Here is a 112,630-nt window from a genome sequence, read left to right on the forward strand (position 1 = left end):
TATAAATCATAATTGGCACTGGCTTTACAAGCACCCTGTTGAGTTCTCAAAGAACAACCACACACCGACCAGAAGCCCCACCTCAGTGGAACCCCAACCGGGGCTTTTCGTTCCGTGTCCCCGTCGCTCTCGCGCCGGGCACTTTTACTACGTTACCTCACCGTCTTCGCCGTGTCAAACCGTGTGTCCCGGTCTGTCATGCTTCGTACGGCTTAGCGCCGGCGCACTCACGCAGCAGCGCACCGCTGCGTCAGGTCGTCGGATTTGGCAGGCCGGCCGCTGCGGTTTCCCGCAGTCTCGCCCGGTGCCCTGCCGGTCGTGAACCTTACCCGGTCGGCTTCGCCGCACCAAATCCGCCTCGCGGCCGATCCGGCAAGCTCCGCCCGGACCGTGTCTCGCAGGAGCGAACCCCTACTCGACCCGGTTGCCAGTCCGTTCCGGGGCCTCAGGACTTCCGTCCCGTTTGCCCCGTTCCGCGCTGGCAGAGAGAAAGTTACGCGTCTGCGGGTTTGATCGTCAAATCCACGAGCAGCGGCGCCCGTCACACTCGCGCCGGCGACCGGTTGCGCGCCTCCGACCGACGACTGCTCGACCCCGGCCTCGGCACCACCACCAGGACCAACGCGGGCCAGGACCTAGCGGGTCAAGACCAGCCGCACGGACCAGGACCAGCGGGACAAGACGAGCGGGCCAGGACGAGCGGGGCAAGGCCAGCGCGGACCAGAACCAGCGGGACAAGACCAGCGCGGACCAGAACCAGCGGGACAAGACCAGCGCAGGGCAGAACCAGCGGGACAAGACCAGCCGCACGGACCAGAACCAGCGGGACAAGACCACGCAGGGCAGAACCAGCGCGGGTCAGGAAGCCTGCCGCCGACGGGCGGCGAACCAGCCTCGGATGCCGAGGACACCGACTGTCGTCCCGATGGCCAGCGACGCCGCGATCAGCAGCGCGTGCACCCACAGAAAGCTGGTGGCGGGGCCGTCGGCGACGGTGCCGGACGTCCAGGAGCGCGGGTCCTGCCAGATCGCGACCGCGAACCTCGGCCAGATAACCCAGGTCCAGACCCCGACCCCGACCAGGAAGACGGCCCACCCACGCGACAGCACCATGGCAGCCGAGTATGCCAGCGACCGCTTCACCTGGCCGTTCGCGGACATCCGCCCGCCACCACGTCGGCATGGCAACGCACACCCACCCACCACCAACCCGGCGCAGCACAGACCCACCCGCGCACACCAACCCTGCGCAGCACGCACACCCACCCCGCGCCGCCAGCTCGGCACGGCGCGCACACCCACCCGACCCACCAGCTCAGCGTGGCAGCGGACACCCGTCCCACCACCAGCCCGGCCAGCCACCGGGCTTCCCGTCCCACCACCAAGCCGCCCCGCCACCGAGCCACCCCTCCCACCACCAAGCCGCCCCACCCAAGCCGCCCCACCCAAGCCCGCCCAAGCCAAGCCCGCCCCACCCAAGCCGCCCAAGCCAAGCCCACCAGCCACGGCCCACCAACCAGGCCGGGTCGGACGGCGTGACGGGCTCGGGCCTTCAACGGGCCGTTTTCGACGCCACAACGGTGGGCACTTCGAAAGAGGACAGCTGAGGACCGTCCCCCCGGAGGTGCCCCGTGCAACCCTCGATCTTCAATCCCTGGGCCTGGCGCGACCCGTCCGCCCTGGCTGGCGGATACGCCGAGACCACCCCGTCGGTCACCCCGCCGGAAGGCCAGGACGGTGGCCACGACGGTCCGGACGCTCCCGGTCCCGGTACGCCCATTGACCTGGTGGGTTACCAGGTGCAGGCGAGTGACGGGCGGATCGGCACCATCGACGAGGCGAGCAACGAGGCGGGTGCCGGACACCTGGTGGTGGACACCGGCCCCTGGATCTTCGGTCAGAAGGTGCTGCTGCCCGCCGGCACCGTGGAGCGGGTGGATCACCAGGAACGCGTCGTGCATGTCGACCGGACCAAGCAGCAGATCAAGGACGCGCCGCCGCTCGATGCGGATCCGGCCGACCCGGCGTACCGGGAACGCGTTGGGAGCTACTACGCCGACACTCACCTTCCCCCGCCGGGCGCCGTCCCGCGGGTAATGTGAGGTCGTGGTCCGGACGGGCAACTGCGCACCGGAGGCTGTCGACATGGTCGACGGCCTCCCGCTCGGTGCGGTGCCCGGGGTCCCGACCAGCTCCGGCGACGGCCGTGAGCAACTCCTGAGTGTCCTCCGTGCCGGTGGTCTGCGGTTCCGCGCCGGCGCGCGATGGCGGACGGCTCGCTGAGCCGATCCCGCTGACCGAGGGGGCTGACCCGCCCCCTCGGCGCGCGCCCACGCGTGACCCACCAACGGAACGAGAGGCATCACCATGTCCGTCGCACGAATGCTCACCGGCGACCGGCCGACCGGCCGCCTGCACCTCGGCCACTATGTCGGCAGCATCGCCAACCGGGTACGGCTGCACAAGCGCTACGAGAGCTTCTTCATCATCGCTGACCTGCACATGCTCACCACTCGTAACCGCCGCGAGGACATCGACCAGGTCTCCGGCAACGCCCGGGAGATGGTGACGGACGTTCTCGCCGCCGGCGTCGACCCGGAACGGGCCACGTTCTATCTCCAGTCGGCGATCCCGGAGGTCGGCGACCTCAACACCCTGCTACAGAACCTGGTGACGGTCCCCCGGCTGGAACGGGTGCCGTCGCTCAAGGACATGGCCCGCGACGCCGGCAAGGAGGAGATGCCGTACGGGTTGTTGGGTTACCCGGTGCTCCAGGCCGCGGACATCCTCTGCGTGAAGGGCGAGGTGGTCCCGGTCGGTCGGGACAACGCCGCGCACGTCGAGGTGACCCGGGAGATCGCCAGGCGGTTCAACCATCTGTACGGCCCGGTCTTCCCGGTGCCCGAGCTGATCGCTGCGGACACGCCGAGCCTGGTGGGCACCGACGGGGCGGCCAAGATGAGCAAGAGCCGAGGCAACAGCATCGCGCTCTCCGACGACGCGGCGACCGTGCGTCGCAAGGTGCTCGGCATGTACACCGATCCGAACCGGGTGCGCGCCGACGTGCCGGGCACGGTGGAGGGCAACCCGGTGTTCGCGTACCACGAGGTTTTCAACCCGGACCGCGACGAGGTGGCCGACCTGGCCCGGCGTTACCGGGCCGGACGGGTGGGCGACGTGGAGGTCAAGGAACGCCTGGTGGTCGCGTTGGAGGGGTTCCTGGCGCCGATCCGGGAGCGCCGGGCCGAGATCGAGGCGGACCGGGGGTTCGTGGACCGGTTGATCGTCGAGGGTACGGAGCGGACCCGTCAGGAGGTACGCCAGACCTTGGTCGAGGTACGCCGGGCAATGGGGCTGACCGGCGCGTACCAGCAGGTGCGGCGGCGGGCTGAGCGGAGCCGGCGCCGGACGGACACCTCGACCTGAGGCCGGGCGTCCGGTCGGCGACGTGACGCCGGGTCCGCTGCGACACCATCGGGGTCTCAGCGGATCCGGACGTCGGCCAGGTCGAGGGTGATCGGCGTCCAGGAGAGGTCCGGGGTGCGGTCCTCCTGGCGGATGTGGATCCGGCGTCGCGTCGGCACGACCAGCCCGTCGACCTCGGTCGCCCCGCTCACGTAGTGCGCGACCGGGGAGGAGCCGTTGACCACCGGCTGATAGTCCATGCGCCGCAGCAGCCCGCTGTCGTCGAAGTAGTAGAGCTGGGTGTCGTTGTGGGTGTCCAGGCTCTGGGGGTACGTGACGCGCATCCCGCGCCACGACTCGCCGCCCTCCGACCACGGCTCGACCTCGTGCGCCTCGACGCCCGGCCAGGTGAACAGGAACGGCTCGACGAGGTAGTGCCAGGTGGCGTAGCCACGGAAGTAGGCGGCCTGGGCGAGCGTCCACTGGCTCTCGCGGGTGTAGCCGGCAAAGCTGGCCCGGGGGTTGGTCAGTTCGTCGATGAGGCTGCCGTCGGCCGCGGTGACGGTGACCCGGTCGGCGTCGCGGTCGTACTCGGTGACCCGGCCGGTGCTCTCCGCAACGTGCCGAATCTGCTCCCGGTGCAGGTCGGCCTCGACGAGTTCGGTGCCGTCGAAGTCGGGTCTGCCCTTGAACGCCCAGAACGGGCCGCCGTAGGTGAGCCGGGTGGTGAGGGTCGACGCGCCGTTCCAGCGGTCGAGGCCGCCGTGCCGATCGATCACCTTGGCAAGCAGTGCATCCATCGTTTACTCCTAGGTTAGGACTAGACAGTACGAGGTTAGCACTGTTCGGTGGGCGCCGACTACGATGGCGATGTGACTCAGCGGACTTACCGGGACGCCTGCGGGGCGGCGCGCACGATGGACATCGTCGGCGAGCGCTGGGCTCTGCTGATTGTTCGAGAGCTGGTGTTCGGTCCGAAGCGTTTCGGCGATCTGCGGGCCGGCCTGCCGACGGCCAGCCAGAACGTGCTCAGCCAGCGCCTCCGGGAGTTGGAGCAGTCCGCCATCGTCCGGCGGGTGCAGCTCGGGCCACCGGCGAGCGTGCACGCGTACGAGCTGACGGAACGCGGCCAGCAACTGGAGCCGACGCTCATCGAGCTGTCGCGGTGGGGGGCCGGCCTGCCGGCGGAGCCGGACGCCGAGATGAGCACCGACGCGTTCATGCTGCTGCTCAAGGCCCTGTATCGACCTCCGGCCGACGCACCGTTGACCACTCGACTCCGGTTGTTGGTGGGCACCGACGCCTTCGAGGTGGGTGTGGCTCCGAGTGGGATCAGCGTGGCCCGTGGCCGGTCGGGTCAGGTCGACGTCACGGTCACCGGCACAGTGAGTGCGCTGCGGGACCTGATGTTCGGCGGCACGCCGCTGCGCTCGGCGGTCTCGGCCGGCGACATCGAGGTGCACGGCGACATCGGCGCGGCCGAGCGGTTCTTCCTGCTCTTCGGAGCGACGTCGGGCGAGCAGACCGGATGAGCGAGCAGTCCCGATAGCGCAGAATGCGAGGATGAGGGGGATACTCGGCATTCGTCCGGTGCCGGCGGGGGTGCCGCACCGGACCACGATGTTCGAGATCTTCTTCGACCTGGTCTTCGTCTTCGCGCTCACCCGCGTCATCACGTTCATGGCGGTGTCGCCGAGCGCGCTCACCCTGGCCCAGGGGCTGCTCCTCCTGCTCCTGCTGCTCTACTCCTGGTCGCCGTACATCTGGGTGGGAAACCTGGTCCGGCCGGACGTTGGCCCGGTCCGCGCCATCACCCTGGTCGCGATGGCAGCGATCTTCGTGGCCGCGCTTGTGTTGCCGGACGCGTGGCAGCAGAGCCCGGAGCTGTTCGACGCGCCGCTGACGCTGGCCCTGGCCTACGTGGTGGGCCGGGCCGTACAGCTCGTGATCCTGTTCTGGGCGAGCGCGACGAACCCCGCGCTGCGCTCGACGCTGCGGTTCTTCACCGTGCCGGTGGTGCTGGGGTGGGTTCCGCTGATCATCGGTGCCCTCCTCGGTGGTGCGGCCCAGACGGCGCTCTGGACCGTCGCGTTCCTGTTGAACATCGGCGGCGCCCGGATCGCGTCCACCTTCCGGCCGTGGCAACTCCGCAGCGTGGACCACTTCAGCGAGCGGTTCGGCCTGGTGCTCATCATCGCGCTGGGCGAGTCCCTGATCTCTGCCGGCGCAGGTCCGAGGGCGATGGCGCCGATCGGCTCGGCCCTGCTGGCCGCGCTGCTCGGCCTCGCCAACACGGTCTGCCTGTGGTGGCTCTACTTCGATCGGCTGGCGTCCGCCGCCCGGGAGGCCGTCGGCAACGTGCCGGGTGAGCGGCGAGCCCGCGTTGCCGGCGACGCGTACGGCCTCGGGCACTCCACGCTGATCATCGGCGTCATCTACGTCGCGCTCGGCATCGAGGAGGTGATCACCCAGCTCACCGAGGAGTCGACGCATCCCGGCCGGCTGGGCTGGCAGGCCGCGACCGCGCTCTACGGCGGCACCGCTCTCTACCTGGTCAGCAGGCTGGTATTCCAGCGGCTGACCGTTCGCGCGGTGTACCCGACGCAGGTCGTCGCCGCGCTGCTGCCGCTGCCCCTGCTGCCGATCGGTCGATCCCTGCCACCCTTGGCAGCGCTCACCCTGCTGACCGCCTTCCTGATCGGGGTGACCTGGTTCGAGCGACGGACGGAGCGACGTGACCCGGCGTCGTGAGATCCGGCCCGAAAAACCTGGCCGGCCGTGTCGATATCCCCGGGCCTCGACCGTCGTCATGCTGTACGGCGACACGCCGCACCGAGAGGAGCCGAGACGTGAAGTACATGCTGCTGTTCATGAGCCCCATGGTTGACGGGAAGGTCGTCGACAACGGGTGCAGCTTCGAGGACTGGATCCGCTACGACCGGGAGATGAAGGACGCCGGGGTCTGGGTCTCCGGGCATCCCCTGCAGGACCTGACGACCTGCACGACTGTGCAGGTCGGTTCGGATGGCGAGCGCACGATCACCGACGGGCCGTTCGCCGAGACCCGAGAACTGCTCGGCGGGTACGACGTCATCGACGTGCCGGACCTCGACGCCGCGCTGGACTGGGCGGCCCGCAGCCCGGGAGCCATCGCCACCGGATCGGTACAGGTCCGTCCGATCTTCGAGATCGACACGCAGGTCTGACCATGCCGGGTGAGGAGGCAGCCGTCGGGTCGTCGGTGGAGGCGGTGTTCCGGGAGGAACGCGGCCGACTGCTCGCCTCGCTGGTGCGCCGCTTCGGCGACCTCGACCTGGCCGAGGAGGTCGCCTCCGAGGCCATCGAGGCGGCGCTGACGCACTGGCCGACCGACGGCGTCCCGAGCCGGCCGGGCGCCTGGCTGCTCACCACCGCTCGGCGTCGAGCGGTGGACCGGCTACGTCGCGACCGGGTGCTGGCGACGCGGCTCGCCGTACTCCGGGCGGAGGCCGAGCGGGCCGACCACGCGCCGCCCGCCGACGCCGACCGGGACCTGCCCGACGACCGGCTGGCGCTCTTCTTCACCTGTGCGCACCCGGCCCTGGCCGCGCAGGATCGCGGCGCACTCACCCTGCGGTTCCTGGCCGGCCTCACCACTGTCGAGGTCGCGCGGGCCTTCCTGGTGCCGCCCGCCACCATGGCCCAGCGTCTCGTCCGGGCCAAACGGAAGATCCGCGACGCCCGCATCCCGTTCCGGGTGCCGGGCCCCGACGAGCTGCCCGCTCGTCTGCCCACGGTGCTCCAGGCCGTCTATTCGGTCTTCACCGAGGGGTACGCGGCCAGCTCCGGCCCGGACCTGCAACGGATCGGCCTGGCCGAGGAGGCCATCCGGCTGGGCCGGATCCTGCGCCGGCTGCTGCCCGCCGAGCGGGAGGTCGCCGGGCTGCTCGGCCTGATGCTGCTGGTCCACGCCCGGCGGGACGCGCGTACCGGGCCGGACGGCGCCATGGTCCTCCTCGACGACCAGGACCGGAGACGCTGGGACCATCAGATGATCGAGGAGGGGCGCGGCCTGGTCGTGGTCGCGCTGACCGGCCGAGCGCCCGGCCCGTACGGGGTGCAGGCGGCCATCGCCGCGCTGCACGACGAGGCCGCCGACGTTGCCAGCACCGACTGGCCGCAGGTGGTGGCGCTCTACGACGTGCTGCTCGGCCTGGTGCCCTCACCGATCGTCGCGCTGAACCGGGCCGCCGCGGTGGCCATGCGGGACGGGCCGGAGGCGGGGCTCGCGCTGCTCGACGAGTTGGCCGACGATCCCCGCCTGCGCGGCCACCACCCCTACCCGGCGGCGCGGGCCGACCTGCTCCGCCGGCTCGGCCGGTACGACGAGGCCGCTGCCGCGTACCGCAGCGCGTTGACGCTCGTCGGCACCGAACCGGAGCGCGCGTACCTGCTCAGCCGGCTGAAGACCGTCACGACCGAGTGAGCTGTACCCTTCCCCGATGACTCTGCCTCTGCCATCCGGTGAGTTCGCGGCGTACCTGTTCGACTGCGACGGCACCATCGTCGACTCGATGCCGCTGCACTACCTGGCCTGGCAGCGGGCCCTGAAGGAGTGGGGCTGCGAGTTTCCGGAGGACCTCTTCTACGCCTGGGGTGGGCGACCCACCGCCGACATCATCGTCGCCCTGAACGAGCAGCAGGGTCTGGCCATGCCGGTGGCGGCCGTCGTCGAGCGCCGGGAGAGCTACTACGAGGAGTTGCTGCCGCAGCTCGCCGCCGTGCCCGAGGTGGTGGCGCACATCCACGACGCCCACCGACGGGTTCCGTTCGCCGTGGTGTCCGGCAGCACCCGCGCCTCGGTCACCGCCTCGCTCGACGCGCTCGGCCTGCTGGACCGGTTCGACGTGCTGGTCTGCGCCGAGGACTACACCCGGGCCAAGCCCGACCCGGAGGCGTTCCTGCTCGCGGCGGCACACCTCGGCGTACCCCCGGGGTCGTGCCTGGTCTTCGAGGACACCGACCTGGGCATCCAGGCCGCGACCGCGGCCGGCATGGCGTCGGTACGCGTGCCGCAACAGCGCTCGCCGCGCTGAGGTCTCAGGCCACCGTCAGCAGCAGCTTGCCCGAGTAGGAGGTTTCCAGGCGCTGGTGCGCGTCCCGCACCTTGCCCAGCGGGTACGTCTGCGCGACGTGCACCACGAACGGGCCGGCCTCGATGAGTTCGTTGAGGCGCTGCAACTGTCGGGGGCTCGATTCGCCGTCGTACGCCCGGACCACCACACCTTGCCGTTCCTGCGGCTCCGGCCGCACCCCGTGGGCGAACGCGACCACACCGCCGTCGGTAAGTGCCTCGGTGAGCCGGTCCAGCGTCTCGCCGCCGGCCATCGCCAGGATGGCATCCACCCCGGCCGGTGCCGCGTCCCGGATGCGGGCGAGCACCTCGGTCGGGTCGGCGTGGCCGTCGAGGGACACGTCGGCGCCGAGTCGGGTCACAAGCGCGACGCCGTCCGCCCCGGACGCCACGGCGATCACGTTCAGGCCCTGCCGCTTGGCCAACTGCACGGCCAGGTGCCCCTGGCCGCCGCTCGCACCGAAGATCAACAACCAGGCGCCGGCCGACAGGCTCACGGTGTCGAGCCCGGCCAGCGCGGTCAGCGCGTCGGTGGGCATGGCACCGGCGTGCTCGGCCGGCACACCGGCGGGCACCTTCGCCGCGTACTCCGCCTTGACCGCGGCGTACTCGGCGTAGAAGCCACCCTTCGGGCGGGTGGTGGCGGAGACGTAGACCAGGTCGCCGACCCCGACGTTCGACACCTTGCTGCCGGCGGCGATGACGGTGCCGGCGCCGTCGGAGCCGGGCACGATCGGGAGGGCCGAGCCCTCCGGCACGAGCACACCCTGCCGCTCGTACACGTCCCACACCCCGACGCCCGCGCTCCAGACCTTGATCAGCACCTCGTCGTCGGCGATCTGCGGGATCGGCAGCTTCCGCAGCGTGATCACCTCCGGCCCACCGAACTCGTCCAGGGCCGCGGCCTGCATCCGCTCTGGCACATCCCCGTCAACCATGTGGATTCCCCCTCTGTGCCGGCGTCACCGTCGCAGCATGCCGGCTGGGGGACGGGCGCGGTCCGGAGCCGAGTGCCGTTCACCCACAAGGGCGACCGCCGCGCGATCGTGCGGTTCCGGGTGCCGGTACGCGTGGAACGCCCTGCTGTGCCGGCGCAGAAAGTGCACGATCGCGGGAGGGGGACAGGGAGGGGGCGTGGTCAGGAGGTTTGCGGCTTCGGGCCACGCAGCGCCTGCTCGACGGCGTCGCGTACGCGGGCGTCCTCGCGTACCGCGCGCCGCGTCCGGTTGCGACGCCGGTAGAGGTACGCCCCGACGATCGCGGCGACAAGGACGACGAGCGCCAGCACCAACATCCACGGCAGCGCCCACCCGTGCGCGGTGACCTGTACCGGCTTGAGCGAGGTGGTGGAGCCCGAGGCGTCGGTGAGCAGCGGCGTGACGGTCACGGTCGCGGCCAGCGAGACGGCGGGGGCGACCCCGGCGATCGGCACGGTCACGTCCCAGCTCTCGCCCGGGAGCAGCTCCGGCGGCGCGGCGATGTCCTTCGCCCGGACCCGCAGCACGCCGAACGGGCCCGAGACCGAGACCGCCTGCTGCCCGGAGAGCGCGGCGTTGCCGACGTTGTGGATCTTATAGGTGATGGTGGCGTCGCCCTTGCGGAACGGGTTGGCCGAACCGCCGTACGTCACGTGCGGGTCCTCGATCGCGAGGTTCGGCTTCAGCTCGCCCCCGACCCGCAGCTTGATCCGGATGCCGAGGCGCCTGTCGACGTTTATGCCTTCGGCCTGGTCGGCCTGGGTGAGCGTGGTGAGGATCCCGCCGACGTAGTCACCGGGCGTGGCGTTGTCCGGGACGCCCACCGTGAAGGGGACCTGCGCGGTCTTGCCGGGCTGGATCACGACACTGCCGGCCTTCGGCTTCGCCCAGGCGCCGATCGCGACGGACTTGGCGTCCCTGGTGAGCAGGTCGAGTTGGCCCGCGTCGGTCGTGAAGCCGTCGGCGGCGTACACGGACAGGGTCAGCGGCGCCTTGCCGCGGTTGGCGACGACCATGGCGTCCTCGACGGCGCCGCCGGGGTTGACGTTGTAGCTGTAACTGGACCGAGCCTCGCCGTAGCCGTTGGAGGCCGTGCGGACCGTCCAGGCGACGTTGCCGTCCGCCGCCAGGGCGGGGCCGGCGCCGACGCCGACTGTCGCGACGACGGCGAGCAGGGACAGCGCGGTGGTACGAGCACGCTTCTTCCAGCGCGTTACGGACGGGTACATGTCGGTTCCTTGAGGTGATCTTGGGAGGACTGCACATGGGTGGCGGGGCAGGCCCCCGAAGGTGCCTACCCCGCCGGATGGAACAGGTCGGTCAACTGCTCAGCGCGGTGATCGTGAGCGTGGTGCGGTAGCTGCCCTTCGCGATGCTGTCCGGGATCTTCAGATCCAGGTCGGCGCCGAGGCGGGCACCACCCCGCGCGTGACCCTGCGCGGCAGCGGCGAGGGCGCTGGAGACCGAGAGGCCCTTGCCCTGGTCGTCGAAGGACGACAGGACCGGAGCGCCGGCCTCGGCGCCCGCGCCGCCGTCGAGCACGTACGGGTTCCAGCCCAGGTAGGAGCCGGAGAACTTCTTGTCGGCGTCGGAGAAGTCGCCGACGTTCGCCGAGATCGACCACGGGGCGAGCGAGCGGCGGCTGTCCGACACGAGGATCGGGTTGATCTTGCCGGCCGCCTCGAAGAAGGTGCCGTCGCGCTCCTGGGCGGTGCCCAGGTCGACGAGGCCGTTGTAGCCGTCGATCGTCCAGCCGAACTCGCCCGGAGCCGGGTTCGGCACGTTGACCTGGATGGCCTGACCGTCACCGTGGTACGGGTGCACCGTGACCTTGTCGACGATCGAGCCGACCGGCTGACCCTCCGGGGTGTTGACGCAGGAGAGGCCCTTCTCAACGGCCGCGTTCGGCGCCGCGCAGGTGCCGCTGCGGACGTTGGCCAGGACCAGCTTGTCGCCGCGCACCTGCACCTTGACGTAGCTGCGGACGTGCTCCTGGTTCTGCACCGAGTTGTACCAGTACTTGCCCGGGTCGAGCGGGTCCGGGCCGTTGCCCCGGATGCCGGTGCCGCTGTCGTCCGGCTTCTTGATGTCGTAGTACTTCGAGCCGGAGGCCGAGTTCGCCGTCACGTAGATGACGCCACCCGGGCCGGGGAACACGTCGGCAGCGCCGGGCTGCTCGGCCGGGTTCTCCTTCTGGCCGTTCTTGATGGAGTAGCTGCGGGTGTAGCTGTGGTCGTGGCCCTGGAGCACCATGTCCACGCCGAGGTTGGAGAACGCCGTGGTGAAGTCCTCGCGCCGCTGCTTGTTGTCGGTGTCGGTCGCGTGGCTGGCCGGCGAGTAGATCGAGTGGTGGTAGACGAGCACCTTCCACTTGGCCTCGGAGCCGTGCTTGTTGATCACGTCGGTGACGTACGCGACGTGCGCCGCGTCGCCGCCGGCGGAGCCGTCCGCCGGGTTGGCGTAGCTGTTGCTGTTCAGGTCGATGAACAGCACGTCCTTGTGGATGAACCAGTAGTCGCCGCCGGACCGGGTCGCCTGGTCGCCGTTGTAGTACTGCGCCGAGCGGTCGGTGTTCGGGGTGAAGTGGTGCTGCTCGTAGGACTTGCCGCCGACGTCGTGGTTACCGATGGTGGCCACGAGCGGGTACTGACGGAGCTGCTCGGGGGCCAGGAACGAGCTCCACTGCCCCTCGTCGTTGGCGCTCTCCACGTGGTCACCGGCGGAGACCAGCAGCTCGGCGTTCGGGTTGGCGCCGGTGGCGACCTTCAGGGTCTCCTCCCAGCCGGCCTGGTCCTTCAGCCGGTCGCCGGAGGAGCCGATCTGCGGGTCACCGAAGAACAGGAAGTCGTAGTCGCCCTCGAAGTCCTGGGTCTTGAAGGCGTACGCCGGGGACCAACTGCCCTCGGCGCCGACCCGGTACGAGTACGCCGTGTTCTCCCGCAGGTTGCTGATCGTGGCGTGCCTGTTGAAACCGGTGGTGGAGGTGTTCGCCGCGCCGACGGCGTCGAAGCTGAGGGCGCCTGCCGGAAACTCGCCGTTGACGATCTCGGCGGTCGGGGCGAGCTGGATCTTCTGCGCGGTGTCCGCGGAGGAGTACCAGCTCACGATCCGCTGGGTCTCGTTGGCACCGACGCCGAGGACCACGCCGGTGATCGTGGTGGACTCGGCCGCGCTCGCAGTGGCCATCAGGCCGCTACCGAGGGCCGCGCCCATTCCCAGGAAGCCGGCTGCGACCCCGGCGACCACGCGCCGCCGCACAAGCCCGGGGGCCCGTGTCGAGGTGCTCAATGTCATCGACATTGTTCCCTTTTCAAATAGAGAAATGGATGGTGACTTCACCCGACGCGGGGAAGCAAATCCACGCTTTCGCCGCCCGGTTAACCGACCATGAACGTGATCTTGCGAAAGCCTGCACTTCACGAACTACTTAGCCTTACTCAGGACCCGGAAACGCGCTGCACAAACCAGATCAGGCCCATGACGGACACGGCTGCGGAAACAACGCCGGTCGCCCAGATCCCGGTTTTCGGCGCACGGCGGCGCAGGACCAGAAGGAGCGGGAAGACCACCGCGATAATCGTCAACTGAACGACTTCGATGCCGATGTTGAACACCAACAGCGACCACAGCAGAGTCCACGACCACGCCTCGTCGATGCCCAACGCGCCCGCGAAGCCCAGGCCGTGCACGAGGCCGAAGCAGAACACCACACCGAGACGGATCCACCCCGCCCGATCCAGGCTGAAGTGCCCCTGCCCCGCCGTGTCCAGGTCTGTCGCGTGCTCGCCGCGTCGCCAGATACCCCACAGGTGCCAGCCGGCGACGACGGCGATCGACAACGCGATCACTGGCTCCACGATCGCCCCCGGCACCTCGACCAGGCCGAGCGCCGCGAGCATGAACGTCACCGAGTGCGCCAGGGTGAAGCTGGTGGCCGCGAGCACGATCTCCCGCAGCCGCCGCGATCCGGCGATGAGCGCCAGCAGGAACAGGATGTGGTCGATCCCGGACAGCAGATGCTCGGCGCCCAGCAGGAAGAACTCCCCGAACCGCTGGTACCACGCCTGCCCCGTCGAGAAGGTGGGGTGGGCGCTGTCCAGCGCCGCACTGCCCGACCGGCCGTCGATGTCGTAGGTGACGATCGTCTTGGTGCCCTTGACGTAGCCCTCGGTGTCCGGGAACAGCGCGCCGCGCACCTCGTGCTCGCCGACCCGCTCGGGGCAGGTCCAGTCGAGCAGCAGATTCGCGTACGGCACGCCCTCGCGCTCGCCGATTGTCGCGTCGCCCACCTGGGTCGGCCGACAGGCCGCGTCCCGCGCGCTCACCGAGAACCGGTCGGAGACATACCTGAGGACCGTCGACGAATGGCTCTTCAGTGCCGCGGCCTGGGCGTCGCCGTCGCCCGCGTCGAACGCGGCGGTGCCCGCCTGGAAGAGCGGGTCGTCGTGACCCGAATCCGCGGCGGACACGACGAGAAGGTCGTATTCGAGGTCCATCGCCGTACGGATGTGACCCTCGTCTCCGGCCATTATTTTCGCGTACACAGTCGACGAAAAGCCGTGCGCGGAGGCCGGTCCGGCGGCCAAGAATGGGAGCACCACCGCGGCAATCCCGACAGCGATGACGATAACGGTACGGCGAACACGCCCCAACATGCGACTCCCTCGGTAGGCCAGTGCACGTTGCAGGGCACGGGTTAACACCAGCCCGCGCGCCGACGAACCGCCGGAAAACAACGGCCCCGGACGACCGCCCGTGGACAATCGGCGCAGGGAATTGAGATAGGAATACGAGGCTGCCGCCACCACTCGAGAGGACGACCACCTTGCGCCCCCCGCTTCGCGCCGTCGCCATGCTGGCCGCGACCGCCGCGCTGGTCGCCGCCTGCGACTCCGGCGACGACTGGTCACAGCCGCACCCCGCACCCAGCGCCGTCGGGACGCTCGGCCCCGGATTCGTCGACCCCTCCACCACCCCCGCTCCGGAGGCGACGATCACGCCGCAACCCGGCTCGTGGGCCGGGGTCCACCCGCCGAAGGACTACCGGGTCGTCCTGCTCACCGCCGGCTCTGACGACCCGACGAAGGCTCTGGTGACGGCCGTGCGGGAGTGGGCCGACGACGAGCACGCGGATCTCCGGACGATCGTCGTCGGCAACGCCCACGATGCCGTACCCAGCATCGCCAAGGCCATGGAGATGAACCCGGATCTCATCGTCAGCGCCGGCGGCGACCTCATCGATCCCCTCGCCCTGGTCACCCCGAACCACCTGGACGAGAAGTTCCTCGTGGTGGGCGCCGAGCTGGCGGAGCCCACCCACAACGTGACATCGGTCGACTGGGACGGCGCGTCGTTCCGCGGGGAAGGGCTCGGCATGTCCTCCACGTACGACCCGAAGTCGTTCACCGCCGAGCGCTGCGCGGCCGCCGTCCGGGCGGGTGTGGCGGCGGTCCTCAACGACCTGACCGGGATCGTGGTCTGGCTCTGAGGGCGGTGGACGAGGACCGTCCGCACCAGGGCCGTTCGCGGTTCAGCGCGGGGCGGGCCCACGGTCCTCGAACTCGTACGTGGTGGTGAGGCCCTCGGGCAGGTCGGGCACCAGGGCGTTGGTGCCGTCGACCACCTGGACGTAGCGCTTCCCCTGGAACATCGAGTAGCTGCCGTCGGGGACCTGCTCGATCCGGAAGAGCTGTGTCGAGGCGGCGGCATCGCACGCCCGGCCGCGTACGCTGCCCGGCGCGGCGTCGTGCACGACGGTCATGCAGATCGCGTTGGCACCGGCCGCCAGACGGATCCGGTACCTGTCGCCCTCCGGGTGCAGAACCCACAGCGCCCGATCCTCGACGTCCTGCTCGCTGGTGGCCCGCACCTGATCGCCGTCGCGGTCGATCGCCAAGGTGGCCCCGCGCATGCCGGGCAGCACGATCCGGACCTGGCGCCCGCCGCCGAGAATCTGCTGCGGTCCCGCCGAGGCGGTTGCGGACGGGGCTGGCGCGGACGGGGGCACGGACGGTGCGATCTGGGTGGCCGGGCCGACACCCGGCGTCTCGACGCCGGCCCGCGCCTGCCACAGAGTGGCGCCAGCGGCAATGGCCACGACAGCCAGCCCCGCCACGCCGGCGGCGACAGTCACCCGATGCCGCCGACGCCTGTCGCTGCGCTGCCGCAACGTCTGCGCGGAGGGGAGCGTCGCGACCCGCCGGACCTCGTCGACGATCGCGGTGAGCTCGTCGCGTGGATCAGCCATGGGACGTCTCCTCCTGATGCGCGTCGGTCAGCAGCCCGGCCATCGCTCGTCGACCACGGGCGAGATACGTCTTCACGGTCCCGACGGGAGCCTGCATCTCGGCCGCCACCTCGGCGACGCTGAGATCGTTCAGGTGGTGCAGCACGACGGCCCGGCGCTCGTTGGCGCTCAGCCGCTGCAACGCCTGCAACAGGGCGACATGGTCCTCGTTCAGCCCGGGAACGCCCTGGTCGACAGCGGCCCGGCGATGCGCGCGTATCCGGTTGAACGTCTTGCGCCAACTGCTGACCGCGATCCGGGACGCGACGCGACGGACCCACGCCTCCGGGCTGTCCGCCTCCCGTACCGTCCGCCAGCGTTGCCAGGCCCGCATGAACGCCTCGGCGACGGCATCCTCCGCCTCGGCCCGGTTGCCGGTCAGCGCGTACACGTGACCCACGACCCGGCCGGCACAGGCCGCGTAGAGGGCGTCGAACTCCTCGGCATCACGCATCCGACCGGTGCCCTCCCCTGCCGTTTCCGCTGGTCACCGCCGCATGCAACCCCTCGGGGTGAATCGGACACCTCGGCGCGGGGCCGGTTTGTGACGGCCATCACAGCAGAGTGATCAACCTAACGCCCCGGCCAGGCGTCATCGTGCCGTCCCGGGAGACGCCCGTGGCGGAGAGGACAATGTGCGACGACGGCAACGACGCGCGCTGACAGCCGGTGTACTCGCGACCGCGCTGGTGGCGGCGGGCCTGACGGCCACCCCGGCCAACGCGCGGGTGAAGCCGGGGGCCACTGTCGACGGCAGACCCGGCACCTTCACGCTGATCACCGGCGACGAGGTCACGCTTGACGCGAACGGTCACCCGACGATCCAGCGCGGGCCGGGGCGGGCCGGCATGCGGTTCGTGACCAGCCGCGAGGGCGGCCACCAGATCGTCATCCCGGTGGACGCGATGCCACTGCTGCGGGACGGACGCCTCGACCGGCGGTTGTTCGACCTCACCGTGCTCGGCGGGTTCGGCTACGACGACCGGGCCGCCGAGCTGCCGCTGCTTGTCGCGTACCCGGAGAACGCGGCGGCGCAGGCGCGGGCCGCGACCGTCGGGGGCGCCGCGCGGGTCCGGACCGACCTGCCCGCCACCCACGCGTTGGCCGTACGGGCGAAACCGGACGACCGGGTCACGCTCTGGGGGTCGCTCACCCGTGGGACGGCCGCCGCGCGCACCCTGGCCCCCGGGGTCACCCACATCTGGCTGGACGGCAAACGCAGGGTCTCCCTCGATCGCAGTGTGCCGCAGATCGGCGCCCCGGCGGCCTGGCAGGCCGGGTTAGACGGCACCGGTGTCACGGTCGGCGTGCTGGACACCGGGATCGACGCCAGCCACCCCGACTTCGCGGGTCACCTCACCGAGGTACAGGACTTCACCGGGGGCGACGACCCCGGCGACGCGGTCGGCCACGGCACCCACGTGGCGTCGACGATCGTGGGCAGCGGCGCTGCCTCCGGCGGAAGGTATCGCGGTGTGGCGCCGGGGGCGAAGCTGCTCGTCGGCAAGGTCTGCGCCACCACCGAGTGCCAGGACTCGGACATCATCACCGGGATGCAGTGGCTCGCGCCGCAGGCGCGGGTGGTCAACCTGAGCGTGGGTGGCGACGACGCTCCCGGCCTCGACCCGCTGGAAACCGCGGTGCAGGAGCTGAGCAAGCAGTACGGCACGCTCTTCGTGGTGGCGGCCGGCAACGAGGGCAAACCGAAGTCGGTCTCCTCGCCGGCCTCGGCCGACGACGCCCTCGCCGTCGCCGCGGTCGACGCCGACGACAAGCGGGCGTACTTCTCCAGCCGGGGCCCGCGCATCGGCGACAACCACATCAAGCCGGAGATCAGCGCGCCCGGCGTCGACATCGTGGCCGCCGCCCCCGGCGGCGACTACGCCACCATGTCGGGCACCTCGATGGCGACTCCGCACGTGGCCGGCACCGCCGCGATCCTCGCCGGGCAGCACCCGGACTGGACCGGCCCGCAGCTCAAGGCCGCCCTGATGGACTCGGCCAAGCCGACCGGCGAGGACACCATCTACGAGCAGGGCGCCGGCCGGGTCGACATCGCCCGCGCGGTCGCCCAGCCGGTCGCCGCCGACGTCGCCGCCATCGACTTTCCGGTCCAGCGCTGGCCGCACGCCGACGACACCCCGATCACCCAGGTCGTCGGCTACCGCAACACCGGCAGCACGCCGGTCACCCTGACGCTGGGCATCGTCCCGGCCCCGGCCGGCATGCTCACCGTCAGCCCGGCGACGCTCGTGGTGCCGGCCGGCGGTCGCGCCGAGGCGACGATCACCGTGGACACCCGGGTGGACGCTCCGGACGGCGTCTACCAGGGCGCGCTGACCGCGACAGGTGCCGGAGACCTGCGGGTACGCACGCCGTTCGCGCTCAACCGCGAGATCGAGAGCTACGACGTACGGCTCACCCACACCGGGAGCGACGGCCGACCGGCCACCGGGTACACGACAGTGGCGGCGAACCTGGCCACCGGCGAGTTCAGCACCCTCGACGGGGCACCGGGAGGCGGCACCCTGCGGCTGCCCAAGGGCCGGTACGCGCTCTACAGCACCATCCACGAGGGCGACGCGTCGACGTTGCTGGTCCAGCCCGTGCTCGACGTACGCGGCCCGGTCACCGAGGCCGTCGACGCCCGCACCGCCAAGCCGGTCGCGCTGACGGTGCCCCAGCGGGACGCCGCACCCATCGCGATCAACGTGAGCGCGAACTGGGACGACGGCTTCCGTTACCCGGGTGTCCAGCTCAGCGGGGTGTCGTTCGGGGACGTCTTCTTCGGCCGGATCGGGCCCGCCGTCGCCGCACCCGAGTTCACCGCGACGCTTGGCGTCGGGCTCGCCCGCCCCGGCGCGGACGGGACCTTCCGGAACAGCCCCTACACGTACGACCTGGCGTACGTCCGCCCCGGCGACATGTTCACGGGCCTGGCCGGGAAGCTCTCCGCGAAGAACCTCGCCACGGTCCGGACGACCTACCGGAGCCAGTCCACGGCCGCGACAGCCGTCCGGTTCCACCGCGCGTCGGCACCCGGCGGGTCCGGCCCGATCGGTTCGAGCACGCCGCTCGACCTGCCGTTCCACGGCACCGAGTACTACAACACCGACGATGGCATCACCTGGACGTCCACGTTCCTCGAGGGCGACAACTCCAGCACGCAGGACTCCACCTTCCAGGCGGGCCGGACGTACGCCCAGACCTGGAACGCGGCGCCCTTCGGCCCCACGGTGGCCCACGCACCCAGCCTGGCGCCCCTGGGGTACGCGGGCCGCGACGGCGACACCATCTCGGTCGCGTCGCTGCCGTTGTTCGGCGACGCGGCGGGACGCCCCGCGAGCCGCGACGACCGGCCGGTGCGGCTCCGGCTGTTGCGCGACGGCACGGAGATCGGCAGCTCGGACAGCCCGTGGGCGGAGTTCGCCGTGCCCGCCGGCAAGGCCACCTACCGACTGGAGGCGACGATCACCCGCGCCGCCCCGGACACGCTGTCGACCTCGGTCTCGGTGGCGTGGACCTTCACCTCGGCGCACACGTCGTCACCGCAGCGACTGCCGCTGACGACGGCCCGGCCGACACCGGCGCTGGATGACACCAACACGGCCCGGACGGGCAGGGTCATGGCCATCCCGGTGGCGCTGGACCGGCAGGCGGGGTCGACGGCGGCGGCCAATCGGAAACTCGGCGTCTCCGCGTCGTTCGACGACGGCAGGACGTGGATCGCGTTGCCGGTGCTGCGGGGTGTCGCTCTCATCGCTCACCCCCGCCGGCCCGGCTTCGTGTCGCTGCGGGTGACGGCGGCGGACACCGCCGGCAACACGGTCACGCAGACGATCCAGCGGGCCTACCGGATCGCCTGACGGGCGTGCCCCGAGTGCGAGGCGGGCGGCTGTTTCGGGCCGCCTCCCCGCACTCGGGGCGTCCGCGACGCCTCAGGCGGTGAGGGCGCCGTCGATGGCGATGGACGCGCCACTGATGAAGGTGGCCTCGTCGCTGATCAGAAAGGCGGTGAGCGCGGCGACCTCGTCGGAGGTGCCGGCTCGTCCGGTCGGCTGCGCCGACAGGTAGCGCTCCGCGATCTCCGGGGCCTGGCTGACGACGCCCTGCCAGAGCGGCGTGTCGATCAGGCCGGTGACCAGGGCGTTGATCCGCACACCGGAACGGGCGACGTCGAGTGCCGCCGAGCGGGTCAGGCCGATGACGCCGTGCTTCGACGCGTTGTAGGCGGCCTGCGTCGCGTCGCCCTTGATGCCGGAGACGGAGGCGTTGTTGACGATCGCGCCGCCGCCGGAGGCGATGATCGCCGGGATCTCGTACCTGAGGCCGTAGAAGACGCTCGTCAGGTTGAGGGCGAGCGACCGCTGCCAGTCGTCACTGTCGGTTTCGCGGACACTTGCCATCGGGCCGCCGCCGGCGTTGTTGAACGCGCCGTCCAGCCGCCCGAACTCCGACACCGCGGTCTCGACGAGCCGTGCCATCTCCTCCTCGACCGTCACGTCGGTCGGCACGAACAGGGCGCTACCGCCCGCGTCGCGGATCTGCGCGGCCACCTCCTCGCCCCGGTCCTTGTCCCGGGCGCCAATCACGACGCGCGCCCCCTCCGTGGCCGCCCGCTGCGCGAACGCCAGGCCCATGCCCTGCGTACCGCCGGTCACGACCAGCACCTTCGAATCCAACCGTCCAGACATCTCGTCCCACATCTCCTCGACCGGTGTGCCGCTGCGCGGCGGGGCTGAAGATCCACGGACTGGCAACGGAGGTGTCGGACCTCATCGACGGTCCGTGGGGCTTCACGAGGCGGAACGCTAGCCAGTTCTGGAACGCTCGACAAAGTAACTGCGCTCACACGGCCCACCCAACAGTGCGATACAGACGTCCAAAACGGCCCCGTCGTTGCCCTAGGATGAGGTGCGGGGACTCTTGGTGACGCAATATTCTGTGGTGCTCGTTCCATAATCGCGTCTGGCGCGGCGCCCGTGTACCGACCGGTACGACTCCCGACGTCGTGGTGACCGAGGACACGGTGCACGGACACGTCGGAGGGGGTGGAATCAGATGTGTGAGCAGAAGAGGCACCGGCGGGTGACGTCGTGAGGTCCACCCTTTCCGACCGCGATCCGGGTTCCCCCGGCGCTGGCCCCGCCTTCGCGGCGGACGAGCCGGTCCGGGCCACGACCGCCCACCGGCAGCGTTGGGCAGTGGAAACGATGGCCGTCGCACCCGACGACCAGGTGCTGGAGATCGGGTGCGGCCGGGGGGCCGCGGTGTCCCTGGTCGCCAGCCGACTCACCACCGGCCGGATCGTCGCCATCGACCGCGCCGCGACGATGGTGCGGCTCGCGACCCAACGGAACCTGAACCACGTCAGCGCCGGCAGGGCCGAGATTCGATGTGCCGGGTTCGAGTCGGCCGACCTCCCCGCCAACCGCTTCACCAAGATATTCGCGGTGAACGTCAGCCTCTTCTGGTTGGGCGACGCGGCGCAGCAGATCGCCAGGATGCGAAGCCTGCTGGCCCCGGGCGGGCGACTGTACGTGTTCGGCGAGCGACCCACGGCCGCACACGCCACCGCGAACCTCACCACGACCCGGCTGCTGCTCGAATCCCACGGTTTCGACACGACCACGTCGAGCGCCACTCGTGGTCAGCGCCAGGTGCTCACCTGCGTCACCGGCACCGCCGTCGAATGAGGTTGGGCTGATCGCGGTGCTCCTGGCACCGCACGTCGGCCACACGATTCGGGCGGGCTCGGCGAATGCCGAGCCCGCCCGTTTCGCGATCAGGCGGTGTTAGCGCTGCAGGGTCAGCAGACCCGGCCGGTACGGCAGAAGGCCGTAGTCGACACCGTCGGAGCTGGGGGAACGACCCTGGTAGAGCAACTGCAGGTTGCAGGCGTCGACAGTCATCGTCTGGTCGGCGCTGGTGCGCAGCAGCTCACCGTGGCTGATGTCGTTGGTCCAGGTGGCACCACTGTTGACCTTGCCGGCGAACGGGTTGCTCTGGCTCGCGGCCTGCGGCGTCCACGTACCGTTCAGGCTGGTGGCCGTGAACGAGCGGAAGTAGCGGCCGGTCGAACCGATCGCCTCGACGATCATGAGGTACTTGTTCAGACCCTGCAGCTTGTAGACCTGCGGGGCCTCGAACAGGTTGTTCTGCGTGTCGCTCATGATGGTCGTGTAGCTGCTGCCGAAGTTACCGGGGAAGTTCCCGATCGGCATGCTGGTCCGGTAGATCTTGCCGTTGTCGCCGGCGAAGAACAGGTACATGGTCGTGTCGTCGGCGATGACCGTCTGGTCGATCGGCCCCGTACCCGAACCGGTGATGCTCCCGGTGAACATCGGCTGCGCCGCGGACCAGCCGTTCGGGTTGGTCGGGTTGGTCGAGGTCCGGTAGTGGAACGCCGCCCCGGCCCCCCACTGGTAGGTGAGCACCCAGATGTTCTTCGGCGCGAAGTAGAACAATGACGGCGCGACGGTCCCCGAGCTCATCCCGGTCTGCGTGGCCGAGGCCATCTGCGACCAGTTCGAGAACAGACTGAAGTTCATCGAACCCCAGCTCTTGCCGAAGTCGTGCGTGGTGGCGTAGACGAGTTGCTGGCCGTTGAAGGGGGCCACGGTGAAGTCCTTGAGCGACACCCAACCCGACTTCGGAGTCGCCAACACGCCACTCGACGACCAGCGGTACGTCGAGGGAAGGTCACACACACCACCCGGCGGCGGGGACGACGGCGGCGGCGTGGTGGGGTTGCTCCCGCCATCGACGCGGACGAGCTGCCACTGCTGGTTGGTGCCGTTCCAGTCGGCGTACTGCACGATGTTGCCGCCGTCGGCGGTCGAGGCGCCCTGCACCTCCATCACCTTGTTGCTGTTGCGGTTGACCAGCCGGACGTAGCCGCTGTCCGAGTCGGCCAACCGGAACTGCTGGTTGGTGCCGTTGTTGTCGGACCACTGCACGATCGGCCCGCCGTCGGCGGTCGAGCGGCCGGAGACGTCGAGCACCTTGCCCGACAACCTCGACTTCACCCGGTAGTAGCCACCGCCGGAGTCGACGAACTGCCACTGCTGCTGGTTGCCGTTGTTGCGCGTCCACTGGGTGATCCGGGCACCGTCGGTCGTGGCCAGGTTGTACACGTCCAGGGCCTTGTTGCTGTTGCGGTTGATCAACACGTACCACGCGCTCGTGTCGACGGTCGCCGCGGCGGCGGGTGACGACACCACCGCTACGGCAGCACCGCCGACCAGCACCGCCGCCGCGCCGGCGGCGATAATGCGGGGCAACCACCAACGCCGCCGTGACGGCGGTGCGATCGATGGAGACCTATCGAGGGCAGACATGATCCTCCTTCAGTGACCAAAGCCGAACGGCCTGCCCGAGGGTGGGCGCACCGCGACGCGTGTCCGGGCGATGTGTCGGGGAAGTTAGCGCTAACAACACGCCTACATGCCCTGACGCACGACCGATTCGAGGGTCGACGAAGCAGGCTTCCCCGGTAAGCCATGGATGTCGTCGTCCTTAGCCATCGACTGTGAGCGATAACATGCCGTTCGTCAAGACGTAACGTGCTGGGAACATCAGGCGGTGACGGGTCGTGGCCCAGGACGAGATCGCCTCCCACAGAACCTCTGCGGGCATTGCCCCCAGCTCGTCAGCACCGACCGCGACGAGAGCCCTTGAGGAGCCGCCGCGTTGGCGCTAACATCGACGTTTGCCCATTATTTGGGCAACCTCAGTCGGGGTACCCCCGCCTCAGACCGCGCCTCGGTCGACAAGGCTGAAGGTGGTGTCGACCGGGGCGTCACCCATGAACTCGACGTAGATCTCGCTCAGGGTCGGGCTCCACTGCACCACGCCGTACTCCGTGTTGGAGATGACGTAGGAGGTGCGCCCCTTGTCGTCCCTGCCCTCCGGGGATATCGCGAACAGGGTTGCCTTGGTCGGCCGACAGTCGGCTCCCACAAGCGACTTGTCTCCCTCACCGTCCCGCTCGACCCCGAGGCACGGTCGGTGGGCGATCTCCGGGTTCGTCGATTTGATCATGAAGTTGACACCTACCGGTTCGAGCACGAAGAGCGCGTCCTTGCCGGTCCCGCCGCCGACCGCGATCTCGCCGTCCGACGGCAACGACAGATCGCGGTCGATCTCCACGACGTGCACCAGGATTCGCCGCTGTCCGGCCAGAATGGCCTCGGTAGGGTCCGCGGCGGCCGACGGCGGCTTGGTTGGCGTAGTCGCCGCCGGCGTGGACGCGGACGCCGACGCCCCGCCCGTCGCCGGGCTCCCGGCCGCTTTCGAGCCGGTCGGGGCAGGTCCAGCCTTGTCATCCAGCAGACGCGGGCCGAACAGGAAGGCGGGCACCAGCACCGCGACCACCGCGACGACCGAGCCCAGAGCGATGAGCCAGCCACGCCGGCCCGAGCCCGCGCGACCGGCCGGCCCGGAGGACTTCGCACGCGGCCCCTGGTCGGCACCACCGCCAGCCTGCGCCGCACGCACCGTCGGCATCTCCGCCAGACGTTGGGCCGTCGCGTCCGCATTCCCCTGATTCGCCGCGGTCAACAGCCCGTCGAGCAACTCCCGGGCGGTGGGCCGGGCAGCGGGATCCTTCTCCAGCGCCCGGGAGACCAACTCCCGCAGCGCACCGCCGAGGCCGGTCAGGTCCGGCGGTTGCGTGAGGATCCGCATCGCGACAGCGGTCGGGGAGTCGCCCCCGAACGGGTTGCGGCCGGTAGCGGCGTGAGCGACGAGGGCACCCCACGCGAAGATGTCCGCAGCCGGGCCCACCGGGCGGCCGGACGTCGCGTCGAACCGCTCCGGAGCCATGTACGAGACGGTCCCGACCATCTGGTTGGTCCGGGTGTGGTGGCTCGTCGCCTCGAAAGCTCGCGCGATGCCGAAATCGATGACCTTGATCCCGCCCGGCGCAACCAGGACGTTTGCCGGCTTCAGGTCCCGGTGGATCACCCCGGCGCCATGGATGGCGGTGAGCGCGGTAGCCACCCCGACCGCGATGCTGTGCAGTTGCGCGGCCCCCAGCGGCCCTCGATCCCTGATCACCTGGGCCAGGCTGGGGCCCTCGACGTACTCCACCACCAGGTACGGCGGGTTGTGGTCCGGGTCGGCGTCCAGGACCTCGGCGGTGCAGAACGGTGGAACCTGGCGGGCGCGGTTCACCTCACTTCGGAACCGCCCACGGAACTCCTCGTCATGCGAGAACTCCGGACGGACGACCTTGACCGCCACCTGTCGGCCCTGCGGTGACCGGGCCAGGAAGACAGTGCCCATGCCCCCGTCGCCGAGCCGGTCGAGCACCTCGTACCCACCGAGGCGGGCCGGGTCCCCGGGACGCAACCCGTTGCTCACGCCGGATGCCCGCAGACCGCGATCACCGCGCGAACCGTTCCGCCTGTCACCCGTTCCCCTTAGGTCACTCGACTGCCGCCCGCAGCCTATCGTCCGCCCACCAACCCCCGTCGATGCCGTCCACACGTCGAGGTGACCCGTCGGCACGCCGTGGGGGCGGATGCCGCAGCGGGTGCCGGCGTGGTCAGGCCGCCGCGTACCCGGATGAAGGCCGCCGCACCTCAGGCGCTCGTGGTCGCCGACTGACGGCCGGGAGTATCGTCGGGTACCTGTAGTTCACACCCGTCTTTGCGGATGTGGCGAATCGGCGTCGAGCAACCGGCGTTGGTCCCGGCTCCGCCCATTAAGGGTCCGTGCAGCGGCCCACGATCCGCGGGCTGCCATCCGCGTGCCCACCCAGACCGTCTATCTGGTTCCCCGACGGGCACGCCGGTCGTGAGGACCTGACGCGATGACCCACTCACCGATGGACCCAACCGACGCCTTCACCGAACTCGGCCGCGTCGCGCTCGGCGAGACCAGTCTCGACGACGTTCTGCAACACGTCGCGGAGATGGGCCAACGGGTGCTGCCGGTGCCGGTGGAGGTGTCGGTCACGCTGTTTCGCGGGGAGGCCGCGCACATCGCGGCGTCCGCCGGCGACCTGGCCTTCGACCTGGACGAGCCGCGGTACGCCCCGAGGAGCGGCCCGTGTCTGGACGCCGCCACCACCGGCGCCGTCCTCTCCGTGCCTGATCTCGGCATTGAGAACCGCTGGCCCGAGTGGGGCGAGCGCGCCAGGAGCATCGGAGTGGGCAGCTCCGTGTCGATCGGAATGCCCGTCCAGGAGGCGGTCGTCGGCGCGCTCAACGTCCACGCCCGTACCCCGCTCGCCTTCGACGACGACACCATCACCGTGCTGGAAACCCTCGCCGCGTACGCCGCCGTGGCCCTGGCCAACGCGAGGCTCTGCGACAGCACCGCCAGCCTCGCCCGGCAGTTGCACGAGGCGACATCGCTTCCTATTTCCAGTCGGGCAGCTGCGGCAGGGGGCCAGCCGGCTCGACGGTGAGGCCTCCGCCGTCACCGCGCCCCGTCAGCCACGCCAGGAGCACACTCGACTCACCCTCGACCGTCCTGGTCGGCCGCGCCCCGAACTGGTAGGCCGCGTCCTCCCCCGAGACGACAAGTCGCAGGTCGGGGACCTCCGGCCGATCCCGCAGACCGTCGACAACACCTGGCAGCTCGGCCTGGACGAACCAATCCGGCCAGTCTCGCGGCCCGTATCCGGCGTCGAGATCGACGTGATGGACCTCCAGTTCACGAAGCCGGCTGGGCACCACGTCGTCGACGCTGCGCTCCTCCGCACCGAGCCAACGGACGTTGCGCCCCCAGCAGTCGGCCGGATGGTCCGCGATCGCGGCGCGCAGTCGCTCGTCCGAGACCCGGAAGTCCGCCACAAGGTCCGCGAGGCTACGACCCGCCCACTGCTCGATCTCCCGTTCCCGGTAGGCCTCGTCCGGGTACTGGCGGATCACCCGGCCGGTCCGGGCCGATTCCAGGAGCCGCACCCGGGAGTCAGCGCCCCGGTTGAGGTGAGCCAAGACGTGCGCGCGGCTCCAGCCCGGCAGCCGGGACGGGCCGCGTACCTCGTCCTCACCCAGGCGTTCAATTGTCGCCAGCACCCGGCCGGCAGCCTCGGTGACGCGCGGCAGCAGGCCGGTGGGGGAATCCGCGAAGGAGGGCGCGGGCATAAAATCACCATACTGGGTTCTCCCGGGCACGGCCGAGTCGCCGCGACGCCGTCTGCTGGCTCTCAAGGAGTGGCAAATGCGGGTGATGGTGCTGGGCGGTACGCAGTTCATCGGCCGCGCCATCGTGACCGCGTTGCTCGAGGACCACCAGGTCACAGTCCTCAACAGGGGTTCCCGGCCGCTGTGGGATCCGCGAATACGGCAGCTCGTCGCGGACCGCAACGACGCCACGCAACTGAAGGATCTGGGCCTGGCGGGCTTCGACGCGGTCGTCGACGTCTCGGGCACGGAACCGCGCCACGTCAGCAACGTGCTCGCGGCTTTGCCACAATCGCAGAGACTGCCCTATGTCTTCATCAGCTCGGCCGCCGTCTACAACCGATCGGTGTCGTCCCCGCCGTTTCGAGAGGGCGACCAAGCCGACGGCGATCCCATCTGGGGTGGTTACGGCGAGGCGAAGGCGGAGTGCGAGGCCGTGCTGAGGGGCGCGAGCCACATCGGTCTGACCGTCCTCCGGCCGCCGTACGTCTACGGTCCCCACAACCCGGAGCCGCGCGAGCAGTTCCTGTGGTCTCGCCTCCTGGCTGGCCAGCCGGTCTTTGTCCCCGGAGACGGCGGCACCCGCCTCCAGTTCTGCCATGCCCAAGCGCTCGCCGAGGTGGTGGCCGCCGCCTGCGCGGGCAAACTGGGTGCGGGAACATTCAACGTGGGCGAGCCGGCCAGCTACACGCTCCTCAAGTATCTGGCGATCCTGGGAGAGGTAGCCGGAGTACAGCCGAGAGTGGTCCCCGCCCCCGACCCCACCGTCCGTGCACGTGACTACTTCCCCTTCCGCGATGCGGACCTGGTGCTCGACGTGAGCCGACTTGCCCTGCAGGCGGTGGTCAAACACGACGACCTGGCCACCGGTCTAGCCAAGACGCTGACGTGGTTCCGCGAGAACGGTGACGTCAGTGACGATCCGACCCCGCAGGAGTCTGTCTGGCGAGCCACGGCCCGGTGGTAGCGCTGGCTGTCTGCCGGGGCGGAGGAGAACCTTTAATCACGTCGGTCACTTCGCGTACGGTCTTCCAATGGTCGTACGCCTCCTGGCGCTCCTCCGTCCGCCGCTTGTCGTCTGCGGATTCGTGGTTGCCCTCGTGCTGCTCGCCCTGGACGCGCGCCACGAATGGAGTGCGTACGGGCTGGTCGTGCTCTTCCTGGTGCTCGGTGCGCTTACCGCGATACCGGCGGCGCTCGTCGACTCACCGGGGTTCCGGAGGATCAGCCTGGTCACCCATGCCGTCGGGGCCGGCGTCGTCGCGTTGGCCCTCCATGACTCGGCGGACAAGCGGGCTCTCTGGGTGTACGCGCTGTCCGCCCTGGTGGCGGTGATCTCGCCGGCCAGCCGGCCGGGGCTTGGCCGGACGACAGTGATCGGCGTGGGTTCGGCAGTGGTGCTCACCATCGGTGTGGCGGCTCCCGCACTGGCCTGGGGTGGCCCTCAACCCGAAGTGGTGGTCTGCGTACGGCAGGGGGAGTCCGCTGCTGAGCTGATACGCGAGAACCACCGCTTCGACCCGCATCAGGTGGTCGAGGGCTTCGGGTTGGAGGAGTTGCAACCGTCGTGCCTGGAGGTGCTGTTGGATCCCGGTGCCACCGCTGGCGACGCCGACGACGTCGTTCGCCGCTACTCCGCGGACCCGCGGGTCGTGTCCGTCAGCCGGGCACGCTGACACTCCGCGCACAGGTGCGCCAGTCCGTCGCACGCGGTCCGGCGCCATCGCACGACGCCCCGGGCCAGAACGCCACCGTGATAACTTCCGTCGATGAGCTCGACACCTGAGCGCGCCCCATCTGGCCACGTTGATCGCGTCGCCGACTACTACGACGACAACACGCGGCGGTTCCTTCTGGTCGCCGAGAGCCCCGGCAGTGACGCTATCCACCGTGGCGTGTGGACCCCGGATGTCGCGAACACCGCAGAGGCTATGGACACTGTCAATCGCCTGATGATCGAACGTGTGCGCGGGCACGTCCCCGCGGACGGGGCAAGGGTCCTCGACCTCGGCTGTGGCGTCGGTGGGACGATGGTTCGACTGGCTCGCGAGGTGGACGGGCTCATCTCCGGGGTGACGATCAGCCGAGTGCAGGCCGACATCGCGGCGAAACGGTTCGCCCGCGAAGGACTAACCGACCGCTGTGACGTGATCTGTGCCGATTTCGCGGAACTACCCGCCCGCCCGCACTACGACGCCATGGTCGCCGTGGAGGCTGTCGTTCACTCGCCATCACTGGAGAACCTGCTCCCGTCCCTGGCGGATCGGCTGCGCCCCGGAGGCCGCCTGATCCTGTGCGACGACTGGATGACCGACAAGGATCGCGGGCTCGCCGCTCGTGAGCGCTGCCTCGACCAGTTCCGCGCCGGGTGGCGGGTCGGAAGTTTGCACACGGTGGGCGAGTTGGTCGCCATGTCCGAGCGCGCCGGCTTGCGCCTGGTCGAGGACCTGGATCTCACCGCATATCTGCGCCTCGGCCGGCCGCGCGACCGGTTGATCAAGCTGGCGGTGGGCGCCACGGCCGTCGTTCCACGGCTACGCGAACGTGTTGTGGAGATGCCCTTCTGGGCCAACATGATCGGCGGATCCGCGTTGCAGGTTGGATTGTCACGGCGCTGGCTGGAGTACCACCTGGTCGTGCTCGAAAAGGCATGATCTGAGTTCACGGCGATGGTCTCGGCACTTCCGGCCTACCGGGCCAAGCTGGGGTCGGCTCACGGAGGCACGCGGGAGATGATTCGTGGGTGAGCATCGAGCTGAATCATGGTCAGCGACGGTTCGAGGTCATGGCCTACGTCGACGCCATGCATGACGCCCAGGCAATCGAGCTGGCCGAGCTCGCCAGCGACGGGCTCGGACCGGCCCTCATGACGGTGTTGTTCACCGACGAGGCGTCCGCGGACCCGCGCGTGCTCCTGGACGTCGGCGAGCTGCCGTTGCCCGTGCTGATCAGCTTCATGGCAATGGTTGCCGAGGAGCAGCGCCGGATAGCAGGCGCTGAGTGACCGACGGGCGCCGCTCCTACCGGCGCAGCCTGGCCGGCTTGAGGGCCATCGTCAGTCGCTAGGCACCTGTCGACAGTTCGTTGTAGCGGTTGGCCGGCTCCTGACCGGACAGATCCTGGATTGCGGCCATGATTTCGTCGGTGACAGCGCGTCGGGTCTGGCCGTTACTGCCGGTCGGAGGCTGCGCGAAGTACAGCGGCGCGCCGAAGCGCACGGTTATCCGGCCGACTCGGGGGAGTCGGGCACCGACGGGCTGGATCCGGTCGGTGCCGAGGACGGCAACGGGGATGACCGGAGCGCCGGAGGCGAGCGCGAGCCAGGCGACGCCGGTACGGCCGCGGTAGATCCGCCCGTCGCGTGACCGGCTGCCTTCCGGATGGATGCCGAAGGCTCGTCCGTCTGCGAGGACGTCGAGGGCGACCTGTAGCGATGTCTGGGCTGCCCGGTGGCCGCCTCGTTGCACCGGGATGGCGTTGATGCCGGTCAGGCAGGTACGCGTGAGCCATCCCTTGATTCCGGGCTGTCGGAAGTACTCGGCCTTGGCGAGGAATGCGACAGGTCGCGGCGTCACCAGTGGGATCACGATGCTGTCGATGAAGGACAGGTGGTTGGCGGCCAGGATCACGGCGTCGCGCCGCGGGACGTTCTCGCTCCCCTCGATGACGGGCCGGTAGAGCAGCCGGGCGAGCGGTGCGATCACCAGCCGCACGGTCGCTTGCAGCAGCATGTGTCCCCTTCGCTGTCAGTAGAGGATGGCGTTGCGGCGGGCGCGCAGCGCGTCGACGATGCCACGCGGGGCCTGGTCCGGAGAACCGGCACGGTAGGGCGGTTGGGGATCGTATTCATGGGCGAGCTGGATGGTCTGGGCGACGGTGTCGCCGGCGATGCGTCCGGCGAGGGTGAATGCCATGTCCAGGCCGGCGGAAACCCCGGCGGCGGTCAGGTACTTGCCGTCGGTGACGACGCGTTCGGCGACCGGGACGACGCCCAGCGGCGCCAGTTGGTCATGCGCCAGCCAGTGGGTGGTCGCTCGACGGCCGGTGAGCAGGCCAGCCCCGGCGAGCAGGAGCGATCCGGTGCACACCGAGGCGGTCCAGGTGCTGTGCTCGTCCGCGGTGCGTAGCCACTGCCGTACCGGGCCATCGATCATCTGGGCGTGCCAGCCCGGCCCGCCCGGCACCACGATGACGTCTGGTCTCGGTACGTCGGCGAGGGTGGCGGTGGCGGTGAGACGCAGGGTGCCCACCTCGTTGACGACCGGACCCGAGTGCTGCGCGACGAAGACGGTCTCGGCGCCGGGCAGGTGGGACAGAACGTCGTAGGGCCCGACGGCGTCGAGTGCGGTGAACCGTTCGAAGAGAAGGATGGCGATCTGCATCTGGGCCGCTCCGTGAGGTGGCTGATCAGAGGCTGCGTGTCGGCCGGAGATGCGCGTCCAGCGCGGCGTGCAGCAGCGATTCGGCGTCGTCGGTTTCCATCACCGTCTGCAGGCTGCCCCACAGCCAGAGCTGGGCGATGCCGTGCAGGTTGGCCCACAGTGCGCCGGCGACGACGGAAGGCGCCGGGCCGCCGGGCGGTGTGGGTGAGGCTCTGGTGACCAGGTCGACCAGAACTCCGAACAGGGGGCCGCTGGCCTCCCGCAGGCCCATGCCGTTGCCCCGCAACAGGTCGTGGCGGAACATCAGTTCGAACATGCCGCGGTTGGCCTGGGCGAACTCCAGGTACATCCGGCCCAGTGCGAGTAGCTGCCCGTACGGGTCCCCGTCGTCGTCGCCGACCACGTCGGTGACCTGCCGACCGAGGCGCAGATAGCCCTCCCGCGCGATGGCGGCGAGCAGGGCGTGGTGGCTGGGGAAGTAACGACGGGGCGCGCCATGCGACACCCCCGCTCGACGGGCGATCTCGCGCAACGAGAGGGCTGGTGTGCCCTCTCGCGTCACGAGGTCGACACCAACCTCGACCAGGCGAGCGCGAAGACCCCCGTCCGACTCCGGCATAGACACTGTCTACCAGGTCGACGTAGACGGTGTCTATCGCGTCGCTATCTCCTGCGATCCATAACGTCGGCGAGGCGGTCCGAGCTCGTGCGTCGCGATGTCGGCACCGCCCTAGGGCTGGACGTCGTTGGAAAGGTTGATCCGGATCCCCGTGTTGCGATACCCGGCGCGACGGAAAGCGGCCGCCATGGGCGCGTTGCCCATGTCGGTGGTGGCGGTGATGCGCGACTCCCCGTTGGTCGCGTGAAGGCGGGTGATCTCGGCGAGCACCTCGTCCACGTAGCCGCGCCCGCGAAACTCCGGCACCACCCCGAGATAGCCGACGTTCACGCTGTACGGGGTCGCGGAGGGAATCGCCATGCCCGCCACCTCGCCCTCGCGCGTGTAGGCGATCCGCCACCACTCCCGCTTGCCCGGCGCCCCAAGATAAAAGCCCATCTCTTCGCGCGCGGTCGCGTCCACGCCCTTGGCGGCCAGGCTCGCACGGGTCTGGGCATCCAGGCTGCCCTCGGCGATTCTCCTGAACACCGCGAGGAACTCCTCGTCGGAGGCCTCGGTGAACCGCAGCCTGCCGGCCGCGGGGGGCACCCCGTCGGCGGGTGCCCACTCGAACTGCAGCCGCTCCACCTCGCGGGTGAGGCCCGCCGCATGCGCCGCCGCCCGCCGCCACTCCACGGCCGCCAACGTGGCCGGATCGTCACGCCAACCACCGGTGACCTCGATCAGGTACTCCACCGGCTCCGGGAATCCGGCCAGCGCGGCCCTGATCAGCTCGGCGGCGACGGCGGCACGGTCGCCCACGGCTGGATCCACGTCGAGGCAGTCGAGCGCGACCGGATGCGGGCTGCCCTTCGGCCCCCACCACAAGGCCCGTCCCACGACTTGGCCGTCGTGCTCGGCGATCCACGTCCATTCCGGCCGGTACATGTCCTCGGCCAGTTCGGCCAGGTAACGGTCGGCGGGGATCCACCCCACGGGCTCGGTCACGATCCACGGGGTCACGCGGTCGAGGTCCGCGGGGGCGGTGGCGCGATAGGAGATCACCTGCAGAGGCTAGCGAAACTCAGCCCATGATCCGCGCGCGCCGAGGGGCTCCGCTGGTCCGGGGCCGACCGGCGCTCACCGTACGGGCGGTAGTGAGCTGTTCACCTTACGCTCTTGATTGACGAATCGAAGATCAGCTACATTCCTCGCGCGGCGGCTGACACGCGGATGTCAGGACGGGGCGCTGCGGGTACGTCGCACGGCGACAAGCCTGTCCGCCCCGGGTCCGGGTGTATGAGCGACCGTTTCACGGCGCGCTCTGAGCGGAAGGCGGGAACGGTCACCCATGATCCGAGCACAACGCTTGGTCTCCCTGTCGGCGGCGGCCCTCATGGCACTGGCGGCCTCGGTCTTCGTCGCCGCCGGCGGCGACGCCGCCCCGGCGTCCGCTGATCCGGTGCAGTCGCGCTACCCCTACAGCAACCGTGACGTCGGCTTCTCCGAGGTCGGCTGGGACTTCAAAACCCCTGGCGGGATCGGCGACCATCTGGACCGCATGCAGGGGTTCGTCCCGGGCCGCACGCCGATCATCAGGGCATGGACCGACTTTCACACGTTCGCGTCGAAAGACGATGTCACGGGTGCCATCACCATGAAATTCGACCACCTCGACGAGGTGGTGATGGAGGCGCACCGCAAAGGTATGCGACCGCTCGTGACCCTGTTCGGCTCGCCCAGCTGGCTCAACGGCGGCCACGGCTGGACGGAGAAACCGAACCAGGACCCGCCGGAGACCTGGCTGCCGATGGACAGCGAGGGCTGGAAGACGCTCGTGGAGCAGACGGTGCAGCACTACGGGCCGCCGCCGGGCTCGCCGCCCGGCACCCCGCCCATCGTCGACGCCTTCGAGGTGTGGAACGAGCCGAACATCGACGGCTTCGGCAAGTACGACGGCGTGTACGGGGACGACGGCGTCATCCGGCCGGGGGACGGAATCTACGACCCGGCCGCCGACGCGACCGCGACGCTGGCCCGGTACTGGGAGCTGGTCGAGATGGCGTCCACGGAGATCCGCGCCACGTGCGGCCAGTGTTATGTGCTGGCCGGCGGGTCGGCGGGGCTCGGCGCGATTCACGGCGACGCGGCGAGGTCGCCGTCGGCGTGGCTGGACTGGGGGTACGCCCACGGTTACAAGGACACGTTCGATGCGGTCGCCCATCATCCGTACTCCGACATGCACGACGCCCCGGACACGTCGAAATGTGGCGCGCCCTGGGAGAACCTGTTCGGACCGCCGGCCGATGACACGCCCGGGCAGATCTGTGGTGAGCTCGCCGCGGTCCGCGACGTGATGGTGCGGAGGGGCGACGCGGACAAGAAGATCTGGGGCACCGAGTGGGGCTACGGGCTGATCTACCCCAATCCCGCCTCGTGGTGGTCGGAGAAACGGGACCAGTTGGTCAAGGGCGTCCGGATGTGGCAGGCCCAGGACTACACCGGCCCACTCGTCCTGTTCTCGTACCGCGACTCCGAAAACAACCCTTACGGCGTCGTCACCGAGAAGGGCTTCGTCAAGAAGGACGTGACGCTCTACAACGACCTGAGCCTGGCGTTCACCAACCCCGACCTGCGGGTGCCGTTCAAGTCGCAGGGCGGGATCGGCGGGTACGACCTGGCCGATCCCCGAGACCGGGTGGTGCCGTTCGACTACGAGCACACCGGCAAGCTCGATCACCTGCTGGTCTACCGGCCGGGCACCGGGATCGTCTACGTGCTGCGGCGAAAGGCGACGGTCGGCACCGAGCGGCCCAGCTTCGAGACGGTGTTCAGGTCCACGAACGGGATCGGCGGCTTCAATCTGAGCAGCACCAACGACCAGATCATCAGCTACGACTTCGCGCACACCGGCCGGCAGGACTACCTGGTGCTGTACCGGCCGGGGACGGGCGTTGTGCACGTCGTCGGCCACGCGTCGGACGGCAGCTTCTGGCCGGTGTACACCTCGACCAGCGGCATCGGCGGCTACGACCTGGCGTCGCCGAAGGACCGGCTCGTGGCCTACGACTACGAGCACAGCGGCAAGCTCGACCACCTCGTGGCGTACCGGCCCGGCGACAACGCGCTGTTCATCCTGCAGCACAGCGCCGCGGGGCCGTTCACGACTGTCGTCGGGTCGCATCAGGGCATCGACGGCTTTGCCCTGACCAGCCCGAACGACCAGGTCATCGCCTACGACTACGCGCACACCGGCAAGCAGGACGCCCTGCTGCTGTACCGCCCCGGCGCCGGGCTCGTCACCATCGTCGGGCACGCGGCCGGCAACACCTTCTGGCCGCACCTCATGTCGTCCAGCGGCATCGGCGGCTACGACCTCGCCGACCCGCGGGACCGCATCGTCGCCTTCGACTACGCCCACGCCGGCATGGCCGACCACCTCGCCGTCTACCGGCCCGGCACCGGCTACCTGGACGTGGTGCGGCACGACCCCAACGACACGTACTCGGCGGTCCACGTCTCCCACCAGGGCGTCGGCAGCGTCGGCTGGTTCGACCTGCGCAACGCCCAGGACCGGATCGTCGCCTATGACTTCGGGCAGACCGGCAGCGCGGACCATCTGCTGCTGTACCGGCCCGGCGGGCGCGCCGTCACCATCGGCACGCGATAGGACACGCCCTAGGACAGAGCGGTGGCGGCGGGTCCCGGTGCGACCGGGGTCCGCCGCCGCCCGAGCGTCAGGCGTTCGGCAGGTGCGGCTCAGCCGGGCGCTGCGAGGGTAGGGGTAACTCCCAACCCGACTGGGCGGCAGCAGGATCGAGCAAGATCTAGAAACCGTGGAAGCTCATTTCCATGACCACGCAGAAGATCTTCCGGTTCCAGCGGGCCGTCCTGGCCCTCGTCCTTCCCGTCGCCGTGACAGCGGCAGTCGCCGGGTGTGCTGACTCAGCGGCGCCGAAGGCCGCGCCCGCGGCCAGTTCGGTAGCGGCGGTTCCCTCGACCTCGACAAGTGCGGCCGGCGCGGCAGGTGCGGCCCCCGCAGCGGGCTTGCACATGATCGCCAACAACGGGCATCAGCTTGCCTTCCACGTCACGCCCGGAAGTTCTCCCACCATCGTGCTGGACGCCGGCGGTGGCGAGGACTCCTCGTACTGGGATGCCCTGGTGCCGCAGCTGTCGCAGGCCACCGGATCGCAGATCATCACCTACGACCGGGCCGGTCTGGGCGCCAGCGAGGAGGTGAAGGGCCCATGGGACCCCAAGGCCGCCGCCTCCGACCTGCAGGCCGGTCTGCGTGAACTCGGCGTCACCCAGAACGTGGTCCTCGCGGGCCACTCGCAGGCAGGAGAGGTGGCCCACTACTTCGCCCTCGCGAACCCCGGCGTTGTCTCCGGGGCGGTGCTCGTCGATGCCAACGTGCCGCAATTCTTCACCGACACCCAGACCCAACGCCTCGTCGCGCTAACCACACCGCAGATCGAAGAGCTCAAGAAGGCGCCGTCGACGAAGGCGAACCGCCAGCTCATCGCCACGGCCGACAACTTCGGTCCCACGCACCAGGCGTACCACAAGGTCTCCTGGCCCGACGGCGTTCCCGTCATCTACATCGTGTCGGACAAGACGCCCTTCGATGGATCTCCGCAGGACGCGCAGGCCTGGCGCGACGCGGCGGCGGCGTTCACCAAAGCGGGGCCCGACCGCGCACTCGTCATCGCCGAGGGAAGCTCGCACGACGTTCCCCAGGACAAGCCCGCCTTGGTGCTCAAGGAAATCGAACAGATGACCACCACCGTCGAGTAAGGGCCATCGGGCCGACGGCTGACGGGACCGGCGAGCCTGGTTGACCGGCGCTGCCCCGGCGTTCTCGGTCAACAAGTCCGCGGAGACGGCACGATGCGCGATGATGGAGTGAGATGACCGATAACAGCGGAACCGCCACGTCCGGCGGTTCCTCGCCCTCGCGGGAGGGCTCCGGGCCGGGTCGCGTCACGAGCAGCGGTACGAATCCGCGCTCCGCGCTGGCCCAGCGGATGAGCCTGCTGGGCTGGTCGCTGGTGCTGCTGTCGGGCGCGGCCCTAGGTGCCGTGCTGGCCACACTCTGGATCACCTCGATATCGGTCGCCGCGCTTGGCGTCGGAATCCCACTGACCCTGCTCGCGACCGTACTGGTGCGCTGGTTTGCCGATCTGCATCGCCAGTGGGCCGCCGACCGGCTCGGCGAACCGGTGCCCGCCCGGCCCTATCAGCCGACGCCGGACGCCGGGTGGCCGGTGCGGCTCTGGACGATCCTGCGCGACCCGGCGACGTGGCGGGACTGGATCTGGTTGGCGGTCAACTCGATCACCATTTGGTTGAGTTGCGGACTGTCGCTGCTGTTCTTCCTACTCGGAGTCGTATACCTGAGCTATCCGCTCATCTATCAGCTGACGCCTTCTCAGGTATTCCGCACTCCGCTGGGGGAGGGCTTCCGGCTGCACAGCGTCGCGCAGTCGTTCGGGCTGGTACCGCTCGGTCCGGTTTTCCTTCTGCTCTGGTACGTCACCGCGGTGCGCCTCGCGAACCTCAACGCTCGGGTGATCCGCGCTCTGCTCGGCCCCACCGAACAGGCGCGCCTGCGGGCCCGCGTCCAACAGTTGGCGACCTCCCGAGCTGAGACCGTCGACACCCAGGCCGGTGAACTGCGCCGAATCGAACGCGACCTGCACGACGGCGCGCAGGCCCGGCTGGTGTCGCTGGGTATGAGCCTGGGATTGGCCGAACAGTTACTGCCCAACGATCCGCAGGCCGTCCAGCAGTTGCTGGCCGAGGCCCGCGAGTCGACCTCCAGCGCCCTCACCGAGCTGCGCGACCTGGTACGAGGCATCCATCCGCCGGTACTGGCCGACCGTGGCCTGGACGGCGCACTCAAGGCCTTGGCCCTGGCCAATCCGATCCCGACCACGGTGGTGACCCGCCTACCCGGACGGCTGCCGGCCCCGATCGAGTCCGCGGCCTACTTCGCCGTCGCCGAGGCATTGTCGAACGCCATCAAGCACGCCCAGGCCCAGCGGATCCGGATCACCGTGGAGTTCGCACCCCACCGGGGCGGCGCTGCCGGGGAACTGACGATGCTGGTGTCCGACGACGGCCGTGGGGGTGCTTCGATCGATTCCGGCACGGGCCTGCGCGGCATCGTCCGTCGCCTGTCGGCCTTCGACGGCACGCTGACCGTTGACAGCCCGCCGGGCGGACCTACCGAGGTGAGGATGTCACTGCCGTGCGTATCGTGATAGCCGAGGACCTCGCCCTGCTCCGCGAGGGCCTGATCAGGATCCTGCGGGCCAATTCATTCGAGGTCGTGGAAGCCGTCGACAACGGCCCCGCGCTGATCCGGTCGCTGACGACGCACCGCCCCGACGTCGCCATCGTCGACGTGCGATTGCCGCCGACCTTCACCGACGAGGGGCTGCGTTCCGCGATCGAGGCCCGCCGCCAGATTCCAGGGCTGCCCATCATGGTGCTGTCGCAGTATGTCGAGCAGATCTACGCCAGGGAGCTGATGTCAGATCGCGCGGGCGCGGTGGGCTACCTGTTGAAGGACCGGGTTACGGACGTCGAGCAATTCGTCGCCAGTGTCCGGCAGGTCGCTACCGGCAGCACCGTTATGGACCCCGACGTGGTGAGTGCGTTACTCACCCACCGCTCCAGCGACCCTAAGCTCCTGGAGCTGACCCCACGCGAGCACGAGGTCCTCACCCTGATGGCCCAGGGCCGCTCGAACGCTGCGATCGCCGCCCGGATGTTCGTCACCGAGAAAACCGTCAGCAACCACAGCAACAGCATCTTCACCAAGCTCGGTCTCAAGCCCTCCGAGGACGACAACCGCCGCGTCCTGGCGGTCCTCGCCTACCTGGAAGGCTGAGTCCTTGGCCTCTACCCCACCAAAGCCGAGCGTCCACAACGGACGGGGCTGGATCACTAAACTGCGGCAATGACGACACCTGCCACAGGTCACTTGTCGCCGGGACTGTCCCGCTCTCTGCGGGTTCCGGTCTGGGCGCTACTCCTCATGGTGGTCGCCGGCGTATTACTGGGCGGGGCGGCGACCTGGGGCATGACTGCCGACAATGGCAAGCCAGCCATCGTCCAGGGAACGGTGACCGCGGTGAACTCCGACGGTACGGCGATCGGCTTTACCGCCGACGGTGGGGATCGCGACGGCGAGGGTCTACCGCTGGTAGCGGACATTCCTTGGACCGACGCCGCAGGCGAGACCTACGGCGGCACCCGTCCCACCTGCCTGGCCCCCGGCTCGTTTGGGCAGCGGGTGGAACTCGGGATTCTCACCATCCGCGACAGCGGCCACGGGCCGTCGAGGGTCGTGGTGTGGGCGCACTGCCTGGCCTAGAACGAATGGGTCCCGCCCCTGCCTTGCCAAGATCAGGACTTCTGTCGGCTGACGCCGCCTTCGCCCTACCGCCGTCGACCGGCTTGGCTGCACGAATGGCTGTACGGTTGCGGAATGCTTCCCTGTGTGGCGGGAGGAACTGTGGCAATCAACAAGCGAGGCAGTAGGCGGATCGTTGTCGATGACAAGGGCTATCGCTGGTTGATCCGTAGGAAGCCGACGTACTGCCAAGGCTTGACCTGGTCGCCGCTGAGCTTTGCCGTCGAGCGGACGGACCCACCTGGCTGCGCCACCCTTATCGTCGAGTTGGCTTCCCCTCGTCCGGACAACTGGGTGAACGCGACGGCAGCTCCGGTGCTGCCTTCGGCGGTCGCCAGCGCCATACGGCAAGCGCTTGAGCGTGGATGGCAGCCGGATCATCCGGGGTCGCCGTTCATGCTGAACCTCGGTGATGGTGAACAGCGTTCATAGCCGGTGGGTGAGAGCGGATCTCCTCGTCCGGCAGTCGTAGACCGGGCCCGGTACCCCCTCAACTCCGCCGGCACCGCTTCCGCGTACGACTCAAGTCGTACGAGCAGATCCGGCATCAGGGTGGACGTCCTCGCCTCGTTCGATCCCTAGCGTCGTGGATGTCTTCGGTCTCCGACCCAACCGGGAGTTTCCCCGTGCCATCGCCACCGCTGCTGGTCGCGGACGACGTGAGCAAGTCGTTCGGCATCACCCAGGCTCTGAACGGCGCTTCGCTGAAGGTCTTCGCGGGTGAGGTGCTGGCACTGACCGGGCCGTCCGGTTCCGGCAAGTCCACGCTGCTGCACTGTCTCTCCGGCATTCTCGCCCCCGATTCCGGCCGGGTGACCTTCGAGGGCCATGACCTGACCGCACTGTCCGACCGCGAGCGCAGTGCGCTGCGGCGCGGCGCGTTCGGGTTCGTCTTCCAGTTCGGCCAACTGGTGCCCGAACTCACCTGCCTGGAGAACGTGGCCTTGCCGCTGCGGCTCGCCGGCAGGCGGCGTAAGCAGGCGGAACGGCTGGCCGCCGAACTGCTCGCCGACCTAGAGGTGACCGAGGTGGCGGGCAAACGCCCCGGGCAGGTGTCCGGGGGGCAGGGGCAGCAGGTCGCGGTGGCCCGCGCGCTGATCAACACCCCTCGGATGATCTTCGCCGACGAGCCCACCGGCTCGCTCGACTCCCGCAACGGTGAGCAGGTGATGCGCCTGCTCGTCGCCGCCGCGAAACAGCGCGGTAGTGCGGTCGTGCTCGTCACCCACGAGGCGTTCATCGCCGCCTGCGCCGACCGCGAGGTGGCGTTCGCCGATGGCGCCGCCGTCGCCCCGGCGGTCGCCAGATGAATGGCATCGCCGCCCGGGGCCGGCTCGCCTGGCTGGACGATCTCGTCCTGGGGGTGCGGCTGAGCGTGTCCGGCGGGCGTTCCGGCTGGCTGCGGCTCACCCTGATCACGGCCGGGGTGGGCCTCGGCGTGGGGATGCTGCTGGTGCTGGCCGCCACGCCGACCGCCGTCTCGGCCCGCGAGCAGCGACGCGCCGATCGCGCGCTGGGCGCCTCCGCCGAGCAGGCCGGTCCGGGCACCCTGCTGTCCCAGACCACCCAGACCCAGTTCCACGACGAAGTCATCCGGGGCCGGATCCTGCGCCCGGAGGGCGATCGCGCCCCGGCGCCCCCGGGGATCACCCGGCTGCCGGCGGCCGGGGAAATGTTCGTCTCACCGGCGCTGGCCGTCCTTCTCGACGGCCCGGGCGGTGAGGTGCTGCGCGAGCGGTGGTCCGCCCGGGTGGCCGGAGTGATAACGCCGCCGGGGCTCTCGGGGCCCGACGAGGTGTACTTCTACCTGGGCTCGGAAACGCTCACCACAAAGGACGGAGCGGCGCGGGCAGTCTCGTTCGGTGGGGGAGGCACCCCCACCACCGACGCGACGATCGTGATCCTCGCTGTCATCGGGACAGCCATCATGGTGCTGCCGGTGCTGGTCTTCGTGACCACGGCCGTCCGGTTCGGCAGCGCGAGCCGGGAACGGCAACTCGCCGCCATCCGACTCGTCGGCGCCGACAGCCGGATGACGCACCGCATCGCGGCAGGCGACGCCCTGATCGGCGCGCTGCTGGGACTCGGCGTCGGCGGCCTGGTCTTCCTCGTCCTCCGCGGCACGGTGGGCGGTCTGCTGCCGGCCGACTTCAGCCCGTACGCGGCGGACCTGCGCCCGGTGCCGGCCCTGCTCGCCCTGATCCTGCTGGCGGTGCCGACCGGCGCGGTCCTGGCGACCCTGTCCGCGCTGCGCCGGGTCGTCATCGAGCCGCTCGGCGTGGTGCGGCGGAGCGGCGTACGCCGCCGCCGGCTCTGGTGGCGGCTGATCCCCCCGGGCATCGGCGTGGCCCTGCTCTACCCCCTGCTCGGCGGGCTGACCGGCGACGTCGGCGACGGCACCCGGGGCCAGCTCGCCGCCGGGGCGATCCTGCTGCTGGCCGGGGTCGTCGTGCTGCTGCCCTGGCTCGTGCAGGCGGTGGTCCGGCACCTCGGCGGGGGCAGCGTCGCCTGGCAGCTCGGCATTCGGCGCCTGCAACTCGACAGCGACGCCGCCGTCCGTTCCGTCTCCGGGATCGCGGTGTCTGTTGCCGGCCTCATCGCCGTCCAAGGGCTGCTCGCCACCTCGATAGCGTCCACCAGCGGGACCCAGCCGCCGGCCGACCGCTTCCAGGCCGCCGTCTACACCAACGGCGCCGACGGCAAGGGCTGGGGCGCCGCCCTAACCGGAACCGAGGGCGTCGAGGAGGTGCGCACCGCCGGCTACGGCTACCTGCGCGCCACCCCTCAGAACGAGATCGGCGTGAGCGTACGGGTGGGCGACTGCGACGCGCTCCGACAGTTCGCACCGCTGCCGTCGTGCACCGAGGGCGACAGCTTCCGGGCCGTCATGCCCGGCTGGGAGAGCCCCACGCTGCCGTCCGGGACCGTCGCCGCCTTCCACGGCGTCGACGACAAGGCGCCGGTGTCCCGCTGGAAGGTGCCCACCGACCTGCACACTGTGACGTTGTACTCCGGCGAGTCCGCCCCGATGTCGTTCCTGGCCACCCCGGCGGCGCTCGGGGTCCGGCCCGACCTGCGCGGCCTGGAGACCGACGCCTACCTGATGCGGCTGGACCGGGCCGATCCCGACGCCATCGAGCGGGTCCGCACCACCATGACCCGGCTCGACCCGGCCGCGCCCCCGCAGCTGTTCGCCGATCGGCGGATCGGTGACCAGTTCGCCGGTGGGCGGCAGGTGGCCCAGGGCTGCGCGGTGCTGCTCCTGCTGTTCATCGGCGCGAGCATGCTCGTCAACGTCACCGAGCAATTACGCGAGCGCCGCCGGCTGCTGGCCGTGCTCGCCGCCTTCGGCACACGGCGGCGCACGATGTCCGCGTCCGTGCTCTACCAGGTCGCTGTTCCGGCCGCGGTCGGGCTGCTCCTGGCGGTCCTGATCGGCAGCAGCCTGTCGGCCGTCCTGCTCGCGGTCACCCAGGCCCCGATCACCTTCGACTGGCCGGCGATCGCCACCATGACCGCCACCGTCGCCGCGATGGTCCTGGCCGTCACGGCCGCCGGCCTGCCGCTGCTGTTCCGCCTGCTGCGAGCCCCGGAGCTGCGCAATGAGTGAAGCCCATACGCTGACCGGCATGTCGTCACGCGTCCGGGGATTGCCGGCCGACCTGCTGGTGTCCTGCTCGGTGGCTGCCCTGTCCACGTGGTGGTGGCACCAGTTCCGGCTGGGCGGCCTGATCTTCGGGGTGCTGGCCGGGCTGGTGTTGATGTGGCGGCGGCGGTGGCCGATCACCGTCCTCGCCGTCGTGGCGGTGCTCACCACGGTGACGGCGACGATCGAGGTCAACGGCACCAAGTTGCACGACGGCATGCTGCTGGTCACGATCGCCGCCGCCATGTACGCGACCATCGTCCACACCGCGACGATGCGGCGCGCGGTGGCCGGCGGTCTCGGCGCGTGGGTGGTCGGCGCCGTGGTGCTGCCGCTGCAGAACGGCCCCGGCACGGGATGGGCGGCACTCACCGTCCGCGACATCGCCTGGAATTTCTGGTTCGGGACCGGCTACGCGGCCGTGATCTGGGCCGTGGGCCTGACCGTGCGGTACGGCGGCCAGCTGCGCGAGGCGGTGGCGGAGCGCCGGCTCAGTGCCGAGCGGGAACACGAGCACGTGGCGCGGATCGCCGTCGTCGAAGAACGGGCGCGGATCGCCCGGGAGCTGCACGACATCGTCGCGCACTCCCTGTCGGTGATCATCCTGCAAGCCAACGGTGCCGCGTACGCGTTCGACCACGATCAGCAGCGGGCCCGGGAGGCGTTGCGGACCATCGGCGCGACCGGCAGCGACGCCCTCGGGGAGATCCGGCAGCTCGTCGTGTTGCTCCGGGGGGACGGCGACGGCCCGTCCGACCGCATCCCGGGCGGGCTGGACCAGGTGGAAGCCGTGGTGCAACGCGCCCGCGACGCCGGTCTGACGGCTGACCTGATCGTGCACGGCGCCCCGCCCGAGGTGCCCGGTGGCGTGGCGCTGGCGGTCTGCCGGATCGTGCAGGAGTCGCTGACCAACACGCTGAAGCACGCCGGCCCGGACCCGGCCGCCACGGTGACCCTCAGCTACCGACCGGGCGTCATCGACATCGAGGTGACAGATCTCGGTGCCTGCGCAGAGCCGGCGATTCCCGGCGGGCACGGGCTGATCGGCATGCGCGAGCGGGTGGCCCTGTATGGCGGCACCTTCGCAGCCGGGCCCGACCCGGACGGCGGGTGGCGGGTCCACGCCGGCATCCCGCTGGCCGGCGCCCGGGCGTTGGCGGTGTGATCCGGGTCGTGCTCGTCGATGACCAGCACCTGGTCCGGGCCGGTTTCCGGATGGTCCTGGACTATCAGCGGGACATGACCGTGGTCGGTGAGGCGGGCGACGGCGCCGAGGCGCTGCGACTGCTGCGGACGACCCCGGCTGATGTCGTGGTGATGGATCTGCGGATGCCCGTTCTCGACGGGGTCACCGCGACCAGACGCATCTGCGCCACCGGCCCGCTGCCCCGGGTGCTCGTGCTGACCACCTTCGACACCGACGAGGACGCGTTCGCGGCGCTGCAGGCGGGGGCGAGCGGCTTCCTACTCAAGAGTGTGCTCCCGGAGGAGCTGCTGACCGCGATCCGGGTGGTGGCCAGCGGCGACGCGGTCGTGGCGCCCCGGGTGACCCGGCGCCTGCTGGATCGCTTCGCCGGCCGGCTCGTCGCGGAGGGACCCGCGGTGGCGGCCCTGCCGGCCCTGACCGACCGGGAGCGGGAGGTGCTGCTGCTCGTGGCGCAAGGGCTGTCGAATCTCGAGATCGGTGGCCGGCTGCAGGTCGCCGAGGCGACCGTGAAGACCCACATGGGCCGGATCCTGGCGAAGCTGGGGCTCCGCGACCGGGTCCAGGCGGTGGTCCTCGCGTACGAGTCAGGGCTGGTACGGCCCGGCGGTGACCGCTAGAGCCGATCTATTCCAAGGTGGGAAAGTACTTGTTCCAGTACCGGGCATCTATTGGGGGACCTCGAATTGGATCCACAGGGCCAATTTTCTTGGCCCTGTGGATCCAAGAACCAAATCTCGAACCAGCGGATATTTGCTCGAGTTTTGAAACCACGTTCCCCGTCTCGAGGCGTCGAACCAGTTCGTCGAGACGCCGCCACGTCCGGTCGAGGCTCAGGGGCAGAGGGTTTCGTCCATCAGCTGATTGGCGCGCGAGTACACGGGCAGCGGGTTCGCGAGCTGGGTGGTGAGCGAAAGTACGGTGACCCGTTTTCCGTCGGGGCTGGCCCCGTTGAAGGTGGCCGATCCGGGGGTGTCGCCGGGGTGTGCCCAGTACACGCCGCAACTGTCGTCGATCCGCATGATTCCCAAGCCGTACTGCGCACCCGGGAGAACGGCCGCGATATCCGGCGCGGGGACTGTCTGGTGCATCTGTGCCATCTGGGCCGGCGCGAGCAGCCGGCCGCCCTGCAGCGCCTGCCAGAAGCGCGCCAGGTCGCTCGGTGTACTCACCAGCGCGCCGGCCGCGTCGGCCGCGGTCGGGTTGAACTTGGTCGTGTTCACCAGAGGACCGTCTGCTTCAAACTGGTTATATCCCTCGGCGTGCGGGTCGCGAATCGTCGGGTTGTTGCCTGGGAAGTAGGTTTGGTGCATGTTCAGGGGGGCCAGGATGCGGGTGCGTACTTCCTCGGCCCAGGAATGCCCGGTGATCTTGCTGATGATCATTCCGGCGAGTGCGTAGTTGGTGTTGGAGTAGCTCCACGACGTGCCAGGCGCAAAGAGCGGGGGGTGCTTCATCGCCAGCGCCACCAGATCCTTCGCATCGTAGTGATCGAAGCGATGCGCGCGGAAATCCTTCGCGGACTGCGTGAGCGGGACGTCATCGAGGTATTCCGGGAGGCCGCTGGTGTGCTGCAGCAGCTGCCGTACGGTGATCTTGCTGCCGTCGTTGCCGTTGCCGGACACCACGCCGGGCAGCCAGCGCTGCACCGGGTCCTCCAGCGACAGCCGCTTCTCGCCGACCAACTGCAGCAGGGTCACCGCGACAAACGTCTTGGTGTTGCTGCCCATCCGGAAGTAGCCGTTCGCGGGAACCGGCGATGTGGTGTCCATGTTCGCTACGCCGGAACGCGCCGTGGTCGTCTGGTTTCCGACTCGGGTGAGGCCCTGCACACCGGTGATGCCGAGGGTGTGCAAGTCGCCGACGGCTGCTCGCAGGTGATCCGCTGTGGACACCGGACCACCGGCTCCGTGCTGCCCGGCGTACGCCGACGGTCCCGCGCTGACGGTAATCAGCGCACCGACCAGGGTGGCGCTGACCAGGGTCGCCGCAGCCGCGATCCGAACAGTCCGTGTCTTCTTCATCTTGCACTCCCTCGGAGATTATTTGGTCGATGAAGCGTACGAAGAAGCGCTGTCCCGACTCGATCCCGCAGGCATCCCGAAGCGTGGTAGTGCTAGCTCCTATATTCCGCACGTCGGTGATCGTGGGTGGGTTTCGGCGCGGCGGACTGGTGACGAGAACGGCCCGGTGGGAGCGGACACCCCTGCAGCTCCAAATCCTCGACCTGCTTGTCAGTCGACCCGCGGCGATCGGCCTATCGGGCTCGCCCGCTCCCAGCCGTCGGTCTACGAGATCGGAGAATTCACCATCGTCGTGGGACACCACGAATAACAGCGCCGACGAGTGCGCGATGACAATCGCCCACGCGCTCGACATGGCGCCCTTCCCGAAAGCATTCGACCGGCTCCGCCATCGGCGCGATCTCTGAGCATCGCCCCCTCACCCATTCACGGAACCAAGATCGAGTGCGCTCTCATGCCACGATGCGCGCTGCGACTCAGGCGCCAAACAGTCACCCTCAGTTGTCACGATCTTGGCTCGGCTCGGACAGCCGAACGTCGCTGAAGTTGATAGCCAGATCGACGGCAGGATCGCGGATCTCCGGATTCAATCGTTGGGCGTCGTTCTGGGCCTGTGCACGTTCGGGCGTCCCCAGTTGGGCAGGTTGGCCCGTATGCCGGCATCAGGCAGGGTGTCGCTGGCTGCGGGCGGGCAGATACTTCCACGTGCTGACGGCGACGCGGCATGCGGTCACGGGCCGAGGAGGGCGACCGAGACGAGGGCGTCAGCGAGCAGATAGGGACCGAAGGCGATGTCAGGATCGCCTCGGAGCGCGAGGCGGGTCAGCGCCTCGGGAGCGGCGAGCCTGTAGGGCATCACCGCCCCCACGAACACCGCGCGTCAACCGAAGGGTGCCAGCGCCGCGGCGAGCAACGCGGCCAGCCGGACGTCGCCAAGCCCTAGCCCGCTGCCGCCGGTGACCGCCAAAAGCAGGAAGGCGGTACCGACCGCCGCGGCCGCCAGCGCCGCGCTCATCACCGTCTGCGCCTCGCCTCGTCGGACGAGCAGCCACCGAGCAGCCAAGCCTCCACAAGGGACAGTAAGCAAGAGAGCCTGACCCGCGTTTCCGCAGGTCAGGCTCTCTTGATCTTGTGCGCCCGAAGGGACTCGAACCCCTAACCTTCTGATCCGTAGTCAGATGCTCTATCCATTGAGCTACGGGCGCTCGTGCTCAGCCAGTCTACACACCCGGCTTTCGCGCGGAGACTCCGGGATTCGAACCCGGGAGGGGCTTTAAGACCCCAACCGCATTAGCAGTGCGGCGCCATAGACCAGACTAGGCGAAGTCTCCCCGGTGATCCGCAGACCACCGCGCCCGAGGATACAGGTCGCCACCCACCCGGAGCAAAACGACTTCCGGGGTACGCCGACCAGGGTCGTCCCGCCCCCGTGTTTCGGCGCTGTGCGACGGCGTGATCGGGACTACGCTCCATCGATATGCAGGAGCAGCCGCCCAGCGAGTCGACCCGTCGAGAGCCTGCTGAACGAGCGCGCCGGCGCTCCCCGCGGCCCACCTTCACGCCTCCGACCGCCGCGGAGCAGCCCGGGGAGACGGTGCCACCGCCGGCGGCCGCTCCGGCGAGCCCGCGCCCTCGACGGGCCAAGGCCGCCCCGGCGGTGCTCTTCCAGCCTCCGGAACCGGACCGCCCGCTGCCTCGGCAGCCTCGCCGACCGTCTTCCGCACCGAGCGCCCCACCCGAGGACGCCGCACTCGGGACCGACCAGACCGGCCCATCCGAGACGGCCCGGCCCGCCACCAAGCAGACCGGCCGACCAAAGAAGGCCACACCCGCCGCCGACCAGGCCGGCCCGCCGCAGGAGCCCGCACCCACCGCCGAGCGGACCGGCCCGGCCGACGAGACCCCACCCGCCGCTGACCAGCCCGGTCCGCCGCAGGCGCCCGCACCCGCCGCCGACCGGACCGGCCCGGCCGACGAGACCCCACCCGCCGCCGACCAGCCCGGTCCGCCCGAGGAGACGCTGCCCGCCGCCGACCGGGCCGTTTCAGCCGCCGCCGACCAGGCCGATCCGCCCGCAGGCGGCCGGCAGCCATCCGCCGCAGCATCGGCACGCACGCCGTCGGCTCGCGCCACCCCGCGTAAGGCCACCGCCCGGAAGGCCACGAAGTCGACCGCCACCGCCCCGGCTGCGCCAGCTGCGACCGACACGACGGACAGGCCGACCGGCCAGGCGCCAACCCCGGCCAGCGCGGCGACCGCGCCGACCAGCAAGGCCACCCCGACCAGCAAGGCCACCCCGACCAGCAAGGCCACCCCGACCAGGAAGGCCGCCCCCGCCGAGAAGGCAGCCAGCCCGACCACGAGCGCCGCCCCGACCGAGAGCGCCGCCCCGACCACGAGCGCGACCAGCCCAACCACACAATCCGCCACCCCGGCCAGACGCACTGCCTCGGCGGCCAAGCGCGCGACGACCCCGCGCCGGAGCGCCACACCCACCGAACCCACCCCGGCACCACAACTCACGGCGACCCCGCCCCACAACGCCACACCCACCGAACCCACCCTGGCACCGCAACCCACGGCGGCCCCAGTGCTGGTCGGTGACCCGGTGCCGGGGCGTACCCCGGAATCGGAGCTGCGGGCGGTCGCCGCGCGCGTGCTCGATCACCCGGGCTTCGCGCCGGAGCTGTTGGCGCTTGCCGCGGTGCGGTCGCTCGGGCCCGGCGCGGCCGAGTGGGCCGCGCGGCTGCGGGACAGGTATCCGGACGCTCCGGCGGACGGCCTGGCCCGGATGGTGACCCGGCGGTACGTGCGGGCGGCGGGCGTGGGTGGGGCGACCGCGGCGCTTGCTGGCTTCTTCGCGCCGCTCGCCGAGCTGGCCTCGGTGTTGTGGACGCAGGCGAACCTGGTGTTGCACCTGGCGGCGGTGTACGGCAGGGATCCGGCGCATCCCGACCGGGCCGTCGAGTTGCTGGTGCTGACCCAGGTGCACCCGGACGCGGCGAGCGCGCGGGAGGCTCTGACCGCGGCGCAGACGGCTGGCGACCCGGTCGAGGGGGCGTGGCCGCGGGCCGCGGAGGCGGCGTGGCGGTTGGCCGCGCCGCTCGTCGTGCAGGCCGGCGGTTGGGTGGCGTTGCGGCTGGTGGCTCGGCTGCTGCCGGGTGCGGCGGTCCTCGCGGCGGCGCTGGGTGACGCGGCGGCGGCCGACCGGCTCGCCGCTCGGACGGTGGCCGTCTACCGGCGTTGATCCGTCAGAGCCAGTCGAACCACTCCCGGGGCAACGACGCGTAGCCGACGAAGGCGACCACGTCGAGCAGGGTGTGCGCGATGATCAGCGGCAGCACTCGCCGGGTGCGCAGGTAGAAGAGGCTGAAGATCACGCCCATCACCGCGTTGCCGACGAACGCGCCGAAGCCCTGGTAGAGGTGGTACGAGCCGCGCAGCAGCGCACTGGCCGCGATGATCGCGGCGAGCCGCCACTGGAGCTGGCGCAGCCGGGTGACCAGGTAGCCGACCACGATCACCTCTTCCAGCACGGCGTTCTGCACGGCGGCGAGGATCAGCACGGGGACCGCCCACCAGACCTGCGGCAGCGCGGCCGGCACCAGCGTGGCGTTGAGGCCGAGCTGGGCCGCGACGAAGAACAGAGCCAGCCCGGGCAGGCCGATCAGCGCGGCCAGGCCGGCGCCGCGGGCCAGGTCCTGGCCGGGCCGCCGGGCGTCCACGCCGAGGGTCCGCGCCGGGTCGCCGGGGTCACGGCTGAGCAGGTGTACGGCCAGCAGCACCGGCAGCAGCGCGAACACGATGCCGAGGAGCTGGTAGGTGAGGTCCAGCCAGGGCCGGGTCGACGCCGACGTGTTCAGCGAGGCGGTCTGTTTGGAGAGCGGACCCTCGGCGGTCAGCTTCGCGATGATCGAGACCACCGCGTAGACCGCCGACTGGCCGAGGGACAGGCCGAGGACCAGCAGTGTTTCGGTGCCCAGCAGGCGGCGGGACACCGGGCGGGTCAGCTCAACTGTCACCGCACCACTCTGCCCGACGAGTGGCACCGGCGGCACGGCCGACCGACCAGCATGAGCCGATCGCACATTCTGTGCGACCAGTCGACACTCTCCGTGGAGATTCTATGGGCGCCCGATCCGCTGTCGACTGGAGGAGGAGCGCCTCGTGGACAACCTCGCACGGTTGCTGAAGGAGAGCTGGACCTTGGTCGAGGACGATCGGGCCCGACTGACCGACCACTTCTACGCCCGGGTGTTCCTGCTCGACCCCGCCCTGCGGCACCTCTTTCCGGTGCAGATGACCGGCCAGGGCGACCGGCTGCTGGAAGCGATCGTCAGGGCGATCCACACGGTCGACGACCCGGAGACCTTCGCCGAGTTCCTCCGGGCGCTGGGTCGCGACCACCGGAAGTACCACGTCGACGATCGGCACTACGCGACGATGGGCACCGCGCTGCTGGACGCGCTGCGCCGCATCGCCGGCGACGGGTGGAACCTGGAGTACGACCAGGCGTGGCGGGAGGCGTACGACGCGGTCGCCGCCCTGATGGTGGCCGGCGCGGCCGATGACGACGGCCCGCCGTTCTGGCACGCCGAGGTGCTGACCCACAAGCGTTACGGCCCGGACACCGCCGTGTTGACCTGCCAGGCGTTGCAGCATCCACTGCGTTGGCAGGCTGGGCAGTACGTCAGCCTGGAGGTGCCGCGCCACCACCCCCGGGAGTGGCGGAACTACTCGGTGGCGAACGCCCCGAACGACGACAACGTGTTGGAGTTCCACGTCCGGTCGCCGGGGGCCGGTTGGGTGTCCGGTGCCTTGGTGCGTCGGGTGCGGCCGGGTGAGCTACTCCGCCTGGCGGCGCCGATGGGGTCGATGACCCTGGACCGCTCCTCGGAACGGGACATCCTCTGCGTGGCCGGCGGTGTCGGCCTGGCACCGATCAAGGCGCTGGTGGAGGATCTCGCCACCTTCAACCGCACCCGGTGGGTGCACGTCTTCTACGGTGCTCGCCAGGCAGCGGACCTCTACGGCCTGGACGGGTTGCAGGAGTTGGTCGCCGCACACCCGTGGTTGTCGGTCACCGCGGCGTGCAGCGACGACCCGGACTTCGACGGTGAGCTGGGCGACATTCCCGAGGTGGTGGCCCGGTACGGCCCGTGGACCGCGCACGACTGCTACGTCTCCGGCTCGGCCCGGATGGTCCGGTCCACGCTGCGGGTGCTCGCCGCCGACGAGGTGCCGCCGCCGCACATCCGCTACGACACCTTCGGCGACCTCTAGACGTTCCTCCCCCCACACCGGGGCGCGTGCCCCCGCCCCCTGGGGCACGCGCCCCGGTCCCCCTCGTCCGTCAGTAGCGCCAGGGGTGCCCGGTCTCCCGATATTCCTCGACCGGCACCAGCGGCACGCCGGGCGCCATCCGATCGACGTAGAGCTGGCCCTCCAGGTGGTCGATCTCGTGTGCGACAAGCCGAGCCATGCCGAACTCGAACGAGGTGATGATCCGGCTGCCGTCCCACTGGGCATGCTCCACGTCCAGCCGCAGCGGCCGGGGCACCAGACCTCGGTGGTCGAAGAAGGACAGGCAGCCCTCGTACTGCTCGTCGGTGTCCGGGGCGGCGTCGACAACCCGTGGGTTGAGCAGCACGACCGGCTCGGCCAACCGGTCGGGGGGCCGCACCACGGCCGCCGCCCGGCCGATGCCGAACTGCGGGGCGGCGACGCCCACCCCCTTGCTGAACGGGTGCAGCTCGTCGAGTCGGGCCAGGGCCGTGGTGAGCCGGTCGATGACGTCCCGTGCGACGTGCTCCTCCCCCGGCAGGTCGAACGGGCGGGCGCGCTGGCGGAGCAGGTCGTCGCCGCGCTGCACGATGCCGAGGCCGCGCATCCGGTCGCTGGGTCGCACCCGGACACCGCTCGGGCCACTGTCGGGTTCGGTTTCCGGGCGGGCGCGGAAGCGCCACTGCATCCGGTAGCGGGCGTTCAGGGGTGGGTCGTCGGTCTGCCACTCGTAGATCGCCCGGTCGCCCTCGTCGTGCCGCTGCGGTGCCGTCCGCAGCGGGCCCTCCTCCGTGGAGAGCGAGGTTTCCTCGCCCCAGACCTGCGGGTCGAGCGCCGCGGGCAGATCCAGGCGTACGGCGAGTTGCCGGGTGGGTAGTCGGACGGCCCGCTGGAACCAGGGACCCCACTTCTCGTGCCCGACGCTGTACGCGTACTCGATGGTGGCTCGGTCGCCCGGGTAGAGCGGAAAGCGCCGTTCCCCGTTCTCGAAGAGCAGCCAGATCTCCTTGAACGCGTCCCGGTCGTGTTTGGCTCGCCAGTGCATCGGCTCCGGTTCGCCGCCGCCGTCGTCTCGGCGGGCCTGTAGTTGCAGCTCGGCGAACGTGAGTTGGTGCTCGCGGTGGTGCCGGTTGGAGCGGCCGGGATCGTTCGGGTAGCGGTCGACGGCGACCCGGATCAGGTAACGGGTGACCGGCTCGGTCCCGGCGTTGTACAGCTCCCGGCGGATCATGCACCGGTAACCGCCGTCGGTGTGGGTGAGGGTGGCGAGTTCCCGTTCCACGACGAGGCCGGTGCCGGGCGGAAGCCACTGTCCGGGCAGGTGCGACTCGCGGTGCGGCTGACCCGTGCGGGCGTGCCGCAGGTCGTCGTACTCCCGGAAGCGCTGCCAGATCGCGCCGTTGGCTTCCAGGACCGCCTCGGCCCGGCGGGCGAAGTCCTCGGTGGGGCGGTGCCGGCGTCCCTCGACATGGCTCACGTAGGACGGGTCGAACCCCATCAGGATGGCCAGTTGTTTCTTGGAGAGCCCGCGCCCGGTCCGTTGCCGGGCGAGTTCGGCCGCGAAGGAGTCGGCAGCCCGTTCGAGGGGTGAGGTCGTCATTAGCTTCCTCGTGGCCGGGGCATTAAGTTTCACGTTCTGTGCGCGAGCACACACGCAACTGGCATGTTTTCGACACACCGCTTGACAATCCACCGACAGTCGTCGATGGTGCGGCAGCGTTTCCCAGGGGCTACTCCGGGTAGTAAGCGACGCACCACTCCCGTCGGACGGGTGTGACATTCGCCGGAATATGACCAAGGTGAGGCTTCCCTTACGGTCGACGGCCTGGTTAGGCTAGCCTTAGCTCAGGACGGCACATGTCGTCCACCGGGGCACTCCCGGTCACGCAGACGGGGGATGACTCAGGTGACAGCGGTGATGCCGAGGCGGGACGCCGTCGCCACGCCGCTCGCCCCCGTCACCGCGGCGCTGCGGGCCATGTTCGGCACCGACGACGTACCCGGGCTCGCCCGGGGCCTGGTTGTCGACGACGAGTTCGGTTGGGCGCCCGCCACCACCCTGATCGACGGCAGCCGGCTGCCGGAGTTGCTGCACGGTGCCGCCACCCGCTGGGGTGGCACGCCGCACGCGTGCGCGGCGCTGGCCTGGAAGTCGTACAGCTACTGGACGTCGCTGCCGGTCGTGCTCGGCTGGGCCTCGGCCCGCCGGGTGCCGCTCGTCGACCCGGCCGACGTGCTGATCCACTTCGAGGACCACCGGCAGTTGCTCACCATGGGCCTGCGTCGGGGGACCACAGTCGCGGTGCTGCCGAACGACCCGTTGGCGCTCGCCGGCCTGCCGGAGGTGCGGGTCGTCGCCGACGAGGCGGAGCTGCTGGCCGCGCTGCGCGCCGCACTGCTCGACGCGCACCTCGCACCGCTCATCACGGCGATCCAGTCGGAGGTCCGGGTGGGCACCCGGACGCTGCTCGGCTCGGTCGCCTCCGGCATTGCGCACGGCATCCTGCGGGCCGCCGACGGCCTGCCCGGCTCGACGGTGCAGAGCATCGACACCCTGCTCGGCGCGCTCGACCTGGCCGACCTGATCGAGCTGGTGCCGGGGCCGACAGGTGAGCCGAGCGTGCAGCGGCGCACCTGCTGCCTCGCCTTCACCCTGCCCCGGCCCAAGGTCTGCCAGGGCTGCTGCGTCCGTTAGCCCCTCGTCGGCTCAGTCGGTGAACGACCGGACGTCCCACACCCACACGTCACCGGTGCGGACCGGCTGGATCCCGGTCAGCTCGGTCATCCCCCGACGCAGCGCGGTCTCGTGCTCGTGCGGCCCGAGAATGACCACCCCGGCCCGCCAGAAGCGCAGGTCGTCGACCGCTCGGACCCGCGCCTGCGGGGTGATCGGCGGCACCGCCCCGGTACGCCTGATGGTGGCGAAGAAGCTGCTGGTCGGGCGGGGTGGCGCACCGAACAACGCGACACGCGGGGGATCGGCGCTCGGACGGGTGTCCGGACCGAGGAAGTAGCCCCGGGCCAGCGGCATGTCCAGCCGGGTCTCCGCCGCCCACCGCAGCGGCTCCGCGTAGGTGCTGTCCGGCAGCGGCAGAGTCACCACGCTGCGCCCACCCGTCACGTACGCCCGCCAGGCCCCACTTGTCACGAACGTGGGGACCGGGTCGAGGTGGGCCACGGGCAGCGGAGTGGGGACGATCGGCAACAGGGCCATCGTGAGCACGGTCGCGGTGACGAAGCGGACCTGTCCCCTGGCGGCCGGATGCGAGCCGGCCAGTTCGCGGGCCCGTTCGGCGCCGTAGGCGAGGAGCAGCCCGATGATCGGCGTGATCGCCAACGCCCACCGGGTCGGCACCACCGAGTGCAGGATCGGCAGGTTCTCCAGCGCCGCCCACGGGCCCGGCACCCCCGTACCCCGGTTGTCGAAGCGGACCTCCCGGCCCAGCGAGAGCACCGCGAAGAGCAGCCCGAGCGCGGCCAGCGCGAGCACCACTATCGAGCGCCGCAACCACCAGACCAGGGCGATCACCAGCACCACCAACGCCCAGCCGAAGAAACTGTTCTCCTCGGTCGGGTTCTTGGCCAGGCCGGCGGCGGTGCGTGGGCTGCCGGCGAGCGCCTCCCGGGAGTACGCGACGAACGACGCCAGGTCACTGGAGTAGCCGCGAATCAGCCGGGACAGCCCGGAGTACGCGTCCGGTCCGAAGAACTGCACGTACAGGGGGTACGCCAGCAGCAGCGCGGCGAGTCCGGCGGCGACCGCGAGGCCGGCGAGGAAGGACCGGGCCCGGGACCGTAGCTCGGCACGGCCGACGGCGAGGACGCCGATGACCAGGCCGAGCCCGATCGCGGTCATCAGCAGGATCTCCAGGTTGAGGAAGGCCTGCCAGACGATCACGAGCGCGAGAAGGACCCCGTTGCGCAGCCAGCGGCCCGGTTCGCCGAGTCGCAGGGTCCGCCAGATGATCAACGGGACGACGAACTGCGACACGATGTTCGGGTGCCCGTTGGCGTGCGACACCATGGCCGGCGCGAACGCGCAGAAGCCGGCGCCGAGCCACGCCGGCCCGCGGCTGCCGATCAGGACCCGGGAGAGCAGGAAATACCAGGCGGTGGCGGTGGCGATCATGCCGATGGTGAGGAAGACCAGGAATGCCACTCTCGGCCCCAGGAGCAGGGTGACAGGCGTCAGTGGCAGCGAAATGGATAATACGGACGTATTGGCCATCAGATTCACGCCGTCCGGGACGTTCATCTGATTGGAATGGAACGGATACGCAAACTGCGTGACGACTCGCGCACCGTGCGCCATCATCCATTCGAATTGCGACTGATCAGACTGGTTGTCCCGCACGCCGCTGCCCGGCTCCAACCAGAGCCGAGCGGTCACCCACAGGCCGAGAACCACGAAGCTCAGCACGGCGACCAGATCGGCCACCTTCCCCCTGCGGGAAGGCCGAGCGCGACCCGACTCCCCCTGCGCCGACGGTGCGACGGCCGGACCGTCGCTGTCGCTGGGCGCGTCCGGCTCAGGAGTAGTCATGACAATTCACAGGGTAGTCAGGGCATCGCGCTGCCGTGACATGTTTCGGGGTACTGCCGTACTATGTGCCGGGTTCGCCGACCGCCGATCACGAACCCACCCCCGACCATAATTCGGCCACCCCCGATGCCCCGATTCTTCTGCCGTCCCAGCGGATGATTCACTCTGTCGGTCCAGGCACGGGTCGAGTTCATATCGTGAGGAATCGACGCATGGCAGAAATCACTGGGGATCAGCGCGTTCAGTCCGAGGTGTTGGAAGGTCTGGCGACCGCTGTCAACCACCGTCGCTGGTTCATCGAGCTGGCCGTGCCGTACCTCGGCGACGACCCGATCGAGATCGGCAGCGGCCTCGGTGACTACGCGCTGGAGTGGTCCGAGCTGCTGCCCAGGTTCACCGCGACCGAGGCCGACCCGGACCGGCTGGTGCAGCTCAAGGAGCGCCTCGCCGACCGGCCGAACATCGACGTCCGGCAGATGCTGCTGCCGCACAACGACCGGGGCGACTACAGCGCCGCGGTCTCGTACAACGTCCTGGAGCACATCGAGGACCACGTGGGCGCGCTGAGCAGCATGCGCGACCTGGTCCGACCCGGCGGCGCGGTGATCATCATCGTGCCGGCGTTCCAGTTCGCGATGGGCCCGGCCGACATCGCCACCGGGCACGTCCGCCGCTACACGAAGAAGACGCTCGGCGCGGCGATGACCGAGGCCGGCCTGACCATCGAGAAGATGCACTACGCCAACGCGCTGGGGCTGATCGGCTACTTCATGGCCACGAAGGTCTTCCGGCTGATGCCGAAGGAGGGCCCGATGGTCAAGGTGTACGACACCCTCGTGCTGCCCGCCACCAAGGCCGCCGAGCAGCTCGTCCGCCCCCCGTTCGGCCAGTCGGTCTTCGCGGTGGCCCGAGTCCCGTCCTGACCTTGCCCACGCCCCGCATGCCGCCCCCGCGATCTTGCACTTTCTGTCGTCCAGACGCCCCTTAGGTGGAGAATGTCGGAACAGAAAGTGCAAGATCGCGGGGTACGGGTCACTCCTTGATCTGGTGGGTCGGGCGGATCACCGCTCGGGCCAGGGTGTGGAACGTCAGGTTGAAGCCGACGTAGGCGGGGCTCGCATCCGGGGTCAGGTCCAGGCGGTCGACGTCTACCGCGTGCACCGCGAAGACGTACCGGTGCGGGCGGTCACCGGCGGGCGGAGCCGCACCGCCGTAGCCCTGCTCGCCGTAGTCGTTGCGGACCGAGAACGCCCCGCCGAGGTCGGTGCCCGCCGCGCCGCCCGCGCCGCTGGGCAGTTGGGTGACGCCGACCGGCACGTTGACGAGCACCCAGTGCCAGAAGCCGCTGCCGGTCGGCGCGTCCGGGTCGTAGCAGGTCACCGCGAAGCTCTTGGTCTCGGCGGGGAAATCCGACCAGCTGAGCTGCGGCGAGACGTTGTCACCACCGGTGCTGCCGTGCGCGTGCCGGGAGTCCATCGGCTCGCCGTTCTGCACGTCGTCACTCGTCAGCGTGAACGCGGGCAGCGTCGGCAGCAGCTCGTACGGGTCCGGGGCGATCGGTCGTTCCAGGGTCATCAGAACGCGTCCTTCCGGTGTGCGGAGATATCAGCCCCTTCTTACCCCGTTCCGGGGCCGCCGACGACCGGTTAGGCACTGTCCGGAGTCGCCGCGCGGATATGCTCACCGCCGCAACGTCCACGGGGGAAATTCGTGAGCATATGGCGTGACTTCCTGGTCGCCGTCATCAGCGCGCTCCGCAGGCCCGACGAGCAGTCGCTCGCCCGGGAACGCCGACGCGCGGTCGAGCGACTGGCCGAAGAGACGATCCGCCGGGAGCAGCGGCCCACTGACCCGCCGGAGTGACCAGGCCGCTCAACGCGCCCACCGAACAAAGCGCTCGAACAGTTCAGCCGCCGGGATGGCGGGCATTTCAGTCACCGCCACCACGTGCAAACTGCCCAGGTACATCGACAGACCGACCCGATCACCGCCGTACGCCTCGGACAGCCGTACTCGGGCTGGGGCGCAGGGCCACGGGGTGTCCTGCTCGCAGGTACGGCAGGTCCACTCGGGTCGACGCGGGATGTGTTGGTCGGCGAGGCGGCTCGCCAAGACGGCGGCGGCCCGTTGCCCCTGTACCGATCGGGCATCCGTGGCCGCTCTGACCGTGGTGGGGACCTCGCCCATCATCGGCCCGCACCGCCGTCGCGATTGCCGGCGGAGTGACGCCGTGCTTGAGCCAACAAGCGTTCCCGGGCAGCTTCCTGCTCCGCGCGTTGGATCGCCGGGCCGGTAGCACCGAGGGGTACAGAAGCCGCTAGTCGCCTAGCTTGCCGACGGAGCAGGTTGAACGGCCACATCATTGCGGTGCCCTCCCGTCTCAGGGGCGGCGGACATCGCCCTCAAATCGGGGGTGACGCCGCAAACCCACTGCAATCGCGAGAACACGGTATGCAGCGACGGAGGGCGCAAAGGGTACGCGGCGTACCCGGCGACAGGAGGTACCCCTACAGCTCCGGTACGGCGATCCTGCTCTCCAACTGGATCGCCTCGGCGCGGATGGCCGCCGGCGCCTCCCTAGCCAATCGGCCTGCCAACTCCTGAGCCGCCGGTGAGTAACGGACCGTCTCAGGGGAGGTGGCCTCCGCAAGGCCCAACAGGTGAAGCGTCGCCTCCTGTGCCCCTTCCAGGTCGGCAGAGCGCGCCAACTCCACGTAGTGCCGGCCTCGCCGTTCAGTCGACGGGATCGATGCCGGGTCGAGCGAGTGCGCCCGCCGTTGCGCCTCGTCAGGATCGCCCAGGTCGACCGCGCACATCACCGCGTACACGTCGACCAATGGCCGCGACACCCGGGTGCGAAGGCCGACGAAGCCGGCCGGCAGGGCCTGCTCGACCACCCGACGAGCGGCATCCCAGTCGGACCAGGCACCCTGGTCACCGGTACGAGCCCGCGTCAACGCGGTACAGAGATGCAGGTCGGCAAGCATCTCGGCCCACTCGCTCCCACCATCGGCGACTCGCGGCTCGATCAGATCGCGCGCCTCCCGCAAACGCTCCAACGCCTCGTCACCCCGGCCGACAGCGCGCAACAGGTGCGCCGCGTACCAGGTGGACTGGGCAATGGCGAGGGGGTCGTCAGCATCGAGGGCCGCCGCCATACCGCGGTCGACAGTCAGCCAACACAGCTCGCGGTCACCGTGCCAAGCAAGGTAGGCCTGCGCGAGGTGATGTGCCTGGGCCAGCAGGGCCAGGCTGACCCGCCTGTCGTCGCCGGTGTGCAGCCGGGCAGCTCGCTGAGTGGCGTCGAGTAGCCCGGGAAGGATGACGCTCACCTCGGTGCGCTGATGCCGAGAGGTGTGCCAGGTCTGCCACGCGGAGTCCACAGCGCCGCGCAGATAGTCGGGGGACTCCGGCTCGCCAGAGACGGAGATGTGCCAGGCGGTCAACGCCCGACGGACATCACCGATCGCGGGGTGACTGGGTCTTCCATCCAGGGACAAGGTCACCTGCGGCCCGAACAGATCTCCAAGGTCACGTACGCCGAGGTGCGGAGCGACCTGCTGAGCGGCTCGCAAGGTCAGGCTCCGACGCCCGTTCTCCACGAACTTGATCGTGGTCGGCGACAGTCCGGCAAGGCCGGCGAGCTGTTCGCGGGAGAGGCCGGCGGCTCGACGAAGCCGCTCGACGCGCTGGCCGGGGGTGAGTTGCTGATCCGCCATGAGGCACCTCGCCGTATCGGGTACATCGTGTACCCCGACCGTACGCCGCGATGAGGCACCCGTCGATGCCTACTCGCTGCGCTCCTCGACGCAGATGATCCACTCGGGCCCAGTGATATCGGGGGCATTCCTGAGCTTGGGACGCCCCTTCCGGGAAGCCGAGTGGGTAAGCGCGGCGTCCTGGTGAGCGGAGGGTGCGGGATTCGAACCCACGAAGACATCGCTGCGTTACCGGTTTCAAGACCTAGTTCTACCCCCCTTCCGACCAGGGCCAATACCGTTGAACTACTGGTGATCGCCGGCCATTTACCGCCGTCGGGTTGTCGCAAGCCGGGGCGTCGTGAGCTTCCTGCTTGATGAGCGGCCAGGCGTCCAAGTGCCAGCGCACCCCCCGGCGCGTTGCCGCAAGCCTTACGTTCGGGGCGACTGGCCGTCGGATGAACGACAAAACGCTGCGTCGCGGCGAGCTTGGGTCACATTCGGCGCATCATGAGTCGATGGCTAAACGAGACAGCGGAGCAGGTAAGTCGTGGCGTGCCATGCCGGTCTGGTTGATCCCTCTTGCCACGCTAGCTGTCGGGGCGGTCACCTACTTCGCGGTCAGCCTGCTACTGGAAGAGGTACGGCCACCTTCAGATGCCGACCCACTTGAGGCAGCCAAGCTGCGTGTTGAGACGATCCGAACAGGACTCACCGTAGGTGCCGGAGCCGCCGGGGCGGTACTGCTGCTCCTTACCGCTCGGCGGCAATGGCTCGCAGAGCAAACCCAGCTCGCAACCGAGCATGACGCGACTGAACGCCGCATCACGGAGCTGTATGTCAAGGCGGCCGAACAACTCGGGTCAGACAAGGCGGCGGTACGGCTAGCGAGCCTATATGCGCTGGAACGTCTAGCCCAGGACAATTCAGGACACCGGCAAACCGTGATCGATTTGATGTGCGCCTACCTGAGAATGCCTTTCACTTCCCCGCAACTTGTAAGAGTGTCCCCCGAACCTACTGATGATGAATCCGCCAAGCATGCTGCAGCTCGAGAGGAACTAGAAGTTCGTTCTACCGTTCAGCGGATTTTGCACCGACACCTCTTCAAGGAGTTTGCGAGCCGCAGGCACCAGTCGGCCTTCTGGGGCGGCATGGACGTTGCTATTAGCCTAGTGGGAGCAAGACTAGTCGATTTCACTTTTACGCGAGCGTGCATCGGATACGCGGACTTCTCCGGAGCAACCTTCGAGGGCTCCAGCAGCTTCGAGGACTGCAACTTTACATTCGGCGCTATCTTCGATGGTGCAACGTTCGGGCCCGTCACCTTCGCTTCCGCTACCTTCGGCAACCGTGCCGGATTCTCTCAGGCAGTGTTCGAGGGGATTGCCGATTTTGCGAAGACGGCGGCCACTTCGATTAGCTTTGATCGAGCCAAGTTCGGTGGAACAGCCACATTCGATGAGTCTACTTTCGGCACACTCAGCGATGTATGCGATTTCTCCGGCACTACCTTCTCCCACTACGCGTCATTTCGTAACGTTTTTTACCACTTGCCGACCTTCGTTGAAACCCAGTTCGAAGCCGACGTCACATTCAACAGTTCGAACTTCGTGCGTAACGCAAACTTTGAAGGTTGCCACTTCAGTGGTCATGCAACATTTCTGAATACGCGCTTAGGTGGCGGGAATCTCTTCATCACCTCCACCTTTCATAAGGATGCCGATCTCGCAGGCGCTATTCTCGCACCTGGCACCTCCGGTGATGAGCACTTGCCTCCCGGCTGGAAACGCGGACCAAAGCACGAAGACACTCGAGACCTCTACACCGTAATAGCAATTCCGCAACCTCGTCGGGCCGAAGATGAAACGGCGGCAGAACAAATTTGCTCTACCTCAGACGCTGACGAGCCGCGATAACCAACGGTGCCGCGAGAGCGGGTGGCAGCTCGCATAATTGGTGAGGTCTCACTTGAGCCTCTCTGCCGACTCCACCACTGACCGCCATCGGCCCGGCGCTAGCCACTCCTGGCCAGCACGAGAGCGCCGGAGCGGCCGACGAACTTTGCCGCCCATTTGCCGCGACGAGTGAGACGCGGCGACCCCGAACGGGACGAAGTGAGACTGCCTCGCCATTCACGGAAGCCCCCCCGGCCAGCATTCGCGCTGGCCAGTGGGCGTTTACTGTCAGGTGGGCGGAGGGTGTGGGATTCGAACCCACGAAGACATCGCTGCCTTACCGGTTTTCAAGACCAGCGCCATCGGCCACTAGGCGAACCCTCCTGGGCCGCCACCCGCGGGCGTACGGCCACGCACAGTCTGCCACGGCTCCCGCCAGTCGGCCCGGCGTCCCTCCCCCATCGCGGTGACCAGGCCGTCCCGGCTGTCCACTGTGGGCTCGCGGTTGCGCCTGCGACACCTGACGAGATCGGGAAGACTGGGCCCATGCGAGCCATCACCATTCCCGAACCCGGTGGACCCGACGCGCTGGTCTGGGCCGAGGTGCCCGACCCCGAGCCGGGCCCCGACGAGGTCATCGTGGATGTGCGGGCCAGCGGGGTCAACCGCGCTGACCTGCTGCAACGGCAGGGGCACTACCCGCCGCCGCCGGGCGCGTCCCCGTACCCCGGGTTGGAATGCTCCGGGGTGATCACGGAGGTCGGGTCGGAGGTCGCCGGGTGGGCGGTCGGGCAGCAGGTGTGCGCGCTGCTGGCCGGTGGGGGGTACGCCGAGCGGGTCGCGGTCCCGGCCGGGCAGTTGCTGCCGGTGCCGGCCTGCGACCCGGTGGACGCCGGGGCGCTGCCGGAGGTGGCCTGCACGGTCTGGTCGAACCTGATCCAGGTGGGGCGACTCGGCGCGGGTGACACGTTGCTGGTGCACGGCGGGGGCAGCGGGATCGGCACCTTCGCGGTCCAGCTCGGTGCGGCCCTCGGCGCGACGGTGCTGACCACCGCTCGCGAGGCCAAGCACGCCCGGCTGCGTGAGCTGGGCGCGTCCCACACGATCGACTACCGGGAGCAGGACTTCGTCGAGGAGGTCCGGCAGGCCACCGACGGTCGGGGCGCGGACGTCATCCTGGACATCATGGGCGCGTCCTACCTGGGCCGGAACGTCTCCGCGCTGGCCACCGGCGGCCGGCTCGTGGTGATCGGGATGCAGGGTGGGCGCAAGGGCGAGTTGGATCTCGGTGCACTGGTGGCCAAGCGGGCGAGTGTCGCCGCGACGTCGCTGCGCTCTCGGCCGCTCGCCGAGAAGGCGGAGATCGTCCAGGGCGTACGGGACGAGGTGTGGCCGTTGATCGAGGCCGGCACGGTCCGACCGATCGTGGACCGGCGGGTGCCGATGAGCGAGGCAGCGACGGCGCACCGGCTCGTCGAGTCGAACGACCACTTCGGCAAGGTGCTGCTCACACGCGGATGAGGCCGTCAGACGAGCGTGTCGTCAGTTGGGCGGGGCAGCATCAGGCGGGCGCCCGGCCCCTCGCCGGCCAGCGCGTCACCCGGGTTGTTGAGCGTGCAGCGTTGCAGGGACAGGCAACCACAGCCGATGCAGCCGTCCAGGTCGTCGCGGAGGTTGGTGAGCAGGCGGATCTTCTCGTCCAACCGGCCCCGCCAGCTCGCGGAGAGTCGCGCCCAGTCCTGCGGGCTGGGCGTGCGGGCCTCGGGGAGCGACTCCAACGCCGCCCGGATCTCGTCGAGCGAGACGCCGACCTGCTGGGAGATCCGGATGAAGGCGACCCGGCGCAGCTCGGCGCGGGCGTACCGGCGCTGGTTGCCGCCGGTACGGTCGGCGCGGATCAGCCCTAGTCGCTCGTAGTAGCGAAGCGCCGACGGTGCCACGCCGGAGCGGGCGGACAGCTCGCCGATCGTCAGTAGATCCTGCATCACCAGGTCCTTGAGTTGAAGTGCACTTCAAGTCACACAGTAGTGGCATGACCACAGCACTGAAAACCGACACCGGGTCCCGGCTCCCCGGGCTGATCCGACGACTGACCGGCGACGAGAAGCACGCGCCCAGCGCGCACTCCACCATCGACGTGCTCCAGGTGCTCTACGACCGGGTGCTGCGGGTCACCCCCGACACCGTCGACGACCCGGAACGGGACCGGTTCCTGCTGTCCAAGGGGCACGGGCCGGCCGCCTACTACGCGGTGCTCGCCGCGCACGGTTTCATCCCGGACAACTGGCTCGACGACCTGGCCGGGCCGCACAGCCGGCTCGGCCACCACCCGGACCGGTCGCTGGTGCCCGGGGTCGAGATCGGCTCCGGCTCACTCGGCCACGGCCTCGGGCTGGCCGTCGGCACCGCCCTCGGCCTGCGGGCCCAGGGGCTGCTCACCCCCCGGGTGTACGTGCTGCTCGGCGACGCCGAACTGGACGAGGGATCCAACCACGAGGCGATCGCGTACGCGGGGGCAACCGGCCTGGAGAGCCTCACCGCGATCGTCGTCGACAACTCGTCGGCCACCCACGGCTGGTCCGGTGGCATCGCCAGCCGATTCACTGTCAACGGCTGGACCGCCGACACCGTCGACGGCCGGGACCACACCGCCCTGTACGGGGCGCTGACCGGGCACCGCCCACGGCAGCCACACCTGGTGGTCGCCCGCGTCGAGAGCAGGGGATGACAGCCATGCGTACCGCGTTCATCGACACCACCGCCGCGCTTCTCGACGAGGATCCGCGTACCGCGCTCGTCGTGGCCGACATCTCGGCCAGCCAGTTCGCCCCGGCCGGTCGACGGCACCCGGACCGGGTGCTCAACGTCGGCATCCGCGAGCAACTGATGATCGGTGTGGCCGGCGGGCTCGCCCTGACCGGGCTCCGCCCGATCGTGCACTCGTACGCGACGTTCCTGGTGGACCGGGCGTACGAGCAGATCAAGCTGGATCTGGACCACCAGGGCGTGGGCGCGGTCCTGGTCAGCATCGGCGCGTCCTACGACGGGTCGGCGGAGGGCCGGACGCACCAGTCGCCCGGGGACGTGGCGCTCTTCGACTCGCTCGGCAACGGCTGGACGGTACGGGTGCCCGGCCACCCGGACGAGGTGGCGCCGCTGCTCCGGCACGCCGCGACCGGTGACGACCCGGTCTACCTGCGGCTCAGTGAGCAGCGCAACGCCGAGGCGTACCCGGACGCGGACCGGCTGCGGGTGCTGCGGCAGGGCGGGGCGGACGCGCCGCTCGTGGTGGCCGTCGGGCCGACGCTCGACGCCACGTTGGCGGCGACCGAGGCGATGGACGTGACCGTCGCGTACACCCACACGCCCCGGCCGTTCGACAGCCAGGGGCTACGGGCGCTCGCCGGGACCGAGGTGGTGCTCGTCGAGCCGTACCTGGCGGGCACGTCGAGCGCGGTCGTCAGCCGGGCGATGGCGGACGTGCCACATCGACTGCTCGCGCTCGGGGTGGGTCAGACCGACCTGCGCCGGTACGGCAGCCCGGCCGACCACACCCGGTGGCACGGCCTGGACACCGCCGGTCTGCGGCGGTCGATCAGCGCGTTCCTGGGATCAACGCGCGGCTGACGTGGCGGGACGGCGGCGTGCGCGCTCGCGACCGAGGATCCAGATCGCCTCGACGCCGTCCTTCCAGGTGATCTTCTTGCCCTCTTCGCGGCCACGCGCCCGGTAGCTGATCGGCACCTCGTACGGCCGGATGCGACGGCGCAGCAGCTTGCCGGTCACCTCGGCCTCCATGCCGAAGCCGCGCGAGCGCACGGCCAGCGACCGGTAGAGCGCCACCGGCATCAACTTGAAGCAGGTCTCCAGGTCGCCGATGTACGAGTTGAACAGCACGTTGGCCGCCATCGTGACGCCCTTGTTGCCCATCACGTACCAGAAGCTGTAGGCGCTGTGGCTACCGAAGGTGCGGTTGCCGTAGACGACTTCGGCCCGCCCGTCGAGCACCGGGTCGAGCAGCTTGGGGATGTCCTGCGGGTCGTACTCCAGGTCGGCGTCGAGGATGACCATGTAGTCGCCCGACGCGCAGTCGACGGCCGTCTTGATGGCGGCACCCTTGCCGGCGTTGCGCTGGTGGGTGATGACCCGCAGGCGCGCGTCGTCGGCGCGACCGAGGACCTCACCGGTGCCGTCCCGGCTCCCGTCGTCGACGACGAGCAGCTCGATCTCGCACGGATAGTCCACTGCCAATGCCTGCTTGAGGGCGTCCGCGATGCGTTCTTCCTCGTTGAAGACCGGCATGAGGATCGAAAGCTTCACGGGAATTCTCCACGGTGGCGACGACACGTCGGGCATAGCCTAGCCTGGCCGGTCAGCACAACGTATGCCAGCACCGACGGGCAGTCGACGTGGCGGCCTCAGGTCGATGGTGTTTACTTCCGGCCATGTCGGCTGCCGGCTCCCTGTTCGCGGTGATACCCGCCGCCGCGGTGCTCCTGCTCACCGTGGCGACGAGGCCGCGCAGGGCCGCCGGGGGGGCGCCGTCGCGGCTCGCCGTGGTACGTGCCGCGCTGGTCAGCGGGGCGTACGCGGTGCTCGTCGTCGAGGTGCTCGGCGCGGCGCACGCGCTGACCCGACCAGCGTTCGTCACCGCCTGGCTGCTCTTCCTGCTCGCCTGCGCGACGGCGGCGTGGCTGCGCCGGCGTCGGGACGCCGTTCCCGCGCGACAGCCCGCCGCGGCACCCCGGCCGGTACCGGTCGGCGCGGCGGTCTCCACCGGCGCCGGCGGGGAGTTGCCCGCGCCGAGCGCCGACGGCGGCCGGGCCGAGCCCGACCGCCGTCCGGTCCCTGCCGGTCCGGTACGCGGTGGCCTGCTCGCCCGGGCCGTCGACACCTGGCGGACGGCGGGTCGGGGCGAGCGCCTGCTCGCCGGCACTGTCGGCGGCCTGGTCCTGGTGGAGCTGCTTGTCGCGCTGCTGGCCGAGCCGAACAACTTCGACTCGCAGACCTACCACCTGCCGAAGGTGGAGCACTGGGTCGCCCAGGGCGACCTGGACTTCTGGCCGACCGCCATCCACCGGCAGGTGACCATCCCGCCCGGAGCCGAGTACCTGCTGCTGCACCTGCGCCTGCTGACCGGCGGGGACCACCTGCACAACCTGGTGCAGTGGGCCGCCGGGGTGCTCTGCCTGCTGGTGGCCGCACGGATCACGGCACAGCTCGGCGGCGGCCGGCGGGCTCAGTTGATCACCGTGTTCGTGCTGGCGACCACGCCGATGGTGGTGCTCCAGGCGACGAGCACGCAGACCGACCTGGTCTGTGCGGCATGGGTGGTCTGCGCGGCGACCCTGGTGCTGGACGGGCTGCGTCGGCGGACCGACTGGGGCACCCTGCTCGGGTTGGGCGCGGCCACCGGGCTGACGGCGGTGACGAAGACAAATGGCCTGATCGCCGTGGGTCCGTTGCTGGTGCTCTGGGGGTTGGCACAGCTCCGGCTGGCCCTGGCCGCCCGGGCATCCGACGCCGGGGGGTCGACGGCTCGCCCGGTCGCTGGCGTGGCGCGCGTCCTCTCCGGTTCGGTGTTGATCATGCTGGTGGCGGCCGTGCTGGTCGGCCCGTTCCTGGCTCGGGTGACGGCCGAGTTCGGGCATCCGCTGGGCCCGCCCCGGTTGCGGGAGTCGATTCCGATGGAACGGCACGATCCGCCGTCGATCCTGATCAACGCGCTGCGGATCGGGCACACCGCCTTCGACACGCCGCTGGCGCCGCTGCGTCAGCTCGGCGGGGAGGCGATCATCGGCGGTGCGGAGGCGATCGGCGTCGATCCCCAGGACCGGGCGACCACCTTCGGCCGGGAGAACTTCCCGGAACCCGCCTGGTACCCGGACGAGGACCGGGTGGCGTTCCCGATCGCCGGGGCGTTGGCGTTGATCGGCGCGGTGGTCGCGCTGGCCCGGCCGCGCCGGATCGACGGCGGGCAGGTCGGGCCGCTGCGCGCGTACGCGGTGGTGGTGCTGGCCACCGTTCTGCTGCACACCTCGATGCTCAAGTGGCAGCCGTGGGGCAACCGACTGCTGCTGTACGCGCTCGTGCTCGCCGTGCCGCTCGCCGGGCTGTGGGTGGACGCGCTCCTGCGCCGCCGGGCCGGCCGCACAACGGGCACGGCCGGCGGTCGACGGCGTTCGGTGGCCACCCTGTCGGTGGTCGTCGTGTTGGCCACGTCCGCGCTGGCCGGGGCGCTGGCACTGTCGTACGGCTTCCCGCGCCGGCTCGTCGGCGCCGGCTCGGTCTTCACCACCTCGGACTGGGACACCCGGTTCCTGCGCCGCCCGCAGTGGGCCGACGAGTTCCGCTGGGCCGCGGCGGCGGTCCGGGACAGCGATGCCCGGCGGATCGGGCTGGTGGAGCAGAACGACAACTGGGAGTACCCGTGGTGGTTGGCGCTGCGCCAGCCGGACGGCCGCTCGCCGGAGTTGGTGTCGTTGCAGTCGGTCCTGCCGAAACGGCCGCCGGCCGACCCCACCTCGGTGGACGCGATCGTCTGCACCGGCAGTCGGCCGGCCTGCGCCAAGCTGGTTCCGGCCGGTTGGCGGTTGGAGTTTCGCGGCTACGTCGGTTACGCGCTGCCACCCGGCCGCTGACCCGCGCCCGGATCGTCCGATCCGGGCGGTTCTGCAGCTCGCGCGCAAGGATCCGAGGCGCATTCACATCCATTGATTCGCACGTTACCGTCTGGTAACTCGGTCGACGTCCCGCGACTGAGCCGAAAGGAGTGCGTCGATGCCTGCAATCCCCGCCAGGCCCGAACGCGCGACCCGACGACGGGTCAGCACCGTCGTCGTCGCCGTCGCTGCTCTCGTCCTACCGATGCTCGCCGGACCGGCCATCCCCGCCACCGCCGCCGACCGGCCGGCCGTCCAGCCGCTCCCCGCCAACCTCGAAGCCGTCCGGGCCGCCGAAGCCACCGCCCTCTACGGCAGCCCCGCGATCCGTCCGATCGAGCAACGCCGCACCGCCCTGATCACCATGGGCGACAGCGAGATCTCCGGCGAGGGAGTCGGCAACTACGTCCCCGGCACCCACCAGGACGGCAACTGGTGCGACCGCTCGTACGACCAGGCGGTCTTCCGGACCGGCATCCCGTCGGACGCGCAGTACAACCTGGCCTGTTCCGGCGCCACCCCGTGGAACCTCGTCGCCGGCGGACCGACCCAGCACAACGAGCTCAACCAGGGCGACTACCTGGGCATCAAGGCGCGCAACACACACGTGAAGCTGATCTGGGTGGTGGTCGGCGCGAACGGCGACGGCACCATCCAGTTCGGCCCGGTCGCCACCGACTGCGCCGTCCGTCGGGTCCTCTTCCAGGGGCCCTGCTACCCCACCTACACCGACCAGTGGACGATCCGCACCGACGGCAGCCGGCAGGCCGTGACCGAGGCGCTCACCGACATCCGGCAGACCATGACCGACGCCGGCTACCTGCGCTCGGACTACGAGCTGGTGCTCATGTCGTACCCGAGCCCGGGCAGCCCGGACGTGGAGGACAACCCGAACTTCCCCGGCTGGTACTCCGGTGGCTGCCTGCTCTACCTGGCCGACGCGGCGTTCGCCCGGAACAAGGCCGTGCCGATGTTCGAGTCGGCGCTGCGGTCGGCCGCCGCGACCACCGGCACCCGATACCTGGACGCCAGCCGGCTCTTCCACGGCCACGAGGTGTGCACCGACAACACCTCGGTCCGTGGCCTCTTCATCGAGGTCGGGATCTGGAACGAGAACGCCGCCCGGCAGTCGTTCCACCCCAACGCCCGGGGACACGGCATGTTCGCCCAGTGCATCACCCAGTTCTGGAACTCCGGGCAGGAGCGGGCCAGTTGCGTCGACCCGGCCAGCACCGGCAGCGCCGTCCTCCACCCCGGGCTGCTGGACTTCAGGCAACTGCGCAACCTGGCCACCGGCACCTGCGTCGACGGCAGGGGATACGACTCCCGCAACGGCACGGTGCAACAGCCACACGCCTGCCACGGTGGGCGTAACCAGGGCTTCTGGTACGACTCGACTCGACAGTCACTGCACTCGGAGCTGTCCCACGACCGCTGCCTGGACGTCGCCAACAGCTCGATGACCTCGGGCACGGCGGTCAACATCTACGACTGCAACGGCACCGCCGCGCAGCAGTTCGTCTTCGCCGGCAACCAGCTCAGGCCGGCGGCGGCGAGCAACCTCTGCGTGGCGTTCGACAACCCGTTGCTGGGCAGCTCCCGCCTGCGGTTGGCGAGTTGTTCCAGCAGCACCCGGCAGCAGTGGTCGTTCGAGGCCCGTACCGCCGCCAACCCGGTCGGCTACGGTCACGACGACTTCATCGGCTCCCGCGTCTACTGACGGATGGAGGGGTCCCCGAGTCGATCGGGGACCCCTCGTTCACTTGGCGCGGGGGACGAGGATCAGCCGGGCCACGCTCTTGTCGCCGTCCTTCGCGCCGGCGACACCGACAGTCGTGCCGACCTTCACCTCGCTCGGCTGCACCGTGGCGCGGCGCTCGACGACTCGCAGGTCGTCGCCGAAGGTCCAGGTCAGGGTGAAGCCGTCGGTGGACTTGACGGTCATCGAGTCACCGTCGATCGCGGTCACCTCGCCGCGCTGCACGGCGACGGTCCGCGTACCGCCGTCCTTGTTCTTCACCACGGCCTCGCCGTGCAGGGTGTTCTTGCGCAACTGCACGCGGGCCTGGTGGCGCTTGCGCAGCTCCTCGCCCCGCTTCTCCCGGGCCTTGTCCTTTGCGGTGGGCGAGGCACCGGGCGTCGGGGTGGCCGGCGCGGCGATGGTCCGCACGTCCAGGTCGTCCGCGTCGAAGCCCATGGCGGTGAGCGCCTGACCCTCCACGCCCAGCGCGGCGGCGACCTCGACGGCGGCCTCCTGGGCGGGCTGGCTGGCCACCTCGGCCGCACCGCAGCCGGTGACGCCGAGCGTGACCGCCGCGAGCAGTGCCGTGGCGCCGGTGGCGAATCCCCAACGTGGCATGACGTTCCCTTCGTCCGTGGAGTCCCCAGCATTCCGGCCGAGGACGAGCGGAGCGTCAGGCCGATGTTCGAGTCAGGTAAGGATCAGCGGGCAGCCGGACCGTGAAGGCCGCGCCGCCCTCCGGCGCGTGCCCCGCGGCGATCTCCCCGCCCAGCCGACGGACCAGGCCGGCGGCCAGCGCCAACCCCAGCCCACTGCCCACCTTGCGCACCCCCCGGTAACGCTCGTGCAGCGCACCGCGTTCGAACGCCACCGCCAGGTCGTCGTCGGTGAAGCCGGGCCCGCCGTCGCGGACCTCCAGCTCACCGCCGGAGGCCGGGTCCGCGCCGGCCGGCCGGACCGCGAGCACCACGGGCGACCCCGGGGGTACGACCCGCAGCGCGTTCTCCAGCAACCCGTCCAGCACCTGCCGGATCCGCCCCGGATCGGTGTACGCGGGCACCGGCCGACCGGGCGTCTCCAACCGGAACGGGACGCCCACCGCCGCGCACCGGGCGGCCCAGGTCGGCTCCGCGCCCACGGCCAACCCGGTCAGGTCCACCGGCACCGGTTCGAGCGGGAAGTCGGCGGCCTCCAACCGGGCCAGCGCCAGCAGGTCGCCGATCAGCCGGTCCAGGTGTTGGGCCTCGGTCAGCATCGTCCGACCGGTGTCGACGGTGTCGTCCGCGCCGAGGACCCCGTCGGCGAGCGCCTCGGCGTACCCCCGGATCGCGGTCAGCGGGGTGCGCAGCTCGTGGGAGACGGACAGCAGGAACTCCCGCTGCCGCCCCTCACTCGTGGCGAGCGCGCCGGCCAGACCGTTCAACGCCTCGGCCAGGTCGGCGACCTCGTCAGGTGACTCGACGGGTATCCGGACCGCGCGGTCGCCGGCGCGGAGCCGGGCGGCGGCGGTGGCCGCGACGCGGATCGGCCGGGCCAGCCGGCGGGCCAGCAGCAGCCCGGCCACCACACCGGCGGCCAACCCGGCCAGCAGCGGCATCCAGAGGCTGAGCAGCACCTTTGCCCACAGCCCGTTGGACGCGCCACGGGAGAGCACCACCCCGTTGCCGTTGGGCAGCGCCCGGCCTTCGACAAGGGCACGCTCGCCGTTGACGACGCGCCGCACCGACACGTTGCGGCCCTGGCCGATCCGCTGCACCACCCGAGGCGGCAGGCCCGGCCGGTCGGCCGCCCCGCGCCGGATCAGGTACGCGTCGATGCCCTGGTCGCGCAGTTGCTGGACGAGCCGCTCCTCGTCGGCGGCACGCCCCCGGTCCAGGCGGGTCCGCAGCACCTCGGCGGCGAGCCGGGCCTGCGCGGCGAGTGCGTCCTGATCGCGTCGCTCCGCGCCGCGAATCGCCAACGGCACCGCGACGATCGCGGTGACCAGCACCGACACCAGCGCGACCGCGCAGGTGACGAGCACCGCGCGGGCGGTCAGGGTGCGGCCGAACCGGCCTCGTCGGGGTGCGGCGGGCGGGCCGGCGCCGACCACCGGCAGGGTCATGGTCGGCGACTCGACGGGCGCGGGCTGGTCAGGCATCGACCGCGTACCCGACGCCACGGTGGGTCCGGATGACGCTGGACGGGCCGAGTTTCGCCCGTACCTGGGCGACGTGCACGTCGACCGTGCGGGTGCCGGCGTGCGCCGCGTAACCCCAGACCCCGGCCAGCAACTCCTCCCGGGTGAAGACCCGGCCAGGCCGGGCCATCAGGTGGGCCAGCAGGTCGAACTCGGTGGAGGTGAGCTGCACCGCAGCGCCCGCGACGGTGACCGTGCGGCGGCCCGGGTCGAGCGTCACCGGGCCGACGACGCGCGGCCGGTCCGCGCCCGCCGGGCCGCCGGCGGCCCGGCGCAGCACCGCGCGTACCCGGGCGACCAACTCCCGAGGGCTGAACGGCTTGGTGACGTAGTCGTCGGCACCCAGCTCCAGGCCGACGATCCGATCCACCTCGTCGTCGCGGGCGGTGAGGAAGATGACCGGGGTCCAGTCGCCGGCCTCGCGTAGCCGGCGGCAGATCTCGGTGCCGGGGAGGCCCGGCAACGCGATGTCCAGGACGCAGGCCACCGGGCGTAACCGGCGAGCCGCGTGCAGGCCGGCCTCGCCGTCGCGTTCCAGGTGGACGCCGAAGCCGTCCCGGGCGAGGTAGAGCCGGACCAGGTCGGCGATGGCCGGTTCGTCCTCGACCACGAGGACGAGCCCGCGGTGCGGCGGTTCGACGGTCACCGGCCCATGATTGCCGACGGCGAACGCTCGGGGCGATCGGTGTGTGTTCGAGTTCGGTAAAGGTGCGGCAAGGGCCGGTCGGGTGTCAGCTCACCAGGACGGAGCGAACAACCCGGGCCGTGCGACGGCCGGCGCGTCGCCGATGCTGGCGACGACCCGCGCGCCGGGCGGCCGCAGGCGGGTCCGGAACGCCTGGTTGAGCAGCGCGTCGAGCTGCCAGACCTGCTTCGGGTGGCTGGTGCGGATCAGGAACCGCTCACGGATCCCGTCGATCGCGGTGGCCGCCATCTCGACCGAGTGCAGTCGGGGGTCGGGGCTCCAGGTGACGTTGCTCAGCTCGCGTAGCTCGGTGTTGAGGTGCAGGCGCAGTCGGTGCAGCAGCCGGGTCTGCTGGGTCACCACGAGCCGACGATGGGTGAGAAGGAGCAGGTAGTCGCCGGTGACCGGGCGGTCGGGGCGGCTGCAGCGGGTGACCAGGATGGTGGCGTCACCGGAGCCGACACAGCGCCGGAAGACCGGCATGTGCCGGCTCACGGTCTGCACGGCCAGGCCAGCCTCGGCGGCGGCCGGAAGGAACGTTCGGGAGAAGACGTCCATGACCTGCCCAACGACCACCCTGGCGAGGTGACGTGGGTCACGATGGCTTTTTGGAAGTTCCATGCCGCAGGTCGCACTGGCTGTCCGATTTCCGACGTGGACGGATCATGGTCAGTGATCGGGCTGAAGCGGACTGGCGGAGAACAGCTCAGCCAACCAACCGGGGACCGCGTCGGCGTACTCGGCGCGGGACGCGTCGACGGTGTCCAGGGCGCGACGCCAGGACAGCGACCGGCTCACCGCGCCCAGGTTGATCGCGAGGTCGACGGCCTCGACCAGGGTCCCGCGGTCGTACCTGTCGGTCCACGCCTCCAGGTAGGCGTCCCGCAACCGAGCCAACCGGGCGTCGTCGGCCGCCAACTCCGTGGCGAACCGGATGGAACGCAGGGTCACCAGCAACGTGCCGAACGGGTGCGCCACCGAGGCGTCGCCCCAGTCGAAGTAGCGGTAGCCGTCCGGGCCCGCGAAGACGTTGCCGTCGTGCAGGTCGTCGTGTTGCACGGTGGCCGGGATGCCGAGGTCGGCGAGCCGCCGGCACCGCTCGGCGTACGACGGCAGCTCCGCCCACAGCCGCTCGTGCAGGTCCGGGCCGAGACCACCCTCGGCACCGATCAGCAGCGACCCGCGATCGTCGAGCAGCTCGGCGAGCAGCCTGGCCAGCACGTCGGGGCGATGGTCCGGCACACCCAGGGCGACCAACTCGTCGGCGCGCGGCGCGGTGGCCAGTTGGAGCGCCGCGTACCCGGGCAGGGCCCGCTCCCAGTGGGCCAGATCGGGGTCACGTGCCAGCACGTCGCGCAACGACTCGCCGCCGTCGGGCAACAGCGACCAGCCCTGCGCCGCGTCCACCGCGATCGGGGTCAGCACCCGTTCCGGAGTCAGCCCGGCGAGCGTCGCGATCAGCACCGCCTCGTGCACGGTGCCCCGGTTGTTGGCCTTGAACCAGACCGGGCCGTCGTCGGTCGGCACCCGCCAGACCAACGACCACGGGCGCACCCGAGGCTCCACCGGCCCGGTCACCCGCCGGCCGACACGGCTCAACTGCGCGTCGACCCAGGACCGGGCCCCTGCCTGCCACCGCTCCGTGGACCAGGGCGCGGCGTGCGGGTCAGCGTTCGTCGTCACGCTGGGCACCCTAGGCGGCCCGCCCACGCCGACGCGAGCGCGTTTGCGGCCTCGGGGAAGTCAGACCAACTCGACGATCGTCGCGTTGGCCATGCCGCCGCCCTCGCACATGGTCTGCAGGCCGTACCGAATCCCGTTGTCCCGCATGTGCTGGAGCATTGTGGTCATGATCCGGGCACCGGAACCGCCGAGCGGGTGACCGAGGGCGATCGCCCCACCGCGCGGGTTGAGCCGCTCCGGGTCCGCCTCGGTCTCGGCCAGCCACGCCAGCGGCACCGACGCGAACGCCTCGTTCACCTCGTACACCCCGATCTCCTCGATGCCCAGCCCCGCGCGGCGCAGCGCCTTCGCGGTGGCCGGGATGGGGGCGGTGAGCATGGCGACCGGGTCGTCGGCGGCGACCACGGCGGTGTGGATCCGGGCCAGCGGGCGCAGGCCGTGTCGGCTGGCCCACTCGGAGGTGGTCACCGCGAGGGCCGCGGCGCCGTCGGAGATCTGGGACGCGGAACCGGCGGTCACGACGCCGTCGGCGCGGAACGGGGTGGCCAGCTCACCCAGCTTCTCCAGGGAGGTCTCCCGGCGGATGCCCTCGTCGACGCCGAACTTGCCACCGTCGGCGAGCGGCACCAGGGTCAACTCCGGGTCGAACGCGCCAGCGTCCTGCGCGGCGGCCGCCTTCTCGTGGCTGGCCAGCGCGAACTCGTCCAGTTGGGTACGCGAGAGGCGCCACCGTCGGGCGATCAGCTCGGCCCCGACCCCCTGGTTGAACGGCAGCGGCGCGTCGTCGGCGAAGCCCTCGACACCCCGGTACCGGGCGCGTAGCTGGTCACTGAACGGCATGCCGCCGGCCACGCTGGAACCCATCGGCACCCGGGTCATCGACTCGACGCCGCCGGCGACCACCAGGTCGGCCTGGCCGGAGAGCACCGTCGCGGCGGCGAAGTGCAGGGCCTGCTGGCTGGAGCCGCACTGCCGGTCCAGGGTGGTGCCGGGCACCGTCTCGGGCCAGCCGGCGGCGAGTACGGCGTTGCGGGCGATGTTCCAGGACTGCTCGCCGACCTGGGACACGCAGCCCCAGAAGACGTCGTCGACCTGGACGGGGTCGATCCCGGTGCGCTCGGCGAGGGCGCGCAGCACGTGCGCGGAGAGGTCGACCGGGTGGACGCCGGCGAGGCTGCCCCGCCGCCGTCCGACCGGGGTCCGCACCGCGCCGACGATGACCGCGTCACTCATGTTTACTCCCCGGTAACGTGGGCTGTCCCGATCCTACGTCGTCCGTGGACCGGTCAGTCGACCAGCCGTCGAGATGCCGTACTCCCGGCTTTCGGCCGCCGCTGGCATGCTGGGCGGGTGGACGAGAATCCCCCGGTGCGGCAGTGGCGGGTGCCGGCGACCCTGCCCGCGGTGAAGCTTGTCGGCGCGGCCCTGCTTGTCGCGCTCGGGCTGCTCTTCGCCGACGGCGACCCGGTCCGGCTGGTGGTGGCCGTCCTGGCCGCCGCCATCGTGGTCGGCTGGGCGGTACGCGACCTGGTCGCGCCGGTCCGGTTGGCGGTGGACGCGGCGGGGCTCACCGTCATCCACGGGTTCGCGGGCCGCCGGTTGCTGCCCTGGTCGACGGTCGCGGCGATCGCCGTGGACCGTCGCGCCCGGATGGGGCTGGCCAGCGAGACGTTGGAGATCGACGCGGGCGACTCGCTGCACCTCTTCGGCCGGTACGACCTGGGAACGACCCCGGAGGAGGTGGCCGCCGAACTGGAGGCCGCCCGCCCGAACCCCTGACGGGTCAGCCGAGCAGGACGGCGGTGCGGACGAGGACCAGAGCGAGCAGGACCAGCAGGATGATCGCCCCGCCCACGACCTGCACCAACGTGCGTCGACCACGTGGCGCGTACGCGAGCACCAGCGCCATCAACGCACCGACCACCAGGCCACCGAAGTGCCCGGGGATCGAGATGCCCCGCACGGTGAGCGTGAACACCACGTTGACCACCAGGATCGGAATGATCTGGGAGATGTCCCGGCCCAGCCTGCGCTCGATGATGATCAGCGCGGCGAAGAGCCCGAAGATCGCCACCGACGCGCCGGCCGTGGCCGCGTCCTGCTCGCTGAACGCGTAGGCCGCGACGTTGCCGCCGAGACCCGCCAACAGATAGAGGGCGCCGAAGCGCAGCGGCCCGAGGTTGGCCTCCAACGACCGGCCGAGCACCCACAGCGACCACATGTTGACGAGCAGATGGAGCACGCCGTAGTGCAGGAACATCGCGGTCAGCAGACGGTAGTAGTCGCCGTCGGCGATGCCGTCCGGGAGATAGCCGGGCAGCGAGAGGCCGTACACCGAACCCCAGGCGGTGAGCGGCGTGCCGTCGCCCATCAGCCCACCGAAGCCAGAGCCGCCCGCCACCGCCCTGAGGCTTCCGGAGGAGGCGACGGAGAGCAGGAAGAACAGCACGTTCAGGGCGATGAGCCCCTTGGTGACGTAGCCGTGCCGGCCGGCCGTACCGCCACCGAAGGCGGTACGCGCCGGCCGGACACTGCGGCGCCCCTGGTCGACGCACTCCGGGCACTGGTGCCCGACGGACGCCTCCCGCATGCAGTCCGGGCAGATCGGCCGGTCACAGCGGGTGCACCTGACGTAGGTCTCCCGGCCGGGGTGCCGGTAGCAGACCGGGGTGGTCGGCGGAGACTCGCTCACCGGGCCGACCCTCCGTCCGCCATCGCACAGTCCACCGGCGTCGGCTGTGCTCCGGAGCGCTCAATCATGCGAGCAAAGGTACCTCGCCGGTCGGTCAGGAAGCAGACCGCTCGATCTCGACCCGCTCGATGACGACGTCCTGGAGCGGACGATCGCTCGGGCCGGTCGGGGTGCTGGCGATCGAATCGACGACCTTCACCGACTGCTCGTCGGCGACCTGGCCGAAGATCGTGTGCCGGTTGTTCAGGTGCGGCGTCGGGGACACGGTGATGAAGAACTGCGAACCGTTGGTGCCCGGTCCGGCGTTCGCCATCGCCAGCAGGTAGGGCCGGTCGAAGCGCAGCTCCGGGTGGAACTCGTCGGCGAACTTGTAGCCCGGTCCGCCCCGACCGGTCCCGGTCGGGTCGCCCATCTGGACCATGAAACCGCTGATCACCCGGTGCGAGATGGTGCCGTCGTAGTACGGCCCACTGCCCGGCTGACCGGTGCGCGGGTCGGTGTACTCACGGTTGCCCTCGGCCAGGTCGACGAAGTTGCGGACGGTCTTCGGCGCGTGGTTGGGGAAGAGCTCCAGCCGGATCGGGCCAGCGTTGGTGTGCAGGGTGGCGTAGACAGCCTCGGCCACGGGTACTCCTCACTTGTTGGTCAGTTCCATGCGGATCCTCCCATGTGCCCGATCTGGCATCGCGGAGGCATCCGTTGGTGGAGGATGACGAAGGAACAACTCCCAGGAGGTAGGACCGTGTTTGGATTCGGGCGGCGTAAGTCCCAGGGGCAGTTGGCGAAGGCCGAACTGAACCAGAGCATCAGCCACCTGATGCAGGCAGCCAACCACGCCGCGAAGGGTGCCGGCGCGACAGTCGGTCCGCGGGTCCAGGTGGCCCGGGGCTACGTCGGGCCGGCTGCGGCGAGGGTTCGCGACCAGGCGTCGACCGGCTGGGGGACGACACTCACCACGCTGGCACCGCTGGCCGCGGCGGCGCGTGACGGCGCCGCGCAGGCAGGGCCGCTGACCAGGAAGGCCAAGTCGAAGACCATGCGGATCACCGGTAAGAAGAAGCAGCCGCGCCGTCGCGGCTCGATGATGACCGGCCTGTTGGCCGCGGGTGTCGTCGCCGGCCTGGCCGGCGCGGTGGCGATGCGCCGCCGCCGGGAGCAGCAGGAGTGGGCCGAGTACGACCCGACCCGCAACCTCGAACCGATGCGCGACGAGGTCGACTCGATCGAGGTGCGCACGCCGTCCACCCCCAAGGGGACCGACGGGGCGGCCATGACCGGCGCGGCCGGGATGACCGGCGCCGGCAGCTCGGCGGTGGCCAGCGGCCCCAGCGCGAGCACCACCGGCCCGGCCAAGCAGACGAGCGTCCGGCCGACGGACAAGGTCCCGTCGGTCGCCGAGGGCGCCACGGACGTCTCCGGTCGGCCGACCGACGACCTCACCAAGGCGCTGGGCAAGGACACCGCCCGCACCAACGGCCGCCGCTGACCCCACGACAGCGCGTCCGGCGCCGGCGAGCGGGCTGCCCCCGTTCGCCGGCGCTTCGGCGTGGATCGGCCTGCCGCGCGCCTCGCGGCGGGCCGCCGCGCGGTCAGAGCCAGCCGTTGCGGCGGAACCACCGGTAGAGGGCCAGCGACACGCCGAGCATGAGGGCCAGGGCCACCGGATAGCCGTACGTCATCTTCAGCTCGGGCATGTTGTCGAAGTTCATGCCCTCGACGCCGGCGATGGAGGTCCAGACCGCGGCGATCGCGGCCCAGGCGGCGATCTTGCGCATGTCGTTGTTCTGGTCCACGGTGACCTGGGCCAGCCGCGCCTGGAGGATCGAGTTCAGCAGGTCGTCGTAGGAGTTCACCTGCTCCACGGTGCGGCTCAGGTGGTCCTGCACGTCCCGGAAGTACTTGCGGATCTCCTTGGGCACGTCCCGGTTGACCTGGGAGGTAAGCGTCATCAGCGGCCGTTGCAGCGGCACCACCGCCCGCTTGAACTCCACCAACTCCCGCTTCATCTGATAGATCCGCTGGATCCGCCCGTGGCCCTGCCGGTCGAAGACCTCCGCCTCCAGCACGTCGAGGTCGTCCTCGATCTGCTCGGCCACCTCCAGATAGAGGTCGACCACCCGGTCGGTCACCCCGTACGCCACCGCCCACGGGCCCTGCAGCAGCAGATCCTGCTTGGTCTCCAGGTCGGCGCGGATCGGCGCCAGCCGGCAGGCGTCCCCGTGCCGGACGCTGATCACGAAGTTCGGGCCGATGAAGAGCATCACCTGCCCGGTCTCCACGACCTCGGAGTTCTCGGTCAGCTCGGCGTGCTCGCAGTACCGGGCGGTACGCAGCACCAGGAAGACGACGTCGCCGAACCGCTCCAGCTTCGGGCGCTGCTCGGCCTTCACCGCGTCCTCGACGGCCAGCTCGTGCAGACCGTAGGTCTCCGCGATGGCGGTCATCTCGGCCAACTCGGGCTGGTGCAGACCGATCCACACGAAGCCGTGGTCCTCGCGGCGGGCCGCGGTCAGCGCGTCCGCGTACGTCCAGTCGCCGGGTTGCCGCTTGCCGTCGACGTAGAGCGCGCAGTCGACAACGGCACTGCGGCCGGTGCCGGTGGGCGCCGGCGCGGGCGGCGAGCCGTCGGCGTTGAGGATCCGGGTCATCGCCCGGACCGGGGAGGGCCACGCCCGAGGCCGCAGCACCCGACCTGTGGTCGGCGCTGCCGTCCGGTCCCGCTCTGTCCGATCCGTCATCGCGTCACCTCCCACGCTCGGCTGCGGCTTGCAGGCTACGCCGACCGCGGCGCGGCACACCTGTGACGGCCGTCGCGTGGGGGCGGCGCCGGGCGGGCCGGGCCGCATCGGGGGGTGTGCGGGGACGACACGGCCCACCCGGCGCCTGTGGGGGCGGGAGGTTGTGCTGCTGCGGCACCCAGCTCGCCGCCGGGTCGAAGGCCACGAGTGACCTCCGTAACAGCTACTGGGTGACGCTCGCAGCATTGTGGGCCGTCGGCCGCCCCGGGCGGGAGTCCCGGGGCGACCGGCGTCGTCGTTCTGTCGGGAACCCGACAGCTCAGCTACGGACCGCCTCGACGGCCTCGGCGAGCCGGCGGACACCCTCATCGATCTTGTCGGCGGTCACCGCCGAGAAGGCCAACCGGAGAGCGTGCCGCCCACCCTCCAACACGAAGTCGCTGCCCTTGACCACGGCCACCCCGCGCTCGGCCGCCGCCGGGGCGAGCCGATCGACAAGCACGTCCTCCGGGAACTCCACCCAGAGGAAATAGCCGCCGTCGGGCTCCACGAAGCGCGCCTGCGGCAGGTGCCGGCGCAACGACTCGGCGAGCACCCCGGCCCGCTCGCCCAGCGCCGCACGGACCGTCTCGATGGAGCGGTCGATGTCACCGGAGACGCAGAACTGGTGCACGATCGCCTGCGACACCATGCCCGGCGAGATGTAGAGGCTCGTCGCGTTCTTGGCGATGTCGGCGATCAGGTCCGCCGGACCGACCAGGTAACCGACCCGCACACCCGGGCACACCGTCTTGGTGAAGCTCGACGCGTGCACCACCACGTTGCGGGTGTCCAGCGAGAGCATCGACGGCAACGCCTCGCCCCGGAACCGGACGTCCGCGTACGGGTCGTCCTCGAAGATCGTGAACTCGTACTCGGCGGCCAGGTCGAGCAACTCCCGACGCTTCTCCAGCGAGAGGGTCATGCCGGCCGGGTTCTGGTAGTTCGGAATGACGTGCGCGAGCCGGGGCCGGACCCCGGACTCCAGCAGCTTGCGCAGCTCGGCGGTGTCGAGCCCATCCGGCTGGACCGAGATGCCGTGCAGCTCACTGCCCATCCGCTGAAGATTGAGCAGCGTGCGGTCGTACGTCGGGCGTTCCACCACCACCGCGTCGCCGGGGCGGACCAGGTGGTCGAAGAGGAACGCGTCGGCCTGAAGCGACCCGTTGGTGACCAGCACCTGGTCGGCCTGGACGCCGTGCTTGTCGGCGATCCACTTCCGCAGCGGAAGGTAACCGACGGAGGTGCCATACGCCGTGACCCCCGCGGGGTCGGCGTCGAAGGCGCGGACGGCGGCGGCCTTGAGCCCCTCGACATCGACGATGTCCAGCGAGGGAGCCCCACGGGCAAAGGAGATCAACTGCTCGGCGGTCATGGATGTTGAGCGTACGGGCGGCGGCGGGGGACGCGCGGACGGCACGGCGATGTCCGCATCCTGAGCCACCGGGACGGGTGACCCGACTCCACCGGTCGGCGACAGATCAGACCGGAAGTGCGAGCGCGTCGTGGTGCGCCACCCGGGAAAGTCCCTCAAACTGCACGCCGAGCGCGTCGAGGAGCTGGCTCCAGTCGAAGTAGGAACGCCAGGCGGTGATCCGCCCGTGACGCGCCCGGACCACGTCGGCCACCTCCCAGCTCACCAGCCGACCGGTGGGCGCGACGGTGCCGTACGGCGAGTGCAGCGTGCCGGTGTGGGTGCCGGTCAGGCGCAGCTCGACGGCCGCCCCACCACCCGTACGGACCGCGCCGAGCGGGTCCACCCGCAGGTCACCGAAGGCACCGGTCCAGGTGCGCAGCAGCGCGGGCAGCTCGATCGGGCGGACCGTCACACCCGGCATGGCGTAGAACGCCTCCGGGGCGTAGAGGTCCGGTAGACGGGCCACGTCCCGACGCAGGAGCATGGCGTACTGCTGCTCGACCAGGCGCTCCGCGTCACGCATCGGGCCCTCCCTCGCGGACCACGGCACCTCCGCGCCCGCACGGGATCCTTACCCGTCTATCCGGCCCGGCACACCTGCCCGGCTCAGGTCGTGGCGGCCACCTGGCTCTCCGCCCAGACCCGCATGATGTCCCGGACGGAGATCACCCCGGCGACCTCGCGGCCGTCCAGCACCACCAGGTGCCGGAATCCACCACGGGCCATGGCGGCGGCCGCCTCGGCCACCGTCCATTCCGGCCCCGCGTAGACCACGTCCCAGGTCAGGTGGGCGCCGGTGCGTTCCACGTCGCAGTCCAGGCCGGCGCCGATCGCCTTCAACACATCGCGTTCGGTCATGATCCCGACCCCCTCGGAATCCGGGTCGATCACGACGGCCGACCCGACACCACGGGCCGACATCATCCGGGCCGCCTGGCGGAGCGTGTGCTCCGGACCCACGACGAGAACCTGGCTGGACATGGCATCCCGTACCTGCATCACACATCACTCCCTTGGGACGGTGGCCTCCGGTACGGACATGGTCGTCCGTGGATGTTTCCGGGACAAGACCGAACATCGCCGTACCAGCGGCCGCTCGCTACTGTCGGACCGTGTCCACCGAGCCCCTGCGCTGCGCCGGCGCGCTGATCGTCGACCACGACGGCCGCATCTTCTTCCAGCGCCGCTCACCGCAGCGACGCCTCTTCCCCGACTGCTGGGACATCGTCGGCGGCCACCTCGAACCGGGCGAGGAGATCGACGAGGCGCTCCGCCGGGAGATCGCCGAGGAGACCGGCTGGTTCCTCTCCCACGTCCTCGGCCCGGTCGGCGAGTACAGCTACGTGGGCGACGACGGCCTGGCCCGGATCGAGTACGACTTCCTGGTCCGGGTCGACGGTGACCTGGACCGCCCGACGCTGGAGGCCGGCAAGCACACCGAGTTCCGCTGGCTGGCCGAGCACGAGGTGGACGTCCTCGACGAGCACCGCGACGTCAACGACGGGCTGATCCGGCGGATCGCGGAGGAGGGCTTCGCGCTCCTGCGGTCGATCGGTCTGTGAACACCGTCGAACTGGCGCCGCACCGCGTCGCCGGGCTGCTCGCCCCGGCCGTGGACCGGGTCTTCCGCGCCGGCATGCTGGCCGGCCGCGACGGCGGAGGCGCCGAGCTGAGCCAACGGTACGGCGGGCCGACCGCGAACGGCTTCCTGGTGGACCTGCGCACCCGCCTGGCCGCGCCGGGCGGCACCGTCGACGCCCCGGGATTCGCGGCCATCACCAGGTACGGAGATCCGCTCGTCGTCCGCCGGACGGTCGACAAGCAGGTGGCGCACGGCATGCTCCACCGCCGCCCGGACGGCGCGCTCTCCGCCACCGAGCGGGGCGCGGCCTTCCTCGCCGAGCTGTACCAGGTGCACGCCGAGGTCACCGAGGAGCTGTGGGCCGGGCACGACGAACGGGTGTCCCGGCTGGTCGCGATGCTCGGCCGGCTGCTGTCGTACGCCCTGGTGCTCGCCGACGAGGAGGGTGACCGGGGCGGCTCGGCCTTCGCCGCGATGGCCCCGCCCCACGAGCCGGACGGCACCCCGTCGGGCGTGCTGCTGCTCAACCGGCTCGGCACGCTGCGCTACCACCGCGCCGACGCGCACGCCGAGGCCTGGGCCGCCGCCGGGCACACCGCGTCCAGCATCGCCACCCTGCCGGCCGGTCCCGAACGGCTCGCCATCGAGCTGGAGACCGACCGACGGGCCGCCGGCCCGTACTCGGTGCTCGGCGCCGACGAGCGGCTGACCATGCTCGCCGACCTGGCCGCGCTGCCCGGCTGACCCGGTTGGCCGGAGCGGCGGGGTCAGCCGGGGCTATCCTCCACCGGTGACGGGGAGCAGGACGAGGGAGGATGTCGCGATGATCGGAATGGTGCTCGCGGCCGGAGCGGGACGACGGCTGCGCCCGTACACCGACACCCTGCCCAAGGCGTTGGTGCCGGTGGACGGCGAGACCACGATCCTGGACATCGCGCTGGGCAACCTCGCCGAGGTCGGGCTCACCGACATCGTGATCGTGGTCGGCTACGCGGCGGACGCGGTCCGCGAGCGGCAGGCCGACCTGGAGAAGCGGTACGGGGTCACGCTCACCCTGGTGCACAACGACAAGGCCGAGGAGTGGAACAACGCCTACTCGCTCTGGCTGGCCCGGGAGCACTTCGCCCGGGGGGTGCTGCTCGTCAACGGGGACACCGTGCACCCGGTGAGCATCGAGAAGACGCTGCTCACCGAGCGCGGGCCGGGCATCCTGCTCGCCGTGGACACGCTCAAGCCGCTGGCCGAGGAGGAGATGAAGACCACCTTCGACGCCGCCGGCCAGCTCACCCGGATCACCAAGCTGATGGACCCGGGCGAGGCGTACGGGGAGTACATCGGCGCGACGCTCATCGAGCCGCAGGTCGCCGACGCCCTCGCCGACGCGCTGGAGGCGACCTGGCGGCGGGACCCGAACCTCTACTACGAGGACGGCTACCAGGAGTTCTCCGACCGGGGCGGGGAGGTGCGGGCGGCGCCGATCGGTGACGTCCCGTGGGTCGAGGTCGACAACCACGCCGACCTGGCCCGCGCGCGGGAGATCGCGTGCCGCTACTAGCTCGGAGCGTCCTCACCCCGCTGCACATCGACGTGCGACGGGGGGCGGTGGCCGACCTGGCGGCGATCCTGGCCGACGGGCGGATCTCCGCCGGCGGTGACGTCGCGGTGGTGGTCGGCCCCGGTCAGGGCACCCAGATCGCGGAGCTGATCCGACCGTCACTGCGGACGGCCGACGTGTTCACCGTCTCCGGGGGGACCCTGGACGCCGCCGACGACCTGGGCGGCAAGCTGCGCGCCCGGTCGTACGACGCGGTCGTCGGGATCGGTGGCGGCAAGACCATCGACGTGGCCAAGTACGCGGCGACCCGCCGAGGGCTGCCGATGGTGTCGGTGGCGACGAGCCTCGCCAACGACGGGATCGCCTCCCCGGTGGCCAGCCTCATCACCGACGGGCTCAAGGGCTCCTACGGTGTGCACATCCCGATCGCGGTGATCGTCGACCTGGACTTCGTGGAGAGCGGCCCGGACCGGCACAACCGGGCCGGCATCGGCGACGTGATCAGCAACATCAGCGCGCTCGCCGACTGGGAGCTGGCCCGCCGGGTACGCGTCGAACCGTTCGACGGGCTCGCCGCCTCGCTGTCCCGGGCGGGCGCCGAAGCGGTGCTCAACCACCCGGGCGACATGGCCGACGACGCCTTCGTCACAGTGCTGGCCGAGGCGTTGATCTCCAGCGGCCTGGCGATGGCCATCGAGGGCACCAGCCGCCCGTGCAGCGGCGGCTGCCACGAGATCATGCACGCCATCGACGCGCTCTTCCCCGGCACCGCCTCACACGGCGAGCTGGCCGGGCTCGGCGCGCTGTTCTGCACCTGGCTGCGCGGGGACCTGCGCCGCTTCGGGGAGATGTCGGCCTGCCTGGCCCGGCACGGGCTGCCCCGGCTCCCCGCCGAGGTGGGCCTCACCGACGACCAGTTCGTGGAGGCGGTGCAGTTCGCGCCGCGTACCCGACCGGACCGCTACACCATCCTCGAGCACCTGGCGCTGTCTCCTACCGAGACGCGGGAGCGGCTGGCAGACTACGCCGGTGCAATCCGCGACCAGCTTGGCTGACCCCCGTCCCACCGTCGCCGACTTCCACCGGGTGAACCGGGGCGGCGGCCTGTTCAGCGAGTCGATCAGCCAGTGGCTGGGCGCCGTCTTCGCGCTCGTCGCCCAGCGCCTCGGCCTGCGTCCCACGGCGCTGACCATCACCAACCTGGTGCTCGGACTGGCCACCTCGGTCACCGTGGTGGCGCTCGCCGGCCCGGTCGCGGACGGGGACGTACCGGCCTGGGTAGTCGGCCTGCTCGCCCTCGTCGGCTGGCAGGTCGCGTACTCCCTGGACTGCGCCGACGGGCAGCTCGCCCGGGTGACCGGCCAGGGCAGCGCGGCCGGGGCCCGGGTCGACGTGCTCTGCGACGTGGCCGCGCAGATCGCCCTGGTCGCCGCGCTGGCCGCCACCGCCGTGGCGCAGGAACCGTCCACCCCGACCTGGCTGGTGGCGACGTTCGCGGGGACCTGGATGGTCAATCTGGTCACCTCGGTCATGCAGGCCGGCCCGAACGCCGCCAGCATGGTCACCTCGACCTCACTGCCGGTACGCCTCGTCAAGCTGGTCCGCGACTACGGCGCGGTGGTCTTCGTGGCCGCCCTGGTGCTGGCCGTGGCGCCCGCGCTGGTCCTCTGGGTGCTTGTCGCGTTCACGATCGTCAACGGCGGCTTCCTGCTGGCCAGCATCGCCTTCTCCGCCCGCGCCTCCCTCCGCTGACCCCACCCCCGCCCCGCAAGATCCGGCCGCCCACGCAAGATCTGCCCAACTTCCCCGAAGTTGCTGCCTCCGGCCGGCGGGAGACCCCAACAACCCTGACGTTGCGCGGATCTTGCGAGCGGGGGGCGCCAGCCCGCCCGCGGCGGCGCGGCAGCGCAGTACCCGCCGCCAAGATCGCGCTCGATCCAGGATCTAGTGGCCTCCGAGCAGCCGGATGGGACTACATCCTGGTTCGAGCGTGATCATGCCCAGGCAGGGGCGGTGGCGGCGAGGGGCGCCCGCGCGTCGGGCTGCGCGGCGGGACGGGGTCAGACTCGGTTGGGGGTTCGGGCTACCCCGGCGTAGATGTCGATGAGCTGCTTGGTGACCACGTCGGGGTGGAAGGTGCGCTCGTAGCGGGCGCGGGCGGCCACGGCCAGTCCGGCCGCGCCGGCGCGGGCGACCGGCAGGGCGGCGGCCAGGGCGGGCGGCTCCGGTGCGACGACCCAGCCGGCCTCGCCCACGTCGATGCCGGCCGGCATGGGCGACCCGCCGCCGACGACTGCGGAGGCGACCTCGGCCGGGCCGGTGCCGGCGGGCTCGTGCGGAGCGTCCGCGCCGACCAGGTACGGAATGCCGCCGAGCGCCGTGCCGAGCACCGGGCGACCGCTGGCCAGCGCCTCGATGATCACCGTCGGCAGCACGTCGTGCCAGGTGGAGGTGGCGAGTACCACCGCGCTTGCGTCCAGGGCGGCGCGTACGCCGGCCCGGTCCAGCGGCCCGAGGAAGGTCACGTCCGTCCGCTCGGCGGCTGCCGCCTCCACCAGCGGGCGCAGTTCGCCGTCGCCGGCGATCCGCAGCGGGCCGAGCGCGCCGTCGGGGTGCCGTCGCCAGGACTCCAGCAGCAGACCCAGCCCCTTCTCCGGGGAGAGCCGACCGAGGAAGAGGAAACCGTCGCCGAGCGGTGCCGGCGTACCGGGGTCCGGGACGGAGTTCGGCTTCACCACGATGCGTTCGTCCGGAATGCCGTAGTCGCGGAGGTGGTCGGCGATCGCCGAGGTGAGCGCGATGTACCGATCCACCGACCGCCACGTCCCCCGGTGCACGGCCAGGGTGGTCGCCATCAACGCGCTCTGCGCCGCCGAGTCGCGGTAGCAGCGATGCTTGATCGCCGGCACACCCAACACCCGGCCCTTGCAGTCCTGACAGATCACGCCGTCGCGGAAGTAGATCCCCGACGAGCAGACCTGCCGGTAGTTGTGCACCGTCTGCACCACCGGCACGCCGTGGCGGTGCGCGGTCCGCACCACCCAGGGCGAGATCAGGGGGTACGGGTTGTGCAGGTGCAGGACGTCCGGCCGGTGCTCGGTGAGCAGCCGGCTCAGGTCGTGCTGGGCACGCGGCGCCCAGATCGGCGAGATCGGCAGCAGCGCCTTCGCCGCCTTCGACATCGACGGGATCTCGTCCGAGCTGCGGATGAAGGGCAGCACCTCGACGCCGGCGGCGGTGAGCTGAGCGATCTCCGAGTCGACGATGGTGTTCTCGCCGGACGGTTGGGCTTCCCGGTACCGGTTGTGCGCCACCACGATTCTCACGGGAAAGAAGGCTACCGTTGACTGGTGCCCGAACTACCGGAGGTTGAGGCGCTCGCGGGTTATCTGCGACAGCGCGCGGTGGGCCGGCGCGTCGATCGGCTGGAGATCGCCGCGATCAGCGCCCTGAAGACGTACGAACCGGCACCGACAGCCGTGGCCGGCCGGGCGGTGGTCGACGCCAGCCGGCACGGCAAGTTCCTCGACGTGCTCTTCGAGGGCGACCTGCACCTGGTGGTGCACCTGGCCCGGGCGGGCTGGCTGCACTACCGGGAGGCGTTCCCGGCCACCACGCCGCTGCGCCCCGGCAAGGGTCCGATCGCGCTGCGCGTACGCCTGGACGACGGCTCCGGCTTCGACCTCACCGAGGCCGGCACCCAGAAGAAGCTGGCCGCGTACCTGGTCACCGACCTGGCGGCGGTGCCCGGGGTGGTCAAGCTGGGCCCGGACGCGCTCGCCGCCGATCTGCCCACCTTCGCCGAGCGACTGCGCAGCCGGCGGGGGCAGGTCAAGGGGGTGCTGACCGACCAGTCGGTGCTGTCCGGGGTGGGCAACGCGTACTCCGACGAGATCCTGCACGCCGCGAAGCTGTCGCCGTTCGCGATCACCGATCGGCTCACCGACGCCCAGATCGCCACCCTGCACGCGGCCACCCGACAGGTCCTCGGCGACGCGGTCGAACGGTCCCTCGGTCAGCGGGCCGCCGAGCTGAAGGGCGAGAAGCGCTCCGGGTTGAAGGTGCACGCCCGGACCGGGCTGCCCTGCCCCGTGTGCGGGGATTCCGTGCGTGAGGTGTCGTTCGCCGACTCCAGCCTCCAGTACTGCGCGACGTGCCAGACCGGCGGCAAACCGCTCGCTGACCGTCGGTTGTCCCGCCTTGTACGGTGAGTAATCCCACTCCACGACTACGCAGCGGAATCGCCCACAGTGAGCGGAACCTCCGGTCCGCCGTTCTGGCCATGCGCGCATCCATCGGTATAGTGGCCCGGTCCCCGGCTTCTGAAATGGTGCGGAGCCGGCCAGATCGCACCGGCACCATCGGTCGCCAATCTCGTTCGGGGCGGCGACCGGTCGGAGCCCGCGTGGGAGACTGGGACGGTGGGCGACCCGGGCCCTCACGCCGAGTGAGCGGCCCGTGTCATGCGGGAGGACATGGGTGAGGTGACGGCAAGCCTCCAGCGCCCGGTATCCAACGAAGGCCGGAGCAGACTCGTGCGGCACGTCGACAGCTTCGAGATCCAGCCGCCGACGCCGCCGTCTCACAACGGCGTTCCTCGGTCGGCGTGGACGAGGTCGCGTCGCCGGGTCTCCCGCTGGCACCGCCCGTACATCGCCACCCTGCTGTTGCTCGACTTCGGCGCGGCGGCGTTCGCCAGTTGGATCGCGATCCAACTGTTCGACCAGGCCGCCTCCGGGTTCTCCGGCACCCAGCAGGACCCGACCTGGTTCCACACCGTCTCCTACCTGCTGCTGCCGCTCGGCTGGGTGGTCATCCTCTGGAGCAACAGGGGGTACGACCGGCGCTACCTGGGGCTGGGTCCGGACGAGTTCAAGCGGGTGATCCGGGCCGGGGTGACGGTCGCCGCGAGTGTCTCGTTCCTCGCCTTCGCCACCAAGACCGAGTTGTCCCGCTGGACGGTCGGCACGGCCCTGCTCGGGGCGCTGCTGCTGATCCTCTGGGGCCGGTTCGTGGCCCGCTGGGCGCTGCACTACATCCGGCGGCGGGCCGGCCAGGCCGCGCACCGGATGGTGCTGGTCGGCACCCTGCCCGAGTGCCTGGAGGTCTACGCGGCGGTCACCCGCAGCCCGGCCGCCGGGCTGATGCCCGTCGCCATCCACATCACCGACGGGTACGCGGCGGCCCGGGGCATGCCGACCCCGGTTCCGGTGTACGCCGGCCGGGACGTCCTGGCCCTGGTCCGTGAGGTCGGCGGGGACACCATCGCCGTCTGCGGGTCGGCCAGCGCGGAGCCGGGTGAGCTGCGCCGACTGGCCTGGCAGTTGGAGGGCTCCGGCGTCGACCTGGTGGTCGCCCCGCAGTTGACCGACATCGCCGGCCCCCGGGTGCACATCCGCCCGATCGAGGGTCTGCCGCTGCTGCACGTGGAGGAGCCGACCCTCTCCGGGCCGGCGCTGCTGGCCAAGAACCTGATGGACCGGGTCGCCGCCGGTCTCGGTCTGCTGCTGCTGTCCCCGCTCTTCGTGGCCATCGCCATCGCGATCCGGATCTCCGACCCCGGGCCGGTCTTCTTCCGCCAGCCCCGGGTGGGGCACGAGGGGCGCACGTTCCGGGTGTGGAAGTTCCGGACCATGTACGTCGACGCGGAGGATCGGCTGGCCAGCCTTGTCGATCGCAACGAGACCGACGGCATGCTCTTCAAGATGAAGCAGGACCCCCGGGTCTTCCCGGTCGGTCGTTTCCTCCGGGCCACCTCGCTCGACGAGCTGCCGCAGCTGATCAACGTGCTCTGGGGTGAGATGTCGCTTGTCGGGCCCCGGCCGCTGCCGGCCGACGACGGTGACTTCCTCGGTGACGTACGCCGCCGCCTGCTGGTCCGCCCCGGCATGACGGGCCTCTGGCAGGTCTCCGGCCGCTCCGACCTGTCCTGGGACGAGTCGGTCCGACTGGACCTCTACTACGTCGACAACTGGTCGTTGGCGTACGACCTGAGCATCCTGTGGCGCACCGTCGGGGTGGTGCTCGCCCGCAAGGGCGCGTACTAGGGTCTTGGCGCGCCGGCCCGCAGGGGCGAGGATCCCTGCGTGGCTGCCAACCTCTCCGCCGTGGTCGGCGTCGTCTCACTCGTCACCGCGCTTACTGCCGCCCTGCTGGCGGTGCTGCGGCTGCGGGCCCGCCGTGGCATCGCCACCGCCACCCAGCGGGCCACCTACGAGGTGCTGCACACCGCCGGCCTGGCCGCCGAGCCGCTGCGGGCGGGGCTGAGCGCGGCGGGCGCGGCGAAGGCCGTACGTCATCTGCGGGCCCTGGTGGGCGCGGTCGGGCTGGCGCTCACCGACGCCGACCAGCTGCTGGCCCTCGACGGGCGCGGCACGCACCACGGTGACCAACTGCTCGCGGCGGCCCAGCGGACGGTGGGCACCGGGCGGTCGACGGTGCTCGGCGAGCAGGAACTGCACTGCGACCGGGTCGACTGCCCGGTACGCGGTGCGGTGGTCGCGCCGTTGCAGGGAGCGGACGGCCGGGTGGTCGGCGCGCTGGTGGCGATCGCCGACAGCCCGCCCCCGCCCGGGTTGGTGCAGGCCACCCTGGAGACCGCGCACTGGGCCGGCAACCAGCTCGCCCTTGCCGAGCTGGACTCGTCGCGGGAGCGGCTGGCCCGCGCCGAGATCCGCGCGTTGCGGGCGCAGATCAGCCCGCACTTCATCTACAACGCGCTGACCGCCATCGGCTCGTTCGTCCGCACCGACCCGGAGCGGGCCCGGGAGCTGATCCTGGAATTCGCGGAGTTCACCCGCTACTCGTTCCGGGCGCACGGGGAGTTCACCACCCTCGCCGAGGAGCTGCGCTCGATCGACAGGTACCTGACGATCGAGCGGGCCCGGTTCGGCGACAGGTTGCAGGTGCGGTTGCAGATCGCCCCGGAGGTACTGCCGGTGACGCTGCCGTTCCTCTGCCTTCAGCCGCTCGTGGAGAACGCCGTCCGCCACGGGTTGTCCCGCAAGCCGGGCACGGGCATGGTGAGCATCGAGGCTCGGGACGCGGGCGCCGAATGCCACATCACGGTGGAGGACGACGGAGTGGGAATGGACCCGACCACGCTGACCGCCGGCATCGCCGAGCTGGCCCGGGGCACCGGCGACCCGGGCGACGACCCGGGTCAGCACGTCGGCCTCTCCAACGTCGACGAGCGGCTGCGGTCGGTCTTCGGGGACCGGTTCGGCCTGGTGGTGGAGACCGGGTTGGGCTCGGGCACGAAGGTGAGCATGCGGATCCCGAAGTTCCACCCGGGCGTACGGGCAGGCTCGTGACTACTGGCTTTCTCCGGGTGCTCGCGGTGGACGACGAGCCGCCCGCGCTCGACGAGTTGGCGTACCACCTGCGGGCCGATCCCCGGGTGGCCCGGCTGCACACGGCCGGGGACGCCACCGAGGCGCTGCGGCTCCTGCGAGACGGTGACGTGGACGTGGTCTTCCTGGACATCCGGATGCCGGGCCTGGACGGGATGGAGTTGGCCCGGGTGCTGCGCCGGTTCGCCCGGCCACCGGCGATCGTCTTCGTCACCGCGTACGACGACGGCGCGGTGGACGCCTTCGACCTGGGTGCCACCGACTACGTACGCAAGCCGGTGCGTGCCGACCGGCTGGCCGAGTCGCTGCGGCGGGTGATCGGGTCGCGGGTGGTGCCGTCGCACCCGGCGGCGCTGGCCCGCGCGGAGGAGGATCCGACGATCCCCATCGAGTTGGCCGGCACCACCCGGATGTTGCCCCGCTCGGCGGTGCGGTGGGTGGAGGCGCAGGGCGACTACGCCCGGTTGCACACCTCGGACGGGTCGCACCTGGTGCGGGTCTCGCTGGCCACGCTCGCCGAACGGTGGGCCGATGCCGGCTTCGTCCGGGTGCACCGGTCGTACCTGGTGCAGTTGAAGTTGATCGCGGAGCTGCGGCTCGTCAACTCCGGCTACGTCGTGGTGATCGACGCCACCGAGCTGCCGGTGAGCCGGCGGCACACCCGGGAGCTGAAGGACAAGCTGGTCCGGGCGGCGAAGCAGGACTGGGGCCGCTGACCAGGCTTCCCTCGTCGTGCCGGGAATAAGCGCGCTCTCCCGTACGTAGTACGGTACGTTGCTTATCGACGAATGGAGCCGCCGTGTTCGACGCCGCCACCGAGTTCGACAGTCAACTCGACCGCCTGGTGCACCTCGGCTACCCCGCGCTGGCAGGGCTGCCCGAGAGTGCCTTCCGCGAGCTGGTCGCACCGCTACGAGCCAGGGCGATCGAGGGTGCCGCCGGCCTGCCCGCCCCCACCGATGCCCGGGTGCCGTTCCTGTTGGTCATCACCCGGGACCTGGTCGGGGTGGTGGAGCGGCTGGCGCTCACCACCCTGGCCGGCAAGCGCAAGCCCGGCGTCCTCGACCGCAACTACGCCGACGACGACCTGCCCCGCTTCGACCCGATCAAGGAGCTGGAGGTGCCGACCGGGCCGGCGTACCTGCTCTTCGACGTCGACCGGGGCGAGGAGTACCGCAACCTGGCCCCGGCCACCGCCATGGAGGGGATCACCGCCCAGGGCCGGCTGCCGCTCAGCATCGACGAGGGTCTCGCCCTCGTCACGCTGCACCCGGCCGCGCTGGCCAGCAACAGGTGCTTCTCGCTCGTCGGTTCCCGCTGCGGCGACCGGCGGGTGCCGGCGATCTGGATCAGCCAGGGGGCGCCGAAGCTGGGCTGGTGTTGGTACGGCAATCCGCACACCTGGCTCGGCTCCGCCTCGGCCCGCCCGGAGCGCATCGGCCTGGAGTGAGCGTCCGCTGACGAGGACGACCGGTCGTGCGAAACCGCCCGACCGGTCGTGCCGGCCCATATCGTCGGTGGCCTATCCTCCTGATGCCGATTCCCGTACGGGGCGCAGGGTCGGTGTGGGCGAAGCCTGCTCAGGTCGCCCCACCACCCTCACATTGGGACATCGATGCAGCTAACCAAAGCTCGCCGCGCCCTGTTGGCCGGTGCCCTCGTGGCGGCACTCGTGCTGCCCGGCGCCACCCCGGCCCAGGCCGCGGCAACCGGCGCGCTCAGCGGACACGTGACCACCAGCACGGGCACCGCCGCCGCCGAGGTCCAGGTGATGGTCTACGAGGCCGAGACCTACGACTTCCTCGGGAACGCCCGCACCGACGCCGACGGCAACTACACCTTCGGCGAGCTGCCCGCGGGCTCCTACGTGGTGGGCTATTTCCCGCCCGAGCAGCCTGGGCAGTACTACCGCCAGCAGTCGACGATCGGGGACGCCACGCCGGTGACCGTCAGCGCCGGTGGCACCACCAGGGCCGACGACCGACTCTTCGCCGTCGGCACCATCACCGGTCAGCTCGTCAACACCGCCGGTGCACCCTTGCCCAACCTGTACGTCGAGGCCCACGAGGTCGAGACGAACGGCAGGGCCGGAAATCTCACTGATGACCAGGGTCGATTCACCATCGGTGTACGGCCGGGCCGCTACGTCGTGAGCTTCGGGCCGATCGAGGGGTCCTCCCAGCTGCAGTACGTGCCCGGAAAGACCGACGAAGAGAGCGCCACGGTCTTCGAGGCGAAGCCGGACGAGGCGACAGTGGTCAACGACACGGCGCTGCCGGCGGGCGCCCTCAGCGGTCGGTTCACCACCGCCGAGGGTGCCCCGCTCGCCGACGCCGTGGTCGACGTCACCACCACCGAGCTGCACGCCGCGGTGACGACCCAGACCGACGCGAACGGTGAGTTCGCCGTGCAGCTACTTCAAGGCTCATACAAGGTTGGTATGTGGGCGGGTGACCGGCAGCAGTTCTACCGCGGCAAGTTGACTCAGTACGAGGCCGACGTGGTCGAGATCCGGGGCGGGCAACAGACGGTCATCGCGGACAGCCTGCTCGGCCTCGGCACGGTTACCGTTTCCGCGGTCGACTCGGTGACGGGTGCCCCGATCGCCAACTTCTGCGCCCAGTCGATCTGTAGCAACGGCACCGGCACGGTGACCGTCCCCGACCTGCCGCAGGGTCGCCACACCATCAACCTGGACGCACCGGACGCCCTGCACTTCTCCCGCGAGGTGACCGGGGTACGGGTGAAGGCGAGCCGCGACACCAAGCTGACCGTGAAGCTGCGGCCCGCCGCGATCATCAGCACCACCGTCGTCGACCGGCAGAGCGGCAGGCCCGTGCCGGACATCTGCCTGGACACGTTCCTGCCGAAGCAGGCGGCACTGCGCAGCGACCACGGCGACTGCAGCGACCACAACGGCCGGATCAAGGTGGGTCCGCTTGCCCCCGGCAGCTACAAGCTCTTCGCGGTGCCGTCCAGCGACACCTACGGTCGCCAATGGGTGGGGGCTGACGGCGGCACCGGCGACGAGCGACAGGCCGCCGTGGTCACCGCCACGGCCGGCCAGGTCGTCACCGGGCCGCAGGTCAAGTTGGACCGGACCGGCACTGTCACGGGTACGGTCACCGACGTGACAGGCAAGCCGGTGCCGGACGCTTCCGTGTCGGTGCTGACCGCCAACCCCGCGTCCGGGAACGAGGACACCACCACCGACGAGCACGGCGCTTACACCCTCGAACGCCTCGGCCCGTACGCCTGGCCGGTGGTGGTCGGCGCCTACCCGTACGCGAGCGAGTGGTCCGGCGACAAGCCCAGTCGGTTCACCGCCACCCCGGTGCCGGTGACCGCCGGTGCGGCCACCACCCACAACGTCCAGCTCGACCAGGGCGTGCAGGTGACAGGCACCTTCCGGACGCCCGACGGCACCCCCTTCACCAGTGGGTTCGTCATCGCTCGCAGCGTCGACACCGGCGACATCGCGGGCAACGGCTCGCTGACCGACGGGCGGTACACCTTCCGCCTCAAGGGGCCGCAGCAGGTCTTCTTCACCTACAGCGTCCTGCTCGGTGAGAAGCAGTTCGAGGGCCGTTACCTGACGACCCAGCCGGACGGCACCCGCAAGCTGGCACGGTTCACCGTCCCGGCCAGCGGCAGCATGTCCGTGGATCTGGTCGTACCGACCAGCTGACGGATCGACGAAGCGGGGCTGGTGGCACGACGCCGCCGGCCCCGCTTCGCGTTCTGCGGTCGGAAAGTGTCGTGTCCGCTGGGAGCGTGAACGCGTCCGGCTGACAGCGGCGGACCGGGCGCGTTCTGCCGGAGGATCGAGGCATCCAATCCGGCGGCGTCGCCGCCGCCTCGTTCAGGAGGTTCTCGTGATCATCGCGATCATCGACTTCAGGACTGCTGCCACCGACCGGCCCGCTGCCCTCGCCCACTTCGACGGGGAGCTTGATCGGGTACGCGCCATGCCGGGCAACATCGCCTTCCGGGTCTACGCCGCGCGTGAGGACGACACCGCAATCGCCGTGGTCCACGAGTGGGACGACGAGGCTTCGTTGGCCGGCTACCTGAGGTCCGACTCGTTCACGCGATTCGGCGAAGTGATTCGACCGATGATGATCGGAGCGCCGGTGAGCCGACGGTTTCACGCCGACCTGCTGGAGACGGTGGCCTGACCGGCGTCCCAGCGGACTTCTAGGATGACGTGTGCGAGGCCGTCGATGACCCGCAGGACATACAGCTTCGTCCGCACGTTCGCGCCGGAGTCCGCTCGCGACCTGTGTGTGGACCGCCACTACCTGCTCTGCGCCTCCGCCGGGACCCTTCGGCTGGAGGCGCAGGGTCAGGCGTGGTTGTTGCCACCGGCGCGGGCAGCCCTGATCGAGGCAGGCCGGCCGATCCGGGTGAGCATCCCGCGGCCGGTCACGACCGCGTCGGTCCTGTTCGACACCCGATTCACTCCGGCGCCGCCAGCACCCTTGACCGTGTTCGACCTCAACCCGCTGGCACGCGCGCTGCTGACCGAGTGCCGCACGTGGGGCGAGTCCGACGAACCCCTCACGGCGTACGCGGAGACGCTGTTCGGCGCGCTCGCCGCGGTGACCTGGCGGCTCGCCGAGCAGCCGAGCCCGGTCGTCGTGCCGGCGGGGCGATCACCGGAACTTCGCCGAGCCCTCGAGCTGACCGAGCAGCGGCTCGGCGGTGAGGTCCGCTTCGAGGACGTGGCGGTCGACGTCGGTCTCGCGCCGCGATCGCTGGCACGACGCTTCGAGGAGGAGACCGGCATGACCTGGCGGGCGGTCCTGCGCCGAATGCGGGTGTTGCGTGCCATCGAGGAACTCGCAGCGGGTGACACCCCGGTAACCAGGATCGCGTTCCTGGTCGGCTACACCTCACTGTCGGCGTTCAACGCCGCGTTCAGGGAGCTGACCGGCCGCACGCCAACGGAGTACCGGGCCAGCTTCCGGCCCTGAGCAGACCAGGACTCGCCGCCGCGGCTGACCGACGGGCGGCACAACTTCCGCCGCACAGCGGGGCCGGTGGCACGACGCCACCGGCCCCGCCGCGTACCCGCGCTCAGTCCGGGAGCGGGAAGCGCGTCCAGGCGGTGCCGTCGCGGGTCAACTGCACGTGGTCCGCACCGCCTACCGCCAGGTCGTCCCGGCCGTAGAGCCAGGCGTATCCGGGCGCGGCACCGACGCGCCCGTCGCGTCGGTCGTACTCGCGGACGGTCTTGAAGTGTCGTCCGTCATCGAAACTGATCATGGCCGTGGACCTGTTGTTTGAGGGCTCCCTGTTTCCCGTCTCGACGAGCAGCAGGGAGCCGTCCGAGCCAATAACCAGGCACCGGTTCTCCAGTGAGGGGGGCAGGTCGGTGCCCACGTCCGCCCAGGTCCGGCCCCCGTCCGTGGTACGCAGCAACTGCGACGTGCCCTCGACCTCCGTCGGCTGGGGCCCACCCGGTGGTGGCAGCGCGATCAACAGGTACGCCTCCTGGGCGCTGACCCCGGCTATCGCGATCACGTTCGCCCCCTGGGTCGACTGCCAGGTCGTCCAGGTGGCTCCCCGGTCCACGCTCCGAGCCACCACAAAGGCGCTGCGGTAACCCGGCCAGTAGGTCGCCCAGATGGTTCCGTCCGCGCTCGGATAGATGTTCTGGGGCGGACGGGGTGACGGCGGCTTGCCTCCGAGCCGGTAGACGGTTCCCGTCGGCGAGACCGCCACCGGTTCATGGAGCGCTCCGCAGCCCTGGCTCCACTGACAGAAGACCGGCTGCGCCTTCGCCGGAAGGGCCGACACCGTCACCATTGCCTGCTCGGCGTCCCGCCAGGTGCGGCCGTAGTCGGTGGAGAGCCGGAGCTGGTCACCGTCCCGGACCAGGTAGGAGCGCTCGCTCAGCACCGAGAACTCCGGGTTGCTCAGCGGATTTCCCTCTGCATCAAGTCCGCACTGGTTGGTGGTGCGGTACCGGGTCATCTCGTCATCGGTCCAGCTTCGCCCACCGTCGTCGGTGTGCCGGAACCGCACCGTGAAGCAGCCGTCGTCGGCGTCCCACACCCCCGCGACGACTGCCGACTCCGGCCCGGTCAGGAAGAGCTGACCACCGCGGTCCGGCGTGACCGGCGGCTGGTCCGGACCGGTCCACCCACCCCGGCCGGTGTTGCCGAACAGCGGCAGCATCGCCACGCCGGCCACGGCGACAACCACAACAAGCGCCACCCCGCTGGTACGCCGCCGACGTCGGGCCCGCGCTGCCGTCCGCATGTCGTCCAGGGGTGGCTGGCGGACCGCGTCGGCGACGGTGTCGACGTCGAATCCGGTGAACTCAGGTGTGGACATCGATCCTCCCGATGATCGTGCTCTCGCTGATCTCTGAGTCGGTGAGCAGCGCTTTCAGCGCCTGCCGGCCCCGGGACAACCGGGACTTCACCGTGCCGGCGGAAACGCCGAGCGTCGCCGCCACCTCGTCGATCGGCAGGTCGACCAGGTAGTGCAGGGCCAGCGCGTGCCGCTGCCCCGGGGGCAGTTCGCGCAACGCGGCGAGCAGCGCCAAGTGCTCGGGCGAACGGTCGGCAACCGTCGGAGGCGGGCCGATCCGACGCAGCAGCCCGTCCAGCACCCGCCGCCGCCGGTGACGACTACGCGCGACGTTCACCGCGACCCGGCGCAGCCACGCCTCCGGGTTGTCGAGGCGGGCGAGCCGGCCAGGTGCCGTCAGGGCCTTGGTGAACGCCTCCTGGACCGCCTCCTGCGCCTCGCACAGATCGCCGGTCACCGCGTAGAGCTGCACCACGAGTCGTCGGAAACAGCCCGCGTACAGCTCGGCAATCAGATCAGCGTCGGACACCCTCACCACCCCTCTTCACCTGTCCCACTCCTGGGCGGAGGGAAAGGTTCCGAGCGACGGTCAGAAGATGTCGGCCAGCGGCAGGGCGAGAGGGTTCCCGCTCGCCAGCGGGCTTGGTGGCGGAGTTATCCACAGGCGTGAGCGGTTCTCCACAGGTTGTTCACAACGCGACCCACTGATCTCCACGGCCGCTCCCTACAGTCGGGACCCATGAAGGAACGCCGGATACTGGTCGTCGAGGACGAGCGGACCATCGCCGATTCCATCGCCGCCCGTCTGCGGGCCGAGGGTTTCACGGTGCAGGTCGCGGCGGACGGGCCCAGCGCCGTCGCGCAGTTCCGCACCGGCCAGCCGGATCTCGTCGTCCTCGACGTGATGCTGCCCGGCTTCGACGGCCTGGAGGTGTGCCGCCGGATCCAGGCCGACCGGCCGGTGCCGGTGTTGATGCTCACCGCCCGGGACGACGAGACCGACCTGCTGGTGGGGCTCGCGGTAGGCGCGGACGACTACCTCACCAAGCCCTTCTCGATGCGAGAGCTGGCCGCTCGGGTGCACGTCCTGCTGCGCCGCGTGGAGCGGGCCGCGGCCCCGACGCCGCCCGCGATCCGCCTCGGCGACATCGAGATCAACGAGGCCGAACGGCGGGTCCGCCGGGCCGGCGTCGACGTGCACCTCACGCCGACGGAGTTCGACCTGCTGGTCCACCTCGCCGGGCGGCCCCGCACGGTGCTCCCCCGGGAGCGGCTGCTCGCCGACGTGTGGGGATGGGTCGACGGAAGTGGCACCCGCACGGTGGACAGCCACATCAAGGCGCTGCGCCGCAAGCTCGGCGCCGACCTGATCCGGACCGTCCACGGCGTCGGGTACGCCCTGGAGGTGTCCGCGTGACCGGCCGGCTGTTGGACTGGCTGGATCGGGCGTTACCCCGTCCACTGGACCCGGTCCGCTCGATCAAGATGAAGCTCGGCGTCCTGCTCGTCGCCTCCTGGGCCGTGGCCTTCGGCTACTTCTGGTACGGCATCGGTTGGCTTCCCACCGGTACGTCGATCACGGCGATCTGCATCGCGCTCGTCACCTCGCAGGTGCTCGCCCACGGGATGACCTCGCCGCTGCGCGAGATGACGGCGGCCGCCGGCGCGATGGCCCGTGGCGACTACACCCGGCGCGTACGCGCCACCTCCCGGGACGAGGTCGGCGAGCTGGCTCAGGCGTTCAACAAGATGGCCGAGGATCTGCACGCCGCCGACCAGCGCCGACGTGAGTTGATCGCCAACGTCTCGCACGAGCTGCGGACACCGATCACCGCCTTGCAGGGCGTGTTGGAGAACATGGTGGACGGGGTGGCCGATGCCGAACCGGCGGCGCTGCGCTCGGCGCTGTCCCAGACCGAACGGCTCGGGCACCTCGTCGCCGACCTGCTCGACCTGTCCCGCCTCGACGCCGGGGTGGTGCCGCTGCGCCGGGTACACATCGACGTGAACGACTTCCTGGACGAGGCGGTGGAACACGCCACCGCCAGCGCGTCCGGGGCGGCGCTGGACGTGCGCTTCGAGCTTCGCGAACTGTCGGCACCGCTGACCGTCCACGCGGACCCGTGGCGGCTGCACCAGGTCTTCGCGAACCTGCTCGACAACGCGGCACGGCACAGCCCACCCGGCGGCACGGTGCGGTTGAGCGCCGAGGAACACGCCGACCAGCTCCGCTTCGAGGTCAGCGACGAGGGTCAGGGCATCTCACCCGGCGAGCGGTCCCGGGTCTTCGAACGGTTCACCCGCGGCGATCGGTCCGCCGGCGGCGGGACGGGGCTCGGCCTGGCCATCGCCCGCTGGGTCGTCGAACTGCACGGTGGCCGAATAGCTGTCCTCGACCCCGTCAAACCGCACCGGGTCGATCGGCCCGGCTGCCGCATCCAGGTCACCATCCCGAGCGACGGGCCACATCGGAAAGAGGTCGCATGACCAGCCCCGGCACCACCCCGCTTCCGGCGGCCGGACCTACCGGACCGAGCGCACCGACCGGACCGACCGGGCCGACCGGACCGACCGGACCGACCGGACCGACCGGACCGACCGGACCGACCGGACCGACCGGACCGACCGGACCGACCGGACCGACCGGACCGCAGGTTCTCGCGACCGTCAGACCGGGTCCGGCCGCCGGTCATCCCCACGCGTGGCCGGGTACGCCGGCCGTACCCAGGCCACCGTCGGCGATCGCTCGGCGCTGGCCGGGGCCGTCCGGTTCCGCCCCTCCGCTGGTCCTGGTGGCGTTGGCGGCGGCGGCGGTCGTCGGCGCGGCCACGCTCACGATGGTGCGTCCCGGCCTCGGTTGGTTGGTGGCCACGCTGGCCGGCGTGGCTGCCGTGGTCACCGCTGGTGTCGTCCGTTCCCGGCCATCGCCCCCGCCGCTGGGCGTCAGCGCGCCGGCCGCGCCCAGCGCGGCAGCCGCCGGGCCGACGACGCCAACGGTGGCCGCGCCAGCACCGCCACCTGCGGCGGCGACCGCGCCAACACCACTAACTGCGACCGCAGGCGCGCCAGCACCGCCAACGGCGACCGCGCCAGCACCGCCAACCACGCCAACGGCGACCACGCCAGCACCGCCACCTGCGGTGGCGGCCGTCCGTCCCGGTGCCACGGGGGCACCGGGGCGGGCGGCACAGGTCGCCTGGGCCGTCGCGACCATCGCGTTGGTCGCCGTCGGCACGGTCCGGGCCGCCGGCTGGCTCTTCGCGCTCTGCCTCGTCGCGGCCGCGGTGACCGGGACACTCGCGGTGACCGGCGGGCGAAGCCCGCTCGGGATGCTCGTCGCCGCGACGCTGCCGCCGGCCGCGACGGTACGGGCGCTCCCCTGGGCGGTACGCGGACTGGGCGACACCCGCCCGGCCGGGGCGGGGATCGGCGTCGGGCGCATCCTGAAGAGCCTGGCGATCTCCGCTGGCCTGCTGCTGTTGTTCGGCCTGCTCTTCTCCTCCGCCGACGCGATCTTCGCCGATCTGGTCACGGGTCTCCTGCCCGACATCTCGATGGCTGGTGTCGTCGGCTGGCTGCTGCGTCTGGGGCTGATCGGCGGTGGTCTGCTCGGCGCCGCGTACCTGGTCAGCCGTCCACCCGACCTGGAGGGCCTGCGGCCGGGGCCGGCCCGCCCGGCCCACCGGCTGGAGTGGACCCTGCCGCTGGTGCTGCTGGACGCCCTGTTCGCGGCGTTCGTGCTGGTCCAGCTCACGGTGTTCTTCGGCGGCGCGGATCACGTGCTGCGCACCGGCGGGCTCACCTACGCCCAGTACGCCCGTGGCGGCTTCTGGCAGTTGCTCGCCGTCACCGCGCTCACCCTGCTGGTGATCGCGGTCGCCGCCCGCCGGGCGCCGACGACCACACGCGTGGACCGGCTGCTGGTTCGCGCACTGCTCGGCACGCTCGCCGCGCTCAGCCTGGTCGTCGTCGCCTCCGCGCTCTACCGGATGCAGGTCTACGCCGACGCGTACGGCGCGACCCGCCTCCGGCTCTTCGTGACGACAGTCGAACTCTGGCTCGGGCTGCTCTTCGTCCTGGTCGGGGTGGCGGTGGTGCGGCTGCGGGCCGCCTGGCTGCCCCGGCTCGTGGTCGGCACGGCGGTGCTGGCGCTGCTCGGGTTGGCCCTGGTCAACCCGGACCGGCTGATCGCCGACCGGAACGTCGACAGGTACCTGGAGACCGGTCGCCTGGACGTCAGCTACCTGTCCGGGCTGTCGGCGGACGCCGTACCGGCCCTGACCCGGCTGCCCGAGCCGATGCGCGTCTGCGCACTGGGGCAGATCGCCGCCGAGCTGCCCCGGGACGGTCTCTGGGAGGCGAACCTCGGCCGGGAGAGGGCACGCCGGGACCTCGCCGGGATCCCGACGACCAGCGCGGTGACGGACTGCCCCGGTACGCGACGCTGGTGAGCGACACCGCTTGACAATCCGGCGCGGCGGGCCAGACTGCCGGGGTGGCCAAGCAACTCCCTGACGTGGGGTCGGGCGGTAAGGCGCCGCCGCCCCGGCGGGCCCGGATCGTGCTGGCCGAGATCAGCCGGCAGGACACCCGCGCCGAGCGGACCCGCGCCGAGCTTGCCCAGCAGACCCAGGTCGGCGAGGCGCTGGTCCGCGGCCTGGTCCGGGCGCAACTCGCGCTGGCGCTGCGGCTCACGCTCGTGGTGGCCATCGGGTTGGGTGGGCTGCCCCTGCTGTTCGCCATCGCGCCCTCGCTCGGCCGGACCACGGTCGCCGACGTCAACCTGCCGTGGTTGCTGCTCGGGGTGGCCTCGTTCCCGTTCCTGATCGGGGTGGGCTGGGCGTACGTGCGGTTGGCCGAGCGTAACGAGCAGGACTTCACTGATCTGGTGCAGCGGCCGGAGCGCTGAGGTGGGCAACGAGTTCGTGGTCCCGGCCATCGTCGCGGTCACCCTGGTCACCGTCGGGATCGGCTTCTACGGGCTGCGGTTGGCCCGGACCACGTCCGACTTCCTGGTGGCGTCCCGGGCGATCAGCCCGACGTGGAACGCCGCGGCCATCGGGGGCGAGTACCTGTCGGCGGCGAGCTTCCTCGGCATCGCCGGTCTGGTCCTCAAGTACGGCGTGGACGTGCTCTGGTACCCGGTCGGTTTCGCCGCCGGGTACCTGGCCCTGCTGCTCTTCGTGGCGGCGCCGCTGCGCCGCTCCGGCGCGTTCACCCTGCCCGACTTCTGCGAGCTGCGGCTGGGGTCCCGTCGGCTGCGCATCCTGGCCACCGCATTTGTGATCTTCATCGGTTGGCTCTATCTGGTGCCGCAGCTCCAGGGCGCGGGGCTGACCCTGGCCACGGTCGCCGGCTCCCCGTACCCGGTCGGCGCCCTGCTGGTGTCCGCCGTGGTCACCGCGAACGTGGCGCTGGGTGGGATGCGGGCCATCACCTTCGTGCAGGCGTTCCAGTACTGGCTCAAGCTGACCGCGCTCGCCGTACCGGTGATCTTCCTGGCGTTGCAGTGGCAGGCCGACGGCCGCCCGGCGGTGACGCCGCCCGACGGGCCGACGTTCCGGGCCGCGACCACAGTCGTGGTCGAGCACCGCGCGACCCTCACCCTGCCCGACGGCGACATCCGCGAGGTACGCCCCGGCGACGAGCTGACCTTCGCGGCCGGCGACCCGGTGCCGGGCGTGTCCGGGGTGGCCACCGCCGCCAGCGACTGGCTGCTGCCCAGCGCCGCGGGCAACGACGACCGAGGGCTGTTCGCCACGTACTCGCTGATCCTGGCCACGTTCCTGGGCACCATGGGCCTGCCGCACGTACTGGTCCGCTTCTACACCAACCCGGACGGCGCGGCGGCCCGCCGGACCACACTTGTCGTGCTGGCCCTGGTCGGGGCCTTCTACCTGCTACCCACCCTGTACGGGGTGCTCGGCCGGATCTACACGCCGCAGTTGCTGGTCAGCGGGCAGACCGACGCCGTGGTGGTGTTGCTGCCCGGTGCGGCCCTCGGCGACGGCGCAACCGGGCGACTGCTCACCGCGCTGGTCTCGGCGGGCGCGTTCGCGGCCTTCCTCTCGACCTCGTCCGGGCTGCTGACAAGCGTCGCCGGGGTGATCTCGACGGATGTGCTCGGCCGGGGTTCGGTGCGCGGCTTCCGGTTGGCGACGGTGATCGCCGGAGCGGTGCCGACGCTGCTGGCGCTGCACGTCTCCGGACTCGACGTGTCACAGGTGGTCGGGTTGGCCTTCGCGGTCGCCGCGTCGAGTTTCTGCCCGCTGCTGGTGCTCGGCATCTGGTGGCGTGGGCTGACCGACGTGGGCGCCGCCGCCGGCGTGGTGGTGGGCGGCGGGGCGGCGATCGGGGCGGTGTTGCTCACCGTGCTCGGCCCACCGCTGTCCGGCTGGCCGGCCACGCTCACCACCCAGCCGGCCGCCTGGACGGTGCCGCTGGCCTTCACCGTGATGGTCGCGGTGTCGATGGCGACCCGACGTCGGGCACCGGCCGACGTCGCGGCCATCATGCTGCGCCTGCACACCCCCGAAACCGTCCGCCTGTGAGGACCGCTGTCCCCCTTGGGTATGACGGCGCGTCCGCCTGCCGCCGGAAGGCGCAACTGGCGGGCGGCGGATAACGTCAGCTCCATGACTGTTGCGCACCCCGCGCTCGCACTGCGTGGCCTGGCCAAACGCTTCGACGGCACGATCGCGGTGGCCGGTGTCGACCTGGACGTCCCCGCCGGCTCCTTCTACGGCCTGCTCGGCCCGAACGGCGCCGGCAAGACCACCACCCTGTCGATGGCGGTCGGGCTGTTGCGGCCGGACGCAGGATCGGCGTGGGTGCTCGGGCACGACGTCTGGCAGGACCCGGTGGCCGCCAAGAGGCTGCTCGGCGTGATGCCCGACGGTGTTCGCCTGTTCGATCGGCTGACCGGGGCGGAGCTGCTGGCGTACAACGGGTTGTTGCGGGGGATGGACCCGGCGGTGGTCGACCAGCGGGCCGCGGAGTTGCTCGACGTGTTGGCGCTCGGTGACGCCGGTCGGACGCTCGTGGTGGACTACTCGGCGGGTATGAAGAAGAAGATCGGTCTGGCCTGCGCACTGTTGCACGGGCCTCGGGTGCTGGTGTTGGACGAGCCGTTCGAGGCGGTCGACCCGGTCTCCGCCGCGCTGATCCGGGACATCCTCACCAGGTACGCGGCCGGCGGCGGCACCGTGGTCTTCTCCAGCCACGTGATGGAGGTCGTGGAGCGACTCTGCTCGCACGTGGCGATCCTCGCCGGCGGCACCATCAAGCGGGTCGGGACGCTTTCCGAGGTGCGCGGGGAGCGCTCGCTGGAGCAGGTCTTCGTCGAGGTGGTCGGGGGTCGCACCGCGACCGGTGAGGAGCTGTCGTGGCTCTCCCAGTGAGCGTGACCGCCGAGCCGTCCGCGCCGGTGCGGCAGGTCTCGGCCCGGCACTTCGTACGGCTCAAGCTGCGGGTGATGGGCAACAACTTCCGAGGTCAGGGCTGGCGGATCGCCCTGTTCATCGGCGGCGCCCTGATCGGGCTCTGGTTCGCCGTCACCGGCTTCTTCCTCTTCGCCGCGCCCGGCCTGGCCGACAACGGCCAGTACGCGGTGCTGGTCGCGGCGGCCGGCGGCGCGCTGCTGGTGCTCGGTTGGCTCCTGCTGCCGCTCGTCTTCTTCGGCGTGGACGAGACACTGGATCCGGCCCGGTTCGCGCTGCTGCCGCTGTCCCGGCGCACGCTTGTCACCGGCCTGCTCGCCGCCGCTCTGGTCAGCGTGCCGGTGCTGGCGCTTCTCGTCGCGTCGTTCGGGTTGGTGCTCACCGCCTGGGCCTTGGGCGGTTGGTCCGCGGGCCTGGTGGCTCTCCTCGGGGTGGCGGGTGGGCTGCTGCTCTGTGTGGCCGCGAGCCGGGCGGTGACAAGCGCCTTCGCCAGCATGTTGCGGTCACGCCGGGTGCGTGACCTGGCAGCCGTGCTGCTGGCGGTGACCGCCGCGCTGCTCGGGCCGTTGCAGGTGTTCGGTCTCGCGGCGCTACGCGACGCGGACTGGGACCGGCTGACCGGGCTGGCGACGGTCGTCGGCTGGACTCCGTTCGGGGCGCCGTGGACCGTCGGCATCGACGTGGCGCAGGGCCGGGTCTGGGCCGCCCCGGTCAAGTTGCTGATCACGGTGGTGGCGATCGGCGCCCTGCTGCTCTGGTGGTCCCGGTCGCTGGAATCGGCGATGGTGGGTGCGGCGAACGCCGGCAAGGCGCCGGCACAACGCGCGGCCACCGGCGGCGCGGTCGGTCAACTGTTTCCGCGACTGGCCGGCTGGGCGCGGCGGGACCGGTTCGGCGCGCTTGTCGCCCGGGAGACCCGCTACTGGTGGCGGGATGCCCGCCGCCGGGCCAACCTGATCACGATCGCGGTGGTCGGCATCTTCGTACCCGTGGTGATCAACGTGACGGGCGGGGACTTCGCGCTCGAGGACGGCGCCGGGTTGACGGCAGGTGCCGCCGACACCTCACCTGTGCTGGTCACCATCTCCATGCTCCTCGTGGGCGTGCTCGCCGCGGTCACCCTGGCCAACCAGTTCGGCTTCGACGGCAGCGCGTACGCGGTGAACGTGGTGTCCGGCGTGCCCGGCCGGGTGGAGTTGCGCGCACGGATGGTGGCCTTCTCGCTGTACGTGCTGCCGATGCAGGCGTTCGTCGCGGTGGTGCTGTCGGTGGTGCTCGGGCGGCCGGAATGGCTCGGGCTCACCTTCGGCAGCCTGGTCGCGACCTACGGCGCCGGGTTGGCGGTGAACAGCTTCATCTCCGTGCTCGGGGCGTACTCGCTGCCGGAGACGAGCAACCCGTTCGCGATGAACAGCGGCGCTGGTGTCGCGAAGGGGCTGCTCACCGTGCTGGCCATGGCCATCTCGGTGGTCGCGGCGTTGCCGATGGTGGTGGCCGCGGTGCTGCTCGACGATGCCTGGCTCTGGTTGGCCCTTCCGTTCGGCGCGGCGTACGGGTTGGGCGCGGCGCTGCTGGGCGCGTACCTGGCCGGCGACGTGCTGGACCGGCGTCAGCCGGAACTGCTGTCCACGGTCACGCCGCGCCGTTAACCGACGCGCCGACCGAGGGCCTGGGCGGTGTCGGCGACGAAGCCACGCCAGGCGGCCGGAGCGAAGGTGAGAGTCGGGCCGGAGCGGTCCTTGCTGTCCCGGACCAACACCACGTCGGGCAGATTGGCCGCCACCTCGACGCAGTTGCCGCCGGAGTCAGTCGATCGGGTGGACGTGCGCCAGCGAGGCTCAATCATCGTCATGGTGTCACCTTCAACTTCCGGATCAGATCCATTGAGGCTCTTGCCGAGAGTGCTTCGCCGAGCAGACTATCCCATTTGCGATCTATCAATCGGAGCGTTTCAGGGTCGTCGACGACGTGTCCGCGAGCGGCATTTTCCAGGTAGAGCACCCTGTCCCCGTCCGGCAGATCGGCGGACACAAACCCGCCACCGAAACCGACGTGCTCACCGACGTTCAGCGGAATGACGTGCAATCTGGCGAACGGGAGATCCGCCACCTCAAGTAGTCGGCCGAGTTGGGCGTTGAGCACGGCGGGACCGCCCACCGGACGGTGAAGGCCCATCTCGTCGATCAGGAAAACGCAATACGGCGACGTATCCCGCGAGAGCAGCAGTTGGCGTTCCAAGCGAACCGCAACAAGTTCGTCGACCACAGCCGGCGGGTGCAGTCCCCCGGCCGAGATAACGGCACGGGCGTACTCCTCGGTCTGAAGGAGGCCGGGCACGAGGCATGCCTCGAAGGCACGTAGGCGCGTCGCCCGCTGCTCGTATCCACGCCATGGGACGAACCAGGATGGGCCATGTTCCTGGTCCGCAGCCTTGAGCAGTTCGGCGAGGAGGCCGCCGGTGGCTAGGGCCTCATCGGCGGCGACCGCGAATTCCATTGTCGGCCGACGCCGGCCGGTCTCGATGGCGGCCACCGTAGAGGGACTCCATTTGATCAGGGCCGCAAGTGCTTCCTGGGACACCTCGGCACCGGCCCGGGCGGCCTTCAACGCCCGCACCCACATCTCGATGTTCATCCTTACCTCTCCGGTAAGTACGTGATCGCCCTGCGTAGTAAGCCCTGGCATCCTCCCCTGTCCGCGTCTCTCCGTCCAGGGTGGAAGGCACGCGGCCCGGCCGGTGGAGGCGACGTCCCGGCGTCCGGTCCTGCGTTCAGGCCGCCCCGGTCATCCCCCGATCGGGGCGGCCCTCGTCGACTGGGAGGGGATCAGCCATGTCCGGGTTCATCCGCAGCGGGAACAGGGCGCGGTGGTCGTACCAGAAGAGGAAGGTGGCGGCGTCGACGGCCGTGCCGGGCGCGACCGGATCGAAGCGCTCGGCGGGCCAGCCGGGCCGGCCTCCCGCGTGGGCGAACGGGCCGACGGTGGCCCTGCCGCGACCGGGCCGGGCCGCATGGCCTGATGCCGACGCGGACCCGGCGGGCGAACGGCGCGGAGCGCTGAGGTGAGCCGGCCGCACCTGCCGATGCGCCCGCTCTGGCGGTGTCGCGGCTGCGGCGCGCACTGGCCGTGCCAGCCGGCGCGGCTGACGCTGCTGGCCGAGTACCGGCACGACCGCGTGGCGCTGCTGATCTACCTGGGCGCTCTGATGACGGAGGCGGGTGATCAGCTTGCCCGGCTCGGTGGCCGACCCACCGACCTGCACGAGCGCTTCGTGGGCTGGGCGCGGGGTCGGGGCGGCACAATGTTTCACGTGAATCATGAGCCGGGTGCCGAGATCCATTCCACCGATCCGTTCGCGGTGCCGAGCGGGCAGCGGTCGCCGGTCCGCCGACTGCGCGGCCGGCTCGCCGCGCCGGTGACGCTCTGGACGGCGCCCGGCCCGGCCGGGCTGACGGTGTCGTCCACGCTTGTCGCCGAGGGGGAACCGGACCGGCTGCTCGGGCTGATCGACCCCGAGTCGGACCTCTGGGCGGCGGCGGAGGAGGCGGGTCGGTTCGCGGTCACGCCGCTCGGCCCGCCGCACCGGCAGCTCGCGGACCGGTTCGCCGGCCTCTTCCCCGCCCCGGGCGGGCTCTTCGCCAGCGGCGAGTGGATCGACACGCCGTACGGGCCGGTGCCGGGCGACGCCGGCGGCTGGGCCGGCTGCCGACTGGACAACACCCGCGAGTACGGCTGGGGCCTGCTGGTGGAGGCCACCATCGAGGCGGTCGAGCTGACCGGGGAGGCGGCTCCGCTGCTGCACTACCGCGGTCGGTACCACGAGCTGCCAGCCTGAACGGGCGACTCGCCCGGCCCGACCGGTCACCGGGGTGATCTGGGTCACTTGGCGCACGCAACCAACCGCTCGGCGCACTCGTCTACCGGCGTCGATCTCAGCCTTCCCTGTCGGGGGAGCGCGCTCCTACGGTGCGCGAAACTCCTCTGACGCCTGTGAAGGTGGTGATCCACAGATGTCCACGGACACACCCGCTCCGGCCGCTTCCCAGTCGGACAAGTACCTGGCCGTACAACGGTCGGACGAGTTCGCCGGGCTGCGGCGTGCGCTGCGCGGCTTCGTCTTCCCGATGACCGTCGCGTTCTTCCTGTGGTACGCGCTCTACGTCATTCTCTCCGCGTACGCCCGGGACTTCATGGGCACGAAGCTGTTCGGCAGCAACATCAACGTCGCACTTGTCTTCGGCCTGCTCCAGTTCGTCTCCACGTTCCTGATCGCCTGGCTCTACTCCCGGTACGCGGACCGGAAGATCGACCCCATCGCCGACCGGATCCGCGAAGAGATGGGGGAGGTGACCCGTGAAGACGGTCCACGCGGTTGAGACGGTCCTCGCGGCCGAGGCGGGCAACCACACCGCCCGCAACCTGACCATCACGCTGTTCCTGGTCTTCGTGGCGGTGACCCTGGGCATCACAATCTGGGCCAGCCGGCAGACCAAGACGGCGACCGACTTCTACGCCGGCGGCCGGTCCTTCTCCGGTTTCCAGAACGGCATGGCGATCGGCGGCGACTACATGTCGGCCGCGTCGTTCCTCGGCATCGCCGGCATCATCGCGCTCTACGGCTACGACGGCTTCCTCTACTCGATCGGCTTCCTGGTCGCCTGGCTGGTGGCCCTGCTGCTGGTCGCGGAGCTGCTGCGTAACTCGGGCCGGTACACGATGGCCGACGTGCTGGCCTTCCGGATGCGTCAGCGTCCGGTGCGGACGGCGGCGGCGGTCTCCACCATCACGGTGTCGATCTTCTACCTGCTCGCCCAGATGGTGGGTGCCGGTGCGCTCGTCGCGCTGCTGCTCGGCATCAAGCCGGGCACCACCTTCCTCGGCATGGACGCGGGCACCGCGAAGGTGGCCACCATCGTCATGGTCGGCGCCCTGATGATCATCTACGTGACCGTGGGTGGCATGAAGGGCACCACGTACGTGCAGATCGTCAAGGCGTTCCTGCTGATGACCGGCGCGCTGCTGATGACCATCCTGGTGCTGGCGAAGTTCAACTTCAACCTGTCGGCACTCCTGGGCCAGGCGGCCGAGGCGTCCGGCAAGGGCAGCGCGTTCCTCGAACCCGGGCTGCGCTACGGCGTCGAGGTCGCCGGCAACTCGACGCAGACCTTCTACAACAAGGTGGATCTGCTGTCGCTCGGTATCGCCCTGGTGCTCGGCACGGCCGGTCTGCCGCACATCCTGATCCGCTTCTACACGGTGCCGACCGCGAAGGCGGCCCGCAAGAGCGTGCTCTGGGCGATCGGCATCATCGGCACCTTCTACCTGCTCACCCTGGCCCTCGGCTTCGGTGCGGCGGCGTTGGTGGGCAGCAAGGCGATCACCGCCCAGGACAAGGCCGGCAACACGGCCGCACCACAGCTGGCCGAGGCGTTGGGTATCGACTTCTTCGGCGGCGACCTGGGTGGGGCGGCCCTGCTGGCGATCATCGCGGCGGTCGCCTTCGCCACCATCCTCGCGGTGGTGGCCGGGTTGACCCTGGCGTCCTCTTCCAGCCTCGCGCACGACTTCTACGCGAACGTGCTGAAGAAGGGTGAGACGTCGGAGCGGCAGGAGGTCCGGGTCGCCCGGATCTCCGCCCTGGTGATCGGCGCGATCTCCATCCTGTTGTCGATCTACGCACAGAACCTCAACGTGGCGTTCCTGGTGGCGCTGGCCTTCGCGGTCGCCGCCTCGGGCAACCTGCCGGCGATCCTCTACAGCCTCTTCTGGCGGCGGTTCAACACCTCCGGCGCGGTGTGGTCGATCTACGGCGGTCTGGTCTCGGCCGTGCTGCTGGTGTTCTTCTCGCCGGTGGTCTCCGGCGCGGCGACGTCGATGTTCCCGGATCACGACTGGCAGTGGTTCCCGCTGTCCAACCCGGGCATCCTCTCCATTCCGTTCGGCTTCCTGTGCGGATGGATCGGCACCGTCATTTCCAAGGAGCACGACGAGGACAAGTACGCGGAGCTGGAGGTGCGCGCCCTCACGGGTTCCGGCGCCCACTGATCCGAACGCTCGTCACGAGGAGGCCCCCTGTGCGCAACAGGGGGCCTCTTCGCGCAAACGCCTGTCGGTAGGCTGACCGGCATGAAGGTTGCTGAGCGCTTCGGTTCCGGTCACCGCGTTCTCGTCACCGGCGGCGCCGGTTTCGTCCCGTCGCACCTGGTGGATTCGCTGATCGCCCGGGGCTGCACGGTGGTGGCGCTCGACAACTTCGTGACCGGCTCCAAGGAAAACGTCGCCCACCTGCTGGACCGGCCGACCTTCACGCTCGTCGAAGCGGACATCTCCGAGGGTCTGCCGGCCCACCACCCGGCGCTGGCCGAGCGGTTCGACGCGATCCTGCACATGGCCTCGCCGGCCAGCCCCACCGACTTCGCCCAACTGCCGGTGGAGATCCTCCGGGTCGGCTCGGTGGGCACCCTGCACCTGCTGGAGCGCGCGGTCGCCGACGGCGCCCGGTTCCTGATGGCCTCCACCTCCGAGGCGTACGGGGACCCGAAGGAGCACCCGCAGCGCGAGACCTACTGGGGCAACGTCAACCCGATCGGGGTCCGCAGCGTCTACGACGAGGCGAAGCGCTTCTCCGAGGCCGCGACGATGGCGTACCACCGCTACCGCGGGCTGGACGCGGCGATCGTCCGGATCTTCAACACGTACGGCCCGCGGATGCGACCGGACGACGGCCGGGCCATCCCCACCTTCATCTCCCAGGCGCTGCGCGGCGAGCCGATCACCGTGCACGGCACCGGTGACCAGACCCGCTCCATCTGCTTCGTCGAGGACCTGGTGCGGGGCATCCTGCTGCTGCTCGACTCGACCGAGACCGGCCCGGTCAACTGCGGCACCGAGCACGAGCTGTCCATGCGGCAACTCGCCGAGTTG

Annotated in this window: 108 protein-coding genes and 3 tRNA genes (1 of these 111 cut by a window edge); 62 read left to right on the top strand and 49 right to left on the bottom strand. The window is 70.6% G+C overall.

Annotation, left to right across the window (positions count from 1 at the left end):
* Positions 1-858 precede the first annotated feature (858 nt).
* Positions 859-1,161 (bottom strand): SCO4848 family membrane protein, encoded by a 303-nt coding sequence (locus ACGFH8_RS06785; protein WP_393364576.1) that lies wholly within the window; start codon positions 1,159-1,161, stop codon positions 859-861.
* Between the two features lie 470 nt (positions 1,162-1,631).
* Between ACGFH8_RS06785 and ACGFH8_RS06790 the strand changes: the two genes are divergently transcribed.
* Both ACGFH8_RS06790 and trpS read left to right on the top strand, forming a co-directional pair.
* Positions 1,632-2,102, top strand: a complete 471-nt coding sequence (locus ACGFH8_RS06790; RefSeq protein ID WP_393364579.1) for a PRC-barrel domain-containing protein — start codon at positions 1,632-1,634, stop codon at positions 2,100-2,102.
* A 265-nt stretch (positions 2,103-2,367) separates the two neighbouring features.
* Positions 2,368-3,426, top strand: a complete 1,059-nt coding sequence (gene trpS, locus ACGFH8_RS06795; protein ID WP_393364582.1) for a tryptophan--tRNA ligase — start codon at positions 2,368-2,370, stop codon at positions 3,424-3,426.
* A 56-nt stretch (positions 3,427-3,482) separates the two neighbouring features.
* Here the strand turns inward: trpS and ACGFH8_RS06800 are convergent, their stop codons facing one another.
* Positions 3,483-4,205, bottom strand: coding sequence for a hypothetical protein (locus ACGFH8_RS06800; protein ID WP_393364584.1), 723 nt, complete (start codon positions 4,203-4,205; stop codon positions 3,483-3,485).
* 72 nt (positions 4,206-4,277) lie between these two features.
* Here ACGFH8_RS06800 and ACGFH8_RS06805 point away from each other — a divergent pair, with 72 nt between their 5' ends.
* The 5 genes from ACGFH8_RS06805 (at position 4,278) to ACGFH8_RS06825 (ending at position 8,480) form a co-directional block, all read left to right on the top strand.
* The gene (locus ACGFH8_RS06805) at positions 4,278-4,937 is read left to right on the top strand and encodes a winged helix-turn-helix transcriptional regulator (RefSeq protein WP_393364586.1); all 660 of its coding nucleotides are present in this window, start codon (positions 4,278-4,280) and stop codon (positions 4,935-4,937) included.
* Positions 4,938-4,968: 31 nt separating this feature from the next.
* On the top strand, positions 4,969-6,156 hold the full coding sequence (locus tag ACGFH8_RS06810; protein ID WP_393364589.1) for a low temperature requirement protein A: 1,188 nt from the start codon (positions 4,969-4,971) through the stop codon (positions 6,154-6,156).
* A gap of 107 nt (positions 6,157-6,263) precedes the next feature.
* Complete coding sequence (locus ACGFH8_RS06815) at positions 6,264-6,611, top strand: YciI family protein (protein ID WP_393366990.1); 348 nt, start codon at positions 6,264-6,266, stop codon at positions 6,609-6,611.
* Positions 6,612-6,613: 2 nt separating this feature from the next.
* Complete coding sequence (locus ACGFH8_RS06820; RefSeq protein WP_393364592.1) at positions 6,614-7,870, top strand: RNA polymerase sigma factor; 1,257 nt, start codon at positions 6,614-6,616, stop codon at positions 7,868-7,870.
* Positions 7,871-7,886: 16 nt separating this feature from the next.
* Positions 7,887-8,480, top strand: a complete 594-nt coding sequence (locus tag ACGFH8_RS06825) for an HAD family hydrolase (protein ID WP_393364594.1) — start codon at positions 7,887-7,889, stop codon at positions 8,478-8,480.
* A 4-nt stretch (positions 8,481-8,484) separates the two neighbouring features.
* Here ACGFH8_RS06825 and ACGFH8_RS06830 read toward each other — a convergent pair whose 3' ends face one another.
* From ACGFH8_RS06830 to ACGFH8_RS06845, 4 genes are all read right to left on the bottom strand, one after another.
* Positions 8,485-9,456 (bottom strand): NADP-dependent oxidoreductase, encoded by a 972-nt coding sequence (locus tag ACGFH8_RS06830; protein WP_393364597.1) that lies wholly within the window; start codon positions 9,454-9,456, stop codon positions 8,485-8,487.
* A 200-nt stretch (positions 9,457-9,656) separates the two neighbouring features.
* Positions 9,657-10,724, bottom strand: coding sequence for a WxL protein peptidoglycan domain-containing protein (locus tag ACGFH8_RS06835; RefSeq protein ID WP_393364600.1), 1,068 nt, complete (start codon positions 10,722-10,724; stop codon positions 9,657-9,659).
* 91 nt (positions 10,725-10,815) lie between these two features.
* Positions 10,816-12,789 carry a fibronectin type III domain-containing protein gene (locus tag ACGFH8_RS06840; protein WP_393364602.1) on the bottom strand — a complete coding sequence of 658 codons (1,974 nt, stop codon included), beginning with the start codon at positions 12,787-12,789 and terminating at the stop codon, positions 10,816-10,818.
* Positions 12,790-12,932: 143 nt separating this feature from the next.
* A complete protein-coding gene (locus ACGFH8_RS06845) occupies positions 12,933-14,300 on the bottom strand; it encodes a HupE/UreJ family protein (protein WP_393364605.1) in 1,368 nt (455 codons plus the stop codon).
* 20 nt (positions 14,301-14,320) lie between these two features.
* On the opposite strand from ACGFH8_RS06845, the gene ACGFH8_RS06850 reads away from it, so the two are divergent.
* Positions 14,321-14,983: a hypothetical protein gene (locus tag ACGFH8_RS06850; protein WP_393364607.1), complete on the top strand. Its 663-nt coding sequence runs from the start codon at positions 14,321-14,323 to the stop codon at positions 14,981-14,983.
* A gap of 42 nt (positions 14,984-15,025) precedes the next feature.
* Here ACGFH8_RS06850 and ACGFH8_RS06855 read toward each other — a convergent pair whose 3' ends face one another.
* Both ACGFH8_RS06855 and ACGFH8_RS06860 read right to left on the bottom strand, forming a co-directional pair.
* Positions 15,026-15,742, bottom strand: coding sequence for a hypothetical protein (locus ACGFH8_RS06855; protein WP_393364610.1), 717 nt, complete (start codon positions 15,740-15,742; stop codon positions 15,026-15,028).
* Positions 15,735-16,235, bottom strand: coding sequence for a sigma-70 family RNA polymerase sigma factor (locus ACGFH8_RS06860; RefSeq protein ID WP_393364612.1), 501 nt, complete (start codon positions 16,233-16,235; stop codon positions 15,735-15,737). The genes ACGFH8_RS06855 and ACGFH8_RS06860 overlap by 8 nt, the downstream gene beginning before the upstream one ends.
* A gap of 181 nt (positions 16,236-16,416) precedes the next feature.
* Here ACGFH8_RS06860 and ACGFH8_RS06865 point away from each other — a divergent pair, with 181 nt between their 5' ends.
* Positions 16,417-19,647: a S8 family serine peptidase gene (locus ACGFH8_RS06865; RefSeq protein WP_393364615.1), complete on the top strand. Its 3,231-nt coding sequence runs from the start codon at positions 16,417-16,419 to the stop codon at positions 19,645-19,647.
* A gap of 72 nt (positions 19,648-19,719) precedes the next feature.
* On the opposite strand, the gene ACGFH8_RS06870 is transcribed toward ACGFH8_RS06865, so the two are convergent.
* Positions 19,720-20,442, bottom strand: a complete 723-nt coding sequence (locus ACGFH8_RS06870) for an SDR family NAD(P)-dependent oxidoreductase (RefSeq protein WP_393364617.1) — start codon at positions 20,440-20,442, stop codon at positions 19,720-19,722.
* A gap of 435 nt (positions 20,443-20,877) precedes the next feature.
* Between ACGFH8_RS06870 and ACGFH8_RS06875 the strand changes: the two genes are divergently transcribed.
* Positions 20,878-21,477 carry a class I SAM-dependent methyltransferase gene (locus ACGFH8_RS06875; protein WP_393364620.1) on the top strand — a complete coding sequence of 200 codons (600 nt, stop codon included), beginning with the start codon at positions 20,878-20,880 and terminating at the stop codon, positions 21,475-21,477.
* A 99-nt stretch (positions 21,478-21,576) separates the two neighbouring features.
* Here ACGFH8_RS06875 and ACGFH8_RS06880 read toward each other — a convergent pair whose 3' ends face one another.
* Complete coding sequence (locus tag ACGFH8_RS06880) at positions 21,577-23,121, bottom strand: non-reducing end alpha-L-arabinofuranosidase family hydrolase (protein WP_393364623.1); 1,545 nt, start codon at positions 23,119-23,121, stop codon at positions 21,577-21,579.
* Between the two features lie 412 nt (positions 23,122-23,533).
* Positions 23,534-25,147 carry a serine/threonine protein kinase gene (locus ACGFH8_RS06885; RefSeq protein WP_393364626.1) on the bottom strand — a complete coding sequence of 538 codons (1,614 nt, stop codon included), beginning with the start codon at positions 25,145-25,147 and terminating at the stop codon, positions 23,534-23,536.
* Positions 25,148-25,598: 451 nt separating this feature from the next.
* Between ACGFH8_RS06885 and ACGFH8_RS06890 the strand changes: the two genes are divergently transcribed.
* A complete protein-coding gene (locus ACGFH8_RS06890; RefSeq protein ID WP_393364628.1) occupies positions 25,599-26,198 on the top strand; it encodes a GAF domain-containing protein in 600 nt (199 codons plus the stop codon).
* On the opposite strand, the gene ACGFH8_RS06895 is transcribed toward ACGFH8_RS06890, so the two are convergent.
* Positions 26,149-26,880, bottom strand: coding sequence for a maleylpyruvate isomerase family mycothiol-dependent enzyme (locus ACGFH8_RS06895; RefSeq protein WP_393364630.1), 732 nt, complete (start codon positions 26,878-26,880; stop codon positions 26,149-26,151). The genes ACGFH8_RS06890 and ACGFH8_RS06895 overlap by 50 nt on opposite strands.
* 76 nt (positions 26,881-26,956) lie before the next feature.
* Here ACGFH8_RS06895 and ACGFH8_RS06900 point away from each other — a divergent pair, with 76 nt between their 5' ends.
* The 4 genes from ACGFH8_RS06900 to ACGFH8_RS06915 all read left to right on the top strand — a co-directional run bounded on the left by ACGFH8_RS06900 (position 26,957) and on the right by ACGFH8_RS06915 (position 29,923).
* On the top strand, positions 26,957-27,886 hold the full coding sequence (locus ACGFH8_RS06900; RefSeq protein WP_393364633.1) for an NAD-dependent epimerase/dehydratase family protein: 930 nt from the start codon (positions 26,957-26,959) through the stop codon (positions 27,884-27,886).
* A gap of 67 nt (positions 27,887-27,953) precedes the next feature.
* The gene (locus ACGFH8_RS06905; protein WP_393364636.1) at positions 27,954-28,595 is read left to right on the top strand and encodes a hypothetical protein; all 642 of its coding nucleotides are present in this window, start codon (positions 27,954-27,956) and stop codon (positions 28,593-28,595) included.
* Between the two features lie 93 nt (positions 28,596-28,688).
* Complete coding sequence (locus ACGFH8_RS06910; RefSeq protein ID WP_393364639.1) at positions 28,689-29,573, top strand: SAM-dependent methyltransferase; 885 nt, start codon at positions 28,689-28,691, stop codon at positions 29,571-29,573.
* A gap of 89 nt (positions 29,574-29,662) precedes the next feature.
* Positions 29,663-29,923 (top strand): hypothetical protein, encoded by a 261-nt coding sequence (locus ACGFH8_RS06915; RefSeq protein ID WP_393364642.1) that lies wholly within the window; start codon positions 29,663-29,665, stop codon positions 29,921-29,923.
* Positions 29,924-29,981: 58 nt separating this feature from the next.
* Here ACGFH8_RS06915 and ACGFH8_RS06920 read toward each other — a convergent pair whose 3' ends face one another.
* The 4 genes from ACGFH8_RS06920 to ACGFH8_RS06935 form a co-directional block, all read right to left on the bottom strand.
* Positions 29,982-30,650 carry a lysophospholipid acyltransferase family protein gene (locus tag ACGFH8_RS06920; protein ID WP_393364645.1) on the bottom strand — a complete coding sequence of 223 codons (669 nt, stop codon included), beginning with the start codon at positions 30,648-30,650 and terminating at the stop codon, positions 29,982-29,984.
* Between the two features lie 15 nt (positions 30,651-30,665).
* Complete coding sequence (locus ACGFH8_RS06925) at positions 30,666-31,301, bottom strand: DJ-1/PfpI family protein (RefSeq protein ID WP_393364648.1); 636 nt, start codon at positions 31,299-31,301, stop codon at positions 30,666-30,668.
* A 25-nt stretch (positions 31,302-31,326) separates the two neighbouring features.
* A complete protein-coding gene (locus tag ACGFH8_RS06930) occupies positions 31,327-31,920 on the bottom strand; it encodes a TetR/AcrR family transcriptional regulator (RefSeq protein ID WP_393364650.1) in 594 nt (197 codons plus the stop codon).
* 111 nt (positions 31,921-32,031) lie between these two features.
* Positions 32,032-32,964 (bottom strand): GNAT family N-acetyltransferase, encoded by a 933-nt coding sequence (locus ACGFH8_RS06935; protein ID WP_393364653.1) that lies wholly within the window; start codon positions 32,962-32,964, stop codon positions 32,032-32,034.
* 286 nt (positions 32,965-33,250) lie between these two features.
* Between ACGFH8_RS06935 and ACGFH8_RS06940 the strand changes: the two genes are divergently transcribed.
* The 10 genes from ACGFH8_RS06940 to ACGFH8_RS06985 all read left to right on the top strand — a co-directional run bounded on the left by ACGFH8_RS06940 (position 33,251) and on the right by ACGFH8_RS06985 (position 44,795).
* Complete coding sequence (locus tag ACGFH8_RS06940; RefSeq protein ID WP_393364656.1) at positions 33,251-35,569, top strand: hypothetical protein; 2,319 nt, start codon at positions 33,251-33,253, stop codon at positions 35,567-35,569.
* 182 nt (positions 35,570-35,751) lie between these two features.
* Positions 35,752-36,699, top strand: a complete 948-nt coding sequence (locus ACGFH8_RS06945; RefSeq protein ID WP_393364659.1) for an alpha/beta fold hydrolase — start codon at positions 35,752-35,754, stop codon at positions 36,697-36,699.
* 230 nt (positions 36,700-36,929) lie between these two features.
* On the top strand, positions 36,930-38,168 hold the full coding sequence (locus tag ACGFH8_RS06950; RefSeq protein ID WP_393364661.1) for a sensor histidine kinase: 1,239 nt from the start codon (positions 36,930-36,932) through the stop codon (positions 38,166-38,168).
* Entirely contained in the window at positions 38,156-38,800 is a 645-nt protein-coding gene (locus tag ACGFH8_RS06955; RefSeq protein ID WP_393364663.1) for a LuxR C-terminal-related transcriptional regulator, read from the top strand. The genes ACGFH8_RS06950 and ACGFH8_RS06955 overlap by 13 nt, the downstream gene beginning before the upstream one ends.
* 69 nt (positions 38,801-38,869) lie before the next feature.
* Complete coding sequence (locus tag ACGFH8_RS06960) at positions 38,870-39,286, top strand: hypothetical protein (protein ID WP_393364666.1); 417 nt, start codon at positions 38,870-38,872, stop codon at positions 39,284-39,286.
* A 141-nt stretch (positions 39,287-39,427) separates the two neighbouring features.
* Complete coding sequence (locus ACGFH8_RS06965) at positions 39,428-39,757, top strand: hypothetical protein (RefSeq protein WP_393364668.1); 330 nt, start codon at positions 39,428-39,430, stop codon at positions 39,755-39,757.
* Between the two features lie 158 nt (positions 39,758-39,915).
* The gene (locus tag ACGFH8_RS06970) at positions 39,916-40,635 is read left to right on the top strand and encodes an ABC transporter ATP-binding protein (RefSeq protein WP_393364671.1); all 720 of its coding nucleotides are present in this window, start codon (positions 39,916-39,918) and stop codon (positions 40,633-40,635) included.
* Complete coding sequence (locus ACGFH8_RS06975; RefSeq protein WP_393364673.1) at positions 40,632-42,935, top strand: ABC transporter permease; 2,304 nt, start codon at positions 40,632-40,634, stop codon at positions 42,933-42,935. The genes ACGFH8_RS06970 and ACGFH8_RS06975 overlap by 4 nt, the downstream gene beginning before the upstream one ends.
* 19 nt (positions 42,936-42,954) lie before the next feature.
* Entirely contained in the window at positions 42,955-44,136 is a 1,182-nt protein-coding gene (locus tag ACGFH8_RS06980; RefSeq protein ID WP_393364675.1) for a sensor histidine kinase, read from the top strand.
* Positions 44,136-44,795 carry a response regulator gene (locus ACGFH8_RS06985; RefSeq protein WP_393366991.1) on the top strand — a complete coding sequence of 220 codons (660 nt, stop codon included), beginning with the start codon at positions 44,136-44,138 and terminating at the stop codon, positions 44,793-44,795. Before ACGFH8_RS06980 ends, ACGFH8_RS06985 begins: the two co-directional genes overlap by 1 nt.
* 213 nt (positions 44,796-45,008) lie before the next feature.
* Here ACGFH8_RS06985 and ACGFH8_RS06990 read toward each other — a convergent pair whose 3' ends face one another.
* The 5 genes from ACGFH8_RS06990 to ACGFH8_RS07010 form a co-directional block, all read right to left on the bottom strand.
* Positions 45,009-46,199, bottom strand: coding sequence for a serine hydrolase domain-containing protein (locus tag ACGFH8_RS06990; protein ID WP_393364678.1), 1,191 nt, complete (start codon positions 46,197-46,199; stop codon positions 45,009-45,011).
* Positions 46,200-46,929: 730 nt separating this feature from the next.
* Positions 46,930-47,055, bottom strand: coding sequence for a hypothetical protein (locus tag ACGFH8_RS06995; protein ID WP_393364681.1), 126 nt, complete (start codon positions 47,053-47,055; stop codon positions 46,930-46,932).
* 24 nt (positions 47,056-47,079) lie between these two features.
* A complete protein-coding gene (locus tag ACGFH8_RS07000) occupies positions 47,080-47,214 on the bottom strand; it encodes a hypothetical protein (RefSeq protein ID WP_393364684.1) in 135 nt (44 codons plus the stop codon).
* Positions 47,215-47,331: 117 nt separating this feature from the next.
* Positions 47,332-47,404: transfer RNA gene (locus ACGFH8_RS07005), tRNA-Arg, on the bottom strand.
* Between the two features lie 35 nt (positions 47,405-47,439).
* Positions 47,440-47,530: transfer RNA gene (locus ACGFH8_RS07010), tRNA-Ser, on the bottom strand.
* A gap of 146 nt (positions 47,531-47,676) precedes the next feature.
* On the opposite strand from ACGFH8_RS07010, the gene ACGFH8_RS07015 reads away from it, so the two are divergent.
* Positions 47,677-49,446, top strand: coding sequence for a hypothetical protein (locus ACGFH8_RS07015; protein WP_393364687.1), 1,770 nt, complete (start codon positions 47,677-47,679; stop codon positions 49,444-49,446).
* A 4-nt stretch (positions 49,447-49,450) separates the two neighbouring features.
* Here the strand turns inward: ACGFH8_RS07015 and ACGFH8_RS07020 are convergent, their stop codons facing one another.
* Positions 49,451-50,221, bottom strand: coding sequence for a CPBP family intramembrane glutamic endopeptidase (locus tag ACGFH8_RS07020; RefSeq protein ID WP_393364690.1), 771 nt, complete (start codon positions 50,219-50,221; stop codon positions 49,451-49,453).
* Positions 50,222-50,366: 145 nt separating this feature from the next.
* Between ACGFH8_RS07020 and ACGFH8_RS07025 the strand changes: the two genes are divergently transcribed.
* Entirely contained in the window at positions 50,367-51,482 is a 1,116-nt protein-coding gene (locus tag ACGFH8_RS07025) for a globin domain-containing protein (protein WP_393364693.1), read from the top strand.
* A 70-nt stretch (positions 51,483-51,552) separates the two neighbouring features.
* Here ACGFH8_RS07025 and ACGFH8_RS07030 read toward each other — a convergent pair whose 3' ends face one another.
* A complete protein-coding gene (locus ACGFH8_RS07030) occupies positions 51,553-53,082 on the bottom strand; it encodes a peptide deformylase (RefSeq protein ID WP_393364696.1) in 1,530 nt (509 codons plus the stop codon).
* Positions 53,083-53,400: 318 nt separating this feature from the next.
* Here ACGFH8_RS07030 and ACGFH8_RS07035 point away from each other — a divergent pair, with 318 nt between their 5' ends.
* Positions 53,401-54,177 carry a hypothetical protein gene (locus ACGFH8_RS07035; protein WP_393366993.1) on the top strand — a complete coding sequence of 259 codons (777 nt, stop codon included), beginning with the start codon at positions 53,401-53,403 and terminating at the stop codon, positions 54,175-54,177.
* A 12-nt stretch (positions 54,178-54,189) separates the two neighbouring features.
* Here ACGFH8_RS07035 and ACGFH8_RS07040 read toward each other — a convergent pair whose 3' ends face one another.
* Positions 54,190-56,025: a hypothetical protein gene (locus ACGFH8_RS07040; RefSeq protein ID WP_393364699.1), complete on the bottom strand. Its 1,836-nt coding sequence runs from the start codon at positions 56,023-56,025 to the stop codon at positions 54,190-54,192.
* 212 nt (positions 56,026-56,237) lie between these two features.
* Here ACGFH8_RS07040 and ACGFH8_RS07045 point away from each other — a divergent pair, with 212 nt between their 5' ends.
* Positions 56,238-56,948, top strand: a complete 711-nt coding sequence (locus ACGFH8_RS07045; protein ID WP_393364702.1) for a class I SAM-dependent methyltransferase — start codon at positions 56,238-56,240, stop codon at positions 56,946-56,948.
* Between the two features lie 109 nt (positions 56,949-57,057).
* On the opposite strand, the gene ACGFH8_RS07050 is transcribed toward ACGFH8_RS07045, so the two are convergent.
* The gene (locus ACGFH8_RS07050) at positions 57,058-57,600 is read right to left on the bottom strand and encodes a YbhB/YbcL family Raf kinase inhibitor-like protein (RefSeq protein ID WP_393364705.1); all 543 of its coding nucleotides are present in this window, start codon (positions 57,598-57,600) and stop codon (positions 57,058-57,060) included.
* Between the two features lie 135 nt (positions 57,601-57,735).
* On the opposite strand from ACGFH8_RS07050, the gene ACGFH8_RS07055 reads away from it, so the two are divergent.
* Positions 57,736-57,888: a hypothetical protein gene (locus ACGFH8_RS07055; RefSeq protein WP_393364708.1), complete on the top strand. Its 153-nt coding sequence runs from the start codon at positions 57,736-57,738 to the stop codon at positions 57,886-57,888.
* A gap of 644 nt (positions 57,889-58,532) precedes the next feature.
* On the opposite strand, the gene ACGFH8_RS07060 is transcribed toward ACGFH8_RS07055, so the two are convergent.
* Entirely contained in the window at positions 58,533-59,744 is a 1,212-nt protein-coding gene (locus ACGFH8_RS07060) for a helix-turn-helix domain-containing protein (protein WP_393364711.1), read from the bottom strand.
* 497 nt (positions 59,745-60,241) lie between these two features.
* Between ACGFH8_RS07060 and ACGFH8_RS07065 the strand changes: the two genes are divergently transcribed.
* Entirely contained in the window at positions 60,242-61,642 is a 1,401-nt protein-coding gene (locus ACGFH8_RS07065) for a pentapeptide repeat-containing protein (RefSeq protein WP_393364714.1), read from the top strand.
* Positions 61,643-61,918: 276 nt separating this feature from the next.
* Here ACGFH8_RS07065 and ACGFH8_RS07070 read toward each other — a convergent pair.
* Positions 61,919-62,005 (bottom strand) — tRNA-Ser (locus ACGFH8_RS07070).
* Between the two features lie 162 nt (positions 62,006-62,167).
* Here ACGFH8_RS07070 and ACGFH8_RS07075 point away from each other — a divergent pair.
* Positions 62,168-63,142 carry an NAD(P)H-quinone oxidoreductase gene (locus ACGFH8_RS07075; protein ID WP_393364717.1) on the top strand — a complete coding sequence of 325 codons (975 nt, stop codon included), beginning with the start codon at positions 62,168-62,170 and terminating at the stop codon, positions 63,140-63,142.
* Between the two features lie 5 nt (positions 63,143-63,147).
* Here ACGFH8_RS07075 and soxR read toward each other — a convergent pair whose 3' ends face one another.
* Positions 63,148-63,606 (bottom strand): redox-sensitive transcriptional activator SoxR, encoded by a 459-nt coding sequence (gene soxR, locus ACGFH8_RS07080; protein ID WP_357242641.1) that lies wholly within the window; start codon positions 63,604-63,606, stop codon positions 63,148-63,150.
* 47 nt (positions 63,607-63,653) lie between these two features.
* Here soxR and ACGFH8_RS07085 point away from each other — a divergent pair, with 47 nt between their 5' ends.
* Both ACGFH8_RS07085 and ACGFH8_RS07090 read left to right on the top strand, forming a co-directional pair.
* Positions 63,654-64,349, top strand: a complete 696-nt coding sequence (locus ACGFH8_RS07085; RefSeq protein ID WP_393364720.1) for a transketolase — start codon at positions 63,654-63,656, stop codon at positions 64,347-64,349.
* Between the two features lie 5 nt (positions 64,350-64,354).
* Positions 64,355-65,248 carry a transketolase family protein gene (locus tag ACGFH8_RS07090; RefSeq protein WP_393364723.1) on the top strand — a complete coding sequence of 298 codons (894 nt, stop codon included), beginning with the start codon at positions 64,355-64,357 and terminating at the stop codon, positions 65,246-65,248.
* Here ACGFH8_RS07090 and ACGFH8_RS07095 read toward each other — a convergent pair.
* On the bottom strand, positions 65,234-65,941 hold the full coding sequence (locus ACGFH8_RS07095) for a glycosyltransferase family 2 protein (RefSeq protein WP_393364726.1): 708 nt from the start codon (positions 65,939-65,941) through the stop codon (positions 65,234-65,236). The genes ACGFH8_RS07090 and ACGFH8_RS07095 overlap by 15 nt on opposite strands.
* A gap of 125 nt (positions 65,942-66,066) precedes the next feature.
* On the opposite strand from ACGFH8_RS07095, the gene ACGFH8_RS07100 reads away from it, so the two are divergent.
* Together ACGFH8_RS07100 and ACGFH8_RS07105 are read left to right on the top strand one after the other, a co-directional pair.
* Positions 66,067-68,262, top strand: a complete 2,196-nt coding sequence (locus ACGFH8_RS07100; RefSeq protein WP_393364729.1) for a hypothetical protein — start codon at positions 66,067-66,069, stop codon at positions 68,260-68,262.
* 139 nt (positions 68,263-68,401) lie between these two features.
* Positions 68,402-70,003: a ricin-type beta-trefoil lectin domain protein gene (locus ACGFH8_RS07105; protein WP_393364732.1), complete on the top strand. Its 1,602-nt coding sequence runs from the start codon at positions 68,402-68,404 to the stop codon at positions 70,001-70,003.
* 39 nt (positions 70,004-70,042) lie between these two features.
* Here the strand turns inward: ACGFH8_RS07105 and ACGFH8_RS07110 are convergent, their stop codons facing one another.
* From ACGFH8_RS07110 to ACGFH8_RS07135, 6 genes are all read right to left on the bottom strand, one after another.
* Positions 70,043-70,642 carry a hypothetical protein gene (locus ACGFH8_RS07110; protein WP_393364735.1) on the bottom strand — a complete coding sequence of 200 codons (600 nt, stop codon included), beginning with the start codon at positions 70,640-70,642 and terminating at the stop codon, positions 70,043-70,045.
* Positions 70,643-70,697: 55 nt separating this feature from the next.
* Positions 70,698-72,164 carry a histidine kinase dimerization/phospho-acceptor domain-containing protein gene (locus tag ACGFH8_RS07115; protein ID WP_393364738.1) on the bottom strand — a complete coding sequence of 489 codons (1,467 nt, stop codon included), beginning with the start codon at positions 72,162-72,164 and terminating at the stop codon, positions 70,698-70,700.
* Positions 72,157-72,849: a response regulator transcription factor gene (locus ACGFH8_RS07120; protein ID WP_393364741.1), complete on the bottom strand. Its 693-nt coding sequence runs from the start codon at positions 72,847-72,849 to the stop codon at positions 72,157-72,159. Before ACGFH8_RS07120 ends, ACGFH8_RS07115 begins: the two co-directional genes overlap by 8 nt.
* A 90-nt stretch (positions 72,850-72,939) precedes the next feature.
* Positions 72,940-73,446, bottom strand: a complete 507-nt coding sequence (locus ACGFH8_RS07125) for a hypothetical protein (protein ID WP_393366995.1) — start codon at positions 73,444-73,446, stop codon at positions 72,940-72,942.
* Positions 73,447-73,557: 111 nt separating this feature from the next.
* On the bottom strand, positions 73,558-74,571 hold the full coding sequence (locus ACGFH8_RS07130; RefSeq protein WP_393364743.1) for an aminoglycoside phosphotransferase family protein: 1,014 nt from the start codon (positions 74,569-74,571) through the stop codon (positions 73,558-73,560).
* A gap of 60 nt (positions 74,572-74,631) precedes the next feature.
* The gene (locus ACGFH8_RS07135; RefSeq protein WP_393364746.1) at positions 74,632-75,804 is read right to left on the bottom strand and encodes a thiolase family protein; all 1,173 of its coding nucleotides are present in this window, start codon (positions 75,802-75,804) and stop codon (positions 74,632-74,634) included.
* A gap of 117 nt (positions 75,805-75,921) precedes the next feature.
* Between ACGFH8_RS07135 and ACGFH8_RS07140 the strand changes: the two genes are divergently transcribed.
* A complete protein-coding gene (locus ACGFH8_RS07140; RefSeq protein ID WP_393364749.1) occupies positions 75,922-76,350 on the top strand; it encodes a PH domain-containing protein in 429 nt (142 codons plus the stop codon).
* A gap of 4 nt (positions 76,351-76,354) precedes the next feature.
* On the opposite strand, the gene ACGFH8_RS07145 is transcribed toward ACGFH8_RS07140, so the two are convergent.
* Positions 76,355-77,263, bottom strand: coding sequence for a rhomboid family intramembrane serine protease (locus tag ACGFH8_RS07145; RefSeq protein ID WP_393364752.1), 909 nt, complete (start codon positions 77,261-77,263; stop codon positions 76,355-76,357).
* 94 nt (positions 77,264-77,357) lie between these two features.
* Positions 77,358-77,888: a peptidylprolyl isomerase gene (locus ACGFH8_RS07150; RefSeq protein ID WP_203119037.1), complete on the bottom strand. Its 531-nt coding sequence runs from the start codon at positions 77,886-77,888 to the stop codon at positions 77,358-77,360.
* Between the two features lie 84 nt (positions 77,889-77,972).
* Here ACGFH8_RS07150 and ACGFH8_RS07155 point away from each other — a divergent pair, with 84 nt between their 5' ends.
* Positions 77,973-78,749 carry a hypothetical protein gene (locus tag ACGFH8_RS07155; RefSeq protein ID WP_393364755.1) on the top strand — a complete coding sequence of 259 codons (777 nt, stop codon included), beginning with the start codon at positions 77,973-77,975 and terminating at the stop codon, positions 78,747-78,749.
* Between the two features lie 103 nt (positions 78,750-78,852).
* On the opposite strand, the gene corA is transcribed toward ACGFH8_RS07155, so the two are convergent.
* From corA to ACGFH8_RS07175, 4 genes are all read right to left on the bottom strand, one after another.
* A complete protein-coding gene (gene corA, locus ACGFH8_RS07160) occupies positions 78,853-80,001 on the bottom strand; it encodes a magnesium/cobalt transporter CorA (RefSeq protein ID WP_393364758.1) in 1,149 nt (382 codons plus the stop codon).
* A 319-nt stretch (positions 80,002-80,320) separates the two neighbouring features.
* Positions 80,321-81,415, bottom strand: coding sequence for a PLP-dependent aminotransferase family protein (locus tag ACGFH8_RS07165; protein WP_393364761.1), 1,095 nt, complete (start codon positions 81,413-81,415; stop codon positions 80,321-80,323).
* A 106-nt stretch (positions 81,416-81,521) separates the two neighbouring features.
* On the bottom strand, positions 81,522-81,980 hold the full coding sequence (locus ACGFH8_RS07170; protein WP_393364764.1) for an ester cyclase: 459 nt from the start codon (positions 81,978-81,980) through the stop codon (positions 81,522-81,524).
* Between the two features lie 83 nt (positions 81,981-82,063).
* A complete protein-coding gene (locus tag ACGFH8_RS07175) occupies positions 82,064-82,456 on the bottom strand; it encodes a CBS domain-containing protein (protein ID WP_357808804.1) in 393 nt (130 codons plus the stop codon).
* A 113-nt stretch (positions 82,457-82,569) separates the two neighbouring features.
* Here ACGFH8_RS07175 and ACGFH8_RS07180 point away from each other — a divergent pair, with 113 nt between their 5' ends.
* The 5 genes from ACGFH8_RS07180 (at position 82,570) to ACGFH8_RS07200 (ending at position 86,346) form a co-directional block, all read left to right on the top strand.
* Positions 82,570-83,019, top strand: a complete 450-nt coding sequence (locus tag ACGFH8_RS07180) for an NUDIX hydrolase (RefSeq protein ID WP_393364767.1) — start codon at positions 82,570-82,572, stop codon at positions 83,017-83,019.
* Complete coding sequence (locus ACGFH8_RS07185) at positions 83,016-83,783, top strand: hypothetical protein (RefSeq protein ID WP_393364770.1); 768 nt, start codon at positions 83,016-83,018, stop codon at positions 83,781-83,783. The genes ACGFH8_RS07180 and ACGFH8_RS07185 overlap by 4 nt, the downstream gene beginning before the upstream one ends.
* Before the next feature lie 79 nt (positions 83,784-83,862).
* Positions 83,863-84,594 (top strand): sugar phosphate nucleotidyltransferase, encoded by a 732-nt coding sequence (locus tag ACGFH8_RS07190; protein ID WP_393364773.1) that lies wholly within the window; start codon positions 83,863-83,865, stop codon positions 84,592-84,594.
* Positions 84,582-85,649 (top strand): iron-containing alcohol dehydrogenase family protein, encoded by a 1,068-nt coding sequence (locus tag ACGFH8_RS07195; protein ID WP_393364776.1) that lies wholly within the window; start codon positions 84,582-84,584, stop codon positions 85,647-85,649. Before ACGFH8_RS07190 ends, ACGFH8_RS07195 begins: the two co-directional genes overlap by 13 nt.
* On the top strand, positions 85,624-86,346 hold the full coding sequence (locus tag ACGFH8_RS07200; protein ID WP_393364778.1) for a CDP-alcohol phosphatidyltransferase family protein: 723 nt from the start codon (positions 85,624-85,626) through the stop codon (positions 86,344-86,346). The genes ACGFH8_RS07195 and ACGFH8_RS07200 overlap by 26 nt, the downstream gene beginning before the upstream one ends.
* A gap of 308 nt (positions 86,347-86,654) precedes the next feature.
* Here ACGFH8_RS07200 and ACGFH8_RS07205 read toward each other — a convergent pair whose 3' ends face one another.
* Positions 86,655-87,920: a glycosyltransferase gene (locus ACGFH8_RS07205; RefSeq protein ID WP_393364781.1), complete on the bottom strand. Its 1,266-nt coding sequence runs from the start codon at positions 87,918-87,920 to the stop codon at positions 86,655-86,657.
* A 24-nt stretch (positions 87,921-87,944) separates the two neighbouring features.
* On the opposite strand from ACGFH8_RS07205, the gene ACGFH8_RS07210 reads away from it, so the two are divergent.
* The 8 genes from ACGFH8_RS07210 (at position 87,945) to ACGFH8_RS07245 (ending at position 96,922) form a co-directional block, all read left to right on the top strand.
* On the top strand, positions 87,945-88,805 hold the full coding sequence (locus ACGFH8_RS07210; RefSeq protein WP_393364784.1) for an Fpg/Nei family DNA glycosylase: 861 nt from the start codon (positions 87,945-87,947) through the stop codon (positions 88,803-88,805).
* Between the two features lie 264 nt (positions 88,806-89,069).
* A complete protein-coding gene (locus tag ACGFH8_RS07215) occupies positions 89,070-90,641 on the top strand; it encodes a sugar transferase (protein WP_393366996.1) in 1,572 nt (523 codons plus the stop codon).
* Positions 90,642-90,680: 39 nt separating this feature from the next.
* Entirely contained in the window at positions 90,681-91,907 is a 1,227-nt protein-coding gene (locus tag ACGFH8_RS07220) for a sensor histidine kinase (protein WP_393364787.1), read from the top strand.
* The gene (locus tag ACGFH8_RS07225; protein WP_393364790.1) at positions 91,904-92,662 is read left to right on the top strand and encodes a LytR/AlgR family response regulator transcription factor; all 759 of its coding nucleotides are present in this window, start codon (positions 91,904-91,906) and stop codon (positions 92,660-92,662) included. The genes ACGFH8_RS07220 and ACGFH8_RS07225 overlap by 4 nt, the downstream gene beginning before the upstream one ends.
* 83 nt (positions 92,663-92,745) lie before the next feature.
* A complete protein-coding gene (locus tag ACGFH8_RS07230) occupies positions 92,746-93,396 on the top strand; it encodes a DUF5701 family protein (RefSeq protein ID WP_393364792.1) in 651 nt (216 codons plus the stop codon).
* A 165-nt stretch (positions 93,397-93,561) separates the two neighbouring features.
* Positions 93,562-95,634: a carboxypeptidase regulatory-like domain-containing protein gene (locus tag ACGFH8_RS07235; protein ID WP_393364795.1), complete on the top strand. Its 2,073-nt coding sequence runs from the start codon at positions 93,562-93,564 to the stop codon at positions 95,632-95,634.
* A gap of 187 nt (positions 95,635-95,821) precedes the next feature.
* The gene (locus ACGFH8_RS07240) at positions 95,822-96,124 is read left to right on the top strand and encodes a putative quinol monooxygenase (RefSeq protein ID WP_393364798.1); all 303 of its coding nucleotides are present in this window, start codon (positions 95,822-95,824) and stop codon (positions 96,122-96,124) included.
* Between the two features lie 45 nt (positions 96,125-96,169).
* A complete protein-coding gene (locus tag ACGFH8_RS07245) occupies positions 96,170-96,922 on the top strand; it encodes a helix-turn-helix domain-containing protein (protein ID WP_393364801.1) in 753 nt (250 codons plus the stop codon).
* 103 nt (positions 96,923-97,025) lie between these two features.
* On the opposite strand, the gene ACGFH8_RS07250 is transcribed toward ACGFH8_RS07245, so the two are convergent.
* Together ACGFH8_RS07250 and ACGFH8_RS07255 are read right to left on the bottom strand one after the other, a co-directional pair.
* Positions 97,026-98,288 carry a WD40/YVTN/BNR-like repeat-containing protein gene (locus ACGFH8_RS07250; protein ID WP_393364804.1) on the bottom strand — a complete coding sequence of 421 codons (1,263 nt, stop codon included), beginning with the start codon at positions 98,286-98,288 and terminating at the stop codon, positions 97,026-97,028.
* Positions 98,275-98,796, bottom strand: coding sequence for an RNA polymerase sigma factor (locus ACGFH8_RS07255; RefSeq protein ID WP_393364807.1), 522 nt, complete (start codon positions 98,794-98,796; stop codon positions 98,275-98,277). The genes ACGFH8_RS07250 and ACGFH8_RS07255 overlap by 14 nt, the downstream gene beginning before the upstream one ends.
* 210 nt (positions 98,797-99,006) lie before the next feature.
* Between ACGFH8_RS07255 and ACGFH8_RS07260 the strand changes: the two genes are divergently transcribed.
* The gene (locus ACGFH8_RS07260; protein ID WP_393364810.1) at positions 99,007-99,684 is read left to right on the top strand and encodes a response regulator transcription factor; all 678 of its coding nucleotides are present in this window, start codon (positions 99,007-99,009) and stop codon (positions 99,682-99,684) included.
* Positions 99,681-100,754 carry a sensor histidine kinase gene (locus ACGFH8_RS07265; RefSeq protein ID WP_393364813.1) on the top strand — a complete coding sequence of 358 codons (1,074 nt, stop codon included), beginning with the start codon at positions 99,681-99,683 and terminating at the stop codon, positions 100,752-100,754. The genes ACGFH8_RS07260 and ACGFH8_RS07265 overlap by 4 nt, the downstream gene beginning before the upstream one ends.
* A gap of 202 nt (positions 100,755-100,956) precedes the next feature.
* Here ACGFH8_RS07265 and ACGFH8_RS07270 read toward each other — a convergent pair whose 3' ends face one another.
* Entirely contained in the window at positions 100,957-101,166 is a 210-nt protein-coding gene (locus ACGFH8_RS07270) for a hypothetical protein (protein WP_393364816.1), read from the bottom strand.
* Between the two features lie 44 nt (positions 101,167-101,210).
* The gene (locus ACGFH8_RS07275) at positions 101,211-101,402 is read right to left on the bottom strand and encodes a hypothetical protein (protein WP_393364819.1); all 192 of its coding nucleotides are present in this window, start codon (positions 101,400-101,402) and stop codon (positions 101,211-101,213) included.
* A 5-nt stretch (positions 101,403-101,407) separates the two neighbouring features.
* On the opposite strand from ACGFH8_RS07275, the gene ACGFH8_RS07280 reads away from it, so the two are divergent.
* The 5 genes from ACGFH8_RS07280 to ACGFH8_RS07300 all read left to right on the top strand — a co-directional run bounded on the left by ACGFH8_RS07280 (position 101,408) and on the right by ACGFH8_RS07300 (position 107,355).
* Positions 101,408-102,718, top strand: a complete 1,311-nt coding sequence (locus ACGFH8_RS07280) for a DUF4153 domain-containing protein (RefSeq protein WP_393364822.1) — start codon at positions 101,408-101,410, stop codon at positions 102,716-102,718.
* A 44-nt stretch (positions 102,719-102,762) separates the two neighbouring features.
* The gene (locus ACGFH8_RS07285) at positions 102,763-103,176 is read left to right on the top strand and encodes a hypothetical protein (protein ID WP_393364824.1); all 414 of its coding nucleotides are present in this window, start codon (positions 102,763-102,765) and stop codon (positions 103,174-103,176) included.
* A 1-nt stretch (position 103,177) separates the two neighbouring features.
* Positions 103,178-104,818 (top strand): cation acetate symporter, encoded by a 1,641-nt coding sequence (locus ACGFH8_RS07290; protein ID WP_393364827.1) that lies wholly within the window; start codon positions 103,178-103,180, stop codon positions 104,816-104,818.
* Positions 104,819-104,902: 84 nt separating this feature from the next.
* Complete coding sequence (locus ACGFH8_RS07295; RefSeq protein ID WP_393364830.1) at positions 104,903-105,667, top strand: ABC transporter ATP-binding protein; 765 nt, start codon at positions 104,903-104,905, stop codon at positions 105,665-105,667.
* Positions 105,652-107,355, top strand: a complete 1,704-nt coding sequence (locus ACGFH8_RS07300; protein WP_393364833.1) for an ABC transporter permease — start codon at positions 105,652-105,654, stop codon at positions 107,353-107,355. The genes ACGFH8_RS07295 and ACGFH8_RS07300 overlap by 16 nt, the downstream gene beginning before the upstream one ends.
* Here ACGFH8_RS07300 and ACGFH8_RS07305 read toward each other — a convergent pair.
* From ACGFH8_RS07305 to ACGFH8_RS07315, 3 genes are all read right to left on the bottom strand, one after another.
* On the bottom strand, positions 107,352-107,558 hold the full coding sequence (locus ACGFH8_RS07305) for a DUF397 domain-containing protein (protein WP_393364836.1): 207 nt from the start codon (positions 107,556-107,558) through the stop codon (positions 107,352-107,354). The two genes, ACGFH8_RS07300 and ACGFH8_RS07305, sit on opposite strands and share 4 nt — an antisense overlap.
* A complete protein-coding gene (locus ACGFH8_RS07310) occupies positions 107,555-108,340 on the bottom strand; it encodes a Scr1 family TA system antitoxin-like transcriptional regulator (protein WP_393364839.1) in 786 nt (261 codons plus the stop codon). Before ACGFH8_RS07310 ends, ACGFH8_RS07305 begins: the two co-directional genes overlap by 4 nt.
* Positions 108,341-108,476: 136 nt before the next feature.
* On the bottom strand, positions 108,477-108,782 hold the full coding sequence (locus tag ACGFH8_RS07315) for a hypothetical protein (protein ID WP_393364842.1): 306 nt from the start codon (positions 108,780-108,782) through the stop codon (positions 108,477-108,479).
* Positions 108,783-108,788: 6 nt separating this feature from the next.
* Here ACGFH8_RS07315 and ACGFH8_RS07320 point away from each other — a divergent pair, with 6 nt between their 5' ends.
* The 4 genes from ACGFH8_RS07320 to ACGFH8_RS07335 form a co-directional block, all read left to right on the top strand.
* Positions 108,789-109,541: a flavin reductase family protein gene (locus tag ACGFH8_RS07320; protein ID WP_393366998.1), complete on the top strand. Its 753-nt coding sequence runs from the start codon at positions 108,789-108,791 to the stop codon at positions 109,539-109,541.
* A 175-nt stretch (positions 109,542-109,716) separates the two neighbouring features.
* Positions 109,717-110,082 (top strand): DUF485 domain-containing protein, encoded by a 366-nt coding sequence (locus ACGFH8_RS07325; RefSeq protein ID WP_393364845.1) that lies wholly within the window; start codon positions 109,717-109,719, stop codon positions 110,080-110,082.
* Positions 110,060-111,751: a cation acetate symporter gene (locus ACGFH8_RS07330; RefSeq protein WP_393364848.1), complete on the top strand. Its 1,692-nt coding sequence runs from the start codon at positions 110,060-110,062 to the stop codon at positions 111,749-111,751. Before ACGFH8_RS07325 ends, ACGFH8_RS07330 begins: the two co-directional genes overlap by 23 nt.
* A gap of 81 nt (positions 111,752-111,832) precedes the next feature.
* Positions 111,833-112,630, top strand: partial view of an NAD-dependent epimerase/dehydratase family protein gene (locus ACGFH8_RS07335; RefSeq protein ID WP_393364851.1) — the 5' portion only. 180 nt of this gene lie beyond the right edge of the window; 798 of the gene's 978 nt are visible here — the first part of the coding sequence; it begins with the start codon at positions 111,833-111,835; its stop codon lies off the right edge, out of view.

The sequence above is a fragment of the Micromonospora sp. NPDC049175 genome, assembly GCF_043197345.1.
Lineage (GTDB): Bacteria > Actinomycetota > Actinomycetes > Mycobacteriales > Micromonosporaceae > Micromonospora.

Excerpts from the sequence above, each read along its gene's own strand:
- ACGFH8_RS06895 (WP_393364630.1), bottom strand. The coding sequence starts at position 26,880 with ATGCCCGCGCCCTCCTTCGCGGATTCCCCCACCGGCCTGCTGCCGCGC.
- ACGFH8_RS06920 (WP_393364645.1), bottom strand. The coding sequence starts at position 30,650 with ATGCTGCTGCAAGCGACCGTGCGGCTGGTGATCGCACCGCTCGCCCGG.
- ACGFH8_RS06860 (WP_393364612.1), bottom strand. The coding sequence starts at position 16,235 with ATGCGTGATGCCGAGGAGTTCGACGCCCTCTACGCGGCCTGTGCCGGC.
- ACGFH8_RS07090 (WP_393364723.1), top strand. The coding sequence starts at position 64,355 with ATGCGTACCGCGTTCATCGACACCACCGCCGCGCTTCTCGACGAGGAT.
- ACGFH8_RS07250 (WP_393364804.1), bottom strand. The coding sequence starts at position 98,288 with ATGTCCACACCTGAGTTCACCGGATTCGACGTCGACACCGTCGCCGAC.
- ACGFH8_RS06925 (WP_393364648.1), bottom strand. The coding sequence starts at position 31,301 with ATGCAGATCGCCATCCTTCTCTTCGAACGGTTCACCGCACTCGACGCC.
- ACGFH8_RS07175 (WP_357808804.1), bottom strand. The coding sequence starts at position 82,456 with ATGCAGGTACGGGATGCCATGTCCAGCCAGGTTCTCGTCGTGGGTCCG.
- ACGFH8_RS06785 (WP_393364576.1), bottom strand. The coding sequence starts at position 1,161 with ATGTCCGCGAACGGCCAGGTGAAGCGGTCGCTGGCATACTCGGCTGCC.
- ACGFH8_RS07065 (WP_393364714.1), top strand. The coding sequence starts at position 60,242 with ATGGCTAAACGAGACAGCGGAGCAGGTAAGTCGTGGCGTGCCATGCCG.
- ACGFH8_RS07310 (WP_393364839.1), bottom strand. The coding sequence starts at position 108,340 with ATGAACATCGAGATGTGGGTGCGGGCGTTGAAGGCCGCCCGGGCCGGT.
- ACGFH8_RS06855 (WP_393364610.1), bottom strand. The coding sequence starts at position 15,742 with ATGGCTGATCCACGCGACGAGCTCACCGCGATCGTCGACGAGGTCCGG.
- ACGFH8_RS07085 (WP_393364720.1), top strand. The coding sequence starts at position 63,654 with ATGACCACAGCACTGAAAACCGACACCGGGTCCCGGCTCCCCGGGCTG.
- ACGFH8_RS07075 (WP_393364717.1), top strand. The coding sequence starts at position 62,168 with ATGCGAGCCATCACCATTCCCGAACCCGGTGGACCCGACGCGCTGGTC.
- ACGFH8_RS07060 (WP_393364711.1), bottom strand. The coding sequence starts at position 59,744 with ATGGCGGATCAGCAACTCACCCCCGGCCAGCGCGTCGAGCGGCTTCGT.
- ACGFH8_RS06835 (WP_393364600.1), bottom strand. The coding sequence starts at position 10,724 with ATGTACCCGTCCGTAACGCGCTGGAAGAAGCGTGCTCGTACCACCGCG.
- ACGFH8_RS06975 (WP_393364673.1), top strand. The coding sequence starts at position 40,632 with ATGAATGGCATCGCCGCCCGGGGCCGGCTCGCCTGGCTGGACGATCTC.
- ACGFH8_RS07260 (WP_393364810.1), top strand. The coding sequence starts at position 99,007 with ATGAAGGAACGCCGGATACTGGTCGTCGAGGACGAGCGGACCATCGCC.
- ACGFH8_RS06945 (WP_393364659.1), top strand. The coding sequence starts at position 35,752 with ATGACCACGCAGAAGATCTTCCGGTTCCAGCGGGCCGTCCTGGCCCTC.
- ACGFH8_RS07305 (WP_393364836.1), bottom strand. The coding sequence starts at position 107,558 with ATGACGATGATTGAGCCTCGCTGGCGCACGTCCACCCGATCGACTGAC.
- ACGFH8_RS07135 (WP_393364746.1), bottom strand. The coding sequence starts at position 75,804 with ATGAGTGACGCGGTCATCGTCGGCGCGGTGCGGACCCCGGTCGGACGG.
- ACGFH8_RS06880 (WP_393364623.1), bottom strand. The coding sequence starts at position 23,121 with ATGTCTGCCCTCGATAGGTCTCCATCGATCGCACCGCCGTCACGGCGG.
- corA (WP_393364758.1), bottom strand. The coding sequence starts at position 80,001 with ATGACGGATCGGACAGAGCGGGACCGGACGGCAGCGCCGACCACAGGT.
- ACGFH8_RS07215 (WP_393366996.1), top strand. The coding sequence starts at position 89,070 with ATGGGTGAGGTGACGGCAAGCCTCCAGCGCCCGGTATCCAACGAAGGC.
- ACGFH8_RS06815 (WP_393366990.1), top strand. The coding sequence starts at position 6,264 with ATGCTGCTGTTCATGAGCCCCATGGTTGACGGGAAGGTCGTCGACAAC.
- ACGFH8_RS07190 (WP_393364773.1), top strand. The coding sequence starts at position 83,863 with ATGATCGGAATGGTGCTCGCGGCCGGAGCGGGACGACGGCTGCGCCCG.
- ACGFH8_RS07110 (WP_393364735.1), bottom strand. The coding sequence starts at position 70,642 with ATGCCACGTTGGGGATTCGCCACCGGCGCCACGGCACTGCTCGCGGCG.
- soxR (WP_357242641.1), bottom strand. The coding sequence starts at position 63,606 with ATGCAGGATCTACTGACGATCGGCGAGCTGTCCGCCCGCTCCGGCGTG.
- ACGFH8_RS06940 (WP_393364656.1), top strand. The coding sequence starts at position 33,251 with ATGATCCGAGCACAACGCTTGGTCTCCCTGTCGGCGGCGGCCCTCATG.
- ACGFH8_RS06810 (WP_393364589.1), top strand. The coding sequence starts at position 4,969 with ATGAGGGGGATACTCGGCATTCGTCCGGTGCCGGCGGGGGTGCCGCAC.
- ACGFH8_RS06950 (WP_393364661.1), top strand. The coding sequence starts at position 36,930 with ATGAGCCTGCTGGGCTGGTCGCTGGTGCTGCTGTCGGGCGCGGCCCTA.
- ACGFH8_RS06840 (WP_393364602.1), bottom strand. The coding sequence starts at position 12,789 with ATGACATTGAGCACCTCGACACGGGCCCCCGGGCTTGTGCGGCGGCGC.
- ACGFH8_RS07000 (WP_393364684.1), bottom strand. The coding sequence starts at position 47,214 with ATGAGCGCGGCGCTGGCGGCCGCGGCGGTCGGTACCGCCTTCCTGCTT.
- ACGFH8_RS06930 (WP_393364650.1), bottom strand. The coding sequence starts at position 31,920 with ATGCCGGAGTCGGACGGGGGTCTTCGCGCTCGCCTGGTCGAGGTTGGT.
- ACGFH8_RS06995 (WP_393364681.1), bottom strand. The coding sequence starts at position 47,055 with ATGCCCTACAGGCTCGCCGCTCCCGAGGCGCTGACCCGCCTCGCGCTC.
- ACGFH8_RS07325 (WP_393364845.1), top strand. The coding sequence starts at position 109,717 with ATGTCCACGGACACACCCGCTCCGGCCGCTTCCCAGTCGGACAAGTAC.
- ACGFH8_RS07045 (WP_393364702.1), top strand. The coding sequence starts at position 56,238 with ATGGCAGAAATCACTGGGGATCAGCGCGTTCAGTCCGAGGTGTTGGAA.
- ACGFH8_RS06970 (WP_393364671.1), top strand. The coding sequence starts at position 39,916 with ATGTCTTCGGTCTCCGACCCAACCGGGAGTTTCCCCGTGCCATCGCCA.
- ACGFH8_RS07100 (WP_393364729.1), top strand. The coding sequence starts at position 66,067 with ATGTCGGCTGCCGGCTCCCTGTTCGCGGTGATACCCGCCGCCGCGGTG.
- ACGFH8_RS06990 (WP_393364678.1), bottom strand. The coding sequence starts at position 46,199 with ATGAAGAAGACACGGACTGTTCGGATCGCGGCTGCGGCGACCCTGGTC.
- ACGFH8_RS07170 (WP_393364764.1), bottom strand. The coding sequence starts at position 81,980 with ATGCGTGACGCGGAGCGCCTGGTCGAGCAGCAGTACGCCATGCTCCTG.
- ACGFH8_RS07155 (WP_393364755.1), top strand. The coding sequence starts at position 77,973 with ATGACGAAGGAACAACTCCCAGGAGGTAGGACCGTGTTTGGATTCGGG.
- ACGFH8_RS06820 (WP_393364592.1), top strand. The coding sequence starts at position 6,614 with ATGCCGGGTGAGGAGGCAGCCGTCGGGTCGTCGGTGGAGGCGGTGTTC.
- ACGFH8_RS07245 (WP_393364801.1), top strand. The coding sequence starts at position 96,170 with ATGACCCGCAGGACATACAGCTTCGTCCGCACGTTCGCGCCGGAGTCC.
- ACGFH8_RS06980 (WP_393364675.1), top strand. The coding sequence starts at position 42,955 with ATGTCGTCACGCGTCCGGGGATTGCCGGCCGACCTGCTGGTGTCCTGC.
- ACGFH8_RS07235 (WP_393364795.1), top strand. The coding sequence starts at position 93,562 with ATGCAGCTAACCAAAGCTCGCCGCGCCCTGTTGGCCGGTGCCCTCGTG.
- ACGFH8_RS06900 (WP_393364633.1), top strand. The coding sequence starts at position 26,957 with ATGCGGGTGATGGTGCTGGGCGGTACGCAGTTCATCGGCCGCGCCATC.
- ACGFH8_RS07030 (WP_393364696.1), bottom strand. The coding sequence starts at position 53,082 with ATGACGACCTCACCCCTCGAACGGGCTGCCGACTCCTTCGCGGCCGAA.
- ACGFH8_RS06890 (WP_393364628.1), top strand. The coding sequence starts at position 25,599 with ATGACCCACTCACCGATGGACCCAACCGACGCCTTCACCGAACTCGGC.
- trpS (WP_393364582.1), top strand. The coding sequence starts at position 2,368 with ATGTCCGTCGCACGAATGCTCACCGGCGACCGGCCGACCGGCCGCCTG.
- ACGFH8_RS06905 (WP_393364636.1), top strand. The coding sequence starts at position 27,954 with ATGGTCGTACGCCTCCTGGCGCTCCTCCGTCCGCCGCTTGTCGTCTGC.
- ACGFH8_RS07115 (WP_393364738.1), bottom strand. The coding sequence starts at position 72,164 with ATGCCTGACCAGCCCGCGCCCGTCGAGTCGCCGACCATGACCCTGCCG.
- ACGFH8_RS07040 (WP_393364699.1), bottom strand. The coding sequence starts at position 56,025 with ATGACTACTCCTGAGCCGGACGCGCCCAGCGACAGCGACGGTCCGGCC.
- ACGFH8_RS06910 (WP_393364639.1), top strand. The coding sequence starts at position 28,689 with ATGAGCTCGACACCTGAGCGCGCCCCATCTGGCCACGTTGATCGCGTC.
- ACGFH8_RS07295 (WP_393364830.1), top strand. The coding sequence starts at position 104,903 with ATGACTGTTGCGCACCCCGCGCTCGCACTGCGTGGCCTGGCCAAACGC.
- ACGFH8_RS06830 (WP_393364597.1), bottom strand. The coding sequence starts at position 9,456 with ATGGTTGACGGGGATGTGCCAGAGCGGATGCAGGCCGCGGCCCTGGAC.
- ACGFH8_RS07015 (WP_393364687.1), top strand. The coding sequence starts at position 47,677 with ATGCAGGAGCAGCCGCCCAGCGAGTCGACCCGTCGAGAGCCTGCTGAA.
- ACGFH8_RS07105 (WP_393364732.1), top strand. The coding sequence starts at position 68,402 with ATGCCTGCAATCCCCGCCAGGCCCGAACGCGCGACCCGACGACGGGTC.
- ACGFH8_RS07165 (WP_393364761.1), bottom strand. The coding sequence starts at position 81,415 with ATGACCGCCGAGCAGTTGATCTCCTTTGCCCGTGGGGCTCCCTCGCTG.
- ACGFH8_RS07125 (WP_393366995.1), bottom strand. The coding sequence starts at position 73,446 with ATGGACGTCTTCTCCCGAACGTTCCTTCCGGCCGCCGCCGAGGCTGGC.
- ACGFH8_RS06800 (WP_393364584.1), bottom strand. The coding sequence starts at position 4,205 with ATGGATGCACTGCTTGCCAAGGTGATCGATCGGCACGGCGGCCTCGAC.
- ACGFH8_RS07050 (WP_393364705.1), bottom strand. The coding sequence starts at position 57,600 with ATGACCCTGGAACGACCGATCGCCCCGGACCCGTACGAGCTGCTGCCG.
- ACGFH8_RS07320 (WP_393366998.1), top strand. The coding sequence starts at position 108,789 with ATGCGCCCGCTCTGGCGGTGTCGCGGCTGCGGCGCGCACTGGCCGTGC.
- ACGFH8_RS07035 (WP_393366993.1), top strand. The coding sequence starts at position 53,401 with ATGCCGAGGCGGGACGCCGTCGCCACGCCGCTCGCCCCCGTCACCGCG.
- ACGFH8_RS06960 (WP_393364666.1), top strand. The coding sequence starts at position 38,870 with ATGACGACACCTGCCACAGGTCACTTGTCGCCGGGACTGTCCCGCTCT.
- ACGFH8_RS06825 (WP_393364594.1), top strand. The coding sequence starts at position 7,887 with ATGACTCTGCCTCTGCCATCCGGTGAGTTCGCGGCGTACCTGTTCGAC.